The sequence below is a fragment of the Nocardia sp. NPDC004573 genome, assembly GCF_053602135.1.
The window spans coordinates 1-114,435 of the sequence record NZ_JBSGDA010000023.1 but is presented as its reverse complement, the minus strand read 5'-3'; the positions used below and the strand labels follow the sequence as shown (position 1 = coordinate 114,435).

The 114,435-nt window shown below is 68.2% G+C and carries 104 protein-coding genes, 2 tRNA genes and 2 pseudogenes (1 of these 108 only partly in view); 74 read left to right on the top strand and 34 right to left on the bottom strand.

What is annotated here, in order from left to right; translation table 11 throughout:
- On the top strand, window positions 1-1,519 hold the 3' portion of the coding sequence (locus ACWEKR_RS28310) for an acyl-CoA synthetase (RefSeq protein WP_452357043.1). The gene continues 131 nt to the left of window position 1, outside the view; only the last 1,519 of its 1,650 coding nucleotides appear in the window; the start codon falls outside the window, past its left edge; it ends in the stop codon at window positions 1,517-1,519.
- A gap of 66 nt (window positions 1,520-1,585) precedes the next feature.
- Here ACWEKR_RS28310 and ACWEKR_RS28305 read toward each other — a convergent pair whose 3' ends face one another.
- Window positions 1,586-2,773, bottom strand: a complete 1,188-nt coding sequence (locus ACWEKR_RS28305; RefSeq protein ID WP_452357024.1) for an FAD-dependent monooxygenase — start codon at window positions 2,771-2,773, stop codon at window positions 1,586-1,588.
- Between the two features lie 102 nt (window positions 2,774-2,875).
- Between ACWEKR_RS28305 and ACWEKR_RS28300 the strand changes: the two genes are divergently transcribed.
- Genes ACWEKR_RS28300 through ACWEKR_RS28290 form a run of 3 tightly spaced genes read left to right on the top strand, consistent with a single transcriptional unit; the run spans window position 2,876 to window position 4,072 of the window.
- A complete protein-coding gene (locus ACWEKR_RS28300) occupies window positions 2,876-3,463 on the top strand; it encodes a TetR/AcrR family transcriptional regulator (protein ID WP_452357023.1) in 588 nt (195 codons plus the stop codon).
- A 43-nt stretch (window positions 3,464-3,506) separates the two neighbouring features.
- Window positions 3,507-3,704, top strand: a complete 198-nt coding sequence (locus ACWEKR_RS28295; RefSeq protein WP_062968693.1) for a hypothetical protein — start codon at window positions 3,507-3,509, stop codon at window positions 3,702-3,704.
- On the top strand, window positions 3,704-4,072 hold the full coding sequence (locus ACWEKR_RS28290; RefSeq protein WP_452357022.1) for a type II toxin-antitoxin system death-on-curing family toxin: 369 nt from the start codon (window positions 3,704-3,706) through the stop codon (window positions 4,070-4,072). The genes ACWEKR_RS28295 and ACWEKR_RS28290 overlap by 1 nt, the downstream gene beginning before the upstream one ends.
- A 17-nt stretch (window positions 4,073-4,089) precedes the next feature.
- Here ACWEKR_RS28290 and ACWEKR_RS28285 read toward each other — a convergent pair whose 3' ends face one another.
- The 3 genes from ACWEKR_RS28285 to ACWEKR_RS28275 form a co-directional block, all read right to left on the bottom strand.
- A complete protein-coding gene (locus ACWEKR_RS28285; protein ID WP_452357021.1) occupies window positions 4,090-4,326 on the bottom strand; it encodes a hypothetical protein in 237 nt (78 codons plus the stop codon).
- A 114-nt stretch (window positions 4,327-4,440) separates the two neighbouring features.
- A complete protein-coding gene (locus ACWEKR_RS28280) occupies window positions 4,441-5,565 on the bottom strand; it encodes an acyl-CoA dehydrogenase family protein (protein ID WP_452357020.1) in 1,125 nt (374 codons plus the stop codon).
- A 20-nt stretch (window positions 5,566-5,585) separates the two neighbouring features.
- Entirely contained in the window at window positions 5,586-6,779 is a 1,194-nt protein-coding gene (locus tag ACWEKR_RS28275) for an acyl-CoA dehydrogenase family protein (RefSeq protein ID WP_452357019.1), read from the bottom strand.
- 207 nt (window positions 6,780-6,986) lie between these two features.
- Here ACWEKR_RS28275 and ACWEKR_RS28270 point away from each other — a divergent pair, with 207 nt between their 5' ends.
- The 12 genes from ACWEKR_RS28270 to ACWEKR_RS28215 all read left to right on the top strand — a co-directional run bounded on the left by ACWEKR_RS28270 (window position 6,987) and on the right by ACWEKR_RS28215 (window position 18,785).
- A complete protein-coding gene (locus tag ACWEKR_RS28270) occupies window positions 6,987-7,175 on the top strand; it encodes a ferredoxin (protein ID WP_063022338.1) in 189 nt (62 codons plus the stop codon).
- 43 nt (window positions 7,176-7,218) lie between these two features.
- A complete protein-coding gene (locus tag ACWEKR_RS28265; RefSeq protein WP_452357018.1) occupies window positions 7,219-8,121 on the top strand; it encodes a 3-oxoacyl-ACP reductase in 903 nt (300 codons plus the stop codon).
- Window positions 8,122-8,412: 291 nt separating this feature from the next.
- Window positions 8,413-9,177 carry an MlaE family ABC transporter permease gene (locus ACWEKR_RS28260; RefSeq protein WP_181718959.1) on the top strand — a complete coding sequence of 255 codons (765 nt, stop codon included), beginning with the start codon at window positions 8,413-8,415 and terminating at the stop codon, window positions 9,175-9,177.
- Window positions 9,178-9,181: 4 nt separating this feature from the next.
- Entirely contained in the window at window positions 9,182-10,033 is an 852-nt protein-coding gene (locus ACWEKR_RS28255; protein ID WP_159842140.1) for an MlaE family ABC transporter permease, read from the top strand.
- A gap of 37 nt (window positions 10,034-10,070) precedes the next feature.
- Window positions 10,071-11,252: an MCE family protein gene (locus ACWEKR_RS28250; RefSeq protein WP_452357042.1), complete on the top strand. Its 1,182-nt coding sequence runs from the start codon at window positions 10,071-10,073 to the stop codon at window positions 11,250-11,252.
- A complete protein-coding gene (locus tag ACWEKR_RS28245) occupies window positions 11,249-12,277 on the top strand; it encodes an MCE family protein (RefSeq protein WP_452357017.1) in 1,029 nt (342 codons plus the stop codon). Before ACWEKR_RS28250 ends, ACWEKR_RS28245 begins: the two co-directional genes overlap by 4 nt.
- Complete coding sequence (locus ACWEKR_RS28240) at window positions 12,274-13,335, top strand: MCE family protein (RefSeq protein ID WP_452357016.1); 1,062 nt, start codon at window positions 12,274-12,276, stop codon at window positions 13,333-13,335. The genes ACWEKR_RS28245 and ACWEKR_RS28240 overlap by 4 nt, the downstream gene beginning before the upstream one ends.
- A gap of 88 nt (window positions 13,336-13,423) precedes the next feature.
- Complete coding sequence (locus ACWEKR_RS28235; RefSeq protein ID WP_452357015.1) at window positions 13,424-14,698, top strand: MCE family protein; 1,275 nt, start codon at window positions 13,424-13,426, stop codon at window positions 14,696-14,698.
- On the top strand, window positions 14,695-15,948 hold the full coding sequence (locus ACWEKR_RS28230; protein ID WP_452357014.1) for an MCE family protein: 1,254 nt from the start codon (window positions 14,695-14,697) through the stop codon (window positions 15,946-15,948). Before ACWEKR_RS28235 ends, ACWEKR_RS28230 begins: the two co-directional genes overlap by 4 nt.
- Complete coding sequence (locus ACWEKR_RS28225) at window positions 15,945-17,369, top strand: MCE family protein (RefSeq protein WP_452357013.1); 1,425 nt, start codon at window positions 15,945-15,947, stop codon at window positions 17,367-17,369. The genes ACWEKR_RS28230 and ACWEKR_RS28225 overlap by 4 nt, the downstream gene beginning before the upstream one ends.
- Complete coding sequence (locus ACWEKR_RS28220) at window positions 17,366-18,217, top strand: hypothetical protein (protein ID WP_452357012.1); 852 nt, start codon at window positions 17,366-17,368, stop codon at window positions 18,215-18,217. The genes ACWEKR_RS28225 and ACWEKR_RS28220 overlap by 4 nt, the downstream gene beginning before the upstream one ends.
- 79 nt (window positions 18,218-18,296) lie before the next feature.
- Window positions 18,297-18,785 (top strand): h domain protein, encoded by a 489-nt coding sequence (locus tag ACWEKR_RS28215; RefSeq protein ID WP_452357011.1) that lies wholly within the window; start codon window positions 18,297-18,299, stop codon window positions 18,783-18,785.
- Window positions 18,786-18,803: 18 nt separating this feature from the next.
- On the opposite strand, the gene ACWEKR_RS28210 is transcribed toward ACWEKR_RS28215, so the two are convergent.
- The 4 genes from ACWEKR_RS28210 to ACWEKR_RS28195 all read right to left on the bottom strand — a co-directional run bounded on the left by ACWEKR_RS28210 (window position 18,804) and on the right by ACWEKR_RS28195 (window position 22,859).
- Window positions 18,804-20,270: a sensor histidine kinase gene (locus ACWEKR_RS28210; protein ID WP_452357010.1), complete on the bottom strand. Its 1,467-nt coding sequence runs from the start codon at window positions 20,268-20,270 to the stop codon at window positions 18,804-18,806.
- A complete protein-coding gene (locus ACWEKR_RS28205; RefSeq protein ID WP_452357009.1) occupies window positions 20,267-20,998 on the bottom strand; it encodes a response regulator transcription factor in 732 nt (243 codons plus the stop codon). The genes ACWEKR_RS28210 and ACWEKR_RS28205 overlap by 4 nt, the downstream gene beginning before the upstream one ends.
- Window positions 20,999-21,065: 67 nt before the next feature.
- A complete protein-coding gene (locus ACWEKR_RS28200) occupies window positions 21,066-22,604 on the bottom strand; it encodes an alpha,alpha-trehalose-phosphate synthase (UDP-forming) (protein WP_452357041.1) in 1,539 nt (512 codons plus the stop codon).
- Between the two features lie 84 nt (window positions 22,605-22,688).
- Entirely contained in the window at window positions 22,689-22,859 is a 171-nt protein-coding gene (locus tag ACWEKR_RS28195; protein ID WP_195085746.1) for a hypothetical protein, read from the bottom strand.
- Between the two features lie 190 nt (window positions 22,860-23,049).
- On the opposite strand from ACWEKR_RS28195, the gene ACWEKR_RS28190 reads away from it, so the two are divergent.
- The 5 genes from ACWEKR_RS28190 (at window position 23,050) to ACWEKR_RS28170 (ending at window position 27,328) form a co-directional block, all read left to right on the top strand.
- Window positions 23,050-23,868, top strand: coding sequence for an alpha/beta fold hydrolase (locus tag ACWEKR_RS28190; RefSeq protein ID WP_159842162.1), 819 nt, complete (start codon window positions 23,050-23,052; stop codon window positions 23,866-23,868).
- A gap of 169 nt (window positions 23,869-24,037) precedes the next feature.
- On the top strand, window positions 24,038-24,277 hold the full coding sequence (locus tag ACWEKR_RS28185) for an MbtH family protein (protein ID WP_067795192.1): 240 nt from the start codon (window positions 24,038-24,040) through the stop codon (window positions 24,275-24,277).
- 241 nt (window positions 24,278-24,518) lie between these two features.
- Window positions 24,519-24,593, top strand: a tRNA-Thr gene (locus ACWEKR_RS28180).
- A 108-nt stretch (window positions 24,594-24,701) separates the two neighbouring features.
- A tRNA-Thr gene (locus tag ACWEKR_RS28175) sits at window positions 24,702-24,773 on the top strand.
- Between the two features lie 842 nt (window positions 24,774-25,615).
- The gene (locus ACWEKR_RS28170) at window positions 25,616-27,328 is read left to right on the top strand and encodes a glycoside hydrolase domain-containing protein (RefSeq protein WP_452357008.1); all 1,713 of its coding nucleotides are present in this window, start codon (window positions 25,616-25,618) and stop codon (window positions 27,326-27,328) included.
- A 197-nt stretch (window positions 27,329-27,525) separates the two neighbouring features.
- Here ACWEKR_RS28170 and ACWEKR_RS28165 read toward each other — a convergent pair whose 3' ends face one another.
- Together ACWEKR_RS28165 and ACWEKR_RS28160 are read right to left on the bottom strand one after the other, a co-directional pair.
- Window positions 27,526-27,951, bottom strand: a complete 426-nt coding sequence (locus ACWEKR_RS28165) for an HIT family protein (protein WP_452357007.1) — start codon at window positions 27,949-27,951, stop codon at window positions 27,526-27,528.
- Window positions 27,952-27,999: 48 nt separating this feature from the next.
- A complete protein-coding gene (locus tag ACWEKR_RS28160) occupies window positions 28,000-28,377 on the bottom strand; it encodes a PH domain-containing protein (protein ID WP_043718981.1) in 378 nt (125 codons plus the stop codon).
- 149 nt (window positions 28,378-28,526) lie between these two features.
- On the opposite strand from ACWEKR_RS28160, the gene purD reads away from it, so the two are divergent.
- Window positions 28,527-29,798 (top strand): phosphoribosylamine--glycine ligase, encoded by a 1,272-nt coding sequence (purD, locus tag ACWEKR_RS28155; protein WP_452357006.1) that lies wholly within the window; start codon window positions 28,527-28,529, stop codon window positions 29,796-29,798.
- A 303-nt stretch (window positions 29,799-30,101) separates the two neighbouring features.
- On the opposite strand, the gene ACWEKR_RS28150 is transcribed toward purD, so the two are convergent.
- On the bottom strand, window positions 30,102-31,073 hold the full coding sequence (locus ACWEKR_RS28150) for a M23 family metallopeptidase (RefSeq protein ID WP_452357005.1): 972 nt from the start codon (window positions 31,071-31,073) through the stop codon (window positions 30,102-30,104).
- A 53-nt stretch (window positions 31,074-31,126) separates the two neighbouring features.
- Here ACWEKR_RS28150 and ACWEKR_RS28145 point away from each other — a divergent pair, with 53 nt between their 5' ends.
- The 4 genes from ACWEKR_RS28145 (at window position 31,127) to ACWEKR_RS28130 (ending at window position 35,304) form a co-directional block, all read left to right on the top strand.
- Entirely contained in the window at window positions 31,127-32,296 is a 1,170-nt protein-coding gene (locus ACWEKR_RS28145; RefSeq protein ID WP_452357004.1) for a pyridoxal phosphate-dependent aminotransferase, read from the top strand.
- 128 nt (window positions 32,297-32,424) lie between these two features.
- Complete coding sequence (locus ACWEKR_RS28140; RefSeq protein WP_324198174.1) at window positions 32,425-33,120, top strand: TetR/AcrR family transcriptional regulator; 696 nt, start codon at window positions 32,425-32,427, stop codon at window positions 33,118-33,120.
- 6 nt (window positions 33,121-33,126) lie between these two features.
- Window positions 33,127-34,548 (top strand): adenylosuccinate lyase, encoded by a 1,422-nt coding sequence (purB, locus tag ACWEKR_RS28135; protein WP_452357003.1) that lies wholly within the window; start codon window positions 33,127-33,129, stop codon window positions 34,546-34,548.
- 333 nt (window positions 34,549-34,881) lie between these two features.
- Complete coding sequence (locus ACWEKR_RS28130) at window positions 34,882-35,304, top strand: HIT family protein (protein ID WP_159842176.1); 423 nt, start codon at window positions 34,882-34,884, stop codon at window positions 35,302-35,304.
- Between the two features lie 213 nt (window positions 35,305-35,517).
- Here ACWEKR_RS28130 and ACWEKR_RS28125 read toward each other — a convergent pair whose 3' ends face one another.
- Window positions 35,518-36,606: an alkene reductase gene (locus tag ACWEKR_RS28125; protein ID WP_452357002.1), complete on the bottom strand. Its 1,089-nt coding sequence runs from the start codon at window positions 36,604-36,606 to the stop codon at window positions 35,518-35,520.
- Window positions 36,607-36,652: 46 nt separating this feature from the next.
- Here ACWEKR_RS28125 and ACWEKR_RS28120 point away from each other — a divergent pair, with 46 nt between their 5' ends.
- The 3 genes from ACWEKR_RS28120 (at window position 36,653) to ACWEKR_RS28110 (ending at window position 40,034) form a co-directional block, all read left to right on the top strand.
- Window positions 36,653-37,024, top strand: a complete 372-nt coding sequence (locus tag ACWEKR_RS28120) for a MerR family transcriptional regulator (RefSeq protein WP_195085738.1) — start codon at window positions 36,653-36,655, stop codon at window positions 37,022-37,024.
- Between the two features lie 10 nt (window positions 37,025-37,034).
- The gene (locus ACWEKR_RS28115) at window positions 37,035-39,203 is read left to right on the top strand and encodes a S9 family peptidase (RefSeq protein ID WP_452357001.1); all 2,169 of its coding nucleotides are present in this window, start codon (window positions 37,035-37,037) and stop codon (window positions 39,201-39,203) included.
- A gap of 129 nt (window positions 39,204-39,332) precedes the next feature.
- A complete protein-coding gene (locus ACWEKR_RS28110; protein ID WP_452357000.1) occupies window positions 39,333-40,034 on the top strand; it encodes a DUF2334 domain-containing protein in 702 nt (233 codons plus the stop codon).
- Window positions 40,035-40,151: 117 nt separating this feature from the next.
- On the opposite strand, the gene ACWEKR_RS28105 is transcribed toward ACWEKR_RS28110, so the two are convergent.
- Window positions 40,152-41,543, bottom strand: a complete 1,392-nt coding sequence (locus tag ACWEKR_RS28105; RefSeq protein WP_452356999.1) for a glutamate decarboxylase — start codon at window positions 41,541-41,543, stop codon at window positions 40,152-40,154.
- A 211-nt stretch (window positions 41,544-41,754) separates the two neighbouring features.
- On the opposite strand from ACWEKR_RS28105, the gene ACWEKR_RS28100 reads away from it, so the two are divergent.
- Window positions 41,755-43,110 carry a M20/M25/M40 family metallo-hydrolase gene (locus ACWEKR_RS28100; RefSeq protein WP_452356998.1) on the top strand — a complete coding sequence of 452 codons (1,356 nt, stop codon included), beginning with the start codon at window positions 41,755-41,757 and terminating at the stop codon, window positions 43,108-43,110.
- A 2-nt stretch (window positions 43,111-43,112) separates the two neighbouring features.
- Here ACWEKR_RS28100 and ACWEKR_RS28095 read toward each other — a convergent pair whose 3' ends face one another.
- On the bottom strand, window positions 43,113-43,757 hold the full coding sequence (locus tag ACWEKR_RS28095) for an MBL fold metallo-hydrolase (protein ID WP_452356997.1): 645 nt from the start codon (window positions 43,755-43,757) through the stop codon (window positions 43,113-43,115).
- Between the two features lie 131 nt (window positions 43,758-43,888).
- Between ACWEKR_RS28095 and purS the strand changes: the two genes are divergently transcribed.
- Both purS and purQ read left to right on the top strand, forming a co-directional pair.
- A complete protein-coding gene (gene purS, locus ACWEKR_RS28090) occupies window positions 43,889-44,125 on the top strand; it encodes a phosphoribosylformylglycinamidine synthase subunit PurS (protein WP_063023328.1) in 237 nt (78 codons plus the stop codon).
- The gene (purQ, locus tag ACWEKR_RS28085; RefSeq protein WP_281877191.1) at window positions 44,122-44,799 is read left to right on the top strand and encodes a phosphoribosylformylglycinamidine synthase subunit PurQ; all 678 of its coding nucleotides are present in this window, start codon (window positions 44,122-44,124) and stop codon (window positions 44,797-44,799) included. Before purS ends, purQ begins: the two co-directional genes overlap by 4 nt.
- Before the next feature lie 313 nt (window positions 44,800-45,112).
- Here purQ and ACWEKR_RS28080 read toward each other — a convergent pair whose 3' ends face one another.
- Window positions 45,113-46,189 carry a substrate-binding domain-containing protein gene (locus ACWEKR_RS28080; protein WP_452356996.1) on the bottom strand — a complete coding sequence of 359 codons (1,077 nt, stop codon included), beginning with the start codon at window positions 46,187-46,189 and terminating at the stop codon, window positions 45,113-45,115.
- 49 nt (window positions 46,190-46,238) lie between these two features.
- Between ACWEKR_RS28080 and ACWEKR_RS28075 the strand changes: the two genes are divergently transcribed.
- Genes ACWEKR_RS28075 through ACWEKR_RS28065 form a run of 3 tightly spaced genes read left to right on the top strand, consistent with a single transcriptional unit; the run spans window position 46,239 to window position 48,196 of the window.
- On the top strand, window positions 46,239-46,670 hold the full coding sequence (locus ACWEKR_RS28075) for a MarR family winged helix-turn-helix transcriptional regulator (RefSeq protein WP_452356995.1): 432 nt from the start codon (window positions 46,239-46,241) through the stop codon (window positions 46,668-46,670).
- A gap of 27 nt (window positions 46,671-46,697) precedes the next feature.
- Window positions 46,698-46,850: a hypothetical protein gene (locus ACWEKR_RS28070; RefSeq protein WP_452356994.1), complete on the top strand. Its 153-nt coding sequence runs from the start codon at window positions 46,698-46,700 to the stop codon at window positions 46,848-46,850.
- A gap of 47 nt (window positions 46,851-46,897) precedes the next feature.
- Complete coding sequence (locus ACWEKR_RS28065; RefSeq protein ID WP_452356993.1) at window positions 46,898-48,196, top strand: M18 family aminopeptidase; 1,299 nt, start codon at window positions 46,898-46,900, stop codon at window positions 48,194-48,196.
- Here ACWEKR_RS28065 and ACWEKR_RS28060 read toward each other — a convergent pair.
- Entirely contained in the window at window positions 48,145-49,458 is a 1,314-nt protein-coding gene (locus tag ACWEKR_RS28060; protein ID WP_452356992.1) for a glycosyltransferase 87 family protein, read from the bottom strand. The genes ACWEKR_RS28065 and ACWEKR_RS28060 overlap by 52 nt on opposite strands.
- A 128-nt stretch (window positions 49,459-49,586) precedes the next feature.
- On the opposite strand from ACWEKR_RS28060, the gene purL reads away from it, so the two are divergent.
- Complete coding sequence (gene purL / locus ACWEKR_RS28055; RefSeq protein ID WP_452356991.1) at window positions 49,587-51,881, top strand: phosphoribosylformylglycinamidine synthase subunit PurL; 2,295 nt, start codon at window positions 49,587-49,589, stop codon at window positions 51,879-51,881.
- 62 nt (window positions 51,882-51,943) lie between these two features.
- Here purL and ACWEKR_RS28050 read toward each other — a convergent pair.
- Window positions 51,944-52,111: pseudogene (locus tag ACWEKR_RS28050) on the bottom strand (YiaA/YiaB family inner membrane protein); the annotation flags it as partial.
- A 199-nt stretch (window positions 52,112-52,310) separates the two neighbouring features.
- Between ACWEKR_RS28050 and ACWEKR_RS28045 the strand changes: the two are divergent.
- From ACWEKR_RS28045 to ACWEKR_RS28030, 4 genes are all read left to right on the top strand, one after another.
- Entirely contained in the window at window positions 52,311-54,044 is a 1,734-nt protein-coding gene (locus tag ACWEKR_RS28045; protein ID WP_452356990.1) for an alpha/beta hydrolase, read from the top strand.
- Between the two features lie 32 nt (window positions 54,045-54,076).
- Window positions 54,077-54,709 carry a CPBP family intramembrane glutamic endopeptidase gene (locus tag ACWEKR_RS28040; protein WP_452356989.1) on the top strand — a complete coding sequence of 211 codons (633 nt, stop codon included), beginning with the start codon at window positions 54,077-54,079 and terminating at the stop codon, window positions 54,707-54,709.
- Between the two features lie 442 nt (window positions 54,710-55,151).
- On the top strand, window positions 55,152-56,606 hold the full coding sequence (locus ACWEKR_RS28035) for a serine hydrolase domain-containing protein (RefSeq protein WP_452356988.1): 1,455 nt from the start codon (window positions 55,152-55,154) through the stop codon (window positions 56,604-56,606).
- A 97-nt stretch (window positions 56,607-56,703) separates the two neighbouring features.
- Entirely contained in the window at window positions 56,704-57,099 is a 396-nt protein-coding gene (locus ACWEKR_RS28030; protein WP_452356987.1) for a sterol carrier family protein, read from the top strand.
- Between the two features lie 41 nt (window positions 57,100-57,140).
- Here the strand turns inward: ACWEKR_RS28030 and ACWEKR_RS28025 are convergent, their stop codons facing one another.
- Complete coding sequence (locus ACWEKR_RS28025; RefSeq protein WP_452357040.1) at window positions 57,141-58,409, bottom strand: YhgE/Pip domain-containing protein; 1,269 nt, start codon at window positions 58,407-58,409, stop codon at window positions 57,141-57,143.
- Between the two features lie 216 nt (window positions 58,410-58,625).
- Between ACWEKR_RS28025 and purF the strand changes: the two genes are divergently transcribed.
- The 6 genes and pseudogenes from purF to purM all read left to right on the top strand — a co-directional run bounded on the left by purF (window position 58,626) and on the right by purM (window position 67,238).
- Window positions 58,626-60,218, top strand: a complete 1,593-nt coding sequence (gene purF, locus ACWEKR_RS28020; RefSeq protein WP_452356986.1) for an amidophosphoribosyltransferase — start codon at window positions 58,626-58,628, stop codon at window positions 60,216-60,218.
- Window positions 60,219-60,681: 463 nt separating this feature from the next.
- Window positions 60,682-62,217 (top strand): ABC transporter substrate-binding protein, encoded by a 1,536-nt coding sequence (locus ACWEKR_RS28015; protein ID WP_452357039.1) that lies wholly within the window; start codon window positions 60,682-60,684, stop codon window positions 62,215-62,217.
- 53 nt (window positions 62,218-62,270) lie between these two features.
- The gene (locus ACWEKR_RS28010; RefSeq protein WP_452357038.1) at window positions 62,271-63,344 is read left to right on the top strand and encodes an ABC transporter permease; all 1,074 of its coding nucleotides are present in this window, start codon (window positions 62,271-62,273) and stop codon (window positions 63,342-63,344) included.
- Complete coding sequence (locus ACWEKR_RS28005; protein WP_452356985.1) at window positions 63,344-64,351, top strand: ABC transporter permease; 1,008 nt, start codon at window positions 63,344-63,346, stop codon at window positions 64,349-64,351. The genes ACWEKR_RS28010 and ACWEKR_RS28005 overlap by 1 nt, the downstream gene beginning before the upstream one ends.
- Window positions 64,344-66,031, top strand: a pseudogene (locus tag ACWEKR_RS28000) (ABC transporter ATP-binding protein). Before ACWEKR_RS28005 ends, ACWEKR_RS28000 begins: the two are co-directional and overlap by 8 nt.
- Window positions 66,032-66,161: 130 nt before the next feature.
- Window positions 66,162-67,238 carry a phosphoribosylformylglycinamidine cyclo-ligase gene (gene purM / locus ACWEKR_RS27995; RefSeq protein WP_159842220.1) on the top strand — a complete coding sequence of 359 codons (1,077 nt, stop codon included), beginning with the start codon at window positions 66,162-66,164 and terminating at the stop codon, window positions 67,236-67,238.
- Between the two features lie 145 nt (window positions 67,239-67,383).
- Here the strand turns inward: purM and ACWEKR_RS27990 are convergent, their stop codons facing one another.
- The 4 genes from ACWEKR_RS27990 to ygfZ form a co-directional block, all read right to left on the bottom strand.
- Complete coding sequence (locus tag ACWEKR_RS27990) at window positions 67,384-67,596, bottom strand: DUF3073 domain-containing protein (protein ID WP_063023298.1); 213 nt, start codon at window positions 67,594-67,596, stop codon at window positions 67,384-67,386.
- A 175-nt stretch (window positions 67,597-67,771) separates the two neighbouring features.
- Complete coding sequence (locus ACWEKR_RS27985) at window positions 67,772-68,719, bottom strand: asparaginase (RefSeq protein ID WP_452356984.1); 948 nt, start codon at window positions 68,717-68,719, stop codon at window positions 67,772-67,774.
- 2 nt (window positions 68,720-68,721) lie between these two features.
- Window positions 68,722-69,423, bottom strand: a complete 702-nt coding sequence (locus tag ACWEKR_RS27980) for an MOSC domain-containing protein (protein ID WP_452356983.1) — start codon at window positions 69,421-69,423, stop codon at window positions 68,722-68,724.
- 101 nt (window positions 69,424-69,524) lie between these two features.
- Complete coding sequence (ygfZ, locus tag ACWEKR_RS27975; protein ID WP_452356982.1) at window positions 69,525-70,640, bottom strand: CAF17-like 4Fe-4S cluster assembly/insertion protein YgfZ; 1,116 nt, start codon at window positions 70,638-70,640, stop codon at window positions 69,525-69,527.
- A gap of 182 nt (window positions 70,641-70,822) precedes the next feature.
- Between ygfZ and ACWEKR_RS27970 the strand changes: the two genes are divergently transcribed.
- From ACWEKR_RS27970 to cydC, 5 genes are all read left to right on the top strand, one after another.
- Window positions 70,823-71,743 carry an aminodeoxychorismate lyase gene (locus ACWEKR_RS27970; protein WP_195085716.1) on the top strand — a complete coding sequence of 307 codons (921 nt, stop codon included), beginning with the start codon at window positions 70,823-70,825 and terminating at the stop codon, window positions 71,741-71,743.
- Window positions 71,744-72,236: 493 nt separating this feature from the next.
- A complete protein-coding gene (locus ACWEKR_RS27965) occupies window positions 72,237-73,730 on the top strand; it encodes a cytochrome ubiquinol oxidase subunit I (RefSeq protein WP_195085715.1) in 1,494 nt (497 codons plus the stop codon).
- 9 nt (window positions 73,731-73,739) lie between these two features.
- Complete coding sequence (gene cydB / locus ACWEKR_RS27960) at window positions 73,740-74,771, top strand: cytochrome d ubiquinol oxidase subunit II (protein ID WP_452356981.1); 1,032 nt, start codon at window positions 73,740-73,742, stop codon at window positions 74,769-74,771.
- A gap of 4 nt (window positions 74,772-74,775) precedes the next feature.
- Window positions 74,776-76,725, top strand: a complete 1,950-nt coding sequence (gene cydD / locus ACWEKR_RS27955) for a thiol reductant ABC exporter subunit CydD (RefSeq protein WP_452356980.1) — start codon at window positions 74,776-74,778, stop codon at window positions 76,723-76,725.
- Window positions 76,722-78,491, top strand: a complete 1,770-nt coding sequence (gene cydC, locus ACWEKR_RS27950; protein WP_452356979.1) for a thiol reductant ABC exporter subunit CydC — start codon at window positions 76,722-76,724, stop codon at window positions 78,489-78,491. Before cydD ends, cydC begins: the two co-directional genes overlap by 4 nt.
- Before the next feature lie 547 nt (window positions 78,492-79,038).
- Here cydC and ACWEKR_RS27945 read toward each other — a convergent pair.
- The 6 genes from ACWEKR_RS27945 to ACWEKR_RS27920 form a co-directional block, all read right to left on the bottom strand.
- Window positions 79,039-79,746, bottom strand: coding sequence for an FABP family protein (locus ACWEKR_RS27945; RefSeq protein ID WP_452356978.1), 708 nt, complete (start codon window positions 79,744-79,746; stop codon window positions 79,039-79,041).
- 189 nt (window positions 79,747-79,935) lie between these two features.
- Complete coding sequence (locus ACWEKR_RS27940) at window positions 79,936-80,241, bottom strand: DUF1416 domain-containing protein (protein ID WP_159842239.1); 306 nt, start codon at window positions 80,239-80,241, stop codon at window positions 79,936-79,938.
- A gap of 5 nt (window positions 80,242-80,246) precedes the next feature.
- Window positions 80,247-81,080, bottom strand: coding sequence for a sulfurtransferase (locus ACWEKR_RS27935; protein WP_195085709.1), 834 nt, complete (start codon window positions 81,078-81,080; stop codon window positions 80,247-80,249).
- 29 nt (window positions 81,081-81,109) lie between these two features.
- Window positions 81,110-81,604 carry a DUF4395 domain-containing protein gene (locus ACWEKR_RS27930; RefSeq protein ID WP_452356977.1) on the bottom strand — a complete coding sequence of 165 codons (495 nt, stop codon included), beginning with the start codon at window positions 81,602-81,604 and terminating at the stop codon, window positions 81,110-81,112.
- A gap of 287 nt (window positions 81,605-81,891) precedes the next feature.
- Entirely contained in the window at window positions 81,892-82,335 is a 444-nt protein-coding gene (locus tag ACWEKR_RS27925) for a thioredoxin family protein (RefSeq protein ID WP_452356976.1), read from the bottom strand.
- The gene (locus ACWEKR_RS27920) at window positions 82,332-83,132 is read right to left on the bottom strand and encodes an LmeA family phospholipid-binding protein (RefSeq protein WP_452356975.1); all 801 of its coding nucleotides are present in this window, start codon (window positions 83,130-83,132) and stop codon (window positions 82,332-82,334) included. The genes ACWEKR_RS27925 and ACWEKR_RS27920 overlap by 4 nt, the downstream gene beginning before the upstream one ends.
- 294 nt (window positions 83,133-83,426) lie before the next feature.
- Between ACWEKR_RS27920 and ACWEKR_RS27915 the strand changes: the two genes are divergently transcribed.
- From ACWEKR_RS27915 to pstB, 6 genes are all read left to right on the top strand, one after another.
- Window positions 83,427-84,191: a winged helix-turn-helix transcriptional regulator gene (locus ACWEKR_RS27915; RefSeq protein ID WP_452356974.1), complete on the top strand. Its 765-nt coding sequence runs from the start codon at window positions 83,427-83,429 to the stop codon at window positions 84,189-84,191.
- Window positions 84,192-84,317: 126 nt separating this feature from the next.
- On the top strand, window positions 84,318-85,238 hold the full coding sequence (gene mshD / locus ACWEKR_RS27910) for a mycothiol synthase (protein WP_452356973.1): 921 nt from the start codon (window positions 84,318-84,320) through the stop codon (window positions 85,236-85,238).
- A gap of 241 nt (window positions 85,239-85,479) precedes the next feature.
- Window positions 85,480-86,592, top strand: coding sequence for a phosphate ABC transporter substrate-binding protein PstS (gene pstS, locus ACWEKR_RS27905; RefSeq protein WP_452356972.1), 1,113 nt, complete (start codon window positions 85,480-85,482; stop codon window positions 86,590-86,592).
- A 91-nt stretch (window positions 86,593-86,683) separates the two neighbouring features.
- Window positions 86,684-87,655 (top strand): phosphate ABC transporter permease subunit PstC, encoded by a 972-nt coding sequence (gene pstC, locus ACWEKR_RS27900; protein WP_452356971.1) that lies wholly within the window; start codon window positions 86,684-86,686, stop codon window positions 87,653-87,655.
- Complete coding sequence (pstA, locus tag ACWEKR_RS27895) at window positions 87,655-88,557, top strand: phosphate ABC transporter permease PstA (RefSeq protein WP_452356970.1); 903 nt, start codon at window positions 87,655-87,657, stop codon at window positions 88,555-88,557. Before pstC ends, pstA begins: the two co-directional genes overlap by 1 nt.
- 21 nt (window positions 88,558-88,578) lie before the next feature.
- Window positions 88,579-89,355, top strand: coding sequence for a phosphate ABC transporter ATP-binding protein PstB (pstB, locus tag ACWEKR_RS27890; RefSeq protein WP_039795034.1), 777 nt, complete (start codon window positions 88,579-88,581; stop codon window positions 89,353-89,355).
- A gap of 157 nt (window positions 89,356-89,512) precedes the next feature.
- Here the strand turns inward: pstB and ACWEKR_RS27885 are convergent, their stop codons facing one another.
- The 6 genes from ACWEKR_RS27885 to ACWEKR_RS27860 all read right to left on the bottom strand — a co-directional run bounded on the left by ACWEKR_RS27885 (window position 89,513) and on the right by ACWEKR_RS27860 (window position 97,604).
- The gene (locus ACWEKR_RS27885) at window positions 89,513-91,042 is read right to left on the bottom strand and encodes a hypothetical protein (RefSeq protein WP_452356969.1); all 1,530 of its coding nucleotides are present in this window, start codon (window positions 91,040-91,042) and stop codon (window positions 89,513-89,515) included.
- 32 nt (window positions 91,043-91,074) lie between these two features.
- The gene (locus tag ACWEKR_RS27880; protein ID WP_452356968.1) at window positions 91,075-91,368 is read right to left on the bottom strand and encodes a hypothetical protein; all 294 of its coding nucleotides are present in this window, start codon (window positions 91,366-91,368) and stop codon (window positions 91,075-91,077) included.
- Between the two features lie 119 nt (window positions 91,369-91,487).
- On the bottom strand, window positions 91,488-92,150 hold the full coding sequence (gene phoU, locus ACWEKR_RS27875; RefSeq protein WP_067795247.1) for a phosphate signaling complex protein PhoU: 663 nt from the start codon (window positions 92,148-92,150) through the stop codon (window positions 91,488-91,490).
- A 703-nt stretch (window positions 92,151-92,853) separates the two neighbouring features.
- Window positions 92,854-94,644 (bottom strand): LCP family protein, encoded by a 1,791-nt coding sequence (locus ACWEKR_RS27870; RefSeq protein WP_452356967.1) that lies wholly within the window; start codon window positions 94,642-94,644, stop codon window positions 92,854-92,856.
- A 698-nt stretch (window positions 94,645-95,342) separates the two neighbouring features.
- Window positions 95,343-96,485, bottom strand: coding sequence for a tRNA dihydrouridine synthase DusB (gene dusB, locus ACWEKR_RS27865; RefSeq protein WP_452357037.1), 1,143 nt, complete (start codon window positions 96,483-96,485; stop codon window positions 95,343-95,345).
- 147 nt (window positions 96,486-96,632) lie between these two features.
- Window positions 96,633-97,604: an acyl-ACP desaturase gene (locus tag ACWEKR_RS27860; RefSeq protein WP_452356966.1), complete on the bottom strand. Its 972-nt coding sequence runs from the start codon at window positions 97,602-97,604 to the stop codon at window positions 96,633-96,635.
- Between the two features lie 1,481 nt (window positions 97,605-99,085).
- Between ACWEKR_RS27860 and ACWEKR_RS27855 the strand changes: the two genes are divergently transcribed.
- The 17 genes from ACWEKR_RS27855 to ACWEKR_RS27775 form a co-directional block, all read left to right on the top strand.
- A complete protein-coding gene (locus ACWEKR_RS27855; protein ID WP_452356965.1) occupies window positions 99,086-99,994 on the top strand; it encodes a hypothetical protein in 909 nt (302 codons plus the stop codon).
- Window positions 99,995-100,118: 124 nt separating this feature from the next.
- Complete coding sequence (locus ACWEKR_RS27850) at window positions 100,119-100,817, top strand: GntR family transcriptional regulator (RefSeq protein ID WP_452356964.1); 699 nt, start codon at window positions 100,119-100,121, stop codon at window positions 100,815-100,817.
- 173 nt (window positions 100,818-100,990) lie between these two features.
- Window positions 100,991-101,206 carry a DNA-binding protein gene (locus tag ACWEKR_RS27845; protein WP_195078191.1) on the top strand — a complete coding sequence of 72 codons (216 nt, stop codon included), beginning with the start codon at window positions 100,991-100,993 and terminating at the stop codon, window positions 101,204-101,206.
- Window positions 101,207-101,351: 145 nt separating this feature from the next.
- Window positions 101,352-101,762: a hypothetical protein gene (locus ACWEKR_RS27840; protein WP_452356963.1), complete on the top strand. Its 411-nt coding sequence runs from the start codon at window positions 101,352-101,354 to the stop codon at window positions 101,760-101,762.
- Window positions 101,759-102,097 (top strand): hypothetical protein, encoded by a 339-nt coding sequence (locus tag ACWEKR_RS27835; protein ID WP_452356962.1) that lies wholly within the window; start codon window positions 101,759-101,761, stop codon window positions 102,095-102,097. The genes ACWEKR_RS27840 and ACWEKR_RS27835 overlap by 4 nt, the downstream gene beginning before the upstream one ends.
- Window positions 102,094-102,393 (top strand): hypothetical protein, encoded by a 300-nt coding sequence (locus tag ACWEKR_RS27830; protein ID WP_452356961.1) that lies wholly within the window; start codon window positions 102,094-102,096, stop codon window positions 102,391-102,393. The genes ACWEKR_RS27835 and ACWEKR_RS27830 overlap by 4 nt, the downstream gene beginning before the upstream one ends.
- Complete coding sequence (locus ACWEKR_RS27825; RefSeq protein WP_452356960.1) at window positions 102,390-102,821, top strand: RRQRL motif-containing zinc-binding protein; 432 nt, start codon at window positions 102,390-102,392, stop codon at window positions 102,819-102,821. The genes ACWEKR_RS27830 and ACWEKR_RS27825 overlap by 4 nt, the downstream gene beginning before the upstream one ends.
- Window positions 102,818-103,594, top strand: a complete 777-nt coding sequence (locus ACWEKR_RS27820; RefSeq protein ID WP_452356959.1) for a hypothetical protein — start codon at window positions 102,818-102,820, stop codon at window positions 103,592-103,594. Before ACWEKR_RS27825 ends, ACWEKR_RS27820 begins: the two co-directional genes overlap by 4 nt.
- Window positions 103,595-103,713: 119 nt before the next feature.
- The gene (locus tag ACWEKR_RS27815) at window positions 103,714-105,723 is read left to right on the top strand and encodes a hypothetical protein (protein WP_452356958.1); all 2,010 of its coding nucleotides are present in this window, start codon (window positions 103,714-103,716) and stop codon (window positions 105,721-105,723) included.
- Window positions 105,724-105,752: 29 nt separating this feature from the next.
- Complete coding sequence (locus tag ACWEKR_RS27810) at window positions 105,753-106,277, top strand: hypothetical protein (protein ID WP_452356957.1); 525 nt, start codon at window positions 105,753-105,755, stop codon at window positions 106,275-106,277.
- Between the two features lie 2 nt (window positions 106,278-106,279).
- Window positions 106,280-108,325, top strand: coding sequence for a hypothetical protein (locus ACWEKR_RS27805; protein WP_452356956.1), 2,046 nt, complete (start codon window positions 106,280-106,282; stop codon window positions 108,323-108,325).
- On the top strand, window positions 108,322-109,053 hold the full coding sequence (locus tag ACWEKR_RS27800) for a hypothetical protein (protein ID WP_452356955.1): 732 nt from the start codon (window positions 108,322-108,324) through the stop codon (window positions 109,051-109,053). Before ACWEKR_RS27805 ends, ACWEKR_RS27800 begins: the two co-directional genes overlap by 4 nt.
- Window positions 109,050-109,490 carry a hypothetical protein gene (locus ACWEKR_RS27795; protein WP_452356954.1) on the top strand — a complete coding sequence of 147 codons (441 nt, stop codon included), beginning with the start codon at window positions 109,050-109,052 and terminating at the stop codon, window positions 109,488-109,490. Before ACWEKR_RS27800 ends, ACWEKR_RS27795 begins: the two co-directional genes overlap by 4 nt.
- Window positions 109,487-110,317: a DUF2637 domain-containing protein gene (locus tag ACWEKR_RS27790; RefSeq protein WP_452356953.1), complete on the top strand. Its 831-nt coding sequence runs from the start codon at window positions 109,487-109,489 to the stop codon at window positions 110,315-110,317. The genes ACWEKR_RS27795 and ACWEKR_RS27790 overlap by 4 nt, the downstream gene beginning before the upstream one ends.
- Window positions 110,318-110,355: 38 nt before the next feature.
- Window positions 110,356-110,805 (top strand): hypothetical protein, encoded by a 450-nt coding sequence (locus ACWEKR_RS27785; protein ID WP_452356952.1) that lies wholly within the window; start codon window positions 110,356-110,358, stop codon window positions 110,803-110,805.
- Window positions 110,806-112,224: 1,419 nt separating this feature from the next.
- Window positions 112,225-113,667 (top strand): DNA sulfur modification protein DndB, encoded by a 1,443-nt coding sequence (locus ACWEKR_RS27780; protein ID WP_452356951.1) that lies wholly within the window; start codon window positions 112,225-112,227, stop codon window positions 113,665-113,667.
- A gap of 198 nt (window positions 113,668-113,865) precedes the next feature.
- On the top strand, window positions 113,866-114,435 hold a 570-nt coding region (locus ACWEKR_RS27775), incomplete at its 3' end, for a hypothetical protein (RefSeq protein WP_452356950.1).

Here is a 114,435-nt window from a genome sequence, read left to right as displayed (position 1 = left end):
CCTGCAAGAACAGCGAGTCCAGCCGGGCGACAAGGTGGGCATCTACTCACGCAACACGATCGAGGCCGTCGAGGCCATGGTCGCGATCTTCAAGGCGCGGGCCGTGATGATCAACGTGAACTTCCGTTACGTCGAGAACGAGTTGCAGTACATCTTCGACAACTCGGACATGGTGGCGCTGATCCACGAGCGGCGCTACAGCGACCGGGTCGCTGCCGTTCGGCCCAAGACCCCGCAGCTGCGCACCGTCGTCGTCGTCGACGACGATACGACCGGCACGATTGCCACCGCAGCGGATTCGGTGGAATACGAGGCGGTGATCGCGCAGTCTTCGGGCGAGCGCGACTTCGGCGAACGCTCGCCCGACGACCTGTACATGGTCTACACCGGTGGCACCACCGGGATGCCCAAGGGCGTGATGTGGCGCCAGGAGGACGTGTGGCGCGTGCTCGGCGCGGGCATCAACTTCATCACCGGCGAATACGTCCAGGACGAATGGGAATTGGCGAAGGTCGGCGCGGGCAGCCCGCCGATGGTGCGGTTCCCGATCCCGCCGATGATCCACGGCGGGGCGCAGTGGGCCACGTTCCACAGCCTGTTCGGCGGCGGCAAGGCCGTGATGCTGCCGGAGTTCTCCGGACACGGCGTGTGGCGGGCCATCGACAAGCACAAGATCAATCTGATCTTCATCACCGGTGACGCGATGGCGCGCCCCATGCTCGACGCGCTCATCGAGGGCAACCCGGAAACCGGTCAGCCCTATGATCTTTCGAGCTTGTACGTGATGGCCAGCAGTGCGGCGCTGTTCTCGCCCGCGCTCAAGGACCAATTCCTCGAACTGCTGCCCAACCGGATGATCTCCGATTCGATCGGTTCCTCCGAGACCGGGTTCGGCGGCATCGCCATCGTGGCCAAGGGGGCGACGCACACCGGCGGGCCGCGCGTGAAGATCGACGCCTCCACCGATGTGCTCGACGAGGACGGCAATCCGGTGCAGCCCGGCTCGGGCGTGGTCGGCATCCTGGCCCGGCGCGGGCACATCCCGCTCGGCTACTACAAGGACGAGGCGAAGACCGCGGCGACGTTCAAGGAATTCAACGGGGTGCGCTACGCCATCCCCGGCGACTTCGCCCGCGTCGAGGAAGACGGCACGGTCACCATGCTCGGCCGCGGTTCGGTCAGCATCAACAGCGGCGGCGAGAAGATCTACCCGGAGGAGGTCGAGGGCGCCCTCAAGACCCACCCGGAGATCTTCGACGCGCTGGTGGTGGGTATCGACGACGAGCGCTGGGGGCAGCGGGTGGTGGCGGTCGTGCAATGTCGTGGTGAATCCCGGCCCACCTTGGAAGAACTGCGTCCCATGCTAACCCAGGAGATCGCGCCGTACAAGCTTCCCCGCAGCTTGTGGTACGTCGACGAGATCAAGCGCTCCCCGGCGGGCAAGCCCGATTACCGCTGGGCCAAGGAGCAAACCCAGTCCCGCCCCGCCGACGACCACACGGTTGCGAGCGCGAAATAGCGGTTGTGCGACGTGGCCGGCCACCGTTTCTCACAACGGTGGCCGGCCACATCGCTGTTCGCGGGATCAGCGGTTGGCCAGTTCGGCCAGTTGGTAGGCGAGGCGGTGGCGGAAGGCGGGGATGCGGGCGAGGGTGGTGAGGGTCAGGTTGCGCAGGGCCCGGGCCGGGCGTGCGCGCAGGGTCGCCATTCTGGTCATGCGGTCGGTGAACGAGACGACGCCGAGAGCGACCGGGCGGCGGGTGGCTTCGTAGTCGTCGAGCAGGGTGTCCGGCTCGCCCGCCAGCACGCGGGCCAGCAGCGGGCCGAGGGCGGCGGCGTCTTGGATCCCGGTGTTCATGCCTTGGCCGCCGGCCGGGCTGTGCACGTGAGCCGCGTCGCCCGCGAGCAGGATGCGGCCGCTGCGGTACCGGTCGGCGACGCGGTGGTGCACGCGGAAGCGCGAGCTCCACAGCACCTCGTGCACGCGCACCGTGCCGCCGGGGCCGCGGGCGTCGAGGAGGGCCTGGATGTCCTGCTCGGTCGAGTGCTCGGGCGCGGTTTCCAGGGTGGCGACCACGCGGAAGCGGTTCGGTTCGTCCGCGTCGGGGAGCGGCGCGACCACCATGACGCCCTCCGGTGAAAGGTGCAGGGCGACTTCGTCGCGCGCGATCGGCCAGTCCATCCGCACGTCGGCGAGGACGAAGGACTCCGGGTAGGTCGCGCCGGTGAAACCGATGCCCGCTTGCTCGCGCACGACGCTGTGCATGCCGTCGGTCCCGATGACGTAGTCGGCGCGGATGCTGCCGTGCGCGCCCGCCTCGTCGGTGTATTCGACCGTGACGCCGTCGTTCTCCTCGGCGACCCGGGTGACCTGGTACGGCCGCTGCACGTCCCCGCCCGCCTTCCGCAGCCGCTTCAGCAGCACCGCCTCCGTGGTGTCCTGCGGGGTCATCAGGGTGTACGGGTAGCGCGTCGGGAGTCCGTCGAAGTCGATGGTGGCCAAGGTGCTGCCGCCGTCGTGCACGGTGAATCGGGCGACGATGTCGCCCGTCGCGACCAGTTCGTCGGCGATGCCGAGCTGCTCGAGCACTTCCAGCGTCCTGGCGTGCACGACCGCGGCGCGCGAGGTGTTCGCGCCCTCGCCCAGGCGGTCCAGGAGAACGAACTCCACACCCGCGTCGGCCAGCGTGATCGCCGCGGTGAGCCCGGCGGGACCCGCGCCGACGAGCACGACGGAGGTGGTGGCGGGCAGCGGGTTCGTGGTGGCGTTCATCGGAACTCCTTTTTGTCAACGTTTGTAGGCCAACGTTTGTTGGCATAACCGTAGCGCTGTGCGCGCTAGTAAGTCAACAGTTGTTGGCCTACACTTGTTGGCATGACCGTCGATCCTGATCGAACGCCCGCTCGCCGCTCGGACGCGACGCGCGCGGCGATTCTGGAAGCGGCCCGCGCGCGGTTCGCCGCGGAGGGTTTCCGCAAGGCGACCATTCGCGCCATCGCGGCGGACGCGGACATCGACCCGTCCATGGTCATGCGATATTTCGGCAGCAAAGACGGCCTCTTCGCGGCCGCGGTCGACGTCCGGCTCGACTTGCCCGACCTCGCCGCCGCGGACCCCGATCATCTCGGCGAACTGCTGGTGCGCCGCTTCTTCGAGGTCTGGGAGGAGCAGCCGAACAAGGAAGTGCTGCTGACGCTGCTGCGCTCATCGATCACCGACGAAGCGGTCGCCGACCGCGTCCGCGCGATCTTCATCGAGCAGATATTGCCCGCCGTCCTGCGCTTCGGCGATCCCGCCGATGCCCCCCGCCGTGGCGGCCTGATCGTCACCCAGATGCTGGGGCTGGCCCTGTGCCGCTACGTCCTGTGCCTACCCCCGGTCGTCGCCCTGACCCGCGAGCAGATCATCGCCGAGGTAGGCCCCACCCTCCAGCACTATCTGACGTCCACTCCGGTGGACTGAGAATGGGGCGGTATCAAGTGGTACCACGCGGTACTATTGTTCTATGGCTGGCTTGAACGTTCGATTTACCGACGAGGAACTCGGTGCCTTGCGCGAACGCGCGGAGGCGGAAGGCCGCAGTATGCAGCAATTTGTCCACGATGCCGTGATCCAGGCGATCAACGAGCATTCCAGACTGTTCAACGAGGCCGCCGATCACGTTTTGCGTGTCAGTGAGGAGCTGAATCGGAGGCTGGCCTGATGGAGTACCTGACGCTCCCGGCGCTGCTGCGTCTCGCGGAACGCTTGGGCACTCCAGTGGTGCGTGACTACGGGTTGCTCGATTCTGCTCTGGCGCGACCGCAGTCCAGTGTGTTCGGACAGGATGCGTACCCCGATGTGTGGCAGAAGGCCGCCGCATTGATGGAGTCGATTGCCCGCAACCACGGTTTGGTTGATGGCAACAAGCGATTGGCCTGGTATGCGAGCTGGGTCTTCCTCTACATCAACGGTCATCGCTTGGATCCGCACTTCGACGTCGATGAAGCTGAGCGGTTCGTATTGGACGTATGCCAGGGTGCACTCGATCTGCCGGAGATTGCCAAGCATCTTGCGAGATTCGAGGGCTGACGAACCTGAGCCCCGGGCTACTCGCCGCGGAGCAAGTGCATGATCTGGTCAGTGCTCATGCCTGCGACATCCCCGCTGCCGGCGGTGCCGTGCAGGCGCTGGACGAGGCGTTGGCCTCGAATCGGAACGTCGTCGGCGGACAGGACTCGTGATGTCCCGTCGACTTCCATGCTCTCCATGCGGTCGTCCTCGCGAACCCCATGTCGTGCGCGGCGAGTGGGAGTTGCCTTCTGGCGCTTGTTGGTCGGCGCCATCTCGAAATCCTCCTGGACGTGTTCGTAATCGTCTTACCGACGCGTAGCCGGTATACGTCGAACGCGCGGAGGCGTCGGCCCGCGCGGGGCAGCGGGCCGACTCGAGCTCCCCGCTCAGGCTGGTTTGCCCGCCAGCAACGCGCCGAGGGCGCGGAGGTGGTCGGTGCTCGCGCCGAGGGCGAACTCGTTGTGTTTGGCGGCGGTGAAGTAGTTGTGCACGATGTGGTCGCGGTCGATGCCTACGCCGCCGTGCACGTGGACGACGGTGTGCGCGACGCGGTGGCCCGCGTCGGCGGCCCAGAACTTGGCGGTGTGCACCGCTTCCGCGGCGGGCAGGTCCTCCGAGAGCAGCCACGCCGCCTGTGTGACGGCCAGGCGCAGGCCTTGGACGTCGATGTAGGCGTCGGCGAGCCGCTGGGCGACGGCCTGGAAACTGCCGACCGCCTTGCCGAACTGTTCTCGTTCCCTGGCGTATTCGGCGACGAGCTCGAGCGCCCGCTCCAGGGTGCCCAGCTGCGCGGCGCTCAGGCCGAGCCAGGCGCGGGTGAGCACCCAGTCCAGGATCTCCGCCCCGCCTACGACACTGCCGACCAGCTCGGCGGGGGTATCGGTGAGTTCGACCGCGAACTCGGGGCTGCGATCGACCACCTGCTGGGCGCTCACCGTCGTCGCCGCGGGATCGACCAGGAACACCGCGGTGGTCCCGGAAACCGTGGCGGGCACGAGGATTCGCTCGGCCCGGTTCGCGAAGGGCACCGTGGTCTTGGACCCGGTCAGCCGCCAGCCGGCGCCGGTCTCGACCGCGGTGGTGGCCGGCGCGGTGGGTTCCCAGTTGCGCTCCTCGGCCAGCGCCACCGTCAGGATGACGCTGCCCGCACCCGCCCGCGCGGCCAGTTCACGCTGTTGTTCGGACCCGAATCGCGCCAGCGCGCCCGCGCCGAGCGCGATCGACCACAGATACGGCACGGCCGCGAGATGCTTGCCCAGTTCACGCAGGATGGCGGTCTGCTCGAGCGCACCGAGGTCGCTGCCGCCGACCGACTCGGGCAGCGCCGCAGCGAGCACACCGGTCTCGGCCAGCGAATTCCACAGCGGCTGGTCGAATCGCTCGACCTGCGCTCCCGTCTCGGCCCGGTTGCCGTCGAGTTCGCGCAGCCGGTCGGCGGTGACCAGCTTGCCGCACACCTCGCCGGTCAGCCGGCCGAGATCGAGTTGGGCTTCGGTGGGAGTGAAATCCATGGTGGTCTCTCTGCTTTCGGTCAGCGTGCCGCGGCAGGCTGCTTGAGGGCGGTCATGGCGATGATGTCGCGCTGCACCTCGTTGGTGCCGCCGCCGAAGGTGAGGATGAGCGCGGCGCGGTGCATCCGCTCCAGCCGTCCGCGCAGTTGCGCGCCGGGGGAATCCTGGCGCAGGTACGCCTGCGGGCCGAGCACCTCCATGAGCAACCGGTAGGCCTCGGTCGCCAGCTCGGTGCCGTACACCTTGCAGGCCGAGGCGTCCCACGGCCGCGGAGCCGCGTCGCCGCCCGCGTCGGCCCGGCTGGCGATCTCCCAGTTCAGCAGCTTCAGATAATCCACCTTGGCGTGCACCTTGGCCAGATTGAGCTGCACCCATTCGCGATCGATCACGCGGGAGCCGTCGGCGGCCTTGGTGTTGCGCGCCCACTCGACGGTCTGGCTCAGCGCCAGCGCCAGCGGCGCGGCCGAGGTGAGCGCGACGCGCTCGTGGTTGAGCTGGTTGGTGATCAGCGCCCAGCCGCCGTTCTCCTGGCCGACCAGCGCGCTCGCGGGCACGCGGACATCCTGGTAGTAGGTGGCGCTCGTGTCCGGCCCCGCCATCGTGTGCACGGGAGTCCAGGAGAATCCCTCGGCGGTGGTCGGCACGATGAGCATGCTGATGCCCTTGTGCTTCTTGGCCGTCGGATCGGTGCGCACGGCCAGCCAGACGTAGTCGGCGTAGGCGATCAGGCTGGTCCACATCTTCTGGCCGTTGATGACGTAGTCATCGCCGTCGCGCACGGCGGTGGTGCGCAGGCTGGCCAGGTCGGTGCCCGCGCCCGGCTCCGAGTAGCCGATGGAGAAGTGCAGTTCACCGGCCGCGATCTTGGGCAGGAAGAACTTCTTCTGTTCCTCGCTGCCGTAGTGCATGATCGTCGGCGCGACCGAGTTGATGGTCAGGAACGGCACCGGCGCGCCGGCGATCGCCGCCTCGTCGGTGAAGATCAGCTGATCCATGGTGGGGCGGTCCTGACCGCCGTACTCCTTGGGCCAGCCCAGCGCCAGCCAGCCGTCGTGGCCCATCTGCTGGACCACCTCGCGGTAGACGTTGCCCTGCCCGTACTCGCCGGTCTGCGCGCTCAGCGCCTCCCGGCGCTCGGGGGTGATGAGCCGCGCGAAGTAGTCGCGCAGCTCTGCGCGCAGCTGCTCCTGTTGCGGCGTGTACGCAATGCGCATGGAAAACCTCATGGGGGATGGTCGGCCGACGGAGCTTGTGGAGTCGGCGGGGCGGGTGGGACCGAGCCTTCGTTGGATCGGGTTCCCCCGATCATTGCATATGGACTGAAACATGTTCCAGTATTGATACTGAATCCGGCCGATGACGCCGCGGTGGGGTGCATCGGGTTGTTAGGCTTCGGCCAGAGTGGCGGTAAAGGAGTTGTCATGAAGATCAGTGTCGATCCGGACCAGTGCGAAGCGAATGGAATCTGTGTCGGAATCGCCCCCGACGTGTTCGAACTCGATGACGAGGACGTACTGCACATCGCGAACGCCGACGTGCCCGACGATCGGCTCGCCGATGTGCAGGACGCCGTCGCGCAGTGCCCCAAGGCGGCCCTGCGGCTGCAGTGAAGGATGCTTGCCGTAAGTTGGAACACGTTCTAGAGTCGGCCGCGTGAGCAATGATCTGAGCCTTGCGGGCCGTGTAGCGATCGTGACCGGCGGCGGCGCCGGACTTGGGCGGGCCGAAGCGCTCGCACTGGCCGGGGCGGGCGCGTCGGTGGTGGTCAACGACCTCGCGGAATCGGACGCGGTCGCGAGCACGCTCGGGGAGATCCGGGCGCTCGGCGCCAAGGCGGAGTTCGTCGCGGGCAGTATCGCCGAACGTGCCACCGCCGACGCGCTGATCCGCACCGCGGAGGAGTCGTTCGGATCGGTCGACATCGTGGTCAACAACGCGGGCATCACCCGCGACCGGATGTTGTTCAACATGTCCGACGAGGACTTCGACGCGGTGCTCGCGGTGCACCTGCGCGGCCATTTCCTCCTCTCGCGCAATGCTGCCGCGTACTGGCGGGGCAAGTCGAAGCAGGCGGGCGAGCCGGTCTACGGCCGGCTGATCAACACCTCGTCGGAGGCCGGGTTGCTCGGCCCGGAGGGGCAGGCCAACTACGGCGCCGCGAAGGCGGGCATCACCGCGCTGACTCTCTCGGCCGCGCGGGCGCTGTCGCGCTACGGCGTGCGGGCCAACGCGATCGCGCCGCGGGCGCGCACCGCGATGACCGAGGCGGTGTTCAGTCCCGCCCCGGAGGGTGCGGCCGATCCGCTGTCGCCCGATCACGTCGCGCGACTGGTCGCCTACCTGGCCTCGCCCGCGGCCGACGCGGTCAACGGGCAACTGTTCGTCGTCTACGGGGGGATGGTGGCGCTGATGGCCGCGCCGGTCGTGGAGCGCCGGTTCGACGCGACCGGTGGGGGGTGGTCGCCCCAGGATCTGGCCGCCACGCTGGGCGGCTACTTCGCCGATCGTCCGCAGGGGCGCACTTTCTCGGCGTCTTCGCTGACCGAGCTGGGGTGAGCCGGCGGCGGCTCACGGCCGCCGCGTTACTGATCAGCTGTCCAACTGTTGATCATGGCATCGGTGCTTGGTAGACATAGGGACGGGTTATGTCTCAGCTCACAAAGGTGGGATCATCACTCGCTGACACCGGTTCCAAATTTATATGCCGATTTTTCGAGAAATTGCACGTCAAATGTGCCAAAAAGGCTACCGGCAACACGGTGAACATGTTCTAATCGTTCCGGCGGTGCGGCCACGGTGAGACTCGCGCCGTGTGCTGTGTACGCCGGTGAGCAAGGAGGATCGCGGATGAACGAGGTCCTTGCCGTGCCATTGCGGGCCGTCGGTGGATTCTTCGAACTCACCGCCGATGTCGCGCGCGCCAGCGTGCGCAGACCGTTTCAATGGCGCGAGTTCATCGACCAGTCCTGGTTCATCGCGCGGGTTTCGATCGTGCCGACATTGCTGGTGGCCATTCCGTTCACCGTTCTGGTGAGCTTCACGCTGAACATTCTGTTGCGTGAGATCGGCGCGGCCGACCTCAGCGGGGCGGGCGCCGCATTCGGCGCGGTCACCCAGGTCGGGCCGATCGTCACCGTGCTCATCGTCGCGGGTGCGGGCGCCACCGCGATCTGCGCTGATCTCGGCGCGCGCACCATCCGCGAGGAGATCGACGCGATGCGGGTGCTCGGCATCGATCCGGTGCACCGTTTGGTGGTGCCCCGGGTGCTCGCCTCGATGTTCGTCGCACTGATGCTCAACAGCCTGGTGTGCACCATCGGCATCGTCGGCGGATTTCTGTTCTCGGTGTATCTGCAGGATGTGAACCCCGGCGCGTTCGTCAATGGCATCACGCTGCTCACCCATCTGCCCGAGCTGATCATTTCGGAGGTGAAAGCCGGATTGTTCGGGCTGATCGCCGGACTGGTCGCCTGCTATCTGGGCCTGAATGTCAAAGGTGGACCCAAGAGTGTCGGTGATGCGGTGAATCAGACCGTAGTCTTCGCTTTTATGGCCCTGTTCGTCGTGAACGTGGTGGTCACCGCCGTCGGCATCAAGTTCACGGCGCGGTGACGCGATGGCCTTCGTAATCGAATCCCGCTTTCCCCGGACCGTGCGACGGGTGCGCCGCATGTCGGACTCGCTCGATTCGGTGGGCAAGCATGCCGTGTTCTATGCCCAGGCGCTCGGTGCCATTCCGCGGGCACTGGTGCACTATCGCACCGAGACCATCCGGCTGATCGCCGAGATCAGCATGGGCACCGGTGCGCTGGCGGTGATCGGCGGCACGGTGGTGATCGTCGGGTTCCTGACCCTTTTCGCGGGCGGCACGATCGCCGTGCAGGGCTACAGTTCGCTGGGCAATATCGGCGTCGAGGCGCTGACCGGCTTCTTCGCCGCGTTCATCAACGTCCGCATCGCGGCGCCGGTGATCTCCGGCATCGGTCTGGCGGCCACCATCGGAGCAGGCTCCACCGCGCAGCTGGGCGCGATGCGGGTGGCCGAGGAGATCGACGCATTGGAGTCGATGGCGATCCGGCCGGTGCCCTACTTGGTCGGCACTCGCGTGCTGGCCGGGATGATCGCGATCGTCCCGTTGTACGCGCTCGCGGTGATCGCCTCCTTCCTGGCCAGCCGCTTCGCCACCGTGGTGATCTACGGGCAGTCGGCGGGCGTCTACGACCATTACTTCTCCACGTTCCTCATCCCGAGCGACATCCTCTGGTCCTTCGCCCAGGCGATCTTCATGGCGCTGGCGGTCATGCTGATCCACACCTATTACGGCTACAACGCCGCGGGCGGGCCGGTCGGCGTGGGTGTCGCGGTGGGCAACGCGGTGCGCGCCTCGCTGGTCGCGGTGGTCACGGTGACCCTGCTGATCTCGCTGGCCATCTACGGCACCTCCGGCAACTTCCATCTCTCCGGATAGCGACATGGCGGAATCGAAGCAAACGGAAAGCCGCCTCATGCGGGCGCTGCGCGGCGGGCTCGGCCTGAAACTGGCCGGGGCCGCGATGGTGCTCGCGCTGGTCGCCGTCGTGGCGGTCGCGCTGATCATGTTCCTCGGCGGGTTCACGCCCACCGCCACCGTGACGGTGGACGCGCCGCGCAGTGGCCTGGTGCTGGACCCGGACGCCAAGGTGAAGGTCCGCGGGGTGGAGATCGGCCGGGTGGACTCCGTCGACAACACCGACGAGGGCGCCCGGCTGAAGCTGGCACTCGATCCGGAGCTGTTGAAGCTGGTGCCGTCCAACGCGGACGTCGACATCAGGTCCACCACCGTGTTCGGCGCGAAGTACGTCAACTTCATCGTTCCGCGGCAGCCCTCGACCACGTCGCTGCAACCGGGCGCGGTCGTCACCGCGCAGCGGGTGACCGTCGAGTTCAACACGCTGTTCCAGCACCTGTCCGACGTGCTGGCCAAGATCGAGCCGGAAAAGCTGAACGCGACGCTGTCCGCGCTCGGCACCGCGTTGCAGGGCCGCGGGGAGAAGCTGGGCGCACTGCTCGAGCAGAGCGACGCCTACCTGCGCGATATCAACCCGTATCTGCCGACGCTGCAACAGGATCTGGCGAAAACCGGCCAGGTCACCGATCTGTACGCGGACACGGTGAACGACCTGTTGCGCACGGTGGACAACTTCACGGTCACCAGCCGTACCCTGGCCCAGGAACAGGACAGCCTGGACAACGTCCTGGTGAATCTCACCGGCCTGGCCGACACCACCGGATCGGTGTTGCGCGACAACGAGAACCAGCTCGGTACGGCGCTGGATCTGCTGCGCCCGACCACCGGCCTGCTCGACGAATACGCGCCCGCGTTGTACTGCCTCATCGGCGGCCTCGGCAAGGCGCTGCCGATGGGCGAGGCGGTGTTCGGCGGCCTGCAGGAAGGCGTCGCGCTGAACACCGGCTTCATGTACGGCGCGAAGCCCTACACCTATCCGGAGGATCTGCCCAAGGTCAACGCGACCGGCGGTCCGCAGTGCGCGGGCATCCTGGACCGGGTGCCGGGCAGTCACTCCGACTATGTCGTTACCGACACCTCGGAAGGTCACGTGTACACGCCGTCGACGACGCTGAGTGTGAACCCGCCGAAGATCTTCCAGATCCTGTTCGCCGGACTACCGGGGGTGCCCCGCCCGTGAGGAACACCGCGACCACCGTCAAACTGGCCATCTTCACGCTGGTGATGACGCTGATCTTCGCCGGCTTGGCGGTCGTGTTCAGCCAGATGCGCTTCGCGCGGGAGAACGGCTATCACGCCGTGTTCACCAGCTCGTCGGGCATGCTGCCCGGCGCGAAGGTGCGCATCGCGGGCGTGCCGGTCGGCTCCGTCACGTCGGTGCGGGTCGGCAAGGACTATCTGGCGCACGTCGAGTTCGACGTCGACCGCAAGTACCGGCTGCTCACCAGCACCCGGGCGGCGATCAAATACGAGAACCTGGTCGGCGACCGGTACCTCGAACTGACCGAGGGGCCGGGCTCGAACCGGGTCTTGCAGCCGGGCGGCACCATCGTCAAGGAGCAGACCGCGCCCGCGCTCGATCTGGACATGTTGCTCGGCGGTTTCCGGCCGCTGCTGCGTGGCCTGGATCCGGGACAGGTGAACGACCTGACCAACGCGCTGCTGCAGATCTTCCAGGGCCAGGGCGGCACGCTGGTGTCGCTGCTCAACAGCGGCGGTTCGTTCGCCAAGACGCTCGCCGACCGGGACGCGCTGATCGGCAGCGTGATCAACAACTTGAACACGGTGTTGCAGACGATCGATCAGCGCGGCGACCAGTTCGCCACCACCATCGCCGAGCTCCAGCGCCTGATCAGCGGGTTGGCCGCCGACAAGGATCAGATCGGCGACGCGCTCCCGCGCATCGCCGGGGCCACCGGCGACCTGACCGACCTGCTCGCCCAGGCCCGCCCCGATCTGCAGGGCACCATCGAGCAGACCGGCCGCTTGGCCACCAATCTCGACGCCGGGTCCGACACGGTGCAGTGGGTGCTGGAGCGGCTGCCGTCGACCTATCGCCAGCTGATCCGCATCGGCTCATACGGATCCTTCCTCCAGCTCTACGTCTGCTCGACGAACTTCCTGGTGGACGGCCCGAACGGCCAGACGATGAAGATCAACATGCCCGGGGCGCAGACGACCGGAAGGTGTGCGGACAACCGATGAACGAGCAGCGATCACCCGCCATCACCATCGGCATCGTCGGCCTCGTGCTCGCCGTGGCGGTGGCGCTGTCGGCCCTGCAATTCGACCGGCTGCCGTTCATCCGTTCCGGCGCCACGTTCACCGCCTACTTCGCCGACGCGGGCGGCCTGCTTCCCGGCGACGCGGTCCAGGTCGCGGGGGTGCGGTCCGGGCGGGTCGAGAACGTCAGCCTGGACGGCGCGAAGGTGCTCGTGCGATTCACCCTCGCGGAGTCGATCGTGCTGGGCGAGAAGACCTCCGCGGCCATCAAGACCAACACGGTGCTCGGGCGCAAATCCCTCGAGGTGACGCCGTCCGGCCCCGGCGCGCTGCGCACCGACGACACCATCCCGCTCGAGCGCACCACCTCGCCGTATTCGCTCAACGAGGCGCTGAGCGAACTGGCGGGCACGGTGCACGACCTGGACCTGGACCGCGTCGACCAGACCCTGGACGCGCTCTCGGCCACCTTCGCCGACACGCCGGCGCCGCTGCGCTCGGCGCTCGACGGCGTCACCGCGCTGTCCCGCAGCATCAACGCGCGCGACCAGGCGCTGACGGATCTGCTGAAGCGGGCGCAGAGCGTGACGAAGATCCTCGCCGACCGCGGCAACCAGATCAACGCGCTGCTGCTGGACGGCAACGAGCTGCTCGGTGAGCTGGACCGGCGGCGCAGCGCGCTCGGGCAGCTGATCGTCTACGTCAACGGACTCGCCCAGCAGTTGTCCGGTTTGGTCGCCGACAACGAGGCGCAGCTCAAACCCGCGTTGGACAAGCTCAACTCGGTGCTGGCGCTGTTGCAGCGCAACAAGCAGAACCTCGCCGACGCGCTGGACGGGCTCGGCCCGTTCGCCGCCGCCTTGGGCGAACAGGTCGGCAGCGGCCCCTACTTCCAGGCGTACGTGATCAACGCCGCGAGCAAGACGCTGCAGCCGCTGGTGGACGCGCTGGTGTGGCCGCAGCACCTGCCGAACGATCTGCAGAGCTACCTCACGCCGCCTCCCTCGATCGAACCCGCGATACAGGAGCCGCCGCGATGAGTGGGCATCACCCGTCCATCCCGCACCCGTCCCGAGCCGTCGACGGATCGGCTCCGACGGCGGGGGAGTCGCGTCCGGAGGGATGTGCATGCTGAACGTCGTAGGGAAACTGCCCCGCTGGGCGCTGCTGCTGGCCGGTGTGGTCGTCGCGGCGCTCGTGGTCGCGGTCGCGTGGAACGGCATCACCCGCATCGGCACCACGAAGGTCACCGCCTACTTCCCGTCCACGTCCGGCCTGTACGCGGGCGACGATGTGCGGGTGCTCGGCGTCAAGGTCGGCCGGATCGACGCCATCGAGCCCGGCGCCGACCGGGTGAAGGTGACGATGACCCTGAATCGCGGAGTCGACGTCCCCGCCGACCCGAAGGCGGTGATCATCTCGCCTTCACTGGTCTCGGCGCGGTTCGTCCAGCTCGCCCCGGCCTACACCGGCGGGCCGAAGCTGGCCGACGACAGCGTGATCCCGATCGAGCACACCGCGGTGCCGGTCGAGTGGGACGACATCAAGGCCGAGCTGTCCAAGCTGGCCACCGCTCTCGGCCCGGTCGGCGACGACAAGCAGGGCTCGTTCGGCCGCTTCGTCGACACCGCGGCCGACAACCTCGACGGCAACGGGCAGCGGTTCCGCGACACGTTGCGAGAGCTGTCGGCTACTTTGAGCACGCTCTCGGACGGTCGCACCGACCTCTTCGGCACTGTGCGCAACCTGCAGAAGTTCGTCGAGGTGCTGTCGGCGAGCAACGAGCAGATCGTGCAGTTCGGCGGACGGTTGGCGTCGGTGTCCTCGGTGCTGGCCGGGGTCTCCTCGGACCTCGGTGCGGGACTGGACAATCTGGACGCGGCGATCGTCGACGTGCGCCGGTTCATCGACGGCAGCGGCGCCGAACTCACCGAGGGTGTGCAGCGGCTGGCCGACGCCACCCAGGTGCTGGTCGACAAGCGGCCCGAACTCGAACGCGTCCTGCACTCCGGCCCCACCGCGCTGGTGAACTTCTACCAGATCTACAAACCGGCCCAAGGCACCCTGACCGGCGCGATCGCGCTGAACAACCCGGCCGACCCGCTCGGCTTCCTGTGCGGTTCGGTCCGGGCGCTGGAGACCAACGACGCCGACCGCAGCGCCGACCTGTGCGCGCAGTACCTGGCGCCCGTGATCAACAGCCTGAGCATGAATTACGTGCCGATCATGACGAACCCGGCCAGTGGTGTCACCGCCTTCCCCGACCAGCTGGTGTACACCGATCCCAGCCTGGCCGGGCGGGTGGCGAACCAGACTCCGCAGCAGCCGCAGCCCGCGCCGGTAAGCGTGCCCCAGGGTCTGGCCGGTTTGGCCATTCCGGGCCTGACAGGAGGTGGGCGATGATGCGGACCCGGCGGATGCGCCGGACCGCCGCCGTCGCGGCGGGGCTGGCGGTGGCGCTCGGCGTCTCCGGCTGTCAGTGGGACGGACTGAACTCGTTGCCGATGCCAGGCACCGAGGGCACCGGGCCGGGCTCCTACGAAGTCCGTATCCAGATGCCCAACGTGACCACGCTGACCCGGAATTCGCCGGTGCGGGTGCACGACGTCACGGTCGGCACGGTCGCCGGGATCGAGGTGGAGGACTGGCATGCGCTGGTCACCGTCCGGCTGAACCCGGATGTGCACCTGCCCGCGAACGCCGTCGCCAAGATCGGGCAGACCAGTCTGCTGGGGTCCAACCATCTCGAACTCGCCGAGCCGACGGATCAGGCGCCGCAAGGGCAGTTGAAGGCGGGTGACGTCATTCCGCTGGGGCGGGCCGGGACCTTCCCGACCACCGAGCAGGTGTTGTCCTCGCTGTCGGTGGTGCTCAACGGCGGTGGCGTCGCGCAGCTGGAGACCATCACCCACGAACTCAACTCCGCCCTCACCGGGCGGGAGGAAGCCATCCGGGACCTGCTGCCGCAGCTGAACGAGCTCACCACGAACCTGGACCGCCAGACCGGCGACATCATCGCCGCGATGAGCGGGCTGGACCGGCTCGGCGGGCAGCTCGCCGAGCAGCGCGACGTGGTGGCCGCGGCCATCGAGCAGATCCATCCGGCGTTGACCGTGCTCGCCGACCGCCGCGCGAACATCACCCGGGCGATCACCGCGCTGGGCGAACTGAGCGACGTCGTCCGACGCATCGTCGACGCGAGCGGCGAGGATCTGAAGGCCAACCTGCGCAGCCTCGTGCCGGTGCTGAAGTCGCTGTCGGACACCGGCAGCGACCTGACCGAAGCGCTGAAGATCCTGGCCACCTTCCCGTTCCCGATGAAGAACCTGGACCACGCGATAAAGGGCGACTACCTCAATCTGTTCATGACCGTGGACATCACGGGCAAGCGGCTGGATTCGAACTTCCTCACCGGAACGCCGCTGGGCGGACGGTTCGGTGGCGTGGAAGGCGCACTCGGCAGTTTCGCGCCCGGCACCGCCGCGCAGAACGGCGACCCGGCCACCGGGCCGTTGCAGGCGCCGCCGCCCGCGGCGAGCCAGCCGGCCCCGACCATCCCGGGACTGCCGCCGATTCCGGGCATTCCCGCCATTCCCGGGTTGACCGTGCCCATGCCGGGCAACACCGCGCCGGAAGGGGGTCCGGGGCAGTGAAACTCACCCGGTTCGTCCGTACCCAGCTGATCATCTTCTCCGTCTTGACGGTGGTCGGCCTGGTGGTCATGGGCGGCACTTACGTCAAACTGCCCGCGATGTTCGGCATCGGGCGCTACGAGGTCACCGTGCAGCTCGCCGCGACCGGTGGTCTGTACCCGACGGCCAACGTCGCCTATCGCGGCACGAACGTCGGCGTGGTGAAGGAGGTCCGGCTGACACCGGTCGGCGTGGACGCCGAGCTGTCCATCGCGAGCGACTACAAGATCCCCTCCGACGTCGACGCGTGGGTGCGCAGCGTCTCCGCGGTCGGCGAGCAATACGTGGACCTCGTGCCCGCGCAGAACCGCACGGGCGGAAACCTGCGCGACGGCAGCGTGATCCCGGTGGAGCGCACCAAACTGCCGCAAGACGTCGGCGCGCTGCTCGACCAGGCCGACCGGCTGCTGTCGAGCGTCGCGGACACCCGGCTGAAACAGGTGATCGACGAGGCGTTCGTCGCGTTCAACGGCGCGGGACCCGACTTGCAGCGGTTCATCGACTCCGCGTCGCTGCTGGTACAGGAAGCGCAGGCGAACGCGGAACCGACGAAGCAACTGCTCGACCAGATCGGGCCGCTGCTGGACACCCAGACCCGCTCGGACGCCGCGATCCGCTCTTGGACCGCCGATCTGGCGACGGTCACCGACCAGCTGCGCGGCCACGACCCAGCGTTGCGCGGCATCCTGCGCGAGGGTCCGTCCGCGATGCAGCGGGTGACCAACCTGTTCGACGATCTGCGTCCCACGCTGCCGCTGCTGCTGTCGAACCTGGTCAGCGTCGGCCAGGTTGCGGTCACGTATCACGCCGGACTGGAACAGATCCTCGTGGTGTATCCACCGCTGGTCGCCGCCTTGCTCACCGCGGTACGCGGCCCGCTCGAATACGGAGCCCTGGTCGACTTCATGGCGTTGGTCAACGACCCGCCCGCCTGCACGACCGGCTTCCTCCCGCCGGACCAGCGCCGCTCGCCGAGCTTGCTCGACACCCCCGACACGCCCTCGGGCCTGTACTGCAAGGTGCCGCAGGACGCCCCCGAGGCAGTGCGCGGCATTCGCAACACACCGTGCGCCGAGGTGCCCGGCGTGCGCGCCCCGACGCCGGAAATGTGCCGGACCGGGTACGTTCCGTTGGGTAACAACCCCCCGTTCGGGCCACCGCAGCCGGTGGCGCCCGCGGCGGCGCCCGCCGACGAGCCGCCCGTCGTCGCGCCGGCGAGTTACGGGGGCGGCACACCAGCCGCGGCCCGAGCCTACGACCCGGGCAGCGGCGTTTACATCGGCCCCGACGGTCGGACATACCGACAGGGCGATATCGGACCGAGCGGTTCGGGCACGGTACCGTCGAGCTGGCAGGCGATGCTCGAGGAGCAGCAACGATGAGTGAGAGCAACGGAGAAGGCCACCGCACGCGACGGCGTGCGGTGCGCTCGGCCGGGCCGCCGGTCGAGGAGATCGAGACCGGCGGCGGCGCGAAGACCGCGACCGCCACTGATACGAAGACCGTGACCGGCGCGAAGACCGCCACCGCCGAGGTCGCCGCTGCCCGCGCGACCGAAACCGCTGTCGCGAACAACGGGCCGAGTTCCGAAGTCACCGAGTCGGACACCGCGGGCGCATCGGCACCTGCCCGGGACGGCTCGACCGCCGGCGCGGGCGAGGCGACGGTCGCCTCGACGAAAACCGAGACCGAGCAGGCCGCCGAAGCGGCGTCCACCGAGCAGAAGCCCGCCTCGGACAAGGGCCGCGGTCTTCCCCGCATGCTCGCGATGGCCGCCGCCGCGCTGCTGGTCGTAGCACTCGTCTGCGGCGCGACCCTCTCGGCTCTCGCGATGCGCTCGGCGCACCAGCGCGACGAGCGTCGCGCCGAATATGTGGAGACCGCCAGGCAGGCGATCGTCAACCTGACCACCATCCGCGCCGATTCGGCCAAGCAGGACATCGACCGGATCCTGTCGCTGGCCTCGGGCGAGTTCAAGACCGAGTTCGACGGCCGGGTCGACCCGTTCACCAGCATCGTGCAGCAGGCGAAAGTAGTTTCCAGCGGCGAGATAGTCGAGGCCGCGCTGGAGAGCGACGACGATCGTTCCGGGCGGGTGCTGGTCGCCGCCAAACAGACGCTGACCAATGCGGGCCAGGCCGAGCCGCAGACCAGGTACTACCGGTTCCGGGTCACCGTCGCGCGCGGAGATTCCGGGTTGACCGTGTCGGACGTGGAGTTCGTGGCATGACCAGCATGAACGGTCAGGCCCGGAGGCGGCAGCGGAGCGTGACCATGGAGGGCTCCGTTCATGCCGGAGAGGACACAGCATGAACGGAATTCGAGCCAAGATCCTGCTCGCGGTGCTCGGTGTCGCGGTCGCCGCGGCCGCGGTCGTCGGCGGGGTCAACGGCTACCGCTACTGGGACGACCGGCAGGCCGAGCAGTCCCGCAAGGACGCGGTCGCGACGGCGGGACGCACCGTCGAGGCAATGTTCACCTACAACCCGCAGACCGTGGAGACCGAACTGCCCAAGTCCGCCGACAACCTCACCGGTGATTTCCGCACGGACTACCTGACGCTGATCGAGAAGCAGATCGCGCCCGGTGCCAAGGAGAAGCAGCTCACCGTCACCGCGACCACGCAGGCGGCCGGTGTCATCTCCGCCGACCGCTCGCACGCGCAGGTCCTGCTGTTCCTCAACCAGGTGATGACGAGCAAGGACACCCCGCAGGGCACCACCACGGGCAGTCGCGTACGAGTCACGCTGACGAAAGCGGATTCGCACTGGCTGGTCTCGGCGGTGACCCCGGTCTGACCGTCGACCCGGGATCCGTCAGGACCCCTCCGCAGGCTGCCTGCGCGGTAGCCGCACGGTGAACGTCGTCCCGGCGCCGGGCGAACTGCGCACGCCGACTTCGCCGCCGTGCGCGGTCACCAGGGCCTGCACGATGGACAAGCCCAGCCCGGTGCCTCCGCTGCTGCGGGCGCGTGAGCTGTCGGTGCGATAGAAGCGCTCGAAGACGCGTTCGGCATCCTCCGGCGGCAGGCCGGGGCCGGTGTCGGCCACCTCGAGCAGTACGTCGTCGGGGCCGGGCCGCAAGAGTACCGTCACCTGTGCGCCGGGCGCGGTGTGCGTGCGGGCGTTGGTCAGCAGATTGCCCAGGACCTGGCGCAGTCTCGCCTCGTCGCCGATCACCTCGAGCGTCCCCTCGCCCGGCTCGATCTTCAGCTCGATGCTGCGGACGGGCCCGTCGGAGTGCCCCGCGGCGACCACAGCCCGCGCGTTGTGCACTCCGTCGCTGGCCACGGCGAGCAGGTCTACCGGGCCGAGTTCCAGCGGGCGCTGCGCATCCAGCCGCGCGAGCATCAGCAGATCTTCCACGAGCACGCCCATTCGCTGCGATTCGCGCTCGATGCGGTCCATGAACGCGGCCGGATCGCCGGTGGCGCCTTGGCGGTACAGTTCGGCGAACCCGCGGATGGTCGTCAGCGGCGTGCGCAGCTCGTGGCTGGCGTCGGCGATGAACCTGCGCATCCGCTCCTCAGACCGGCGAGCCGCCTCCTCGGACGCGGCGGTGGCGGTGAATGCGCGCTGGATCTGCGCCAGCATCCCGTTCAGCGACCTGGACAGCCGGTCCACCTCCGTGTTGGTGTTGCGCACCGGGACCCGCCGGTGCAGATCGCCACGGGCGATGGCGGCGGCGATGCTCTCCACCCGCCGCAGCGGCCGCAGGCTGCGCCGCACCACGAAGTAGGCGAGCACCGCCAGCACCGCCAGGACGACCGCCCCGACGATCAGCTCGAGCATCACCAGCCGGTGCACAGTGTCGGTGTTCTGGGTGAGCGGCAGCGCCACCGTCGTGGTGCCGTCCGGTGTGCGAGTTGTCAGCACACGCCACCGGATCGGCCCGCCGTTCGCGGAATCGACGGTGTACGGGCCGGACGGCGGGGTCGCGGGCAGGGCCGGCTCGGAGTCCTCAGCGAACGCCGGGATGAGGAACACGCGACCGTCGGAGCGCATGGAGCGCACATAGAACTGGCTTGGGGCGTGGCGCGGATCGGGCGGCAGCACCGGAGGTGGCGGCGGGCGTCTCGACCATTCCCGCGCGCCGTCGCGCAACTGCTGGTCGGTGCGGTCGGTCAGCTGCTGATCCAGGGCCGAGGTGACGACCATGCCGGAGACGAGCAAACCGAGCCCCGCCGTGAGCGCCAGCAGAACCGTCAGCGTCACGCGCAGCGGAACGGCGGAAAGCAGGCCGGAGATCTTCGCACGCGCCGTGGCGATCCGGCCCGGGTTCATGTAGCGCTCTTGCGATGAGGCGCGCGCATCACGTAGCCGACGCCGCGCAGGGTGTGGATCAGCCGGGTATCGCCGGTGTCGACCTTTTTGCGCAGGTAGGAGACGTAGGTCTCCACCACGCCGACCTCGCCGCCGAAGTCGTAGCGCCAGACGTGGTCGAGGATGCGCGGCTTGCTCAGCACGGTGCCCGCGTTGACCATGAAGTAGCGCAGCAGCGTGAACTCGGTCGGCGACAGCGCGACCGGCTCGCCCGCTTTCCACACCTCGTGGGTGTCGTCGTCGAGTTCGATGTCCTCGAAGCGGATGCGCGGACTCTCCCGCTGCGGCGCGGCGTGCCCCGCGCGGCGCAGGATGACCTGCAGCCGGGCCACGACCTCCTCCAGGCTGAACGGCTTGGTGACGTAGTCGTCGGCGCCCAGGGTGAGGCCGGTGACCTTGTCCTGCACGTCGTCGCGCGCGGTCAGGAACAACACGGGCGCGTCGATGCCGTCCGCTCGCAGTCGGCGCAGCAGGCCGAACCCGTCCATGCCGGGCATCATCACGTCCACGATCAGCGCCTGCGGACGGAAACTACGCGCCTTGTCCAGCGCCTGCGCGCCGTCGGCCGCGGTGTCCACTTCGAAGCCCTGGTAGCGCAGGCTCACCGCGAGCAGTTCGACGATCATCGGCTCGTCGTCGACCACCAGGATTCTGGCCTCCGGCGTCTGCCGCACGGGCGCACCACTCATGGCTTCATGGTCCGTGATCCGGCTGCGAACTTCCTGGACCGAAGCTGGGTGGTTCCTGTGAACGGCTTCAGCGCCGCTCGCGGTCCTCGGGGTACACGTCGTCGTCGGTCAGCAACGCGCTGCCTGCGACCTGGTCTTGCGCCAGCGCGTCGAGGAAGGCGCGCGCCCAGCGATCCACGTCGTGGGCCAGTACCTGCCTGCGCAGCGAACGCATCCGCCTGCGTTTGACGTCGCGCTCGTCTTCCAGCGCCGCGACGATGGCGTCCTTCACGTCGTCGAGGTCGTGCGGGTTGCACAGATACGCTTGCCGCAGCTCGGCCGCCGCGCCCGTGAACTCGCTCAGCACCAAGGCGCCGTTGAGCCCGCTGTGACACGCGACGTACTCCTTGGCGACGAGATTCATGCCGTCGCGCAAGGGCGTCACCAGCATCACGTCGGCGGCCACGAAGAACGCCACCAGTTCGTCGCGCGGGATCGGACGGTGCAGGTAGTGCACCACCGGATAGCCGACCCGGGCGAACTCGCCGTTGATGCGGCCGACCTGGCGTTCGATGTCGCCCCGCATCTGGATGTAGCTCTCCACCCGCTCGCGACTGGGGGTGGCCAGCTGGATCATCACCGTCTCGGAGGGATCGATCCGGCCCTCCAGCAGCAGCTCCTCGAGTGCGTTGAGACGGATGTCGATGCCTTTGGTGTAGTCCAGCCGGTCCACTCCGAGCAAGATATTCTTCGGGTTGCCCAGCTCGGCCCGGATCTTGGCGGCGCGCTCGCGCACCGAACGGCGCCTGGAGTGCTCGTCCAGTTCGGCGGAGGCTATCGAGATCGGGAACGCGCCGACGCGCACCGTGCGGAATCCCACCTGGACGACGCCGAGCTTGGAGCGGACCCCGACCGAGCCGCGTGACGTGGGCTGACCGGCCAGTCTGCGAGCCAGATAGAGGAAGTTCTGCGCGCCGCCGGGCAGGTGGAAGCCGATGAGATCGGCGCCGAGCAGGCCCTCCACGATCTCCGTGCGCCACGGCATCTGCATGAACAGCTCGACCGGCGGGAACGGGATGTGCAGGAAGAACCCGATGGTCAGGTCCGGGCGCAGCATGCGCAGCATCTTGGGCACCAGCTGCAGCTGGTAGTCCTGTACCCACACGGTCGCGCCCTCGGCGGCGACCTTGGCGGTGGCCTCGGCGAAACGCCGGTTCACCGTGACGTAGGCGCTCCACCACTTGCGGTCGTAGACCGGCCGCACGATCACGTCGTGATACAGCGGCCACAGCGTCCCGTTGGAGAAGCCTTCGTAGTAGTCGGCCACCTCGTCCGCGGACAACGGGACCGGATGCAGTTCGAGACCGTCCTCGATGATCGGGTCCACGTCGACATTGGGGACGCCCGCCCAGCCGACCCACGCTCCCTTGTTGTTGCGCAGGACCGATTCCAGCGCGGTCACCAGACCGCCCGGGCTGCGCTTCCACCGGGTGCTGCCGTCGGGCAGCCGTTCCAGGTCGACGGGGAGCCGGTTGGCGACGACGACGAAACCGGAGCCGGTGTTCTCCGCCGCGGCGTAAGCAGTCGAGGTCTCTCTGGCGTGCTCGGAGTCGTCGGACGGATTCATCTGGTCCACTCACGCATCCTTTGCGCGTTGCTGTATCCCGCTGGAGTTGTGTAGTCGACGTCGCCGTTGGCGTCGAGAACGAGGTTATTCGCCTCGAGCGTTCGGTCCAATACCCAACATGGACAACAACATCCGGCATTCGTCGGCGTCCTCGGCGTAGGCGGCGACCACTCGCTGCGCCTGACGCGCGGTTTCGTCGGCGAGCGGTTCCAGATCCTCGTCCGCAATGTCGTTCGCGCTGCCCTTCGCGGCCATCGTCAAGTCCTCCCGGCTCAGTGCGCTCTTGCCCTGCGAAAAGTCAATGGTATGCGACGCTGGGAGGTGCACTCGCCGGGGCGTTGGCCGAAGCGCGGTACGAGGCCGCCGAGGCACCCCGGTCGGTGCGTCGTCCCCGCCGGTCCCTATACCGTGGGGAACGCAGCACCAACCTCACGAAAGGGTCGACATGCCGCTGGCCACGGTGAACGGGATTTCCCTCAACTATCAGGTGAAGGGTGACCGCGCCAAGGGCTCCGCGCCGCTCGTGGTCATGATCATGGGCACCGGCAGTCCCGGCCGGGTGTGGGAGCTGCACCAGGTTCCGGCCCTGGTCGCGGCCGGTTACCGGGTCTGCACGTTCGACAACCGCGGGATCGCGCCCTCGTTCGAGGCGGCCTCCGGCATGACCATCGACGAGTTGGTCGCCGACACCGCCGCCCTGATCGAGTTCCTCGACGAGGGCCCCGCGCTGGTGGTGGGCACCTCGATGGGCGCGCGGGTGGCCCAAGAACTGGCGCTGGCCCGCCCGGACCTGGTGCGCAAAGCGGTGTTCATGGCCGGACACGGACGGCTGGACCAGTTCCAGAAGACGCTGTCGCTCGGCGAGCACGAACTCGACGCCGCGGGGGTGAAACTGCCGCCCAAATACGAAGCCGCGATCACCGCGGTCATGAACCTCTCGCCCGCCACCATGGCCGAACCGAACGCCGCGCGCGACTGGCTCGACCTGTTCGAGTTCACCGGCGGGCCGGTCCCGCCCGGCATTCGAGCGCAGCGCAGGATGGACCACGATTTCGACCGGGTGCAGGCCTACCGGGGCATCCGCGTGCCGTGTCTTTCGATCGGATTCGCCGACGACCGGATGATTCCGCCGTATCTGTCCAGGGAGATCGCCGAGGTCATTCCGGGTGCGCGGTACCAGGAGATCCCGGACGCCGGGCATTTCGGGTATTTGGAACGGCCGGAGGCGGTCAACAAGATTCTTCTGGACTTCTTTGCGGGCTGATTGCGCGTCGGCGGGGGTGACAGCGTAGGTAACCACCCAGGCGTAACGTCTTGCTTGCTAGTGTCGAAACAACGCTCGGGTTCTCTCGGCGCCAGGGGTTGGCAGCAACCCGGCGCCGGGTGAACCAGGAGCGATCCCGTACATAGCGCCAGTATCCAGTGAGGTGAAATTGAGCACCAACCCCTTCGATGATGAAGACGGCCGCTTCTTCGTCCTGGTCAACGACGAGGAACAGCACTCTTTGTGGCCGGCCTTCGCAGAGGTTCCAGCCGGATGGCGAGTCGTGTTCGGCGAGGACAGCCGCGCCGCCTGTGTCGAGTACGTGGAGAAGAACTGGACCGACATGCGTCCGAAGAGCCTGCGTGACGCCATGGCCGCGGACGACGCGGCCCGTCAGGGCTCTGTCTGATCCGTCGCGCCCTCGGCGCGGCGTGTTCGTGGCCGCCTGACAGCTCGCGTCCGAGTGACCGCCGATCGCGACCCGCGTCGCGCGGCGTCCACTCGGGCGCGAGTTGAGCCGCGAACAGCGCAAGCTCGATCTCGCTTCGCTTGAAAGCGGTTGTCGGGCCGGTACGGTCGCGTTCGGCGTCGAACGCGCATTCCGTTGTGAGGCGGACGCCGTACCGGGCTATGATGACAACCGCTTTCCCGCCTCCTTAGCTCAGTGGTAGAGCACTCGCCTTGTAAGCGAGCGGTCGTCAGTTCAATCCTGACAGGGGGCTCCATTGGGTGGCTGGGCGTGTAGCTCAGTGGTAGAGGCTGTGCTCGGTGTTGTAAGCGAGCGGTCGTCAGTTCAGTCCTGGCAGGGGGCTCCATTGGGTTGCTGGGCGTGTAGCTCAGTGGTAGAGGCTGTGCTCGGTGTTGTAAGCGAGCGGTCGTCAGTTCAATCCTGACAGGGGGCTCCATTGGGTTGCTGGGCGTGTAGCTCAGTGGTAGAGGCCGTGCCCCGGTGTTGTAGGCGAGCGGTTGTCAATGCCCCCCTGACGTGGGCTCAATGGAGTTGCCGCGCGTGTGCGGCTCGCGGATATCGGCCGTGGCTGATGTCGGAGGCGAGCGGTCGTCGGTTTCGATCCGCAGGAATCCACCGTCCACTGCGCGTGTATTTGCTCAGTGGTGGAGGCCGTGGGCTCGGGGCGAGCCCGAGGATGCTGGGTGTCCGGCCCCCCGGGGCGGTGGCGGCGAGGCTGCGCGCGATCGAGGTCGGCTGATGCGCGGTCGCTCCAGGAGCCTGGACAGGAAAGGTGGGCCGGTCGCCAACGGGTGCGGGCCGATGTGGCCGGAGTACACCGCTTCCGCCATCGGTTGTTCGCCCTGGCGATGCGGCTGGAAGCTGGAAACAGCTGTCACCGGTATCCGGTGAACGCCTGCGAATGCGTCCGGTTCGGATCCGGCCCGGCAACAGGGAAACTCGGCAATGCGGTCCGGTGGGAACGGCTCCGGGAAGCGGCCGACCAGTACGACGGTCGGTGGCGAACGATCAGCAGATCTGATTACCGACTGACGAGCATGTTTTCGGCTACGAGTCCGTTTGTAGTCTGGTGTGCGCAAACAGGTCTCGTGATGAGCCGGATCAGGTCACGCGCAAACACCGGATGGGCCACAAACCAGACATGTGGGCATACTTCGCGCACATTCGGGCGACTCTAGCTCTGTCGGGTTCACCATCTGCCGAAAGTTACTGAGATGTACGAATTCAACGCATTGCTGCCGACCGTTGCGCGGGCTCGTACGACCCAGGGGGTGCGCGATGACTGAGTTGATCGACTTCTCCGCGGCGCTCATCGAGCCGCAAGCGATCAAGGACGCCGGGTACGCGGGCGTCATCGGCTACTTCAGTGATTCCCGTCCGGGTACGAATTTCGGTGCGAAGCCGCTGCGGCGGGAGTATTGCGACCGATTGCGCGCCATCGGGCTCGAGATAGTGACCAATTACCAGTACGGCAAAGGGGAGACGGCGGACTGGAAAGGCGGTTACGCCGCGGGTGTGCGTCATGCGCGGATCGCGCTCGATTACCACTTCGCGGCGGGCGGACCCGGCTTTCGTCCGCTGTATGCCCCGGTCGACGCCAATCCGACGCTGGCGGAGTGGAATTCGCTCATCGCCCCATTTCTGCGCGGCTGGGCGTCGGTCGTCGGGTTGGAATGGACCGGTATGTACGGCAATGCCCGGTGCATCGACTGGGCGCTCGAGGACGGCGTCGCCAGTTGGTTCTGGCAACACAACTGGTCCGGCGATTCCTCGATCAACGGCGACCATCCGGCCGCGCACATCCATCAGATCCGCATCGACCGCGACCGAGTGGCCGGCGTCGTCGTCGATGTCAACAAAGTCCTCGCCGACGACTACGGCCAGTGGTCGAAGGCTCTGTCGAATCCAGGGGGAGCCGTGCAGAAGCCGGAATACGTCGAATTGGACCGCATGGGCGACTCCGCGTCCAGCCGTCACGGTGCGCGCGTCGAGAACTTTCTGCTGCACACCCAGGAAGGCAACGGAACGGCCGAAAGCCTGGCCAACTATCTCAACAATCCGGCGAACGGGGTGAGCTATCACTACACCGTGCGCGACCGCGTGGTGGTCGACGTGGTGGACACCGATCTGGCCAGCTGGTCGGTGCTGGACGCGAACTCGTTCACGATCAACCTCTGCTTCGCGGGCAGCCGCGTCGCGTGGAGCCGGGACGACTGGCTGCGTATCCGCGACGACATCAGGATCGCGGCCTGGCTCGCGGTGCAGGACGCGCGTAAGTACGGGTTCGACACATATGTCATCGCGCCGCCTTACCAGCGGCGGCAGGGAATCTCCGACCACAAGTACGTCACCGAGTGTCTGGGCATCGGCACGCACACCGACGTGGGACCCAATTTCCCCTGGGACGTGTTCGCCGACGACGTGCGCGCTTTCGCGACCGGTGAGCCGGGCGAACCGGAGCCGAACGCGATCAACGACTGCGCGGCGGCGAATCCGTGGCTGGGTGAGCGGATCACGGAGGGCGAGATCGCCACGCCCGACGGTGCGGGTCGCTTCGCGCAGTTCGAGCACGGGTACATCTATTGGCATCCGGATACCGGTGCGCACGCCATCCCGGAGACGCTATGGGGAAAGTTCGAGGAATTGGGCTGGGAGGCCGGTCCGCTCGGCTATCCGATCACCGATCGCGCCCTCTTACCCGGTCCGAACGGCCAGGCCGCGGGTGAGGTGCAAGGTTTCCAGGGCGGCGCGCTCTACCGGCGGCAGACGAGCGGCACCGTGTGCTGGGTGCACGGCGCGATCCGCGACCGCTGGAACCGCTCGGGTTTCGAGAACGGCCCGCTGGGCTGGCCGACGACCGACGAGATCCCCTGGGACACCGGCACCTACCAGGACTTCGAGCACGGCCGGATCTATTGGACCCCGAGCCAGACTCTGGCCACGGTAGCGGTCGGCGGAGTCGACACACCCCTGCACGACGTAGCGAGCTGACCGCGATAGCAAGGAAAGCAAGGGTCCGACCGCGACAAGCGGCCGGAACCCACACGATCGAGGCGACACTGATCTCGCACGAACATGGGTAACTCACCGGGTACGCCCAGAACACACGTCGCACCCAACGCAGGACCTGAACGCAAATCCACCGCCACCCAACTCGTACGGCCTGAATACCCGGAGAGGCGGGACGGTCAGCCGGGGACGTTGGCGCCGTAGCCGAGGTCGCGCAGCGCCTGCTTGATCTTGGCCTGGGCCTCGTCCATGGACTCCGGGCTCGGGTTCGGGTCGGCGCCGGAGATGTCGAAGTCACCCAGCGCGAAGGCCGGGAACACGTGCACGTGCAGGTGCGGCACTTCCAAACCCGCGATCAGCAGACCGGCGCGCGGCGCGTCCCACGCCGCGCGGACTGCCTGGCCGATCTTCTGGGCGACGGCGGTCAGCCGGGCGAAGGTGTCGGCGTCGATGTCCTGCCACTGGTCGATCTCCTTGCGGGGCACCACGAGCGTGTGACCAGGGGTGACCGGGGCGATGGTGAGGAAGCCGACGAACTCGTCGTCCTCCCAGACGAAACGGCCCGGGAGCTGACCGGCGATGATCGCGCTGAAGACAGAAGCCATGTCCCGCAGCGTAGACGGGTCCGCGCGCCGCGGCGCCGGCCCCGCGCGCTACACCGCGACGAAGTGCGACAGGATGCCTTGCACCTCGTAGATGTCCACCTGCCGGTTGAACCGCTTCAGCAGCGGTTCCGCGGTGCCCGCGATCCAGATGGCCAACTCGGCGTCCAGATCGAAGGTGCCCGCGGTCTCCACCGAGAAGTGGGTGATCGCACGATACGGAACGCTGTGGTAGCTCACCTTCCGGCCGGTGACGCCCTGCTTGTCGATCAGGATCAGGCGGCGATTGGTGAACAGCATCGCGTCGCGGACCAGCAGGTATGCGGCATACACCTGCTCTCCGTTGCCGAGGAGCTTGGCGTACTCCTGTTGCGCCTGCCCCGGATCGATCCGGCCGGCGTTTCCCATCAGTCCGTCGATCAGACCCATCTCAGCACTTCCTTCGGGTGCTCCGGCGGTACGAGTGGTCAGGCACCACGTGAGCGAAGTGCCGCCACATCGGTTGTCCCCATTCATCATCCCCTTCGTGCGCACCGGCAGCGGCGATCCCGCCGAACGGCTCGTTTAGGCTGTCTGCCGTGCGTGTACTCGTCATCGGTTCCGGAGCCCGTGAACATGCCCTCGTCCTGGCGCTGCGCCGGGACCCCGCGGTGACCGCGCTCTTCGCCGCACCCGGCAACGCCGGGATCGCCCAGCACGCGCAGGTCCGCCCGGTCGACCCGTGCGCCGCCGAGGACGTGGTCGCGCTGGCCACCGAGGTGGACGCCGACCTGGTGGTGATCGGCCCCGAGGTCCCGCTGGTGCTCGGCGTCGCCGACGCGCTGCGGGTGGCGGGCATCCCGTGCTTCGGGCCGTCGGCCGCGGCCGCCCGGATCGAGGGCTCCAAAGCGTTCGCCAAGGACGTGATGGCCGCGGCGGGCGTGCGCACCGCGCACAGCGAAGTGGTGGACAACCCGGCCGAGCTGGACGACGCGCTGGACCGCTTCGGTCCCACTTGGGTGGTGAAGGACGACGGACTCGCCGCGGGCAAAGGCGTGGTGGTGACCGCGGACCGTTCCGCCGCGCGCGAGCACGGGGCCGAACTGCTCGAGCAGGGCCACCCGGTGCTGCTGGAATCGTTCCTGGACGGCCCGGAAGTCTCGCTGTTCTGCCTGGTCGACGGCGAGACGGTGGTTCCGCTGCTGCCTGCGCAGGACCACAAGCGCGTCGGTGACGGCGACACCGGGCCCAACACCGGCGGCATGGGCGCCTACACGCCGCTGCCCTGGCTGCCCGAGGAGACCCGCACCGCGATCGTCGAGGATGTGGTGCAGCCCGTCGCCGCCGAGCTGGTGCGGCGGGGCAGCGGTTTCTCCGGCCTGCTGTACGCCGGGCTGGCGATCGGCGCGGCCGGCCCCGCCGTGGTCGAGTTCAACTGCCGCTTCGGCGATCCCGAGACGCAAGCGGTGCTGGCGTTGCTGGACAGCCCGCTCGGCGAGCTGCTGCACGCCACCGCCACCGGCACGCTGGCGCAGGTCGAGCCGCCGCGCTGGCGCGACGGCGCCGCGGTCACCGTGGTGCTCGCCGCCGAGAACTACCCGGGCCGCCCGCGCCTGGGCGACGCGATCTTCGGTGCGGGCGAGGGCGCGTCCGACGAAAACGCGACGGTGCTGCACGCGGGCACCACGCAGCGCGAGGACGGGGCCCTGGTCTCCGCGGGCGGACGGGTGCTGAACGTGGTCGGCGTCGGCGCCGATCTCGCCGAGGCCCGCGCCCGCGCCTACGAGCGCATCGCCGCGATCAAACTGCCGGGCAGCCACTACCGCACGGACATCGGCCTGGCTGCCGTCGAAGGCCGCATCGAGGTCTGAATCCTCGCCTCGGCAGACGCCGCATAGCAGGACCGTCGGCGTTCGTGGATGCACGCCGCTGACGGTCGCGCGGCAGGGCCGCTGGGGCTTCGGTGGACACTGCTTCGGTGGACACTACTGGCGGGCCGCGCGGCAGACGGTCGGATCGGGGCCGTGCCGTTGCCCCGCCGGTCGGGGCTTGATCTGGCAGCGCCTACGCGATCCGCAACGCCGCCACGCGGTCGGTTGTCCGCGGCCACACCCGCTGGCCGCGGCGACAGCTGGTCCGTCGCCGGTGCAGCGGAGCCGACGCCTGGTCGCCGCTCAGCTGAACCTGAGTCCGCGCATCGCCAGCCACTGCTGCGGGTCCACGTGCTGTCCGCCGACGATTACCTCGAAGTGCAGGTGTGGGCCGGTGGAGTCGCCGCGGTTGCCCATGCGGGCGATCTGCATTCCCGCGGGCACCCGTTCGCCGACCGAGACGAAGAAGTCGTACATGTGGCCGTAAACGGTGGTGCTGCCGTCGTCGTGGCGGATCCGCACCCAGAGGCCGAAGCCCTGCGCCGGTCCGGCATCGATGACCGTCCCGTCGGCGACCGCGTAGATCGGGGTGCCGATCGGGCCCGCGATATCGATGCCGTTGTGGAAGGTTCCCCAGCGGGACCCGAAGCCCGAGGTGAAGATGCCGCGCGTGGGCAGTGCGAAGCCTCTGCCGCCCGGCGCGAGCGCCCCGGGCTGCACCGGTGCGGTGCCGGTCATCCACGGCTGACGCTCGCCGGCGACGGCGGCGGCCGCCTCCGCCTTCGCGCGTTCGAGCGTCGCGCGCGCGGCGGCCGCGACCACCGCCTGCTCCCGCAGCCGCTCGCCGTTGGCGATCGCGTTCAGCAATCTGGTCACCGAGGGCGGGGTGTTCTGCATCTGCGGTGGGTACGCGACGGCGACGAGCTGGGCGCGATCCGGCGCCGGAGTGCGATCGGTGACCATCCCGGCGAACGACGTGTCGCCCGCGGCGAACACCGAGGTCGCGGCTAGCCCGGCCAGCAGCACCTTGTGCTTGCGCGCCAGTGCGAGCACCTGCTCGCCGGTGGGTTTGCGCCGCCACAGGTCGCGAGGATCCGGTCTGCGCTCCCACACCTGCCTGCGGCGTGCCCACAGCGCGCGCGGATCGATCTCGTCGCCGCCGAGCAGCCGCTTTCGGGGGCGCGGCGAGCGCGCGCGCCAATCGCGCGGAATGATGCCGATGCCGGCCACTCCGCGCACTCGGTCGAGCCCGTCTCGTCGAGCCTTATCGAGCATCGGGTAGACCATAACCGCGACCGTGCGGTGAAGCGTGCTCTACCGTCTGTCGAGTGTCCAGAGAATCTCGCCGGTCGACCATTCCACCTTTCTACGTGATGGATGTGTGGAAAGCCGCCGCGGAACGCGCCCGCACGCACGGTGATGTGCTCGTGCTCGCGGCGGGACAACCGTCGACACCCGCGCCCGCGCCGGTCCTGCGCGCGACCGAACTGGCCATCCAGTCCGAATTGCTCGGTTACACGGAGACTTTCGGCATCCTCGCGATTCGCGAAGCGATCGCCGAGCACCATCGCGAGACTTATGGTTACCAGGTCCACCCGGACGACGTGGTCGTGACGACCGGCTCGTCCGGCGCGTTCTCGCTGATCTTCCTCGCCGCCTTCGACCCGGGGGACACCGTCGTGGTCGCGCGTCCCGGCTATCCGGCCTATCGCAACACGCTCGCCGCGCTCGGCTGCCGTGTGCTGGAGCTGGACTGCGGCGCCCAGACCAGATTCCAGCCCACCGTCGCCATGCTCGAGGCGCTTCCCGAGCCCCCCGCCGGTCTGGTGGTGGCCAGCCCCGCCAACCCGACCGGCACCATGATCGCGCCCGCGGAACTCGCCGCGCTCGCCCGATGGTGCGAGGAGCACGGCACCCTGCTCATCTCCGACGAGATCTACCACGGCATCACCTACGACAGCGCCGGCGCCGACAGCGCGACCTCATCGGCCTGGGAGACCTCGCGGGAATCGGTGGTGATCGGCTCGGTCTCCAAGTACTTCTCCATGACGGGCTGGCGGCTGGGCTGGATGCTGGTGCCGAGCGGGCTGCGGCCCGCGTTGCAGCGCCTGGCCTCGAACCTGACCGTCTGCCCGCCCGCCATCTCGCAGTACGCGGCGCTGCACGCGTTCGGCGCGGAGGCGAAGGAGGAGCTCGACGGGCACGTCCGGCGGTATGCGGTGAACCGGCGATTGCTACTGGACGGGCTGCCGAAATTGGGCATCACCGACCTCGCCCCGGCCGACGGCGCCTTCTTCGCCTACGCCGACATCGGCCACCTCACCGACGATTCTCGCGCCTGGTGCGCCGACGTGCTGCAGCACACCGGTGTCGCGCTCGCACCGGGGGTCGATTTCGACACCGTCAACGGGCACCGCACCGTCCGCTTCTCGTTCGCCGGAGCGACCGCGGATATCGAGGCGGCGCTGCTGCGTCTAGGGCACTATCTCGCGGTTTGAAAGACCGGTCCGGCAACAACTTTTCGCAGTTCGGCACCCTGGCCGCGCGGATGCGGTAAAACAACGATGGTTGCTTTTCCTCGCCGATTTCCCCTGGAAGAACTGATGACGACTGGCACGATGGCACGGTGATCACCGCGACGACCCCGAAAGGCGAACGGCGTCGCCAGGCTTTGATAGCCGCCGCTGCCGAGCTCCTGCTCGAAGGCGGGTTCGAGGCGGTGCGGCACCGTTCGGTTGCCACGCGCGCTGATCTGCCCCTGGCGTCGACCACCTACTACTTCGAATCCCTGGACGACCTGATCGCCAGGGCGGTCGAGTTCAGCGGCATGGCCGAACTGGACGCGATGCGCAGGCGGGTCGGCGAAGTGAGCCACCGCCGGCGCGGCGCGGAGGCGACCGTCGACCTGGTGCTCGATCTGCTCGTGGGCAGTGACGGTCCCGATGAAGGCGCGCGGGGGCAGCTCATCGCCCGCTACGAGCGCTCGGTCGCCTCGGCGCGGCACCCGGAGCTGCGCGAAGTCCAGCTGCGGCTGCGCGCCCAGCTGGACGAGTTGCTGGCCGACGTGCTGCGCCGCTCCGACCGGATGGTGCGGCCGGAGCAGTTGCGCAGGCTGGTCGCGGTGGTGGACGGCGCCGTGGTCGCCGCGCTCACCGAGATGGACCCGGAGCCGCGGCGGATGGCCCGCGGCGCGTTGCTGGAAGTGATCGACATCGTCGCGCCCCCGGCCCGGGGCACGACCCCCGATGCGGCCTACGCGACCACGGACGGCCCCGTGCGTGCCACGCCCCAGCAAGTGGATCGTTACCGAGCACTAGACTGACCGGACGTGAGCATCGTCCCCAATGTCCTGGCCACCCGTTACGCCAGTCCTGAACTGGTGCATCTGTGGTCGCCGGAGCACAAGATCGTGCTGGAGCGGCGGCTGTGGCTGGAGGTGCTGCGGGCCCAGGCGGAACTGGGCGTCGATGTGCCCGAGGGAGTCGTCGCCGACTATGAGCGGGTGCTCGACGAGGTGGACCTCGCCTCCATCGCCGAACGCGAGCGGGTCACCCGGCACGACGTGAAGGCGCGCATCGAGGAGTTCAACGCGCTGGCCGGGCACGAGCACGTGCACAAGGGCATGACCAGCCGCGACCTCACCGAGAACGTGGAACAGCTGCAGATCCGGCTCTCGCTCGAGCACGTGCACGCGCACGGCGTCGCGATCGCCGCGCGCCTGGCCGAGCGCGCCGCCGAATACCAGGCGCTCGTGATGGCGGGCCGCTCGCACAACGTCGCGGCGCAGGCCACCACGCTCGGGAAGCGGTTCGCCTCGGCGGCCGACGAATTGCTGATCGCGCTGACCCGGCTGCGCGAGCTGATCGACCGCTATCCGCTGCGCGGGATCAAGGGTCCGATGGGCACCGCGCAGGACATGCTCGACCTGCTCGGCGGCGACCAGGCCAAGCTCGCCCGGCTGGAGCAGCAGGTGGCCAGGCACCTGGGTTTCGCCACCGTGCTCACCAGCGTGGGCCAGGTCTACCCGCGCTCGCTGGATCACGACGTGCTCGCCACCCTGGTGCAGGTGGGCGCGGGTCCGTCCTCCTTCGCGCACACCATTCGGCTGATGGCCGGGCACGAGCTGGTCACCGAGGGCTTCCAGCCCGGGCAGGTGGGCAGTTCGGCGATGCCGCACAAGATGAACACCCGCTCCTGCGAGCGGGTCAACGGCCTGCAAGTGGTGCTGCGCGGTTACGCCTCGATGGCCGCCGAGCTGGCGGGCGCGCAGTGGAACGAGGGCGACGTGTTCTGCTCGGTGGTCCGCCGCGTCGCGCTGCCGGACGCGTTCTTCGCCATCGACGGGATGATGGAAACCTTCCTCACGGTGCTGGCCGAGTTCGGCGCCTACCCGGCGGTGATCGCCCGCGAACTGGACCGGTACCTGCCCTTCCTCGCCACCACCCGCATCCTCATGGCGGCCGTCCGCACCGGTGTCGGCCGCGAGACCGCGCACGAGGTCATCAAGGAGCACGCCGTCGCGGTCGCCCTGGCCATGCGCGAGCAGGGGCGCGAACCCGATCTCTTGGATCGCCTCGCCGCCGACGCACGCCTGCCCCTCGATCGCCCTGCCCTCGACGCGGCACTGGCCGACAAGTCCGTCTTCGTCGGCGCGGCCGAAGCCCAGGTCGCCGATGTCATCGGCCAAGTGCAGAAACTGGTCGACCGGTACCCGGACGCGGCGCGGTACTCGCCGTCGCCGATCCTGTAGCGGGACTGCGCCTTTCGCGACGATATCGTTCGTCGGCCTGGTCGGGGGCCGGTATCGTCCCTCCGTACCTTTCCACGCTTTCCGATGCCATCGCCTGGGCATTCGGCGCGGGTGGGAACTGGAAGGCGATGGTGACGCCACCGGTGCGGGCCGTGGTCGCTATCGAAGACCACCCCGAACAGCGCGAAACCCGACTGCCCACCGTCCGGTGCAGAGCCGGGTCCACTTCTCCCGGCTACTGCCAGGAGCTGATTCGGTGGTACCGCACCTGTTGTGTTCGGGCTAGGTGATTGCGTAGCCCGAACACAACAGCGAACGCATAGGCTGCGGATCGTGAATCCGTACACGATTTTCGCCGATATCGTCGCCGGGCGGGCGCCGTCGAGCAAGGTCTACGAGGACGACGATGTCCTGGCGTTCATGGACATTCGGCCGATGACGCCGGGGCATCTGCTGGTGGTGCCGAAGGTGGCGGCGCGCAGCCTGGCGGAGCTCGATCCGGTCGTCGGGGGGAAGCTGTTCCAAGTGGGACAGCGGCTCGCGGCGGCGCTGCGGACCAGTGAGGTCGGGTGCGACGGCGTCAATTTCTTTCTGGCGGACGGGGTGACGGCCGGGCAGGAGGTGTTTCACGTGCACTTGCACGTCATCCCGCGGACTCCCGGCGACGGTTTCGGCCTGCGCGGCCGTCCGACCAGCCCGCGGCGGGAAGACCTGGACTATCTCGCCACCTCGATCCGAGGCGCACTGAAGGATTGAGCCCGGAACGTTCCGCACCGCGCCCGCGAACTCGAGCGGCTCGCCCGGTGTTCCACAGTGCCGGTTCGCGGAAAGGCGACTCGTGACCAGCGGCAGCCGATCGCCGAGCCGGATGCCGGAATCGCGGCACCCGGCCCGGGACCGTGGACGGCGTTCGAGTGCCAGTCGCCGGGTGGCGATGCCGAGGATCGCCGAATCCCCGAGAGCGACGAGTCAGTCGCGCACCAATTCGGCTGCCGTCCAGTTCGGATAGTCGCTGTAGCCCTCGGCGGTGCGGCCGTAGAGAAACTCTTCGCGAATGGGGGCCAGCGGTAGGTCGTAGCGGATGCGGTGCACGAGATCAGGGTTGGCGATGAACGGCCTGCCGAAGGAGACCAGGTCGGCGAGGCCGGCGCCCAGCGTCGCCTCCGCGCCCGCCGCGGTGGTCGGCGCACGGTTCTCGCCGATGTTCGCGATGAGCGTGCCGTGCCAGCGCGGGCGCAGATCGCGCAGCGGGGGGTAGTGGTCGTTGTCGGTGAGGTGCAGGTAGGCCAGACCGCGTCGGTCGAGTTCGGCGACGAGGGCGCGGTAGAGCGGGGCCGGGTCGGCCTCGGACATGTTGAACTGCGGATTGCCCGGGGAGAGCCGGATCGCGGTGTACTCGGCGCCGATCGCGTCGGTCACCGCGTCCACCACGGCAAGAGGAAACCGCATGCGGTTGACGATCGAACCCCCGTACTCGTCGTCGCGCAGGTTGGTGTTGTCGGCCAGGAACTGGTGTGGCAGATAGCTGTTGGCAGCGTGGATCTCGACACCGTCGAAGCCCGCCGCCACTGCATTGCGTGCGGCGGCGGCGTAGTGCCGCACCGCGGCCTCGATGCCGGCGCGGTCGAGCGCGGCGGGCGTGATCGGGTCGGCCTTGCTGCCGTCGATCAGATGCACCCGGTCGTCGTCCACCACCGCCGACGGTCCCGCGGGCCAGGAACCATCGATCCGGGCGAGCGGATGACCCTTGCGTCCGCCGTGCATGAGCTGCGCGAAGATCCGCCCGCCGCGCGCGTGCACGGCCTCGGTGACCCGCCGCCACGCCGCGACATGCGCGGGCGTCTGCAATCCGGGCACCCACGCTTCGCTCTGGCCGGTCGAGTGCGGCCAGATGCCCTCGGTGACGATGAGCCCGGCCGTCGCGCGCTGAGCGTAATAGTCGGCGACGGCATCGGTCGGCGAGCCGTCCGGCCGCGAGCGCAGCCGGGTCATCGGCGACATGACGATCCGGTTGGGCAGGTCGAGCGGATGGTTGCGGTATTCGGTCAACAGCAGCATGGCTGTACCGTAAAACCTGACATCGATGTTAGGTCAAGGAGCGAATGTGCGGATCGGTGAACTCGCCGAGCGGACCGGCGTGAGCGTCCGGTCACTGCGGTACTACGAGAGCAAGGGCTTGCTGAGCTCGGAACGCACCTCCGGCGGGCAACGGGAGTATCCCGAGGCGGCGGTCGACCGGGTCCGCCGCATCCAGGAGATGTTCGCCGCCGGGCTGCACAGTGACACGATCGGTGAACTGCTGCCGTGCATCCACGATGTCGACGGCACGCCCAATGCCACGGCGACGCCGTTCCTGGTGGAAAAGCTCACCGAGGAACGCGCCAGAATCGATCAGGCGATGCGCGACCTGCGCCGGACCAGCGACGTGCTCGACGGCATCATCCGTGCGGCGGGCGGCGAAGCCGCCGAACAGTAGGGTGGACGCCATGGCTCTCGACAGCGGAACGATCTCCGAAACGGGTAGCGGCGCGGTGACGCCGCCGGTCGCCGAGACAGTGCCCACCGAGCGGGTGCACCACGGCGACGTCTTCGTCGACGAGTACGAGTGGCTGCGGGACAAGGAGAACCCCGACGTCATCGCCTATCTGGAGGCGGAGAACGCCTACACCGAGGCGCAGACCGAGCACCTGAGCACCCTGCGCGAGACGATCTTCGACGAGATCAAAGCGCGCACGCAGGAGACCGATCTGTCGGTGCCGACCCGGCTGGGCGACTACTGGTACTACTCGCGCAGCTTCGAGGGCAAGCAGTACGGCGTGCACTGCCGGTGCCCGATCGCCGAGGGCGCCGAAGGCATCGATGCGTGGACCCCGCCGCAGCTGAGCGCCGATACCGAGGTCCCGGGCGAACAGGTGCTGCTCGACAGCAACGAACTGGCCGAAGGGCATGATTTTTTCGCCCTCGGCGCGTTCTCGATCAGCCATGACGGCACTCTGCTCGCCTACTCGGTGGACAACGTGGGCGACGAACGGTACGTGCTGCGCTTCAAGGATCTGCGCACCGGTGAACTGCTCGGCGACGAGATCGCGGGCACCGCCCCGGGTGCGACCTGGTCGCTGGACGGCAGCCACGTCTTCTATCAGACCGTCGACGAGTCGTGGCGGCCCGACACGGTGTGGCGGCACCGGCTGGGCAGCACCGATCCCGACGTCAAGGTGTTCCACGAGCCCGACGAGCGCTACTGGGTGAGCATCGGCGCCAGCCGCTCGGAGAAATACCTGATGATCTGGGTCGGGTCCAAGATCACCAGCGAGGGCTGGGTGCTGGCGTCCGACGATCCGGAAGGCGAGTTCCGGGTGCTGCTGCCGCGCCGGGAGGGCGTCGAGTACTCCGCCGAGCACGCGGTGATCGGTGGCGAGGACCGCTTCCTCATCCTGCACAACGACGTGGTCGACGGCGTCAAGGCGCAGAACTTCGTGCTGGCGGAGGCGCCGGTGGACGACCCGTCGAACCTCACCCAGCTGATCGGCCATCGCGACGACGTGCGGCTCGAGGACATCGATGCGTTCCGCGACCACCTGGTGCTCAGCTACCGGCGTGAGGCGCTCACCCGGATCGCGGTGTGGCCGCTGACCGCCTCCGGTTACGGCGAGCGGCGCGAACTCGAGTTCGATCTGGAACTCTTCGCGGTCGGCACCGGCTCCAACCCGGAGTGGGCCCAGCCGACCCTGCGCATCGGACTGGCCTCCTTCATCACGCCGATGCAGGTGTTCGACTACGTTCCCGCCACCGGTGAGCTGCTGTTGCGCAAGGAACAGCCGGTGCTCGGCGGTTACGACGCCAACGAGTACGAGCAGCACCGGGATTGGGCCGTGGCCGAGGACGGGACCCGGATCCCGATCTCGCTCGTGCGGAAGAAGACGACCGCCGACGGACCGAAACCGCTGCTGCTGTACGGCTACGGTTCCTACGAGGCGAGCATCGACCCCTCGTTCTCGGTTGCCCGATTGTCGCTGCTGGATCGCGGCATGGTCTTCGCTGTCGCGCACGTGCGCGGCGGCGGCGAGATGGGCAGGCTCTGGTACGAGCACGGCAAGACGCTCACCAAGAAGAACACCTTCACCGACTTCGTGGCCGCCGCGCGGCATCTCGTCGACACCGGGGTCACCGCCGCGGACCGGATGATCGCCGACGGTGGCAGCGCGGGCGGACTGCTGGTCGGCGCGGTCGCGAATCTCGCCCCCGAGCTGTTCGCGGGCATCCTGGCGAACGTGCCGTTCGTCGATCCGCTCACCTCCATCCTGGATCCGTCGCTCCCGCTGACCGTGATCGAGTGGGACGAGTGGGGCAACCCGCTGGCGGACAAGGACGTCTACGAATACATGAAGTCCTACTCGCCCTACGAGAACGTCGAGGCCAAGGATTATCCGGCGATTCTGGCCATCACCAGCCTGAACGACACCCGGGTGCTCTACGTCGAGCCCGCCAAGTGGATCGCCAAGCTGCGCGCCACCGCGACCGGCGACGCCCCGCTGTTGCTGAAGACGGAGATGAGTGCGGGCCACGGCGGGGTGAGCGGACGGTACGAGAAATGGCGGGAAGTGGCCTTCGAGCATGCCTGGGTGCTGGACACGGTCGGTCTCGCCGACGCGTAGCGCACCGGCTGCCGAGCCCGGCGGCGCGCCGACCGCGGGGCGCCGGCTCGGCACAGGCGTGGTGGAGAGTTCGCCACCTGGTCATACAGTCTGCACATCACGGACACGTGCGGCTGGCACCGTGGGGTCATGAACGCTGAGCTGATCGTATCGATCTCCGGGATCAGGAACACCACCCGGGACGCGGCGATGGATTTCGCCGAGGAGATGGATCGGCGCGGCGTGCCGCTCTCGCTACTGGTCGCGCCGCGGCTGAAGGGCAAGTACCGATTGCTCGACGACCCGGCGACGCAGGCCTGGCTGCGCGGCAGGCGGGCCCGCGGCGATGCCATCGTGCTGCACGGGTACGACCAGGCGGCCACCAAGCGGCGGCGCGCCGAGTTCGCCACGCTGCCCCGGCACGAGGCGCGGTTGCGGCTGACTGCCGCGGATCGGGTGATGGAGCAGGCCGACCTGCGCACCCGGCTGTTCGCGGCTCCGCGTTGGGATGCCTCGGCGGGCGCGCTGGACGCACTGCCCGAGGGCGGTTTCCGGCTGGCGCTCAGCCTCACCTCGATCATCGACCTGGAGCGCAACACGGCGCAGAAGTCCAGGGTGTACGGCATCGGCGAGGGGTTCCGCGCGGAGCCCTGGTGGTGCCGCGCGCTGGTCATGGGCGCCGCGCGGACCGCCCGGCGCGGCGGTGTTTTGCGGCTGGCCGTGTCCGCCCCCCAGCTGGCGCGCTCTGGTCCGCGCCAGGCCATGCTCGACGCCGTCGACCTGGCACTGTTCCACGGTGCGGCGGCCGCGACATATCGGTGGGAGCCCTTCGCGGTGGTTCGCGCCGCATGACTGACGCCGTGGGCGAGGGTGCGTCGGCCCCGTCGCCCGCGGCCGGTCGGGAGCTTCGCGCGACCGATCGGCGCCGCCGCCCGCGAATGGCGTAGCCGGGCGGCGGCGCTGTCACGTTCAGGACGGAGCGACCTTCGTCTCCGCGACGGCGGGCGTCGCGTCGTGCGTGAAGCCGCCCGCCTCCGCGCGCGTGAGCGAGGTCGAGAACGGTCGCTCCCGTAGCTGGTCCATGCAGCGGCGGAGGTCGGCGAGCAGCAGATCGGCCATGTCGACAGTGAAACCGTGGCGCAGTACCGCGCGCATCACCGTCTCCTCGTTCCGGTCGGCCGGCAGCGGATAGGCCGCGATCAGCCAGCCGCGCGAGCGCAGCCGATCGGACAGATCGTAGAGGTTGAAGCCGGGATCGCCGCTCAATCGCCAGCACACGGCCGTGATGCCGCGCTGCGGATCGCCGTCGTGGATCAGGTCGAAGGCCCCCAGCTCCCGTACTCCCGCGGCCAGATGCTGCGCCGCCCGGTAGATCGCGGACTGTACCCGGGCGTAGCCGGTGCGTCCCAGGCGAATGAACTGGTAGTACTGCGTGATGGCCTGACCGCCGGGCCGGGAGAAGTTCAGGTTGAAGGTGGCCATGCTGCCGCCGAGGTAGTCGACGTCGAAGATCAATTCCTCCGGCAGGTCCGCGGCCTCGCGCCAGATCGCCCAGCCCGCGCCGAGCGGTGCCAGGCCGGTCTTGTGGCCGGAGGCATTGATCGACTTCACCCTGGGCAACCGGAAATCCCACACCAGCTCCGGCGCGGCGAAGGGGGCGAGGAAGCCGCCGCTGGCCGCGTCGACGTGGATCGGGATGTCCCAGCCCTTTTCGTGCTGCAACGCGTCGAGCGCCGCGCTGATCCCGGCGATGTCTTCGAACAGCCCGGTGTAGGTCTGGCCGAAGGTCGGCACGACCATCATGGTGTTCGCGTCGCAGTACGCGGGGAGGTCGTCGGGGTGCATGGTGAGCCGGTCGCCCCGCAGCGGGATCTGCCGGATCTCGACGTCGAAGTAGCGCGCGAACTTCTCCCAGCAGACCTGAACCGGTCCGCAGACGAAGTTGGGCGTCCCGCTGTCGCCACGCTTGCGCCAGCGGAATTTCGCCGCCAAGCCGCCGAGCATGGCCGCCTCGCTGGACCCGATGGTCGAGGTGCCGTGCGTTCCGGCCGGATCCGGCGCGTGCCACAGGTCAGCGACCATCCGGACGGCGCGGCGCTCCAGCTCGGCCGTCTGCGGGTACTCGTCCTTGTCCACGATGTTCTTGTCCAGGCATTCGGCCATCAACCTGCGCGCCTGGTCGTCCACCCACGTGGTGCAGAACGTGGCCAGGTTCATCCTCGAGACGCCGTCGAGCAGCAGCTCGTCGTGCACGATCTCGTAGGCCACCTGCGGAAACATCTCGTGCGGCGGAAATCCGGCCCGCGGCGCGGACCGGCTGAGCCCGGGCAGGGCGAATAAGTCATCGGCTGCTTCGGACATGTGAACGGCCTCCCGATTCGACTGGTGTGCGGGCGTGCCTGCCGAGAATGCCAGCAGTTTGCCAGCAACCTCGATCCTCAGCTTGGCACACCCTTTCCACCACTGGACGCACTTCGCGCCCACGGTGCGTCCCGCCCGGACCGCGCAGCCGGCGCGAACACCCGGCCGGTGGTGTGAACTTCGCCCCCGCAGCGGGGGATAGGGTGTGGGAATGGTGGAGGACGTGCGGGTGACGGAATTGCGCGCTGCGGTGGCCGGGCTGATGGGGCAGGCGAAAACCGATTTGGCACAGCTTGTTTCGTTCCGGTCGGTGGCCGATGCGCGGCAGTATCCGATCGAGGAGTGCGACCGGGCCGCGCAGTGGGTCGCCGACGCGTTCGCGGCCGCCGGACTGACCGCGGTCGGCCTGCACGAAACGCCCGACGGCACCAAGGCGGTCGTCGCGTCCCGGCCCGCGCCCGACGGGGCCCCCACGGTGTTGCTCTACTGTCACTACGACGTTCAGCCGCCGCTGGACGAGGCGGCGTGGCGCACCCCGCCGTGGGAGCTGACCGAGCGGGACGGGCGCTGGTACGGCCGCGGCAGCGCCGACTGCAAGGGCAACATCGTCATGCATCTGACCGCGCTGCGCGCGCTCGGTCCGGATCTGCCGCTGGGCGTCACCGTGGTGGCGGAAGGATCCGAGGAACAGAGCACCGGGGGACTGGAGCAGTTCGTCGAAGCCGAGCCGGAGTTGCTGCGCGCGGACGCGATCGTGGTCGGTGACTGCGGCAACTTCGCCGCCGGTGTGCCCACCTTGACGCAGACGCTGCGCGGTGGCGTGAACGTGGTGATCACCGTCGAAACCCTCGCCGGCCCGCTGCATTCCGGCATGTTCGGCGGACCGGCCCCCGACGCGCTGGCCGCGCTGATCCGGCTGCTGGCCTCGCTGCGCGACGAGCGGGGCAACACGACCATCGACGGGCTGCCCAACGATCAGGTCTGGCCGGGCGTCCAGTACCCGAGCGAGCAGTTCCACACCGACGCGCGCGTCCTCGGCGGCGTCGAACTCGTCGGTGACGGCACCGTCGCCGACCTGCTCTGGGCGCGACCGGCGCTGACGGTGCTCGGCATCGATGCGCCTCCGGTGGTCGGCTCCGCCGCCGCCATCCCGGCGACCGTGCGCGCCCGGCTGAATCTGCGCATCCCGCCCGGCACCGACCCGGAGCAGGCCTACCGGGCGCTCGTCGCGCACCTCGAGGCGCACACGCCGTGGCGCGCCAGGCTGTCCGTCGAGCTGGAAGGCACCGGAGCGCCGTTCCGGTCCCCGACCGGCGGACCCGCGCGCGCCGCGATGGAGGCGGCGCTGGCGGCGTCCTACGGTCGGCCGGCGACCACCCAGGGGCAGGGCGGCTCGATCCCGCTGTGCAACGTCTTCGCCACCACCTACCCGGACGCGGAGATCATGCTGCTGGGGGTCGAGGAGCCGAAATCCCTGATCCACGCGCCAAACGAGAGCGTCGATCCGAAGGAGATCGAGCACATGGCGCTGGCCGAGGCGATATTCCTCGCCACCTACGCCGGGTAGCGCTACAGCTCGATGTCGTTCTCCGGTGTGAGGACCCGGAATTCCGTTCCGGCCGGGGCCATCTCGGACAGCCTGCCGAAATAGATGCCCTGCGCCTCTTCCCGGATGATGCCGTAGTGGATGGGCAGCGCGACACGCGGAGCGACCGCGCGCAGGTAGTCGACGGCTTCACTGACCCGCATCCACGGCGCGGCGGCCGGAGCGGCCAGGACGCCGACCGGGACCGGCGGCACCCACAGCGAGTCGCCGGGGTGGACGAGCTGCGCCGGGTCGGCGGCGGTGCCCAGCTGGAAGACGGTGTTGTCGATCACCGGGATCTCCGGATGGATGACGGCGTGCCTGCCTCCACCACCGGTGATGCGGAGCTCACCGAGAGTGAGCACATTGCCCGCGTGCACCGCCTCCCACCGCCCGCCGCGCTGCTCGGCGGTTTGCGGGTCCGAGAGCAATCGCGCGCCGGGATTGGCCTCGACCAGCGCATCGATCCGGTTCGGGTCGATGTGGTCGGGATGCTGGTGGGTGACCGCGATCGCGTCCAGACCGGTGAGGCCCTCGAAACCGTGCGAGAACGTGCCCGGGTCGAACAGGATCTTCGTGCCGTGCAGCTCGACGAGGAGGCAGGAGTGACCGAAGTGGGCTATGCGCATGCCGCCATGCTAGCCACGGCCGATGTGTTCTCCGCGACATCGCCGCCGGCTCGGCCTACCCCGCGGATGACGCACCCGACCAGCACAACTACGCTGCTGAGGTAACCCCCCAACCACATGAGGAGCAACGCGTGGCACGAGTCGTGGTCGAGGTGATGCCGAAGGCCGAGATCCTGGATCCGCAGGGGCAGGCCATCGTCGGCGCACTCCCGCGCCTGGGATTCGAGGGCGTCTCGGACGTGCGGCAGGGCAAGCGATTCGAACTCGACGTCGACGACAGCGTCGACGACGCGGCGCTCGAGCAGATCGCCGAATCGCTGTTGTGCAACACGGTGATCGAGGAATGGAAGGTGGTTCGCCTCTCATGACCGCTCGCATCGGCGTCATCACGTTTCCCGGCACGCTCGACGACGTCGACGCGGCCAGGGCGGTGCGCCTGGCCGGTGCCGAGGCGGTCAGCCTGTGGCACGCCGACGCCGACCTGAAGAGCGTCGACGCGGTGATCGTGCCCGGCGGCTTCTCCTACGGCGACTACCTGCGGGCAGGCGCCATCGCCCGGTTCGCCCCCGTCATGGGCGAGGTGGTGCGCGCGGCGGGCGCCGGGCTGCCGGTGCTCGGCATCTGCAACGGCTTCCAGGTGCTGTGCGAGGCCGGGTTGCTGCCCGGCGCGCTGACCCGCAACGAGGGCCTGCACTTCATCTGCCGCGACGAATGGCTCACCGTGGAATCGGTGTCGACGGCGTGGACCTCCCGCTTCGAGCAGGGTGCGCAGATCCTGGTCCCGCTGAAGTCCGGCGAGGGGCGCTATCAGGCGTCGGAGGCCGTGCTGGATCAGTTGGAAGGCGAGGGCCGGGTGGTCTTCCGCTACGCGAGCGACAACCCGAACGGCTCGCAGCGCGGCATCGCGGGCATCGCCTCGGCCAACGGTCGTGTCGTCGGCTTGATGCCGCACCCCGAACACGCCACCGAGCCGCTCACCGGCCCCAGCGACGACGGGCTCGGCCTGTTCCTCTCGGTTCTGGACACGCTGGTCGCCGTGTAGTCTGGCCGCGACTTCGTCGCGGCGTGTTCGCGGCCCCTTTGTGGCTCGCGTTTGCGCGACCACCGCTTGCTCCTTCGTCGCCTACGCGGCGGCCGCGCAAATGCGAGCCGGGCCGCGAACGGGCAATGCTCGGTCTCGCTTCGCTCGAAATCAGGGTTGAGGTGCGCGGGGCGCGTGTTATGGCCGAGGCAGAAACACCTGTGGGCCGCAGTTGTCGGCGCTCTCTTCTTCGGTGCGAACGGGCGGTCGGTTGAAGAAGCTGCGCTACAAGACTTCCGGACCGATTGTCGGACAGGATGTCCGCGTCTGTCCGTCAGCTGATGCGGTCGATGATCTCGAAGTCGACTCCCTGTACGCGGGCGATGTACCCACGCTGGATTGCCTGGTTGCCCCGGAAAGCTTTTACGCCGGAGGAAGTTTCGAGGAACAGGCCGTGGTCGAGCGCTTCCAGGATCTCGGGCACTGCGATTGATCCGACCGTCCGCGCGAGCGCGGCGAAGGTATGGATGGCTTCGTACGTGGCGTTGCTGAAGCTGGTCAGCGCGGGGGCGAACGCGCCGTGGCGCCGGTGGTAGCGAGTGATCCGGTCGCGCCCGTCGGATGTGCGGTCGTCCAGGAAGAAGCTGGACGCCACGAAGAAGCCGTGGTTGGCCTCCGGGCCCGCGGCCAGCAGGACGTTCTCGTCGGCCGCCGGGCTGACCCGCGGCTGGGTCGCGGCGCGGCCGGTGGCCGCGTACTGCCGGTTGAAGCGGGCGACGTCGGCGCCGACCATCAGGATGACCACCCCGTGGGCCAGGTCGAGTGCCGGATGTGTGAGGAAGCCGGAGAAATCCGGGCACCCCAGCGGGACGTACTGTTCCAGCACGATCGCGGCCGGATCGGACAGACTCGCGCGAATCGCGGCGGCGGACCGGCGTGGCCAGATGTAGTCGTTGCCGATGATGGCCCAGCGCCGCACGCCGTACTCGCGTTCGAGCCAGTGCGCGGCGGGCACGGTCTGCCCGGCCGGGTGCTCGCCGAGCATCAGCACGCCGGGTAGCTCGTCGGTCAGGCCCTCGTGGCTGGTGGCGTACAGGTACGGCACCCGGCCCGCACCCGCCCGTGCCACGGCCCGCCGGACCGCGGAGGTGTGCCATCCGGTGATCGCGTGCACCATGCCGGTGGACAGCAGTGCGGAGACCTCGGCGGCGACCTCCGACGGCGCCCGCCCGCCGTCGATATTCGTGGTACGAATTTCCCGCCCCAGAATTCCCGCTCCCCGGTTGATTTCGTCGACCGCGAGCGATATCGCCGCATCGCAGGACGGTGCGACGATACCGCCCGGTCCCTGCCGCGGAACTATGTTGAGAACCTCGATTGTGCCGTCGGGGCTCTCGCTCAACGCGGACATTGGGTACTCTTCTTCTCGTTCGAGCGAAATTGACGGCAGGCGGGGAATAATGACGTCCATTGTAAGCGGAAATTCGACGCTGCATGGCGCGCTGCGTGCCGCGGAGCGCGGTTGGGTGCGCCACTTGGACGCGGCGCTGTGCGCCAGGCAGCTCTCGCCGGATCAGTGGTCGATGCTGTCGAATCTGTGCGGTGACACGGGGATCACGATGACCGAGCTGGCGGCCAGATCGCAGCTGGCGCCCTCCTCGGCCACCAGGCACGCCGACTATCTCGCCGAGCGCGGCCTGATCTTCCGGCTCGCCGCGCAGGACGATCGCCGCCGCATCCTGATCGGCCTCAGCAGGCTCGGCGCCGACTTGGTCGCCGAGGTGCGCGCGGAGGAGGCGCGCGCCGAACAGGAGTTGCGCGGGCGAATCGGTGCGCGTCGATATACCGAACTCATGCGATTGCTCGATCTGGTTTCCATCGCCTCCGAGTAATACGCCGAAGTACCGGACATTCATCCGATGAATGCCGCGAACGTCCGATTCGTGATCTGCCGCCGGACCATTCCGACCCTTATGCTTCCGGGCGAAACACGCGGTGCCGAGGGTGATCGGGTCGGCCGTGATTTCGGCATCGGCCATATCGTTTCCACCGGTATTCGCCACGCCTGGTGATCGACCGGGGCGCGCCGGTCACGGATGCCCTGCCTAGGATCGCAGGCATGCCCGTCTCCACCACCGCCGCCACGGCCGCCGGGTTGTGCGCGTTCATCGATGCGTCTCCGTCGCCGTTCCACGTCTGTCGCACGGTCGCCGCGGAATTGGCGGAGCGGGGGTTCACCCGGCTCGCCGAGTCGCAGCCCTGGCCCACGGACGGCTCGGGCAGGCATTACGTGGTTCGCGGTGGGTCGCTGGTCGCCTGGGCGGCCGGGGACGGCGCGGGCGCGACCCCGTTCCGCGTGGTCGGGGCGCACACCGACAGTCCGAATCTACGCGTCAAGCAGCATCCCGACCTGACCTCGGCGGGCTGGCAGCTGGTCGGGCTGGAGCCGTACGGCGGCGCGTGGCTGAACTCGTGGCTGGACCGCGAGCTCGGCGTCTCCGGGCGGCTCAGCGTGCGCGACGGGAACACGGTGCGGGAGCACCTGGTTCGCATCGATGAGCCGATCCTGCGGGTGCCGCAACTGGCCATCCACCTCTCCGAGGACCGTAAGGGCGTCACGCTGGACCCGCAGCGGCACGTGAACGCGGTGTGGGGCGCGGGATACGAGGCGGCCGCGTTCATCGATTTCGTGGCCGATCGGGCGGACGTCGATTCCGGCGACGTGCTCGGCTGGGAGCTGATGACCCACGACCTGACGCCGAGCAGGCTGATCGGCCGGGACCAGGATCTGGTCAGCGCGCCGCGCCTGGACAACCAGGGCACCTGCTTCGCGGGACTGCGCGCGTTCCTCGCCGCGATCGACGACCCCGGCGCGGCGATCCCGGTGCTGGCCATGTTCGACCACGAGGAGGTCGGCAGTCAGTCCGACCGCGGCGCACAGTCCGACCTGCTGCCCGCGGTGCTGGAACGCATCGTGCTCGCGCGCGGCGGCGGCCGCGCCGATTACCTTGCCGCGCTGGCCGGTTCGGTGTGCGCGTCGGGTGACATGGCGCACGCGACGCACCCGAACTATCCGGAGCGGCACGAGCCCGCGCACCGGATAGAGGTCAACGGCGGGCCGGTGCTGAAGGTCAACCAGAACCTGCGCTACGCCACCGACGCCACCGGTGCGGGCGCGTTCGCGCTGGCCTGTGCCCAGGCCGGGGTCCCGTTGCAGCGCTATGTGCATCGGGCCGACCTGCCGTGTGGCTCCACGATCGGGCCGATGACCGCGGCGCGCACCGGCATGCCGACCGTCGACGTGGGCGCGCCGCAGCTGGCGATGCATTCGGCGCGCGAGCTGATGGGCGCGTTCGACGTCCCGGCCTATGCCGCGGCGCTGGCCGCCTTCCTCACGCCCGAGACCACCGGGCGGTAGGTGAACACCGCGACGACGAACACGGCGAAAGTCGCCAGCACATACGAGCTTCCGATGATCTGCTGCCACCAGGCCCACTCCAGCTCGCGGTCGCGCGAGTGCGGCAGCAGCCAGTGCGGGCCGATGAGGAACACCACGGCGGCCGCCGTGACCAGGCCGATCGCTCGCGGACCGCGCCTGCCGCGCACCATGAGATCGGCGGTGAACACCAGTGCGGGCGCGATCCACACCCAGTGATGCGACCAGGAAACCGGCGATACCAGCAGCACCGCCGCGGCGTTCACCAGCAGCGCCGCCACGGTCGCGCCGGTCTCGATCAATCTGCGCATCCACACCGCGGCGAGCGCGACAGCCAGTACCGACAGCGTGATCCACACCAGCGTGGCCGCCGTGTCGTCGATGCCGAGACGGAACGCCATGCCTTTGATGGACTGATTGCCCGCGAAGTACGGCGGCCCGATGCGGCCGGTGTCGGCGAGGGTGTGGAACCAGTAGTCCACGGAATCGCCGGGGAACAAGAGGAATCCGAGACCGACCGCCGCGATCGCCGATATCACCAGCGTGCCCGCGGCCTTCCAGTCCTTGCGCAGCACGAAGTACAGCAGGTAACCGGCCGGGATCAGCTTCACCGACACGGCGATGCCGATCAGCATGCCGCGCGGCCAGAACGGCTTGCGCACCAGGCAGTCCAGTGTGATCGCGGCCATCAGCACCAGGTTGATCTGACCGAAGCCGAAGGTCTGGCGGATCGGTTCGAAGAACTGCGCCACCGCTACCGCGCCGATGACCAGGGTGAGGACAGCCGGCCGGGACAACTCCGGACGCAGGCGCGTCAGCACCAGCCACAGCGAGATACTCAGGCTCACCACGGAGGTGACCACCACCAGCACCTCGGCCGCAACCAGCGGCATCAGGGCCAGCGGCGCGAAGAACAACGCGGCCAAGGGTGGATAGGTGAACGGCAGCCCGATCCCCTCCACCGGCGGCATCGGGCCGTACAGGTCGCCGCCGTCCAACCAGACCCGGGCTCCGTTGCGGTAGACCTGCAGGTCGATGTAGCCGTGCCACCAGTGCGCCAGCAGTGACACCAGCGCCGACACCGCGAACAACGCGACTGCGGCGATCAGCCAGCGCACTTGCGGTGACCGGAGGTTCGGCGCCGCGTCGCCGGGCGCGGTTCCCGGTCCCCCGCTCCGGGCAGGCGCGTCGTCCGGGGTGACCGATCTCTCAGCCGGATTCACAACCCCCGATCCATCGTTCACGGGCTCAGAGTAGCCGGTGCGGATGGCCTGTACCCACTGCCTCTAGACTTACACCCAGGCATCTCGCCGCCGCCCAGTGACAACGCTCGTCGCTTCAGCATGCCCGGCCGAAAGGACCCTGGTACTCCGTGACTCCGCAGGTCGACACCGTCAGCGCAGCCGCAGCAAACCCCGACGTGGCGCAACCCTACAAAGAACTCGGCCTCAAAGACGACGAGTACGCCCGCATCAAGGAGATCCTCGGTCGCAGGCCGACCGACGCCGAACTGGCGATGTACTCCGTGATGTGGAGCGAACACTGCTCCTACAAGTCCTCGAAGGTGCACCTGCGCTACTTCGGCCAGACCACCACCGACGAGATGCGCGCGTCCATGCTCGCGGGCATCGGTGAAAACGCGGGCGTCGTCGACGTGGGCGACGGCTGGGCGGTCACCTTCAAGGTGGAGAGCCACAACCATCCCTCCTATGTCGAGCCGTACCAGGGCGCGGCCACCGGCGTCGGCGGCATCGTGCGCGACATCATGGCGATGGGCGCGCGCCCGATCGCGGTGATGGACCAGCTGCGCTTCGGCGCGGCCGACGCGGCCGACACCCGCCGCGTGGTGGACGGCGTGGTGCGCGGCGTCGGCGGCTACGGCAACTCGCTCGGCCTGCCGAATGTCGGCGGCGAGACCGTGTTCGACGCCTCCTACCAGGGCAACCCGCTGGTGAACGCGCTGTGCGCGGGCGTGATGCGGGTCGAGGACCTGCATCTGGCCTTCGCTTCCGGCACCGGTAACAAGATCGTGTTGTTCGGCGCGCGCACCGGCCTGGACGGCATCGGCGGTGTTTCGGTGCTTGCCTCGGACACCTTCTCCGGTGACGAGTCCGGTTCCGGCCGCAAGAAGCTGCCCGCGGTGCAGGTCGGCGACCCGTTCACCGAGAAGGTGCTCATCGAGTGCTGTCTCGAGTTGTACGCGGCGAAACTGGTGGTGGGTATCCAGGACCTCGGCGGCGCCGGATTGTCCTGCGCCACTTCCGAGCTCGCGGCGGCCGGAGACGGCGGCATGCACATCGAGCTGGACAAGGTGCCGCTGCGCGCGACCGGCATGACGCCCGCCGAAGTGCTCTCCAGTGAATCGCAGGAGCGCATGTGCGCGGTCGTCACGCCCGAGAACGTGGACGCGTTCATGGCCGTGTGCCGCAAGTGGGACGTGCTGGCCACGGTGATCGGCGAGGTCACCGACGGTGACCGGCTGGTGGTGACCTGGCACGGCGAGACCGTGGTCGACGTGCCCCCGCGCACCGTCGCGCACGAGGGACCGGTCTACGAGCGTCCGGTCGCGCGCCCCGACGAGCAGGACGCGCTGATCGCCGACTCCCCGGACCGGCTGCCTCGGCCGCGGAACGCCGACGAACTGCGCGCCACGCTGCTGCAGATGATCTCCAGCCCGCAGCTGTGCAGCCGCAAGTGGATCACCGAGCAGTACGACCGCTACGTGCGCGGCAACACCGTGCTGGCCGACCAAGCCGACGCGGGCGTCATCCGGATCGACGAGCAGACCGGCCGCGGCATCGCGCTGGCCACCGACGCGTCCGGCCGTTACACCAAGCTGGACCCCTACGCCGGTGCGCAGCTGGCGCTGGCCGAGGCCTACCGCAACGTGGCCACCACCGGCGCGACGCCGAAGGCGGTCACCAACTGCCTGAACTTCGGTTCGCCGGAGGATCCCGGGGTGATGTGGCAGTTCCAGCAGGCGGTACGCGGACTGGCGGACGGCTGCGTGGCGCTGGGCATCCCGGTCACCGGCGGCAATGTCAGCTTCTACAACCAGACCGGTCAGACCGCGATCCTGCCGACCCCGGTGGTCGGCGTACTGGGCGTGATCGACGACGTGCACCGCCGCATTCCGACGGGGGTCGGCCTGGAACCGGGCGAGACGCTGATCCTGCTCGGCGAGACTCGCGACGAGTTCGGCGGGTCCATCTGGTCCCAGGTGGCGCACGACCATCTCGGCGGCGTCCCGCCGAAGGTCGACTTCGCCCGCGAGCAGTTGCTCGCCGAGGTGCTCACCGCCGGTTCGCGCGACGGCATGATCAGCGCCGCGCACGACCTCTCGGAGGGCGGTCTCGCCCAGGCCGTCGTGGAAGCCGCACTCGCCGGGGAGACCGGCTGCCGCATCCTGCTGCCCGAGGGCGCGGACCCGTTCGTCACCCTGTTCTCCGAGTCGGCGGGCCGCGTGCTGGTCGCCGTTCCTCGCTCGGAGGAGACCAGGTTCACCCGCATGTGCACCGCCCGCGAACTGCCGTGGGTGCGCATCGGCGTGGTCGACCAGGGTTCGGATTCGGTCGACGTGCAGGGCCAGTTCTCGATCACCATGGACGAATTGCGGGCCGCGCACGAAGGCACGCTGCCGAAACTGTTCGGCGCGGGCGCCGTCTGACGAAACCGCCCACCTGGGCGGGCCTGGACCCCTCGTTGCCGGGCCCGCCCAGGTGCGCGGGTTCAGGCGACGGAATGGAACGGATCGTGCTCGGAGAGCAGCTTCTCCATCCGCGCCTGATCGATGCGACCGTGGATGGTCGCCGCCTCGTGCTGGTCGCGGATCACCTTCGCGAGCGTGAAGGTGCTCGTGACCAGGAAGAGCATGGACATCGCGAGAAACCCGCGCTGCGGCGCTCGCCTTCTGCCGCGCGGTCGTTGTGCTCATGGACAGAAAGTTTGCGGACGGCGCGGCGTAGGCACCCGTGTACAACTACTCGAGCGGCATGGGTAGTTGCCTGGACCGCGGCCGGTGTGATCTGCGTCCGGTGCGACCGCGTCGCGGCGGGCGACGCGCCGGACGGTCGGTGGCGACCGCCATACTGATCGAATGCTGGAGACCGCCGGGACCATGCGGAAGCTGCGCACGCGCGCGGTCGCGATGACCCGGCGCGCCGAGGACGTCATCGATCTGAACTACGTCGGCTTGGTGGTGGCTACGGTGTTCTTCGCGTTGTCGGTGACACCGTCGCTGCTGCCGCGCGACTGGTTGTTCCAGGGATTGATCAGCGGGATCAACGCCGCTATCGGGTACGGCGCGGGGTGTTTGCTGGAATGGCTGTTCCGCCTCTGGGTGCGGCCGCGGTTGAAGATTTCGCCGCCGCCGACGTGGGCGCGTTACGCGGTCAAATCCGCGGTGCTGCTCACCGCCGCGCTGAGCGCCGCGCTGATGCTGGTGCAGTCGGCGCGGTGGCAGCGCGAGATCACGGCGTTGATGGGCATGGAAGGCACCACCACGCCCGCCTACCTGCGCACCGGTCTGCTCAGCCTGGCCGTCGGCGCCGCGGCGGTGGCGGTCTACCGCACACTGCGAGAGTTCATCCTGTTCCTGGCTCGCGTGCTCAACCGGTGGGTGCGAGTGCCGCGGGAACTCGCGCCGGCCGCCGGATTCCTGGTGCTGGTGGTGCTGGCGGTGACGATCTTCAACGGTGTCGCCACCCAGGCGTTCTTCGCGGTGGCCAACTCGGCCTTCAGCGTGCGCAACGACCACACCTCGGTGAACGCGGTGCAGCCGCAGCAACCGGAGCGCTCCGGCAGCCCGGCCTCGCTGGCGAAATGGGAGACCTTGGGATTCGAGGGGCGCTGGTTCGTCTCACACGGCCCCACGGCGAGCCGCATCACCTCGGTAACCGGTCGTCCGGCCAAGGAGCCCATTCGCGCCTACGTCGGTCTGGAATCGGTCGAAGGCGGTCAGCAACCGGCCGAGCTGGCGGTGGCGGAGCTGGAGCGGACCGGAGCGTTCGATCGGAAGGCGCTCGTGGTGGTCACCACCACCGGCACCGGATGGGTGAACTCGCTGGCGGCGGGGGCGATCGAGTACATGTACGACGGCGACACGGCGATCGTCGCCACGCAGTACTCCTACCTGCCGAGCGTGCTGTCGTTCCTGGCCGACCGCAACAAGGCCGCCGCGGCGGGCCGGGACGTGTTCGACGCGGTGTATCAGCACTGGACCGCGCGGCCGCCGGAGGTGCGGCCCAAACTGCTGGTGTACGGGGAGAGCTTGGGCTCGCAGGGATCCGAGGCCGCGTTCGACGGCCTCGCCGACCTGCGGGCCAAGGTCGACGGCGCGCTGTGGGTCGGCCCGCCGAACTCCAACCGGCTGTGGCAGCAGTTCGTCGCCCGCCGTGATCCGGGGTCCAGGGAAGTCGAGCCGCTGTACGCCGACGGGCTGGTGGTGCGGTTCGCCACCGACAGCGCCGACCTGGCGCGGCCTTCGTCGGAGTGGCGGGCTCCGCGCATCGCGTATCTGCAGCACGCGTCCGACCCGATCGTCTGGTGGTCGCCGGATCTGATCTTCTCACGACCGGATTGGCTGTCGGAGCCGCGCGGCTCGGACGTCTCCTCGCAGATGCGCTGGTGGCCGTTCGTCACGTTCTGGCAGGTGGCCGCGGATCTCACCAACGCGCAAGGCGTTACCGACGGGCACGGACACCGGTACGGCAGCCTGGTGCTGGACGGCTGGGCGGCCATCGCCGCGCCGCCGGATTGGACCGCCGAGCGCGCCGAACGGATCCGGGCCGTGGTCGAGGCCGCGGAGGACTACGAGCGAGAGACCAAGTGAGATCTGGCACGGCCGCGAGATCGATTGTGGCGGTGGCTGCTCCGCTCGCCTGGAGCAATGCGGTCCTGCCTCGCCTCGGTCTCGGCATCCGTGGGCGCACGGCTGCCAATGCCGGTTTCGCCACCATCTACGCGATCGCAGTGCGTGCCGACCCGGGCCGGTGGTCGGTGCGCGGCGTTCGCTCCGGGCTGCTCGCCGCCTCGGCGGTGACAGCCGGTTACGCATCGGCCCTCGCCGTCCCGTCGCTGCGATGGCAATCGGCCGAACTCGCCGACCGCGGACCCGACGTGGCGACCGCGGAATGGGTGGCGGTGCACATTCCCCTCGGGACCGTCTACAGCGAGGAACTCGTATTCCGCGGCACGCTGGATCCCCTGCTCGACAACGTCTTCGGTCCGCGAGCAGGCGCGTTGCTCGGCGCGGCGGTCTTCGGGCTGTGGCACATCGCACCCGCGCGGGCCGTAGGTGACAGCGTGCCCGCTACCGTGGCCGTGACGGCGGCGGGCGGTCTCGTGTTCGGTTGGCTGCGCCGCCGCACGGCGGGCGTCGTCGCTCCGGCGCTGCTGCACCTGGCCATGAACGCGGGTGGCGCGATCGCTCCGCGCCTGGCCCGCCGCCTCGAGATCCAGGATCACCGATCCCGGCCGGCGCCTGCGAGCTTGTGAACAGCCACGGAGCTCCATTGTTCGGCGTTCCTTGCGAGCGGTGCGCGGTTTCCGACCCGCCGGACTGAGATTCGCGCCCGTCGATCGTCACGTCGCCGACCGAGATGCCGGTGAGCGGGCCTTCTCCTCGGCGAAACCGACTCGTACGGCTCCGAAGCGCCGTCGCCTTCCTCAGTTCGCCGCAGCCCCCTCTCGGCTGCGGAGCCGCCGTCGTCGAACGAGTGCGGTGATTCGGCGGCCGTGACGATGGTCCGAGTCCGCCGCCGCCCCGGGGCCTGCGGATGCCACGGCGTACCGAACACCTCGCAGACATGGTTCGTAAGTGACTCGGCCCGTCCGCTGTCCGCCGCCGCACCCGAGGGTTGCGCACAGTGTTCCAGTATGGGTACGGTGTTCGCATAGCGCGAACGGTGTGCGCACGAATAAAGATCGGAGTGAAGCTATGGCGAACGCGATGGACTGGGACGAGACGGGCGCGTGGCAGGTGCGTGGAGACTGGGGCAGCGCGGATTCGTCCGGACGCCGGTTCTCCGTCGCGCGCTGGCAGGCGCGGTTGGACCAATTGCGTGCCCAGTACAACGTTCCGGGGGCGGCGCTGGCCGTGCTGGTGGACGGACAGGTCTACGAGATCGCCAGCGGCGTCCTGCACCGGGGAACGGGCGTGCGGGTGACCACCGACTCGGTGTTCCTCTGCGGCTCGATCGCCAAGGTGTACACCGCGACGCTGATCATGCAGCTCGCCGACGCGGGCAAGCTCGATCTCGATGCTCCGGTGATCGACGTCCTGCCGGAGTTCGCCAGTCCCGATGAGCTGGCGACGACGACGATCACGATCAGGCAGCTGCTCAGCCACACCGGCGGTGTCACAAACGATTTCAACCACGACACCGGGCGGGGCGACGACTGTCTCGCCGCATATGTCGCGGCGGCACGCGCAGTGGCGTTGGACTGCGCGCCCGGCACAGCGATGTCCTATGGCAGCCTCGGCTATATCGTCCTCGGCCGTGTCGTCGAAGTACTCACCGGCAAGACGTGGGATCAGGCCGTGCAGGACATGCTCGCCGCCCCGCTGGGGCTCGGCCATCTGGTGACGCTGCCCGAGCAAGCGCTGCGGTTCCGCGTCGCGATGAGCCATCTGGGTACGGCGGGCGTCGATCCGGATCCCGCGCCGGAGTGGGATGCGATGCCGCGCAGCGCCGCGCCTGCGGCTCGGGTGATCACCTCCGCGGGCGACATGGTCCGCTTCGCTCGAATGCATCTCGAGGGCGGGCGCGCCGCCGACGGCGCGACGGTGTTGTCCCGTGCTTCGGTCGCCGCGATGCAGCGGCGCGAGGTCGACGTACCGGACAAGTGGACGGTCAGCGCCGACGGCTGGGGTCTCGGGTGGACGCTCTATGACTGGGACGGCGTCAAAGGATTCGGCCACGACGGCGCGGCCGTAGGTCAGTACGCGTACTTGCGGGCGGTGCCCGAAGCGGGGGTCGCGGTGGCGCTGCTCACCAATGGCGGCGGCGCCCGCCCGCTCTACGCGACCCTGTTCGGGGAACTGCTCGCCGAACTGGCGGACGTGCGGATGCCGGACCCGTTCGGCCCGGCCGACCCGCCGGTGGCAGTGGACATCGCCCCGTTCGTTGGCACCTACCGGCGCGCGGGCGTGGTGGTCACCGTCACGAAGCGGGACGACGGGGCCGGGCACATTCGCTATGAGTTCGTCGACGGCATGGCGGGCCTGTCACCGGCGCTGGACATGGAATTGACTCCCGTCGGGCCCACCGTGTTCGCCGCCTCCGGCGCGGGCCCGTCGTTCAGCGAGGCATACATGCCTGTCGTCTTCGCCACCCTCGCCGACGGCACCGAGTGCTGCTATGTGGGCATGCGCGCCACCCCGAAGGCGTGACACCACGCCATCTCGTCCAGTCGACCGGTCGTGCTCCCGCTTCGAGCGGGTGCCCAGCGCCGGGCGACTGCCAAGCGTGCGAAGTAGGGTCGGGAACGTGGCAGGACGAGGGACGGTCGATCCAGCGCGGATGCGGGCGGCGGTGGCGGTGGTGAGCGAGTGGTTGCGCGACGAGTCGGTCGGCGCCCCCACCCGTGCGGAACTGGCGACGGCGGTGCGGACGACCGCACGGATACTGGCGGCTTCCGCGCCAGGACACTCGGTGGAGGTGCGGGTGCCGCCATTCGTCGCGGTGCAGTGCCTCGAGGGCCCGCGCCACACCAGGGGGACCCCGCCGAACGTCGTCGAGACCGACCCGCGCACCTGGCTGCTGCTGGCCACCGGCCTCGTCACGTTCGACGAAGCCCGAACCGCCGGGGCGGTCAGCGCCTCGGGCGCGCGCGCACCCGAAATCGCCCATTGGCTGCCGATCGTCCGGGCGACGACCAGCTGAGGGCCGGCCGTACGAGTCCGTCATCGCGGCGCCTAATCGGCTCAGCCCTGGAGGATGTTGCGGCGCTCCAGCCCCTTGCGGTCGTAGAAGCGGGTGACCGCCGCGCCGAAGACCAGTCCGATCACCAGTCCGAGGACCGCCATCCACACGCCGCGGGTGAGTCCCGCCGCGAAATTCGCGTCGAAGTACAGAATCGAGCGCACCCCGAGGAACACCTGATGCATGGGCTCGAAGGACGCGAGCCAGCCGAAGTACCGCGGCGTGGCCTCGATCGGCACGGTGCCGCCGGAGGACGGCAAGCCGAGGATGACGAACAGGATCAGGTTCACCAGCAGTCCCGCCGAACCGATCGCCGCCAGCATGGACAGCCCGGTCACGCCGACGGCGGTCATGGCGAGCGCGCTGTAGAGGTACAGGGCGAGCGGATTGCCGATCGGCATGTCCAGCAACTTCCCGACGATCAGGAACACCGCCGCGACGATGTTCGCCGCCAGCGCGAACACGCCCCACTTGATCAGCAGCGTCTTGAACCGCGAGATCGGTGTCGGCGGGTAGTGCACGTACCACGGCCCGTATTCGGTGGGGACGAAGCCGAGCTGCGCGTCGATCATGGTGTGGATCACCATCGCGCCGACCACCCCGGCCAGCAGCAGCAACAAGGAGTAGAAGAACGCGGTCAGCCCTTGGCCGCTGCCGTGCGGCAGCGGGTGGTACTGCTGGGTGACCACTTCGATCGGCGACGCAAGCGCCACCTTGGCCGCGCCGGTCAGCTGCGGCGCGGGCGGACCGCCCGGCCGCGGGGCGAGCTGCGCGGTGACCTGGTCGAGCAGCTGCTTGCCGACCTGCTCGTTCACTTCGGTCAGCGCCTCGTTCCCGATCCGCAGCACGATCTGGGTACCGAACGCGCCGGTGCGCGGGTTCGTCTGCACGGTGATGATCGGTCGCGGGATGTCACCCGGTATGACACTGCCCACACCCAGATTGCCGAGCCGCTTGCTGAAATCGCTCGGGATGACGATCGCGCCGTAGACCTGCCCGGACTGCATCTGCCGCTCGGCCTCGTTGATGCTGATCACGCGCAGGTCGACCTTGTCCGAGGGCACCCCCTCGGCCAGCGCGCGGGTGATCTGGTCGCCGAAATTCACCTTCTGCGCGCTGTCTGCGCTGCCGATGGTGTCGCCCACGTCCTGATTGACGAGGGCGATCGGGAAGTCGTGCAGGTTCTTCTCCGGATCGACGACATAGTCGAGGTACATGATGCCCAGCAGTGCGGTGAGCAGGCTCAGCACGGCGAGGGGAAAGAGCACCATCCGAGGCCATGGCCTGCGCGCGGGAGTCGCACCCGACTCCGTCGTGCCCGCGTCGTCCGTAGTCGTCACGGTGCGCACCGTAACAGCTGTGCGGCCCGCGTCGACCCAGCTTCGGGCACGCCGGATTGCTGCTCGGATGCGGCGGCGGTGCGAGCGCACGGCTGTCCACCCGTAGAATGAAATCTGCCCCCAGCCCGCCCGAACAGGGAGCAAACGGTGACCAACGCCGAACTGCCGGTCCAGAGCATTTCCGCCACCTCATGTCCCACCCCGGACGTCGATGAGAACGAACCGCGCGAGGAGTGCGGAGTCTTCGGAGTCTGGGCGCCGAGTGAAGAAGTGGCGAAACTCACGTACTACGGGCTCTATGCTCTGCAACACCGTGGGCAGGAGGCGGCGGGCATCGCGGTGTCGGACGGCTCGCAGATCCTCGTCTTCAAAGATCTGGGCCTGGTCAGCCAGGTGTTCGACGAGCAGACCCTGGCGGCCATGCCGGGCCACATCGCCGTCGGGCACTGCCGTTACTCCACCACGGGTGGAGTGACCTGGGAGAACGCCCAGCCCATCTTCCGCACCACGGCGGTCGGCTCCGGGGTTGCCCTCGGCCACAACGGCAATCTGGTCAACACCGCCGAATTGGCCGGTCGCGCACGCGAACTCGGACTGCTCGGCGCCTCCGTCCGGGGCGGCCGCCCGCAGCCCGCCGCGGCGACCTCCGACTCCGACGTGGTCACCGCGCTGCTCGCGCATGCCTCCGCCGACTCCAGCATCGAGCAGGCCGCGATGGAACTGCTGCCCACCTTGAAGGGCGCGTTCTGCCTGACGTTCATGGACGAGCACACCCTCTACGCCGCGCGCGACCCGCACGGCGTGCGCCCGCTGTGCCTGGGCAGGCTCGAGCGTGGCTGGGTCGTTGCCAGTGAGACCGCCGCGCTGGACATCGTCGGCGCCGCATTCGTCCGCGAGATCGAACCCGGCGAATTGCTGGCGATCGACGCCGACGGCGTGCGCTCGATGCGCTTCGCCAACCCCGAGCCCAAGGGCTGCGTCTTCGAGTACGTCTACCTGGCCCGGCCGGACAGCACCATCGCGGGCCGGTCGGTGCACGCTACCCGCGTGGAGATCGGCCGGCGCCTGGCGAAGGAGCACCCGGTCGACGCCGACCTGGTGATCCCGGTCCCCGAATCAGGCACCCCGGCCGCCGTCGGATACGCCCAGGGGTCGGGCGTGCCCTACGGCCAGGGTCTGATGAAGAACGCCTACGTGGGTCGCACATTCATCCAGCCCAGCCAGACCATCCGGCAGTTGGGTATCCGACTCAAGCTCAATCCGCTGCGCGAGGTCATCCGGGGCAAGCGCCTGATCGTCGTGGACGACTCGATCGTGCGCGGCAACACCCAGCGCGCGCTGATCCGGATGCTGCGCGAGGCGGGCGCGGTCGAGATCCACGTGCGGATCGCCTCGCCGCCGGTGAAATGGCCGTGCTTCTACGGCATCGACTTCGCCTCCCGCGCGGAGTTGATCGCCAACGGCGCGGGAACCGAGGGCGACGTCGCGGACATGGTCGAAGGCGTGCGCCGCTCGATCGGCGCCGACACCCTCGGCTACATCTCGCTCGACGGCATGGTCGCCGCGACCGAACAGCCGCGCTCACGGCTGTGCGCAGCGTGCTTCGACGGCAACTACCCGATCCCGCTGCCCACCGAGGCCGCCATCGGCAAGAACGTGCTCGAGGGCATGCTCACCGGCCAGTCCGAGGCCGTGCTGCTGGGCGAGAACGCGAACGCGAGCGCGCTCAGCCGTCCATGAGCGGCCGCTGATCGCCTTCTGATCATCCGATCCGGTGGCCCGTCCGCTCCGGGCGAGCGCCGGATCACTCTGCACCGCGGCGCGGGAGGGTTTCGTCGCGGGCGTTCGTGGGTGCCGTGATGGACTGTCACGCAGCGTGGTCTGGCGTGCTCGAGACATGACGCCAGCGCTCCGCGGCAATTCTGGACGTACGACCGGTATTTCTCGGCGGTCGTAGGCGCTGCGCATAATGCCTGCTGACGGGCTCGCGAATTTTCTTCGAAAACGTAACGTGCCGAAAATGCTTCGTAGGTACGGTGCCGATCAGATCGGAAGTTCACCCGTGTCCGCACCGGGCCTGCGATCCCAGCGGAACGCGGTGCGGCGCTCGAGAAGTGGGGCCGTGATGAGGAATTCGAGGTTGGGGCGACGGAGCGGAACGCGAACCATCGCGGCCGTCGGGTTGCTGGCGTTGGCGGCGTCGGTGCTCGCGGGCTGCGGTTCCGGGCGAACCGGTGAGGACGACGGCGGCGGCGGCTTGGTGGCGGGCACCACCGACAAGATCTTCTCGCTCGATCCGGCGGCCGCCTACGACAACGGCTCGCTGGTCGCCGAGACGCAGATCTATCAGTACCTGCTCAACTTCGCGCCCGGCGACGCGACGCCGCAGCCGGATGCCGCGCAGAAGTGCGAGTTCACCGCGCCGACGGTGTACACCTGCACGGTGAAGGACGGCCTGAAGTTCGCCAACGGCAACCCGCTGACCGCGACCAGCGTGAAGTTCTCCTTCGACCGGATGCTGCGGATCAACGACCCCAACGGCCCCGCATCGCTGCTGGGCAACCTGGAGAAGACCGACGTCGTAGACGCGCGCACCGTCGCGTTCACGTTGAAGGTGGCGAACGATCAGACCTTTCCCGCGATCCTGCCCACTCAGGCGGGGCCGATCGTCGACGAGAAGGTGTACGCGCCGGACCGGGTGCTGCCGGACGAGGACGTGGTGAAGGGCAAGGGCTACTCCGGCCCGTACACCATCGCCGGTTACGACAAGAACAAGCTCGTCGAGTATCGGGCGTTCGCCGACTACAACGGCATCCTCGGCAAACCGAAGACCGAGACGGTGTCCACGAAGTACTACGCGACCACCGACAACATGAAACTCGACCTGCAGAATGGTTCGCTCGACGTCGGATACCGGTCGTTCACGCCTACCGACATCGAGTCGCTGCGCGGCGACGGCAAGGTCACCGTGCACGAGGGCCCCGGCGGAGAACTGCGCTACATCGTGTTCAACCTGAACACCATGCCGGGCGGCACGCCCGCGCAGAAACTGGCCGTGCGCAAGGCCGTCGCGTCCACCGTCGACCGGGCCGCGCTGGCCGACGGCGTCTACAAGAAGACGTATCTGCCCGCGTATTCGTCCGTGCCGCAGGGCCTGCCGGGCGCGGCGGAGCCGTTCAAGGACATCTACGGCGCCCAGCCGAACAAGGACCAGGCGGCGAAGATCCTGGCCGACGCCGGGGTGCCGACGCCGGTCGCGCTGAATCTCCAGTACAACCCGGATCACTACGGTTCCAGCAGCTCCGAGGAGTACGCCGCGATCAAGGCGCAGCTGGAGGCCACCGGCTTGTTCCGGGTCGATCTGCAATCCACCGAGTGGGTGACCTACCAGCGCGAACGCGCCCGCGACGGGTATCCGCTCTACCAGTTCGGCTGGTTCCCGGACTTCCCGGACCCGGACAACTACCTGTCCCCGTTCTTCGGCCCGAACAACTTCCTGCAGTCGCATTTCGAGGACCCGGGCATCTCCGCGCAGCTGATCGCCCAGGCGACCCAGCCCGACAAGGACAAGCGGCTCGCGCAGATCCAGCAGGTCCAGCGCGATCTCGCGCAGAACTTCCTGCCGATCGTTCCGTTGCTGTCCGGCAAGCAGATCGCGGTCTCGGTCGCCGGAGTGCACGGTGTGGAACAGACCCTCGACGCGTCGTTCAAATTCCGTTACACGGTGCTGAGCAAGTGAGTTCCGGCGACACAGCCGGGCCCGGGACGACGATATCGGCGAACAGCGCGCCGATGCCGGTCCGGGCCCGGCCCTCCGGCCTGCGGCGAAGCCGCGGCGACTCGCGCCATCGCGCGTTGCTGCGCTACCTGAGCGTCCGCCTACTGCTGATTCCGGTGACCGCGTGGATCCTGGTGACGGTCGTGTTCTTCTTGATGCGGGTGGTCGGCGACCCGATCAGCGCGGCCATGGGCGGGCGCATGACCCAGGAGCAGATCGAGGCACGCAAGGAGGCGGCCGGGCTGAACCGGCCGATCCTGACCCAGTACCGGGACTACCTGTCCGGGCTGCTGCACGGTGATCTCGGACGCTCCCAGGACAATCGGGAGATCAGCGAGGTGGTGATCACCTATGGCGCGGCCTCGCTGGAGCTGGTGTGCTGGGCGCTGATCGTCGCCTTCGCGATCGGCGTCCCGCTGGGCAGATACGCCGCGACCCGCCGGGATTCGGCCGCCGACACCACGCTGCGGTTGCTGGCCATCTTGTTCTACGCCGCGCCGGTGTTCTTCGTGGGCCTGCTGTTGAAGCTGGTGTTCGCGGTGCGCCTGGGCTGGTTGCCGGTGGCGGGCCGGGCGAGCACGAACGTGGAGCTCCGGCTGCAGCACGTCTCGCCGAAAACCAACATCATGGTGATCGACGCGATCCTCTACGGCGACACCGACTACCTGATCGACGTGCTGAAGCACGCGGTGCTGCCCGCCATAGCGCTGGGTCTGCTCACCGCGGGCATCTTCCTGCGCCTGGTCCGGATCAATCTGATCCAGACCCTTCGCGCCGACTACGTGGACGCGGCACGAGCGCGCGGCCTGTCCCGCCGGGTGGTGACCGGCCGGCACGCCTTCCGCAACGCGATGATCCCGATCGTCACGGTGATGGGCATGCAGATCGCCATGATGCTCGGCGCGTCGGTGCTCACCGAGACCACCTTCGAGTGGAAGGGCCTTGGCTACCAGTTCGCGCAGTACCTGTCGGCGCGCGACTTCATCGCCGTGCAGGGCATCGTCGCGTTCATCGCACTCATCGTGGCGGTGACGAGTTTCCTGGTGGATGTCGTGGTGGCGCTGATCGATCCGAGAGTGAGGTTCTGATGACCGCTCCGGAACTGCTGAACGAGCCTCCCGTCCTGCCGCCCGCGCGCCGGGGCATACCTGGCCTGCGGTTGTTCTCGATGACCGCGGGGTTGCAGCGCGCGACGCTGATCCTCGGACTCGTGTTGGTCGGTCTGTTCGTGGTCGCCGCTGTCTTCGCTCCGCTGATCGCGCCGTACGGATTCGCGCAGAGCGCCGCGGACGGCGTCGATTTCGCGCGTCAGCAGGCGCCATCGGCCGAGCACTGGTTCGGCACCTCGGTGCGCGGCGAAGACGTGTTCTCCCGGGTCGTCTACGGTGCGCGCACGGCATTGTGGGTGATCGCGATCTCGCTGGCGCTCTCGTTGTCGATCGGGGTGCCGCTCGGGCTGCTGTCCGGTTATGTCGGCCGGTGGCCGGACCGCTTGCTGGTGCTGTTCATGGACGCGATGTACGCCTTCCCCACGCTGTTGCTGGCGATCGTGGTGTCCATCGTCGTCGCGGGCGGCCGCTCGACCAGCCTGGGCGGCGTGCTCTCCGCGGCAGTGGCCATCACGGCGGTCTTCGTGCCGCAGTACTTCCGGGTGGTGCGCAACGCCACCGTGGCCGTGAAACAGGAGCCGTACGTCGACGCGGCCCGGGTGACCGGTGCGTCGACCGCGCGAATCCTGTTCCGGCACATCCTCGCCAACGTCACCCAGTCGCTGCCGGTGATCGTCACGCTCAACGGGTCGGAGGCCATTCTCACCCTGGCCGGGCTCGGGTTCCTCGGTTTCGGCATCGAGCCGACACAGGCGGCGGAGTGGGGCTTCGATCTGAACAAAGCGCTGTCGGACGTGTCCAACGGCATCTGGTGGACCGGCGTCTTCCCCGGTGTCGCCATCGTGCTCGTCGTGCTCGGCATGACCTTGGTCGGCGAGAGCCTGAACGAGGTGCTCAACCCGATCCTGCGCACTCGTCGCGCCGCGGCGGTGGCGAGCGCGCCCGTTCCCGCGCCGGACGGCGGAAAGGAAGCGGCCGATGCCTGAGCCGGTCACGACGGACCGGGGCCGTCCCGCTCTGTCCATCGAATCGCTGTCGGTCACCTTCGCCACCGACACGGGGCCGTCCACGCGGTCACCGGCGTCTCCTACGAGGTCTATCCGGGCGAAGTGCTGGCCATCGTCGGGGAATCCGGTTCGGGCAAGTCGGTGAGCTCGCGTACGGCGATGGGGTTGCTGCCCGAGACGGCGACCGTGCGAGGCTTGGTCACCCTGGGCGCCGAGCAGGTCACGGCGATGAGCGAGAAGCAGCTCACCGCGCTGCGCGGCGGCGCGATCTCGATGGTGTTCCAGGAACCCGGTCTGGCGCTGGATCCACTGTTCACCGTCGGCTTCCAGATCGTCGAGGCGCTGCGCGCCCATGAGCGGCTGAGCAGAAAAGCGGCGAAGGCGCGCGCGGTGGAACTGCTGCGCCTGGTCGGGTTGCCCGACCCGGAGCAGCGGGTGGACTACTACCCGCACCAGCTCTCCGGCGGGCAGAAGCAACGCGTCGTGATCGCCATCGCGATCGCGTGCGAACCGAAGGTCATCATCGCCGACGAACCCACCACGGCGTTGGACGTCACGGTGCAGGCCGAGATCCTCGCCCTGCTGCGGGACCTGCGCGACCGGATCGGCAGTGCGATCGTGCTGATCACCCACAACATGGGCGTCGTCGCCGACATCGCCGACCGCGTGGTGGTGATGCGCGACGGCGCGGTGGTCGAGCAGGCGCCGGTGGACGAGTTGTTCGCCCGTCCCACCGCGGCGTACACCCGCGCCCTGCTGGCCGCGGTGCCGCACCTGGGCACCGAGCAGATCGAGCACGGCTCGCCGCACAGCACGGCCGGCCTCGGCGATCCGGTGCTCGAAGTCAGCGATCTGGTGGTCGAGTTCCCCGGCCCGTTCGGCCGGCCGCGTTTCCGCGCCGTGGACGGGGTGAGCCTGCGCATCGGCCCCGGCGAGACGCTCGGCCTGGTCGGTGAATCCGGGTCGGGAAAGTCGACCATCGGCCGCTGTGTCGCGGCCCTGCAACGGCCGACATCCGGGACAGTGCGGGTGCGCGGGCAGGACATCACGCGGCTGTCGCAGCGCAAGCTGCGGCCGATCCGGCGGCGCTTCGGATTCGTCTTCCAGGACCCGGCCAGTTCACTGAACCCCCGGCTCACCGTGGGGGAGTGCGTGGCCGAGCCGCTGATCGTGCACAAGGCCGGAAGTTCCGCGCAGATCCGCGCCAGAGTGCGCGGACTGCTCGACGACGTGCGGTTGCCCGCGGGCGCCGAACACCGCTACCCGCACGAATTGTCCGGCGGGCAGCGGCAGCGCGCCAGCCTGGCCCGCGCCCTGGTGCTCGACCCGGACCTGCTGGTCGCCGACGAGCCGACCAGCGCGCTGGACGTCTCGGTGCAGGCGGCGGTGCTGGAGCTGTTCGGTCAGCTGCAGCGCGAATGCGGCTGGGCGTGTCTGTTCATCAGCCACGACCTGGCCGTGGTCGACCAGCTCGCCGACCGGATCCTGGTGCTGCGCGACGGAGCGGTGGTCGAGCAGGGTGATCGCGATCGGATCCTGCGAGCCCCGCAGCAGGAGTACACCCGGCGTCTGGTCGCCGCGGTGCCGGTGCCCGACCCGGTGCGGCAACGCCGACGGCGGGAGCAGGCCGGGCGGTTGGACGGGACGGAGACCGACTGATCGCCCGCTCTACGGTTCGCCGTGCCCTATTGTCAAGAGGGCGAGCCAACACCGGTGCGGGGTCGTTATCCGCCTCCGGTAGCGTGAGCAGGCATCTATCCGCCGATTCGGTTTGGAGCTCTCCCCGAAAATGACTGAACAGACCCCCAGTGGTGGTGCCTCGTACGCCGCGGCAGGCGTGGACATCGAGGCAGGTGATCGCGCAGTCGAGTTGTTCGGGCCATTGGCGAAGAAGGCGACCCGGCCCGAGGTCCAAGGCGGACTCGGTGGCTTCGCCGGGCTGTTCGCGCTGAAGGGCGGCTACCGGGAACCGCTGCTGGCGGCGTCCACCGACGGCGTCGGCACCAAGATCGCGGTGGCGCAGGCGATGGACAAGCACGACACCGTCGGTCTCGATCTCGTCGCCATGGTGGTGGACGACCTCGTGGTCTGCGGGGCGGAGCCGTTGTTCCTGCAGGACTACATCGCGATCGGCAAGGTCGTCCCGGAGAAGGTCGCCGAACTCGTCTCCGGTATCGCGGAGGGTTGTGTGCGCGCCGGTTGCGCGCTGCTCGGCGGCGAGACCGCCGAGCACCCCGGGTTGATGGACCCGGACGACTACGACCTGTCCGCCACCGGCATCGGCGTGGTCGAGGCCGACGCGGTGCTCGGCCCGGACCGGGTTCGACCCGGTGACGTGGTGATCGCCATGGGGTCCTCGGGCCTGCACTCCAACGGCTACAGCCTGGCCCGCAAGGTGCTGCTCGACATCGACCGCATGTCGCTGACCGGCCATGTCGAGGAATTCGGCCGCACCTTGGGTGAGGAACTGCTCGAGCCGACCCGGATCTACGCCAAGGACTGCCTCGCGCTGATCGCGGAGACCGACGTGCGCACCTTCGCCCATGTCACCGGCGGCGGCCTGGCCGCGAACCTGGCCCGGGTGCTGCCCGCGGGCCTGGTGGCCGAACTGGATCGCGGCACCTGGAATCCGGCGCCGGTGTTCAAGATGATCGCCCAGCGCGGCCGGGTGGAGCGGGCCGAGATGGAGAAGACGTTCAACATGGGCGTCGGCATGGTCGCCGTGGTCGCTCCGGAGGACGTGGATCGGGCGCTGGCGGTGCTGACCGCGCGGCACATCGAGTGCTGGACGCTGGGCACGGTCAAGAAGGCCAAGGACGCCGACGCCCTGCGCGCCGTCCTGGTCGGGGAGCATCCGCGGTTCTGACCGCGAAGACACGTCAGAGTCCCGCATCCTCGTTCGATGCGGGACTCTGTTGTGTTGCAAGCCTTTTCGGCGTCTGTGACGTCAACCCGCGACAACGCTCGAAGGGGGAGGCCCGTCGGCCTCCCCCTTCAGACGTAGATCGGAGTCAGCGGCGCCAGTCGTCGTAGTCGTCGTCCTCGTCCCAGCGGGACAAAGAGTCGTCCGCGTCGTGCTCATCGGACAGCACACCACCACTCCGCTGGGAGTTGGGGCTTCCCGAAAGCTCGCGCTGAAGGCTCGCGAAGTCGGTCGGCGTCGAGCTGTACTTCAGCTCGCGTGCGACCTTGGTCTGCTTTGCCTTAGCCCGGCCACGGCCCATGGCTGACCCCCTCGCGTCACAGCGGGGCGGCCTGGGGTTTGGTGGCGGCCCCGTTCGAATTAATACTCTTCCTGACAGACACTTTAGCGTGTGTCCGGCGGTCTCGCTTCCAGGAGTGGGTGAAGAACTCGCGAACCGGTGCCGTTTGCCCGCTTGTCGCCCAGGCGTGTGATAGCTAGACGACTCCGGGTATGGCGCGAATCACACCAACGCGAGCGCCTCCGCCGAGTACCGCTGGGGCCGCCAGTTCCGCGTGCGCAGCGGTCCACTCGATCCCCATCCGATGCAGAATCGCCAGCGTCAGCGGCATTCGAGCGCGATCGTGGCCGTCTTCGATCTTGTACGCGAACGCCGATCCGTCCGGCAACGCGCCGGCGTGCACACCGTCCGCGCCGATCTTGCAGACCAGTCCGGGAGTGGCCTGCATGGCCAGCAGGTCGGGTGCGTTCGTGCCGGAAATCACTCGCGGATGTGCGCGCACCGCGTCGGCGACCCGGCGTTGCGGGGTGCCGGGTTCGGCCGTCGCCATGGCCGCGAACACCCGGGCGAGATTGACCAGCGAGACCGGGATGATCGGCAGCCCGCAGCCGTCGATGCCCAGATCGGTTTCCGGCTCGCCGGTCAGCTCGGCGACCGTCGCGATCACCGCGCGCTGCAGCGGATGCGCCCGATCCTGATAGCCCGCGGTGGGCCAGCCGTTGACCGCGCAGGTCGCGAGCATTGCCGCGTGCTTGCCCGAGCAGTTCATGTAGATCGGGTGGGGACCGCCCGACAGCGCTGCGACGCGGGCGCGCTCGTCGTACGGCAGATCGGCCGGGCACGCCAGCGCGGTATCGGGCAGACCGAAGCGGTCCAGCAACCTGCGCACCAGCGCGATGTGGTCCGGCTCGCCGTAATGCGAGGCGGTCGCGATGGCCAGTTCGGCGTCATCGAGCGGTTCGAAGCCGTTGCGCAACAAGGTGATCGCCTGCATCGGCTTGTTCGTCGAGCGCGGGAAGATCGGCAGGTGCACTTCACCGAGTTCGAGAGTGGGCTCACCCGCGGCGTCGAGCACCACCACCGAGCCGCGGTGCACGCATTCGCGGAAGCCGGAGCGTACGACTTCGACCAGTTCGACACTCATGGCTACACCCCCGTGGCGATGTCATCGGTGCTCGCGGTCGCGTGCCGGTGCGTGGCGGCGCGGCTATGCCTGTGCGCGTGCCGTTCCACCTGCATGCGCACGTCGTCGGAGATGGTCGGCTCGTCGGCGAGCAGGATCGCCAGCAGGTCCGGATCGGCGCCGGTGAACAGATCGCGGACGGTGACGCCGTGTTCGGGGACGTGCACCACCGAGATCCGGTCGCCCGCCGCGATCGTGCCCTCCGTGAGTACCCGCAGGTAGGCGCCGGTGTCGCTGCGCAGGGTGAACCGCTTGACCCACTGTTGCTCGCCGCTCCAGTGCTGGAACGAGGCACACGGCACGCGCGGCGCGCTGACCTCGAGCAAGGTGTCGCCGACCGACCAGCGTGCGCCGATCACCGCATCGCTGACCGGAAGGCCACGGACACGCAGGTTTTCGCCGAACCACCCCGCGGGCAGGTCCCGGCCCAGTTCTGTGCCCCAGCGGCGGGCGTCCTCGTCGGCGTAGGCGTAGACGGCCTGGTCCACACCACCGTGGTCCTTGGTGTTGCAGACGTGATCACCCGCCAAGCCGAGCGCGCGCACCGCGACGCGTCCCGCCACCGGTCGCTTATCGATCGCGCTGCGACCGACCCGTCCCGGCACCTCGATTTCGGCGTGCACGACGCACGCCGCGAGCACTTCTCCGGTATCACCGACGCGCATGGGCGGCGCTCCTCTCGTCACGGATGGGGAGCTCGGCGTTGAGCAGGGGTGGGCATGTCGGCTGGGGAAAGTCCCAGGCCGGTCGGTGTTTCGCCAACGGATCAGCGTCCGCGCAGCCGGTCGACCGCGAGACGGCCCGCCTGCGGCTCGTCGTCGGCGGGGACCGAATCGGGGTCGATGGACGCGGCAACCGGGCCCGCGGCCAGCGCGGTGTCCGCAGGGACCGTGCGCTTGACCAAGGCGAGGGCGATCGGGCCGAACTCGTAGTGATCGATGACCGTGCCGAGTCTGCCGACCGCGCGGCCGCCCGCGGTGACGTCGTCACCGGTGGCCGGGCGCTCGTCCGCCGAGCCGTCCAGATGCAGCAGCACCAGGTGCCGCGGCGGCTTACCCAGGTTGTGCACTCGGGCCACGGTCTCCTGGCCGCGGTAGCAGCCCTTGTCCAGGTGGACCGCTCCGTGTTCGGCGACGCCGCCGATCCAGCGGGCCTCGTGCGGGATGGTCCGCTCGTCGGTGTCCAGCCCGATCCGCGGGCGAACTGCCGCGACGCGCAGCGCCTCGAACGCCCACATCCCCGCCGGGGTGGCGCCGGCCGCGGCGAGTTCGGTCCACCGACCGGTCAGCTGGTCGCGCGGGATGACCAGGTCGAAGGCGTCGGCCGTCGGCCACGGCATTCGGCGCAGGAAACCGCCGCCGGGCAGCCGTGTCGCCTCGTAGGCACCGGGGAGGACGGCGATGCCGAGGGTCTCGGTCAGTCCGGCCACTTCGGGTCCGAGCAGGCTCAGCACCGCGTGATCGGCGGCTTCGACCGGCTTGGCGTCGGCCCAGAACACCATCTTCTGCAGGAAGGCGAGCAGGTCGGGTCCGCGCTCGGCCTCCGTATCGATCCAGACGGCGCCGTCCAGTTCGGTGAGTACGAAATGGTGCTGGACCCGGCCGTTCAGATCGAGATCGAGATTCTCGGCGGACTGCCCGTCGCCCAAGGCGGCGACATGCTGACTGGAGATCGTGTGCAACCAGGTCAGCCGCTCGGCGCCGGTGATGCGCAGGACGAATCGGTGTGAACGGTCGACGATCGCGGCGCGCTGCACCGCGGCGCGCTGTTCACCGAACGGATCGCCGTAGTGCCAGGCGACGGCGGCGTCGGGCGAACCCGCCGCTCCCGCGACGGCTCCCGACACACTGAGCAGGGGGCTGGGCGCAACGACCACGGACACCCCTCCCACTCTAGGCGGGGTCGTCGGGCGGTGCGCGAACCGGGCTGCGGCGCCGGAGTCCGGCATAGCCGATCGGCATTGTCCGAGCATTACGGCGGGCGCTGTGGCGCGGCTCCACAAAAGGTCTGGCAAAAGCGGCCGTGACATAGGCATTGTCCGCTCACACCGCCTACGCTCGTCGCATGGTGGATCGAGTTCTGGTAACTCTCGATGGCGCGGTCCGAGATGCGGACGCGCCGTTGTTGTTCGCGGACGATATCGGCGTATTGCGTGGCGATGGTGTTTTCGAAACGGTGCTCGTGCGCGCGGGAGTCGCGTGCGCGGTCGAATTTCATCTAGGCAGACTGCGCCGCTCCGCGCAGGCGCTCGATCTGCCCGAGCCGGAACTGGGCAAATGGCGTGAGGCGGTGGAGACCGCGGCCAAGGAGTGGGGCAGCGAACGCGAAGGCGTGATGCGGCTGGTGTTGACCCGCGGCCGCGACTCCGAGCTGGCAGGCACCCCCGACAAGGTCAAGACCGGCGACCTCGCCGCCGCCGTGCCGGTGCCGACCGCCTTCGTGCTCGTGGCGCCGGTGCCCGAGCGCGTGGAGAAGGCCCGTACCGAAGGCGTCGCCGTGGTGACCCTGTCGCGCGGCATCTCGATCGACCTCGCGCAGGCCGCGCCGTGGCAGTTGCTCGGAGCCAAGACGCTGTCCTACGCCACCAACATGGCCGCCCTGCGATTCGCCGCACGGATGGGCGCGGACGACGTGATCTTCACCAGCACCGAGAACCGGGTGCTGGAGGGGCCGCGCTCCTCCGTGGTGATCGCCCGCGACAAGCAGTTGATCACCCCGCCGGCCAAGAACGGTGTGCTGCCCGGCGTCACCCAGCGCGCGCTGTTCGCCGAAGCCGAGAAGGCGGGCTGGCAATGCCGCTACGACTCGCTGTTCACCGCCGACCTGCTCACCTGTGACAGCATCTGGATGCTCTCGAGCATTTCCCTTGCGGCGCGGGTCAATTCGCTCGACGGGCTGCGGATGTCCGCGCCGGACAACGCCGAAGAGATCATCGGACTGGTCGATCGCGGCATCGAGCGGGCGGGAGCCATCGGCGACTGGTGAGCTGCGCTGTGCCGCCGCTGCGGGTATTCGGGCCGCACGAGTCGGGTGGCCGAGTTCGCGTTCAGGTCCTGTGTCGAGTGCCGCGCGGGGTTGGGGCGTACCTCGTGAGTGACCCATGTGCTGACGAGACCAGTTGTCGCGTTGCTCGACGAGATCGGTCCTCGCGTCCGCTCGGGGGTCGCCTCGGCCGAGGGGACCAGTTGTCGCGCCGGATGACGAGATCGGTTCTGGCGTCCGCTGAGAGGGATCGGCTGTTGCCTCGACCGAGGGTCGATCGGTGCGTCGGACCGGGCGTGGACAGCCGGTGCCGTCGTGGTGATCAGCGTCGCTTCGTGATCTCCGTCCTACCCTGGCGGCCACGGGGCGGCGATGAGCACGGGAAACGGTCCGGAACGGGCGGAATCGGCCCTGGTGCGTGGTCTAGGACTCATTGTCCGTAACCGCCTCCGACGTAGGCTTACTACGACACGTCGTAGACACGCAGGAGGCCGGCTTGAACGCCTTGGACATCTCCCGATGGCAGTTCGGCATCACGACCGTTTATCACTTCCTCCTGGTGCCCCTGACCATCGGTCTCGCGCCGCTGGTGGCCGCCATGCAGACGGCCTGGGTCGTCACCGGCAAGCAGCACTGGCTGCGGCTGACCAAATTCTTCGGCAAGCTGTTCCTGATCAACTTCGCGCTCGGCGTCGCGACCGGCATCGTGCAGGAGTTCCAGTTCGGCATGAACTGGAGCGAGTACTCCCGGTTCGTCGGCGACGTCTTCGGCGCACCGCTGGCGCTGGAAGGCCTGATCGCCTTCTTCATGGAGTCGACCTTCCTCGGCCTGTGGATCTTCGGCTGGACCCGATTGCCGAAACTGCTGCATCTCGGCGCGATCTGGATGGTCGCGATCGGCGTGAACGCCTCGGCGTACTTCATCGTCGCGGCCAACTCGTTCATGCAGCACCCCGTCGGCGCCCGCTACAACCCGGAAACCGGTCGCGCGGAACTGGCGAGCATCGTGGAGGTGCTCACCAACAACACCTTGCTGGCGGCCTTCCCGCACGTCGTGGCCGGTTCCTTCCTCACAGCGGGCACGTTCGTCGCCGGCATCGCGGGCTGGTGGATGGTGCGTAACGCGCGCAGTGGCGACCCGGCGAAAATGGCCGATGCGCGGGAGATGTGGCGGCCCGCGGCACGGGCGGGCATCGCGGTGCTGATCGTTTCCATGGCCGCGCTGGTCTACACCGGTGACGTGCAGGGCAAGTTGATGTTCGAGCAGCAGCCGATGAAGATGGCCTCGGCGGAATCCTTGTGCCACACCGCACCCGACCCGGACTTCTCCGTGCTCACCGTCGGTACGCACAACAACTGCGACAGCGTGACGCACGTACTCGAGGTGCCGTACGTGCTGCCCTGGCTGGCGAAGGGCGAGTTCACCGGCGTGACGCTGGACGGCGTCGTCGACCTGCAGAAGGCCTACAACGAGAAGTTCGGCGTCGGCGACTACCGGCCCAACCTGTTCGTCACCTACTGGTCGTTCCGCGCCATGATCGGCTTGTCGGCGGGTTCGGCGCTGCTCGCGCTCGCCGGGCTGTGGCTCACCCGCCGCGGACGGGTAGCCGACCAGCGCTGGTTCTCCTGGCTGAGCCTGCTGGTCATCCCGACGCCCTTCCTGGCCAACAGCGCCGGGTGGGTGTTCACCGAGATGGGCCGCCAACCCTGGGTGGTCGCGCCCAATCCCACCGGCGATCCGAACCTGCGCCTCACCGTGCAGCAGGGCGTGTCGAACCACTCGCCCGGCGTCGTGCTCTTCTCGCTGATCACCTTCACGCTGCTGTACGGCGCGCTCGCGATCGTGTGGTTCTACCTGATGCGCCGATACGTGATCCATGGACCCGATCCGGCCGCGCCCGCCGCGACGGAGCCGAAGGACACGGACGCGTCTTCGGGCGGCTCCCGCGCCGAAGAACCTGCCGTCGAACAACTGTCGTTCGCCTACTAGGAGCCGGCGATGAATTTGCAAGAGTTCTGGTTCGTCTTGATCGGCGTGCTGTTCACCGGCTACTTCGTGCTGGAGGGCTTCGACTTCGGCGTCGGCATGCTCATGCCGATCCTCGGCAAGGGGTCCGACCGCCGCAGGCGTGCGGTGCTCAACACGATCGGGCCGGTGTGGGACGCCAACGAGGTGTGGCTGATCACCGCGGGCGCGGCGATGTTCGCCGCGTTCCCGGAGTGGTACGCCAGCCTGTTCTCCGGCTTCTACCTGGCGTTGCTGCTGGTGCTCGTCGCGCTGATCCTGCGGATCTGCGCCATCGAATATCGCGGCAAAATCGACGACCCGCGCTGGCGGGCCCGCTGCGACATCGGCATCGGCATCGGTTCCTGGGTTCCGGCGCTGGCCTGGGGCTGGGTGTTCGCCAATGTGGTGCACGGCGTCCCGCTGAACGAGAAGAAGCAGTTCGCGGGCTCGGTGGCGGATCTGTTCGGGCCCTACGCGCTGCTCGGCGCGCTGGCGACCGGCCTGCTGTTCGCGCTGCACGGAGCGATGTTCCTGGTGCTCAAGACCGCGGGCGAGGTCCGTGACGACGCGCGGCGCGCCGCCCGGCTGCTGTCGGCCCCGACGGTGGTCGTGGTCGGCGGATTCGGGTTGTGGACCCAGCTGTCCTACGGCGCGGGCTGGACGTGGATCCCGTTGGGACTGGCCGTACTCGGCCTGGGCCTCGCGGTGGCCGCCGATCTCGCGCAACGCGACGGGTGGGCGTTCACCGGCACCACGGTGACCGTCGCGGCGGCGACCGCGCTGCTGTTCGGGTCTTTGTTCCCGAATGTGCTTCCCTCGACGATCGACGCGGCATTCGACCTGACGATCCACAACGCGTCCTCGACGCCGTACACGCTGAGGGTGATGAGCTGGGCGGCGCTGCTCGCCACCCCGGTCGTGCTGGTGTACCAGGGCTGGACGTACTGGGTGTTCCGCAAGCGGATCACCGTCGAGCAGATCCCGCCCCCGGTCGGACTGCCCTTGCGGCCTGTGCAGGATTGACGCCATGGCCCGCCCGCCGATCGATCCGCGCCTGTGGCGGTACGCCCGCTCCGCGCGCACCTACCTCGCGCTGAGCGTGGCGCTGTCACTGGTCGTCACCGGAGCGATCGTGGCGGCCGCGGTGCTCATCGGACGGATGCTGGCCGGGGTCGTCACCGATCCGGACGCGCGCACGCTCGGTGCGTGGACGGCCGAACTGATCGTGCTCGCGCTCGTCGTCGCGGTGCGGGTGCTCGCCACCTGGTCGCAGTCCCGGCTGGCTCATCGGGCGGGCGCGAGCGTGGTGGCGGAGCTGGAGGGCGCGGTGCTCGCGGCGAGCGCACGGCTGTCGCCGCGCGAACTCGACACACGCCGGACGGAGCTGGCGGTGGTCGTCGGCTCGGGATTGTCCGGGCTGCGTGGCTATCTCGTCGGCTACCTGCCCGCTCTGCTGCTGGCGGTGCTGGTGCCGCCGGTCGTGCTCACGGTCATCGCGGCACACGATCCGACGTCCGGGGTGATCGCGCTGATCACCTTGCCGCTCATCCCGATCTTCATGATCCTCATCGGACTGCTGACCCAGGGGCGGGCCGAAGCCACGCTCGCCGCCACGACACGGTTGTCCGACCAGTTGCTCGACCTGTTCGCGGGTATGCCGACGTTGCGGGCGCTCGGCCGCGAGACCGGTGGCGTGGTGGAACCGGCTGCGGAGCAAGAACGGGGCGGGGCCGGACACCCGCGCACCATGCAGCACCGCGTTCGCGATCTCGGTGACGCCTTGCGGCAGCGCACCATGCGGGCGCTGCGCATGGCGTTCCTGTCCTCGATGGTGCTGGAGTTGCTCGCGACCCTGAGCGTGGCCCTGATCGCGGTCTCCATCGGCCTGCGGCTGGTGTTCGGTGAGATGAGTCTCTACGCGGGCTTGGTGGCGCTGATACTCGCCCCCGAGGTGTACCTGCCGCTGCGCATGGTGGGCGAACGATTCCACGCCGCCCAGGACGGCATGGCGGCGGCCGACAAGGCCTTCGCGATCCTCGAGTCCACGCCGGCCGAGCGCGTCGGCGGCGAGACCGGCACGGCGATGGACCCGTATGACGAGTCGTTCGAGCGGCGGTCCGGCGACCGCGTGGAGGGTGCGGCGACGGACTCGGACGTCGACGGGCGGCCAGGCGTCGGCGTCGAGGACGCGGTGACACCTGAGAAGCCGCGCATCGATCCGAGCGACCGTCGCGCCGCGCAGTGGGCAGCCAGGGCGACTGTTCGTCGCGGCAGCGCAGCGGGCCCCGGAGCGGTCGAACTCCGAGACCTCTCGATCCAGGCGCGGGACGGGTTCGCTCCCGCGGGTTTGTCGGCGAGCATGCGGCCCGGCTCGCTCACGGTGCTCGCCGGTCCCAACGGAAGCGGGAAATCGACCGTCATACAGGCGATCCTGGGCTTGCTCACGCCCGACCGGGGCGCCGTGACCGTCGACGGCGTGGACGTCCGTGACCTGGACCCGGACCGATGGTGGGCGCGGGTCGCCTGGCTGCCACAGCGGCCCGTGCTGGTGCCCGGCACGCTGCGGGACAACCTCGAACTGCTCGGCGCGCGAACGGTCGACCGCGCCGCCCGCGGCCCGGCGCGCGTGCTCGACGACCTCGAAGCCGCCTGTCTGGCCACCGGTTTCGATGCCGTGCTCGACGACCTCCCCGACCGCTGGGACACCGTGGTCGGGCCCGGCGGCATCGGCCTGTCCCTCGGCCAGCGCCAACGCCTCGCGCTGACCAGGGTGCTGGCCGCCGATCGTCCTGTCCTGCTGCTCGACGAGCCGACCGCACACCTGGACGCCGCTGCGGAAGCCACCGTGCTGGCCGCCCTCCGGGTGCGAGCTCGTGCGGGCGCGACGGTCGTCGTCATCGGGCACCGCCCGACCATCCTGGCCGCCGCGGACCAGGTCGTCCAGGTACGGGCCGAGACCGCGGAGGTTTTCCGATGAGCCTCGTGACGTTCCGGGCCGGCAGGGCGGCGCCGAATGCGGATACGCGAAGAACAACCCGCGCCACGGTGCTGGGGGATCTACGCCGGATCTGGGCGCTGCTCGAATTGTCCCGTGCGCGAGTCGCGGTGGCGATCGGGTGGGGCGTGCTGGCTTTGGGCAGCGGGCTCGGGCTCGCGGCGCTGGCGGCCTGGCTGATCGCACGAGCCTGGCAGATGCCGCCGGTGCTCGACCTGAGCATCGCCGTCGTCGCGGTGCGCGCGCTCGGCATCTCCCGTGGCCTGTGCCGATACCTGGAGCGTCTTGCCACGCACGACGTCGCGCTGCGCGCCATGACCACCGCGCGAACCACGGTCTACCGCACACTGGCGCGCTCGGATATCTGGCTGCGCCGCCCCGACGTCCCGCGGGGCGCGAACGATCAACCGGGCACGAAGCCGCCGCGCCGCGGTGATCTCCTGGTCCGCATCGGCAGCGACATCGATGATCTGGGCGCCGTGGTGGTCCGCGTGTCGGTGCCGATCGCGGTCGCGTTCGTCCTCTCGGTCGCGGCCGTCGCACTCCTGGCCACGATCTCGCTCGCGGCGGCCGCGATCCTGGCGGGGGCGCTCGCACTGTCGGGCGTCGTCGCGCCGTGGTTGTCGGCCAAGGCGGCGTCCGAGGCGGAACGCGCCGTCCGTGCCGACCGCGCGGAATTCACCGCGCAGGCCATGACCGTCCTCGACCACGCCGCCGAACTGCGCGTCGCCGGTCGTCTGGACGCCGCGCTGGCCGCCGCCGGAGCGGCGGCGCGCCGGGCGGTCGCCGCCGAGGACCACGCGGCCGCGCGCAGCGCCTGGTCGGCCGCCGCCACGCCGCTCTCGATCGGCGCCGCCGTGTTCGGCGCCCTCCTGATCGGCATCACCCTCTACGGCCCGGACGGTGGCACGGCCGGCGCGATGACACCCATGGCGCTCGTCGTGCTCGTCCTCTTGCCGCTCTCGGCTTTCGAAGCGGTCGGCCCGCTGCCCGCGGCGGCACAGGCATTGACGACCGCCCGTGCGGCTCTACATCGCCTGGACGACTGCGCATCCGGCAGCACGACGGAGAACTCCTGGGCACCGCGAAGAAGCGCCGCGGACTCGGCCCGACCGACCGACGCGGCGGTGCCGGAACTGCCCCGAGCACGACGGATCGCGGTGGTCGGCCCCAGCGGGGCGGGCAAGACGACCCTGCTGATGAAGTGGGCGGGGTTGTTCGGCACACCTCGCCCCGGCGTCACCTTCTTCGCCGAGGACGCGCACCTGTTCGGTACCTCCGTGCTGGAGAACCTGCGAGTCGCGCGTGGTGACCTGACCGCCGAAACAGCCGAGCAGGCGTTGCGCGCAGTCGGTCTCGGAGACTGGCTGGACGGACTTCCCGAGGGCGTGCGCACCGACCTGGTCGGGGGAGCGGCAGCCGTTTCAGGGGGCCAGCGCCGCCGGATCCTGCTGGCGCGGGCGCTGGTGTCCCCGGCGCGGGTGCTGCTGCTGGACGAACCGACAGAACACCTGGAAGCCGAGGCGGGGGCGAGGCTGCTGCGCGACTTGCTGGACATCGACAGCGGACTCGTCGAACCCGACCGCACCGTGGTCGTCGTCACCCATCAGCTCCCGGTCGACCACCGGGCGGGCGCGGTGCTCCGAATCACAGCATCAGGCCAGATCAGCACGGATTTCGCCGCGTCTGCGGCGCCTTGCCGCGCCGCGGATTCCGCCGACCGAGAAATTCCGTTGCCGAGCTGCTGACGCATCGCTAGATTCGTTCGTACACGAGGAAGGAGGTGGTTCGAAGAATGGATATTCATAGGACACGTGAGGTGGCTGTCCGCTAGCGCCACCGCTGCAGGTGGATTTCGCCCGCGCGAGCGCTGAGCGAATTCCAGGCAGTCACCCGGCCCCCGAGCCCCGGTCGGTCCGACCGGACCCGTGCGAGGAAACTCGCACCGGTATGGCTCGGGGGCTGTTCTGTGCTCGCCCGCCTCTCCGGGTATTCAGGCCGTACCAGTTGGGTTGGGGCGTAGGTTGGTCACAGGTCCTGCGTTAGGGCGTAGGTGCGTTTCGGGGTGGCCGGGGAGTTACCCATGTACTTGCGAGATCAGTTGTCGCTTTGGCTGTGGGGGCGAGGTCGGTTTGGCAGCCCGGAGTTGCGTTGGTCAGTGCAATCATCTGAGCTCGTTGGCACTTGGTGAAATCAGCGCGAACGTTCAGGGCTGAGCAGCACAGCACAGACGGCCTGGGCGCAGCTTCCGCGTCACCTTGACTTGTAGGGTCTTCGATACCCGGAGAGGCGAACTCAGCCGATGTAGCGCTGGAGGCGGGCCGAGAGGCGGGGTTCGAGGGGGCCGTCGGCTACCACGCGTTCCTCGACGTACGCCAAGTCGCCGCCCTCGACGATGCCGTAGAGGCGCTTGGCGCCGCCCACGACGATGCCCGACTGGCTGCGGATCACCACGTCGGTGGCCAGTTCCCAGGACGACTGGGTCAGCGCTTGCCCGTAGAACAGTTCGACGATGCCGCTGCTGTGCGCCAGCAGCAGTTCGATGACCTCGTCGTTGCCGTCGATGCCGACCCGCCAGAAGCCGCTTTCGCGCAGGTCGGGACCACCGTAGTTGCCGTCGGCCTCGATGACCCAGGACCGGGATTCCCAGGCGAGATAGTCACCGCCGTCGTGCGAGACGACGATCTGCTGGCCGAACCGGTAGTCCCCGCGCTCGGGATCATTGCCCTCGCCCTCGCCGCGCCACACGCCGACCAGCGGGAGCAGCGCGAGCATGGAGGCACTCAGATCGGGGCCGAGGCGCAGGTTGGCGGTGTCCTCGGGCAGCGGGAGATCGGGTAGGACCGGGATGTTCCTGGCGCCGGTCGATTTCGCCCGTTCGGCAGCGTCTGCCACGGCCTGGTCACCGCTGCGGCGACCGGCGGCATCGGCCGGAGCGTTGCCGTTCAGTTGTTCACTCGCTCGCTCGGCCGGGTTGGAACCTTCGCTCGCGAGTTCGCTCATGATTCGGTGAACAGCCGGTAGAAGACGTAGAGGCCGAACCAGCCGATCAAAACGGCCACGGCCACCAGCAGAATCTCGAAGAAGAGGACCACGTTCCGAGTCTAACGACCCCTCGGTGGCGGCACGCAAACGGCCCCGGTGCTTCCGCGAAGCGGAAAGCGACCGGGGCCGTTCGACGAGTGCGAGGTCTTACTTGGCAACCGCGACGTCGACCGCGTGGATGCCCGCGCCTTCGGGGCGGACCTCGGCGGAGCCGTTGCCCGCGGAGGACAGCGCGCGGACGGTCCACGAGCCGGGAGCCGCGAAGAACCGGAAGTCACCGGTGCCCGACGCGACGACCTCGGCGGTGAAATCACCGTTGCCGTCGAGCAGGCGCACGAACGCCCCGCCCACCGGCTGGCCGTCGGCGCTGAGGACGCGGCCGGTGATGACCGTCTCCTTCTCCACGTCGACGCCGGCCGGAATGGCCTGACCCTGGGTAGGTGCTGCACACATATGAATTACTCTCCCAACTCGATCGGAGCGCCGACGAGCGAGCCGTACTCGGTCCAGCTCCCGTCGTAGTTCTTGACGTTCTGGTGGCCCAGCAGTTCCTGCAGCACGAACCAGGTGTGCGAGGAACGCTCACCGATCCGGCAGTACGCGATGGTCTCCTTCTCGCCGTCCAGGCCGGCTTCCTTGTAGATCTCGGTCAGCTCGGCGTCGGACTTGAAGGTGCCGTCCTCGTTCGCGGCCTTGCTCCACGGCACGTTGATGGCGCCGGGGATGTGGCCCGGACGCTGGCTCTGCTCCTGCGGCAGGTGGGCGGGCGCCAGGATCTTGCCGGTGAACTCGTCGGGCGAACGCACATCTACCAGGTTCTTGGTGCCGATGGCCGCGATGACCTCGTCACGGAAGGCGCGGATGCCCAGGTCGGGGGCCGACGCCTTGTACTGTGTGGCGGGCCGGTTCACCGGCTCGGTGGACAGCGGGCGGCCGTCGAGCTCCCACTTCTTGCGGCCACCGTCGAGCAGCTTGACGTTGTTGTGGCCGTACAGCTTGAAGTACCAGTAGGCGTACGCGGCGAACCAGTTGTTGTTGCCGCCGTACAGGATGACTTCGTCGTCGTTCGAGATGCCGCGCGCCGAGAGCAGGTCGGAGAACTGCTCCTGATTCACGAAGTCACGACGAACCTGATCCTGCAGGTCCTTCTTCCAGTCGAGCCGGACGGCACCCTCGATGTGCCCACCGTCGTAGGCGGAGGTGTCCTCGTCGACCTCGACGAAGACCACGCCGGGGGCGTTGAGGTTCTCTTCGGCCCAGTCAACGGAGACCAGGACATCGGAGCGAGCCATTGTTTTCCTTTCAGAGATGACGTGCAGGGTCAGTTCGATGCCGGTGACGGGCTCCGGCGGAGGCGGGCTACCAGCGGATAGATCCGGCAACCCAAGCAGATCCCGAACGCCGCGTTCAGGAACGCCGCGAACAGGGCGAAGCCGGCGAACACCGCGCCGACGACTGTGGAGCCGAGCGCGAAGCCCAGCAGGCTGACGGCCGCGAAGACGAAACCGAGCAGCTGCGCGAACCGCAGCGGAGCCGTCGGCTCGGTCGCACTCGTCGGCGCGAGGCGCGGCGCGACGAAGGCGGCGTAGATCCGGCCGTACGGATGGCGGCGCGGACCGAGGGCGGCGCCGGCCGCGAAGACGATCGCCTGCAGGGCGATCAACACCGCCGCGGCCGCCGGTGAGACCGCGGCGGCGAGCACCACGACGACGAGGACGCCGGTGGTGACCCAAGCGGCGAACCGCGGTCCGCGCACATCGACCTGGTCGGCGGAAGCGGGGGTGGCTTCGGAAGTGTTACGGATCTGGGTGGACATTGTGCATACTCCTGCGCTGAATAAGTCCGATGACTGGAGATTTGCCAACTCGCCGGGGGATCGTGAGATCACTCGCGCGGCGGGCAGGGGTCGGCGTCAGGAAATCCGGAAGAGCCGACCGATCAGCGGCACAGGCAGCAACAACCACCGAGCCGACACAGATCCACTGTGCGGCGTCGGGTGAGCATCAGCTCGTGGTTGGAAAGCACGTGAGCAGTTTACCCAATTCGGCGGGGAAATTGGACCCGGGGTGGATCACACCCGTCCAGGGGAGTTGTCATCGCAGCTCACGCCGCTGCGGTCAGCGGCTCGAGCGCGGAGCGCAGATCGGTGGCCTTCGGCACGCCGGAGATGCGGAACCGCTCCTTGCCCTCGACGTCGAAGACGAACGTGGTGGGCAGCGAGAGGACGTTCAGTTCCCGCGCGAGCGCGGGCTCGGCGTCGATGTCCACCTCGATGTCCTGCGGCGGCTGCGGCGATTCCGCGAGCTGATCGGTGACGTTGGCGACCACCCGGCGAACGGCGTCGCACGGTCCGCACCAGTCGGCGGAGAAATGCAGGACCGCGGGCCCGGCGCCGGTCACGCCGACGGACGCCAGCAGTTGCGCGCGAGCGGAATCGGACAGGTCGATGCCGTCGGCCGCGCGAATCTTGCCGTCACGCCGACGCAGCAGGAGGCCCACCGCCAGCGCGGCGAGCAGGATTACTGCGAGGATGGTGAATTGGATCATGGTCGCTGCAATCGGTCTAGGTCGATCGTGACGTTCACGCCCTTGCCCTCCACGACGATCTGACCGCCCTGGGCGGAGACCTTGGTGGGCCGGACACCGAACGGCAACTCCTTGGTGTCGATGGTACGGGTGAATCGGGCGAGGACCGCGGGCCGATCGGCCTCGGAGATCACCGCCACAGGCATGGTCTCGGTGCCGGGCGGGCCGCGATAGAAACCGGTCGCGACAATTTTCACCTGGTCGCCGTCGAGCGACAGATCGGCCTGCACGCTGACCTTTTCGCCGCCGTACTGCGCGCCCGGCGTCTCCGGCAGGGTGCCGGTGAGCACCAGCGCGCCGGTCGTGGTCATGCCGGAACCGCCCGAGCCGCCGGTTCCGTCGGACTTGTCGGCAGGACGCGAATGCACCTGCAGGTCGGGGATGGCGAACAGCCTGCCGAGTTCGGTCGGCTCCACGCGCAACCGGCTGTCGACCCGCTCCACGGGGACCCCGCGCAGACTGCCGTCGACCAGTTCACCGACCGGCAGCCGCACCCCCGTCAGCGTCGCCTCCAGCGCGATCTCGCCGGGGATGTCCAGACGCTTCGCGCGCGCCCGGATCTCGACGTGGTCGTAGCGACCGTCCCAGGCCTGGCCGAGGAAGGGGAAACCGTTGATGGTGACCTCGGGATCCGCGGTGAGGTCGGCGCCGTCGCGCAGCGCCCTGGACACGCGGTACTCCGAATAGGCCGCGGTACTGAAGTCGATGACCACGGCGAACCCCGCCAGACACAGCAGGCCGATGATCAGCTTGCGCATGCTCCCCCGTCTCTCCGGGTCTCGGGCCGCGGCGGCCGGGAGCCGCGCGGCGCGCGTTCGGCTGCCGTGCCGGGCGCGCCGCCGATGGCGGGCATGCCCGATACGTAACCCATGTACGCACCATATCGGTTGGCCGGAGCTGGGCACCGGAGTGCCCACCGGTGCGGCGACGGACCCCGGAATGCGTGGTCATGCCTTGTTACGCGCTAATCTTGCATCCGATTACCTGTGATTAGCGACGCGGGCGTGGCGGTGCTGCCGCATCCGCGTGGCTACGAGATGGGAGGAGGGCCTGTGGAGCTGCTCCTGCTTACCTCCGACCCCAACCCCGAGTCGGTGTTGCCCTCGCTCGCCTTGCTCGCACACAACGTGCGCCCGGCGCCCACCGAAGTGGCTTCGTTGCTCGAGGCAGGCAGCGCGGACGTCGCCCTGGTGGACGCGAGGACCGACTTGGCCGCGGCCCGCGGCCTGTGCCGCCTGCTGGGCAGCACCGGATCCTCGGTGCCGGTAGTCGCGGTGCTCACCGAGGGCGGCCTGGTCGCGGTGAACGCGGACTGGGGACTCGACGACATCCTGCTGCCCGGCACCGGCCCCGCCGAGCTCGACGCCAGGCTGCGGCTGCTGGTCGGACGCAACGGCGGCGTGGCGAGCCCGGAGAACACCGGCAAGATCACGCTCGGCGAGCTGGTGATCGACGAGGGCACCTACACCGCACGCTTGCGCGGCCGCCCGCTCGATCTCACCTACAAAGAATTCGAGCTGCTGAAGTATCTCGCGCAGCACGCGGGCCGCGTGTTCACCCGCGCCCAACTGCTGCAGGAGGTGTGGGGCTACGACTTCTTCGGCGGGACCCGCACCGTGGACGTGCACGTGCGGCGGTTGCGCGCCAAGCTCGGTAGTGAATACGAGTCGCTGATCGGCACCGTGCGCAATGTCGGTTACAAAGCCGTGCGCCCGTCGCGGGCGTCGGCCAAGGGCGAGTCGGTGAGCTTCCCGGACGACGACAACGAGGGCACCGACGATTCGCCGCTCACGCCGGTCAACGGCTCCGCCCAGTAATCCCCGGCGGACGGTGGCCGGCTCAGGCGGTGCTCGCACCGTTCCCGGCGGAAATGCCCACCGTCTCCACGACGTTGCCGACAGTGGATCCCGCGCGGGGTCTACCGGCTCGAGGAACGGAGGCCGATGAGCGGCGCGACGACACAGTGGACCGACCGTCCCGACGCGGACACGGTGCAGGCGATCACCGATCTGCTCGCGCGCGCGACCGCGGCCGACGGCGTCGCCCCGGTCTCGGAACAAGCCGTGCTGTCGCTGACGTCGGGCGACCACACCGGAGCGCGCCACCTGCTCGCCTGGCGGGCCGGAGCGATCGCCGGTTACGCCAATCTAGTACCGGAGCACGGCGAACATCCGGCGATGGCCGAGGTCGCCGTCGATCCGGTCCAGCGCGGGCACGGCGTGGGTACCGATCTGGTCACGGCGGTCCTGGCCGAGGGCGGGCCGGGCGCACGGGTCTGGGCGCACGGCGACCGGCCGGCGGCCAAGGCGGTCGCCGCCCGGCTCGGGCTGCGGACGGCGCGTGAGTTGTGGCAGATGCGGAGGTCTCTGGCAACTCCATCGCTACCGGAGCTCGTTGTCCCGGACGACCTCGTGTTGCGCAACTACGCCGGTCCCGCCGACGACGCGGAACTGTTGCGGGTGAACGGCGCCGCCTTCGCCTGGCATCCCGAGCAAGGCGGGTGGACCGAGCGCGACATCGAAGTCCGTCGCGGCGAGTCGTGGTTCGATCCGGCGGGCCTGTTCCTGGCGTTCGACCCGGTGGCTCCCGATCGTCTGCTCGGATTCCACTGGACCAAGGTGCATCACGCGGAGAATCCGCCCGTCGGCGAGGTCTACGTGGTCGGCATCGATCCGGCCGCGCAGGGCCGGGGACTCGGTCGGCTGCTCACCCTGGCGGGGTTGCGGCATCTGCGCGACCGCGGGTTGGCCGGGGTGTTGCTTTACACCGAGGCCGACAATGTCGCCGCGGTGCGCACTTATACCCGTCTCGGATTCGCTCCGGCGCACGTCGACGTCGCTTATGCCGCGGCGGAGGCTGAATAGCAGGCGGCAGAACGGATGCGCGCGAGTAAAACTGCGGCAAACGTCACATCCACCGGCTGCAATCGCGCCGGGCTGTTCACTCTCCGTTCACTCAGGTCGGTCCAACTGTCAACCACGTGACTTTAGGTTGGGTGAGGGCAGCACACTGCTGCCTGGTGCGCAAGTTCCCCGCGAACAGCACCACAGCACCCGTCCGGGCCGGTGAGGGACCGGACGAGTAGGACGCCATTCCGGAGGAATAGTGAATCTCAAGCGCAGCAGCGCCCTGGTTGGTGTGCTGGCCGTCGGCGCCATGACGCTGGCCGCCTGTGGCAGCGACGACAACACCTCTACCGACACGGGCAATGTGGCGAAGGTCGACGTCGCCTGCGGCGGCAAGAAGGCCCTCAAGGCCAGCGGTTCCTCCGCGCAGAAGAACGCGATGGAGCGCTTCATCGCCGCGTACGAGAAGAACTGCGACGGCGCCACGCTCAACTACACCTCCAGCGGCTCGGGCGCAGGCGTGAGCGAATTCATCGGCGCCCAGACCGATTTCGGTGGCTCCGACTCGCCGCTGAGCGCGAAGAAGGACGAGCCGAAGAAGGCCGCCGACCGCTGCGCCTCGCCCGCGTGGAACCTGCCGACGGTGTTCGGCCCGGTCGCGATCACCTACAACATCGACGGTGTGACCGATCTCGCGCTGGACGGCCCGACCGCCGCCAAGATCTTCAACGGCGCCGTGACCACCTGGGACGCCCCGGAGATCAAGGCGCTGAACCCGAACGCCAAGCTGCCGTCCGAGCCGATCGCGGTGATCTTCCGCAGCGACGAGTCGGGCACCACCGACAACTTCCAGCTCTACCTGGATTCCGCCTCCGACGGCGCCTGGGGCAAGGGCGCGGGCAAGGCCTTCAACGGCGGCGTCGGCGCGGGCTCGAAGGGCAACGAGGGCACCTCGGCCGCGGTGAAGACCACCAAGAACTCGATCACCTACAACGAGTGGTCCTTCGCGAAGGCGCAGAACCTGTCGATCGCTCGCATCATCACCTCGGCGAGCAAGGACCCGGTCACCCTGAGCGTCGCGTCGGCGGGCAAGGCGATCGAGTCCGCGAAGATCTCCGGGCAGGGCAACGACCTGATCATCGACACCTCCTCGCTCTACAAGCCGTCGGTCGCGGGCGCGTACCCGATCGTGATGCCGACCTACGAGATCGTGTGCTCGAAGTACTCCGACGCCGAGACGTCGAAGGCGGTCAAGGCCTTCCTCACCTCGGCGGTCACCAACGGCCAGCAGGGCTTGGACGAGGCCGGGTACATCCCGATCCCGGAGCAGTTCAAGACCAAGCTGACCACCGCCATCAACGCCATCTCCTGATAGCAGCCCCCACATGACCGTCCACGACGAGGTTGCCGCCGCAGGCCAGTCGGATTCGACCGGCCTGCGAGCAGGCGGAGATACTGCGCTCATGCCGAGCAAGCCGAGCACCGACCCGGCCACGAAGAGTGGTCGCCCGCACAGCCCGCGAGCGGAGATCGTCTTCCGCTCGCTGGCGACCACAGCGGGTGCGATCATCGTCGCCGCCATCGCGTTGATCGCGCTGTTCCTGCTCATCCGGGCGGTGCCGTCGGTGCTGGCGAACGAGTCGAACTTTTTCACCAGCACCGACTTCAACACCTCGGACGCCAACCACCTCCGGTTCGGCATCCGGGATCTGTTCATGGTCACGGTGCTGAGTTCGATCTTCGCCCTGGTGCTCGCCGTTCCGATCGGCATCGGCATCGCGCTGTTTCTGACGCACTACGCGCCGAAGACGCTGGCGCGGCCGTTCTCGGTGCTCGTCGATCTGCTCGCGGCGGTGCCCTCGATCGTGTTCGGTCTGTGGGGAATCCTGGTTCTCGCTCCGCAATTGGAGCCGATCCAGACCTTCCTGAACGACAACCTGGGATGGCTGTTCCTCTTCGCGGACGGCAACATCCCGCTGGCCAGCGGCGGCACGATCTTCACCGCGGGCGTCGTGCTCGCGGTGATGATCCTGCCGATCATCACGTCGGTCAGCCGTGAGGTGTTCAACCTCACCCCGCGCGCTCACATCGAGGCGGCACAGGCGCTCGGCGCCACGAAGTGGGAAGTCGTGCGGATGACGGTGCTGCCGTACGGCCGCAGCGGCATGATCGCCGGCGCCATGCTCGGCCTCGGGCGCGCGCTCGGCGAGACGATCGCCGTGCTGATCGTGCTGAAGACGGCCGCCCAGCCGGGGCAGTGGTCGGTGTTCGACGGCGGCTACACCTTCGCCTCCAAGATCGCCTCGGCCGCGGCGGAGTTCAGCGCCCCGCTGCCGACCGGCGCCTACATCGCGGCAGGCTTCGTGCTGTTCGCGCTGACCTTCGTCGTGAACGCGCTGGCTCGACTCGCCGCGGGCGGAAGGGTGAACGGGTGATGACCTCCTCGACTCTGGATCGGCCGATCAAGCCGCCCACCTTCCGAGATGTGAGCTTGTCGCGCAAGGTGCGCAACAACGTCGCGACCGGCCTGGTCTGGCTGGCGTTCGGCGTCGCGCTCGTGCCGCTGGCCTGGGTCCTGCTCATGGTGATCAGCAAGGGCTTCAGCGCGGTGGTCCGGGCGGACTGGTGGCAGAACTCGCTGAAGGGCGTGCTGCCCAATCAGGTCGCGGGCGGCGTCTACCACGCCATCTACGGCACCATCGTGCAGTCGCTGGTCGCGACGGTGATCGCCGTTCCGCTCGGCATCATGGCGGCGGTGTACCTGGTCGAGTACGGCCGCGGCGTGCTGGCCAAGACCACGACCTTCATGGTCGACATCCTGGCCGGCGTGCCGTCGATCGTCGCCGCGTTGTTCATCTTCGCGCTGTGGATCGCGACGCTCGGCTTCCCGCAGAGCTCTTTCGCGGTGTCGCTGGCATTGGTGCTGCTGATGCTGCCGGTGGTCGTCCGCAGCACCGAGGAAATGCTCAAACTGGTGCCCGACGAATTGCGCGAGGCGTCCTACGCGCTCGGTATCCCGAAGTGGAAGACCATCGTGCGGATCGTGGTGCCGACCGCGCTGCCCGGCATGATCAGCGGCATCCTGCTCGCCATCGCCAGGGTGATGGGCGAGACAGCTCCTGTGCTGGTGCTCGTCGGCTACAGCAAGTCGATCAACATGAACGTCTTCGACGGCAACATGGCGTCGCTGCCGCTGTTGATCTACCAGGAACTGGCCAACCCCGAAGCTGCCGGACGCGAGCGGGTGTGGGGCGCGGCTTTGACCCTCATCATCATCATCGCCCTCCTGTACCTGGCGGCTGCGGTCCTCAACCGCCTGCTCACCCGGAACCGATAGAAGCGGAACGGATTACCGAAAATGGCCAAGCGGATCGACGTCAAAGATCTGAACATCTACTACGGCAAGTTCCATGCCGTGTCCGATGTCTCGCTGACCGTGCTGCCGCGCAGCGTGACCGCCTTCATCGGTCCCTCGGGCTGTGGCAAGTCCACCGTCCTGCGTTCGCTCAACCGCATGCATGAGGTAACCCCGAACGCCAGGGTCGAGGGCGCGGTCCTGCTGGACGGCGAGGACATCTACGGCACCCAGGTCGACCCGGTGGGCGTGCGCCGCACGATCGGCATGGTCTTCCAGCGGCCGAACCCGTTCCCCACCATGTCCATCAAGGACAACGTCGTCGCGGGCCTGAAGCTGCAGGGCGTGCGCAACAAGAAGGAGCTCGACGAGGTCGCCGAGCGCTCGCTGCGCGGCGCCAATCTGTGGAACGAGGTCAAGGACCGCTTGGACAAGCCGGGCGGTGGCCTGTCCGGCGGCCAGCAGCAGCGTCTGTGCATCGCGCGCGCCATCGCCGTGTCGCCCGACGTGCTGCTCATGGACGAGCCTTGCTCGGCGCTCGACCCGATCTCGACCCTGGCGATCGAGGATCTGATCACCGAGCTGAAGAAGGAATTCACCATCGTCATCGTCACCCACAACATGCAGCAGGCCGCGCGCGTGAGTGACCAGACCGGCTTCTTCAACCTGGAGGCCCAGGGCAAGCCGGGCAAGCTGATCGAGATCGACGACACCGAGAAGATCTTCTCCAACCCGTCGCAGAAGGCCACGGAGGACTACATCTCCGGCCGCTTCGGCTGATTCCGGTTGCCGACCGGCTGTGCGCCGGTGAATTGGTTGTAATCGACGCCGTCGATAACTGGCAAGCCGTCGGTAACGCAACAGTCCAACGATCGGCCCCGCCCGCCCACCAGCGGTCGGGGCCGATTTCGTAGTATTCGGCCGGGTAATTCGTCGGCTATTCGCCGGATGGGGTCTCGAAGAGCGGCGTCGGCGTTGCCTGCACTCGGCGGGTATGGTCCGAATCCGATTGTCTGTTCGCCGCCGGTGCACCGAAGAGACCGGTGCTCGCCGGAGCGGTCGATGGGGAACCAGGCGCGGCCGCGACAGTGCTGCTCGGGTTGTCGGCGCCGACATCGGCGTAGCTCGCCTGCCGAACGGGTGCTGGTGGTTCTTGCTTGGTATCCGCCGACTGCGACGAATTCGGCTTGTCGGGTTTGTTTTCGGTGCTTGCCGAATTGTCCGCCGCCGAATTGTCCGGCTTCTGTTCGGTCGATTTCGCGTTCGGGTCGGTGGGGGATTGACCCGTCGCGGGATCGGCGCCCGGTTGGGTATCCGCCGGTGTGCCGGTTTCGGTCGGGTCGCCGGTAGACGGTGCACCCGCGGGCGTGCCGTCGACCGCACGGTCGACACTGGTGATCACCGTATCGGCAGCATTCGCGAACTTCTCCGCGGCCGTACCGGCGGAGTCGATCAAGCCCTTACCCGCCTCCCCGCCCGCTGTGATGATGTCGGCGAGATTGTCGTCCAGCTTGCCGACGGAATCGATCAACGTGGGAATGTTTCCGGTGATGGAGCCGATTGCGTTGATCAGGCCCGTCACATCCGAAGGTTTCCACGAATTCGGATCGCTGGCCGCGCCGGTGGAAGCGGGTATCTGCGCGGGCTGGTCGGTTGTGGTCCCGTCCTCGCCCGTCCCGGTGCCGTTGGTCGTACCGTCGTCGGGCTTCTTCCCGGACTGATCGGCGCCCTCTTGCTTCGTGGACTGATCGGCTCCCTCTTGCTTCGTGGACTGATCGGCTCCGTCCTGCTTCGTGGACTGATCCGTGCCGTCCTGGTCGGCCTGCTGCTGGCCTGCGATCGGGCTGGCCTGCGGCGTGCCCGCGGGCGTGGTGGATGGATCGGTCGGGTCCTGTCCGGTCTCTCCGGTGTCGGACTGCCGGTTGTACACCGCGAGCATCGGATCCGTCTGCGGTGTGCCGTCGAGCGGGTCGCCCTCCCCGAGTTGTTCGCTGCGGGTACGGACGTTCGCGCCAGCTTGTTCGATCTTGGTCGCGACGTCGGATTGGGTGCCGAGCAACTCGTTCAGTGCGGTGGTGATGGCGGTCTGGTGGGTGTACTGGGTGTCGCCGTCGTCATCCGAGACGTCCGGGCCGGGAGTGACCTGCCAGTCCTCGGAGACGGTGAATCCGGCCGTGACGGCTTCGTCGACCTTGTCCAGCAGAGCCTGACGGAATCCGGCCAGACTGGTGCCGCTGTCGATCAAGGTTTGCGCGAGGTCGTCGGTATCCAGCGCCACTTTGTTCGCCGCGTCGCGATCGCCCGCGATCCGGTCGTAAGCGGCGTAATAGGCATCGCCGCTCCAATGCGCGCCCGCCGCCCGGATCTGCGTGACCGTTTCATCGATCAGAGTGACGAATTCGCTGTTGCGCGAACGTATTTCGGTTCCGGCTTCGCCCAACTTCCACGGCTGCCATTCCGACCGCACCTGACTGAGGGTGGGCGTAGTGCTCGTCGTCCTCACAGATGTGCGCCCATCGCGTCGAGCCCGTCGCGGAACTCCAGGTCGGATACCTCGTAGTTCGCGGCGCCGCCTTTGGCGATGTTCGAAACGCGCTTGCAGCGCATGGCCATCCGCTGCCATGCGTCCTCGACATTCGAACCCGCCGCCGAGCAGACCTCGCTCAGCGTCGAACCCGGTAGCACACCGCCGAGCGCATCGGTCGTGGCCCGTACGGTCAACACCCCGATCGCACCACCGATTTTGTCCATCGACGTGGCCAACGCGCGTAGCTCCGCTGGATCGACGTTCATAACGCCCCCCTTCATACCGGATCCCCTCCGGCGTAACGCTATACCAGAGCAATCCCGCCCCGTGCGGCCAAATCTATCATTCGCCGCCCGCGAAAGGTCAAGCCTTACAAGCCCTTCGGTTACCCTTCCGCATCCGGGTCCGGCGGGAGAACGCCGGTGACCAGGAAGATGACCCGGCGGCCGATCTCGACCGCATGGTCGGCGAAGCGTTCGTAGTAGCGACCGAGCAGCGTGACATCGACGGCAGCCGCGACGCCGTATTTCCAGTCCCGGTCCATGAGTAGTGTGAAGAGGTGGCGGTGCAGATCATCCATCGCCTCGTCGTCCTCGTTCAACTGCGCCGCGCGCTCCGGGTCGCGGGTTTCCAGCACCTCTCGCGCACCGGCCCCCATGTTCACCGCGATGCGACCCATCTCGGCGAAGTAGCCGTTGACGGACTCGGGTAGCGCGTGGTTCGGATGACGCCTGCGCGCGACCTTTGCCACGTGCAGCGCGAGCGCGCCCATCCGGTTCACATCGGCGACGATCTGGATCGTGCTCACCACTTGCCGCAGATCACCGGCGACCGGCGCCTGCAGCGCGAGCAGGGCGAAGGCCTTCTCCTCGGCGTCCTGGATCAGCTCCGCGATCCGGTCGGACTCGCTGATGACCTGCTCCGCCAGCGCGAGGTCCGCCTGGAGCAGGGCCTGAGTCGCCCGCTCCATGGCCGAGCCGGCCAGGCCGGCCATCTCACCCAGCAGGTGGGCGAGTTCGGCCATTTGCTCGTTGTAGATGACACGCATGGAAACTGACACTAGTTCGCCGCGCTGACCAAGTCACGAACAGGGAGTGAATGACCGGTGTGAACAGTTAGCGCGCGTGTTGCCCCAGGCGGAAACCGTGCTCGGCTCATGTCGTCGTCCGTGCTCTATACGGCTCGGGGCGCGAAGAAATGTGACTTGCATCGCACTGCGAGCGATTCCCGGCGGGAGTGCCCGTGACTTCCTCATGGACCGATCGGTGCTCTTTGCGGTTGTCGGCGGCGTTGATGTGCTCCAATCTGAGGTCGGGTGACCGGGTTCCCCCGAGAACTCCGAGGGTGACCGAGCGTGAGCGCAGTCACCCTCGGAGTTCAGCTCGAACTAGCTGTAAATGTGAAACCCGTAGGCGACGCCGCCATTGCCGTTGCGGACGGACTCGCACCCGCTTACGCGGGCTCCCTGGTCTACAAACCACTGCCGGCTGCGCTCACATTGTTGTGGCGTGTCGTACTGCCACCACCCGTCTGCTTGGGCAGGACCTGCGAATAATGCTAAGGCGGCCGCCGTTGCGGTTGCTACGAAGATCAGTTTGCGTACCACTGAAACCCCTCCATGTCGATGGTTACGTTCTCGAAACTAGCAGCAACTGAGCGAGAGACCACTTGAATTTTGTTGCGGTAGAACGTGACTCGATACGCACTCGGCTTCGGTCGGACCACGTGCTGGTCGCGGTGCACCCGGTCGCCTACTTGCAAATGTCCTCGCCCGCGTTGAGGTGTTCCAAGTCCGACGGCAGCACGGCGGGCGTTGAATCCGTCGAGGTGGTCGTCGCGATGTCTCCGATCTCGTCACCGACGGGCGTCGGCGCCTTCACGGTGACGCCGGTCTTCGAGTCGCCTCCGATGACGACCTCGACGATGCCGCCGAGATCTTCGGCGGCCTCGATGGTCGCGCCGGGAATCGATGTCGCCACGGTCGCGGCCTCGGCCTCCAAACCTGAGGCGTAGCGGACTTTCGTCGTGGCGGAGGTGCCGTTGGCGTAGTTTCCGGTGTTGTAGATCGTGAAGCCCTGGTTGCCGAGCTTGGCGGCCGCCGTGCGCGCCAGCCCTTCGATTCCGGAGCCGTTGGACACCAGCAGCGAGACGGTGGAGGGATCCACTGCCTTGTACTTGGTAAGTGTCGGCGCGGACTGAGTCGGGGCAGGTGCGTTCGCTTGCACGGTCGGCTTCTCGCCCGGCAGCGGCTGGTCGTCGCGGATGGCCTTGAAGATCGCCTTGATGTCGGATTCGCGGGGGATCTCGTTGCCGTATGAATCGGTGCCCGCGGTCGGGACGGTGATGAAGGTGACGGCTCCCGCATCGACCTTCTGCAGCGAACGTCCCAGCATCAGCAAGTCAGCGGATTCGACGCGGTCGACCAGGGTGTGCTTGCGGAACGCATCGATGAAGCCGTTCAGTTTGCCCAAATCGAAAAGCACCCTGCTCGATAACGCGCCGCGTAGCAACGAGGCCAGGAAGCGCTGCTGCCGGTTGATGCGGTCATAGTCACTGCGCTCTTCGCCGTAGACGTGCCTGGCGCGCACGTAGTTCAGTGCGGTCGCACCGTCGATGCGCTGTTTGCCCGGCTGCGCGAGCACGGTGCCGAGGACTTCGTCGACGATCGGCTTGCTGGCGCACACCTCGACACCTTCGACCTGGTTCACCATCGCCTCGAACCCGGCGAAGTCGATGGCGATGAAATGGTTGATCGAGCTACCGGTCAGCCGCTGGATCGTAGATACGAGACACTTCGGCCCGCCGAGGGCATAGACGGCATTGAGTTTGCCGCCCATCGCGGGCGGGAAGGTTTCTTTGGTGTACACGGGGTTGTTGCCGTCGCTGGTGTCCCAACCGCTGCACTGAGGTCTGGTTACGTCCAGGTCGCGCGGGAAGGACACGACCACGACCCGGTTCCGAGCCTTCGGGATGTGTACGAGCATGGTGGTGTCGGCGCGGGAGCCTTCGGCGTCGTCCAAAGTGCCCGCGCCGAGCTGGCCGTTGGCCCCTGCGCGGGTATCGGTGCCGACGAGCAGGTAGTTCTCGTCGCCGAGCTGCGCGTTGGAGTCGATCACGTCTTCCGAATTGTCGTCCAACGCGGAAACTTGAGTGAAGCTATCGGTCGTCGACCGCAGGTAGCTCCAGCCGCCGCCGGTGACCAGCAGCGCGAGCACGGCGCTCACGGACAGTCCGGCTCGGCCCGCGGCGCGCAGCCGCTTGTTGCGGCGCTCCCGGGACGCCTGCAGCCGGGTCTGGGCGGTGCCGACGGGCTTGGGTTTGCCGTCCTTGCCGTCCTTGCCGTCCTTGCCGTCCTTGCCGTCCTTGGTGGGCCAGCCCACGCCCTTGCGTAGGGCGCGCGTGGGCTCGTCGACCGGAGCGATGACATCGGTGACCTCTTCGGCCTGCTCCGGTTCCGGTGCAGCGACGCGCGCCGGGCGCTCGGCGGGGCGGCGGCTCGCGGCGCGGGCGGTCGGCGTGGCGCCCGTGATGTCCTGGACCACGGGCGAACTGCCCGTCTGGCGTGGCGGCGAGTCCGGCGCGCGCCGGGGACCGGCTGCGGCGCCGCGGCCGTTGGCGGCGGCCGGGTCGGCGGGCCTGCGGGGCGCTTCCTGCCGTGCCTCGGCACGGTCGATTCGTCCCGACGGGGGGGCTGCCTGCGGTGGTAGGGGCTCGGGACGGCGGCCCCGATTCGCCGGGGGGCCCGGGGCGGGTGGGGCGGGCTCGGCTCGACGCCCTCGGCCGTTGGCGGGTTCCGGCGGACCGGGTTCCGGACGGCGCCCTCGACTCGGCGCGGCGGCCGGGTCCGCTGGGGTCGGCTCCGCGCGGCGGCCGCGGCGGCCGGTGCGTTCGTTGTCGACCCGCTGGACGAGATCCTGCACCGTCAGGGGCGCGGAACTCTGGTCGGGAGCGGCGTCGGTATGGCGGGAACGACGAGACGTGCGTGCGGCGTCTCGGTCGGGGGAGTCCGCCGCGGGATACCGCTCCCACGGGGCGCGACCTCCGGGCCGTGGCGAACGCCCGTGCCGATCGTCACCCACCAACGAACCTCGCTTTTCGTCCTGCTTTCCCGCTCAGGTCACACTCGACCGGCGGCACCGATTCCGCAATGATAACGATTCCGCCACGGGGGGCCACTCCAGTGCGGAATCGAAGAGGTCACAGTGGTGTTGCGCTCTGGATTCGCTGTGCGGTTGCCCGATCAGCCTCCGCTGTGCATCACATCCGCCGCGCGCGGCACCGCGGGATCATCCGGATCATCGAGCCAGCCGTGTGGCAGCGCGACCTTGCCCGGCGAGCCCTGCCTGCCGCGCGGACCCTCCGCGTCCTTCGGGAAGGGAACGGCTGGGTCGAGTTGGCCGACGAGATCCTCCAGCTGCGCGAGGCTGCCCACCGTGGCGAACGCTCGACGTAGATCGGAACCCACCGGGAAGCCCATCAGGTACCAGGCCATGTGCTTGCGCAGATCGCGCATCGCCTTCTCCTCGCCGACATGCTCGGACAGCAGCGCGCCGTGCCGGTACAGCACCGCGCCCACCCGGCCCAGATCGGGCGGCTCGGGCAGCGGCTCACCGCGCAGCGCCGCCTGCAGTTCGGCGAACAGCCACGGCTTGCCGAGGCAACCGCGGCCGACCACCACGCCGTCGCACCCGGTCTCGTCCATCATGCGGACAGCGTCGGCGGCGGAGAAGATGTCGCCGTTGCCGAGCACCGGAATCGAGGTGACCGCCTCCTTGAGGCGGGCGATCGCGGTCCAGTCGGCTTCGCCGGAGTAGCGTTGCGCGGCCGTGCGCGCGTGTAACGCGACCGCTCGCGCGCCTTCGGCTTCCGCGATGCGTCCCGCGTCCAGATAGGTGTGGTGATCGTCGTCGATGCCGATACGAAACTTCAGGGTGACCGGGACGGCCGCCGGTTCCGCCGCGCTCACCATGGCCCGCACGATGTGCCGGAACAGTGTCCGCTTGTACGGCAGGGCGGCGCCGCCGCCGAGGCGGGTGACCTTGGGGACGGGGCAGCCGAGGTTGAGGTCGATGTGGTCGGCCCAGCCCTCGCCGACGATGATGCGCACGGCTTCGCCGAGTGTGGCCGGGTCCACGCCGTAGAGCTGCATCGAGCGGGGATGCTCGTCGGCGTCGAAGGACATCATGTGCAGCGTCTTCTCGTTACGCTCGACCACCGCCCGCGCGGTGATCATCTCGCACACGTAGATAGAGGTCGGGCTCCCGAATTCCCGGCACAACTTGCGGAAGGCCAGATTCGTGATGCCCGCCATCGGCGCGAGTACGACCGGCGGATCGACCGGATACGGCCCGATCCGCAGTGCCGCCGTCGCCTCGGTAGTCATCGTCACGCCGACCAGTGTCTCATTTCCGCACGTAGGTCGGCCGGATCGGGTCGTCCGCCCAGTACGCATGTCGCGATGCGGGCGTCTCACCGGTCCGTTCCATGTCGCCGCCGTCCGGTTCCGGACGGCGGCGTGCTGTCGCTGCGGTCAGCCTACGGAGCTGCCCGCCATCTGGCGGTCGCGCTTCGCGGCTTCGCGGGCGAGCATGCGGTCGCGCTGCTCCTCGAACTTGATGACGTCCTTGCTCAGCTTGTCCAGGAACAGCCCGAGGCGCTCGCGGACCGCCTCGCCACGGGCGGTGAAGTCCGTGCGTTCGAAGATGTTCCACTTCTTCAGCACCGGCTGGACGACGTCCTCGAGGTGCTGGCGCAAGTCGTAGATGCCGTGCTTGGCCATCAGCACGCCGTTGCGGCGGAAGTTGGGCATGCCTGCGCCGGGCATCTGGAAGTTCTCCAGGATCAGGGTGATCGCCTCGATGGCCTGGTCGGGGGCCAGATCCAGGGCGGCGCCGCACATGTTGCGGTAGAAGATCATGTGCAGGTTCTCGTCGGCGGCGACGCGCTGCAGCATGCGGTCGGCGATCGGATCGTCACAGACCTTGCCGGTGTTGCGGTGGCTGACTCGGGTGGCGAGTTCCTGGAAGGTGACATACGCGACGGAATGCAGGAATCCCGCGTCGGCTTCGGCAGGGGAAGCGAAACCGTTGGTCATGTGGACCATGCGGGCTTCCTCGAGTGCGACCGGATCGACGCCGCGGGTGACGACCAGGTAGTCCCGCATCACGATGCCGTGGCGATTCTCCTCGGCGGTCCAGCGGCCCACCCAGGTTCCCCATGCGCCGTCCTGCGAGAAGTTCTCGGCGATCTCGCGGTGATAGGAGGGCAGGTTGTCCTCGGTGAGCAGGTTGGTGATCATGGCCGCCTTCGCGACCTCATTGAGCCGGGACTGCTCCGGATCCCAATCCACGCCGCCGAGTGCCGCGAAATTGCGGCCGTCGTCCCACGGGACGTAGTCGTGCGGATGCCATTCCTTTGCCAGGGAGAGGTGCCGGTTGACGTTTTCTTCGGCAACCGGCTCCAACTCCGTCAGAAGCTCGAGTTGAGTCAGATCCCTTGCCATGTATGAACCCTTCAGTGTGTGCTTCCGGTCGTGCAGGTCATCCCAAGGTAGACCGATACCGATGCGGCCATACCTTACGGCACCGTAGGTGTGATGCGAAACGCATCTGTTGGACGATCGATGCCCTGGTGATCCACCTCATACGACACCTTCGCCGCTCGGTGATCTACACGAGTGTATGGGTTATTCCCGCAGCAATGGGACTATCGACGCGGCGCACGGAGCGTTAGCTGCACGTGACGGATCGCACCGCCGCGCTCACCGGGCAAGGTATGCGACGAAACGCGCAGGTGCCCGCGTGTGTCGCCTCCTCGCGGCGCACCTATCTGCGACGTTCCTGTGAATCGGCTCCGCCATTGCGCGAGCCGAGGGGTGTCGGGACGGCGGTTCTTCGGAGTCTGCTCGCGGAAGAATAAGGAAACGCTGGGCATGAGCCGAGGCACCTCGCTCATCGGGTGACGCGTCCTGGCGGGGGATCTCCCGCGCCGACGGAGGGGCGTGACCGTCGGGCCTCCCGACTCGCACCCCGCTGATCCTGATCGACCCGCCCGCTTCGACGCCGGTGGCGTCCACGCCGCTGCCACCGGCCGCAGCGAGACCCGTTATCTCGATCTCCCCTCGGCCTCGACCCGGCTCGGGCGCGCACCCATCGGGCCGGTCTGCCGCGGGGACTGCTCCTCGATCATTCGCAGCAGTTCCTCCGCCGCGGCCCGCACCTCGAGATCGTCGCCGGCACCGGCCTTCCTAGTGCTGCGGCCAGAAGCAGCTTCCACAGAAACATTCGAATCGGCTACGGAAGCGGACGCCCTCGGCCGTACGCCGCTACCGAGCGCCGCCATTGTGCCGTTTATCACAGTCCGACCGGTCTCGCTTCTCGCATCGACCACGCATCCGCGGGCGCCGAGATGCCCTCGTTGCGACTGGGTCATTCCCGCAATACGGAGTTTGCGCCGCTCTCCATCCGCGGCCCGCAACCCTCTGTCTGCGCTCGGCGCGATCGCATGAAAAGGAATCCGAACGACCGTCGATTGAGGCGTACGGGCTTCGATCCTGATGCCAGGGCATTGCCTACGCCACCCGAGGGATTGCACCGGACGGGAAGGGCGTGACTCCGGCGTGGCCCCTGCAAGTCGGCACAACAAGTGCCCGGCCCGCGGACAACTCCGAGAAACGGGACGGGCGCCCGGGGTGACCCGGGCGCCCGGCGCCTGTGCCCCCAGTAGGGCTCGAACCTACGACCTGCGGATTAAAAGTCCCTTTTCGGCTCTCTTATCAAACTGGCTGGACATACGTCAACAACTCGGACACGAATGTATGTTTAACCAGCGTATTTCTGGCTGTTTCGGTTTGTGCGTTCGGGACGCGAGTGTACACAACGATACGGCTGTCTGCCCCATGGCTGCCCCACAGGCAGAGACTCTTTGCCCCACGGGGATTGCCAACGTCGGCGTCTGCTGTGCCACAAGCGATGTGCATGCCGAGTGGCAGTGCCGCCCATAGCCAACCAAGCGGCCGTCGAGGTCGGCACAATCGACTGGGTGACAGGATTCGTATTGACACCAGAGCGTCGTGAAGAGCTGTCCGATCTTCTTGGGGACGAAACGCGCTTCCGCACTTCGTATCCCAGGGTTGCCGAGTACCTCGACACTGCCGCTGCTATCCCCGGAACCGGTGACGCTGAGGGCGATAGAGCCTTTGATATTCGTTTGCTGCACTACATGACGGGCGGTGACAGTGAGAATCCGTACTGGGACATCGTTGGCGCCTCCGTCAGTGCGGCCCCGGCCGAACGCGGTGGGCGTCGTGAGGTCAACGGCGGGGTAGCGAAGGGTAGTGCGCGACTGGCCTATGCGCAGACGGTTCTCCAGGAGGCATATGCCTATGCGATCCCGTCGCCCGAGACGCTGGAGTGGATCGCCGCTGTTTGTGCGGGTCGAGGGCTGTTGGAGATCGGCGCCGGGCGCGGATACTGGGCGGAACAACTGCGACGCCGCGGTGTCGATGTCTTGGCGTTCGACTCAGAACCGCCCGGCGAGATCGAGAATGTGTCGTTTCGTGGGGGAGCGGGACAGTTGGATGTCTGGCACGAAGTCGGCGACCTGGCCGATCTGGCCGCAGCTCGGGAAGCTGGAGAGGAATCGCGCCGAGTCCTCTTCTTGTGCTGGCCGCCGGGGTGGGGAAATCCGATGTCCACTGACGCGCTCGAGGCGTTCGAGGAGGCCGGAGGCGACACGCTGATCTACGTTGGCGAACCTCGCGGCGGCAAGACCGGCACTGACGCCTTCTTCGACAAGCTCGCTTCCGGGTGGGAGCAGGTTGGTGAGGATACGCAGTTCGTGTCCTGGTGGAACCTGCACGACAAAGCGGAGAGCTGGGCTCGTCGGAAGTAGGGCTAGAAGTCACGCAAACGCATAACCCCACTTCCCGCAAACTGCGATGATGTATGTATACGTAGTTGTGTATCGGTAGGGGTGGCTAACTCCTGCCTGAATGGACGAAGCGAGGGGATTGACAGTGGCTGAACCGGCATACGTGAAGATCGCGGGTGAATACGCACGCAAGATCAGGGCTGGTGAACTCCCGCCGGGAACCCAGCTGCGGAGCTACCCGGAACTGGCGAAGCGCCATGGCGTGTCGCAGATCGTAATCCGCAATGCGATCGAGTTGCTTCTCGGTCAGGGATTGGTGCGAACGGAGCGCCGGAAGGGCACCTTCGTTGCCGACCGGCCCAATCTCACCAGGGTGTCGCCCGAGCGTCAGTTCGAGCAGCCCGAGACCACATTCGAGAACGAAGCAACCGAGTCGGTGGAGGTGGAGCGCGACATCAGGAGTGTTGCCGCTACGGAAGACCTCGCGGACAAGCTCGGTGTCAAAGTCGGCGCCGAGTTGACGCATGTCATTGTGCGCGCATCGGAAGGCGGGCGACCGATCTCCGTGTCAGATAGCTATCAGCCGGTCGATGCGGCAGATGTCTCGGCGGCGGCGTTCCTGGAGGAGACCATCACAGACTCCCTGCCGCCGGCGAGTCATGCCGAGTGGCTCAAAACTCCGTCCGGCGAGCTGGTCAAGGCTGTATTTCAGCGCTACATCGACAGTGAGGAGCAAGTGCTCATGATCTCGAACATCTCGTATCCACGTGACCGGTATGACGCGTTCCTGTTCCGGATGGCATTAGAGCCTGAATCGGTCGCCACGGGCAGGCGGGACACCTGACCTGACCTGACCGCACCGGCTGCGGTCGAAGCGTATAGGGGCCTGATCAACGCGTTGATCAGGCCTTTTTCGTGCCCTTTGGCGTCTACACATGTGTAGGTCTTGTGCACATACGTAACTACACATACTCTGTTGTGTATACGTAGTGACACGTCGCCAAAGGAGTGACATTTATGAGCAGACGAAGTGGCTCGGTCGGTGGACCGAAGACGCTGATCAGCCTCCGCGTCGCGGCGGAACTGGCCGGGGGAGTCCACCCGCGGACCGTCCGTCGCTGGGTGGACGGCGGACTTTTGCAGGGTTTCCAGGTCGGCCCGAGGCTCATCAAGGTCGATCGAGATCAGGTCCTCGCGCTGGTCCGTCCCTTGAACGAGACAGGAGTCGCGTAATGCGGGCGCGGACATTCGGTGTGATGGTCGCCGCGGTCGCGGTCGGCTACCTCGTGTTGACAGCGCCGGAAGTTGTCGTCTTCACGGCGATGGTGCTGGGCGGTGTCGCGTTTTGGCGTGCGTCGCGGCGGTGGCGGGTTCGGCGATGAGCCTCAATGAGCCGTTGCACGATCCGGCCGACTTGTCGGACGAGTTGGATGCGGTTATTTGTGCGCAGGAGTTGTTGCGGCAGCGCGTGATTGCGTTGCAGGGCCGGTACCGGGCGCTGGAGGCGCACGCTGAGGCGGGGCAGTTCGACAAGCCGTCGGACTCTGGTTCGCCGGTGCCGGAGGAGTTCGGCTGCGTCAATGTCGAATGGACGGCGAAGAACCTCGACGTTGCCGCTGGCCATATGGCCGGGACCTTGAAGTACAGCCTGCGCCCAGCGCGCGAGCTGGCGGTGAAGGTGCGCGAGTACCAGCCGGAGCGGACCGCTCAGCCGAGTGCTCTTGCCGATTCCCGGCCGGGGAACGCGCTGGTCGAACGCGCCGAGGTTGATGAGGGGCGGTCGCTGTGACCGCGCCGTGGCGGCAAGGCCCGCCGGTTGAGGGGTACACGGTCACGCACTTCGACCGCCGTGGCGGGCACAACCCGTTGCATTCGATGGCCGGTCCGGAGTTCACCGGGACCAGTGCGGTGTTCGCCCCGCTGGGGCTGTTGCCGCCGACGGTGCGGCTTGCCGCGTTCGGTGTGCTGCTGCTGATCGGGATGGGCGGGTGCACGGCGGCGTGGATCGATCAGCAGCACTACCTGCCGTCGCCGAGTATCTGCCGACCCGTGAACGCGGGAGTGCCGGCGGAACCGGCGGGGTCGTGTGTGCCGCGCTCGCAGGCGCCGGAGGTGACGCGGTGACCAGGCGCGTGTTGCCGCCCGAGTTCGCGGTCGAGGTCGCGGCGATCGATGCCGCGCGGGACGCCGCATCGGCAGCGTTGCGCGAGGCCAACGCTCGTGGCCTTACCGGGGCGGATATCGACGCGGTGATCGATGCGATGGATCAGGTCACTGCTCGTTGTGAGGAGTTGCGTCGCCGCTACTTCCCACGCCGTCACCGGCTGTTCGTGGCGTGTGGTCTCGCGGTGGTCATGTCCAGGACGGGACGGGCCATGGAGATTGTCTGGCGCCGCCCGGATCAGGGAGTGAACCGGTGACCGCGGCCGAGTACCAGGGAGGTGTCCCGGTTTACGAGTGGCGCACCGCGCCGACGCATCTGCGGACCCGTCGGCAGCTGGCGGCCGAGGGGCTTCGTCCTAACGGGCAGGACATCGCGGCGAAGCTGCACCGCTCACGCGGTAGCCGTCGAGAGCCGTTGGAGGCACACCTGTTCGACGTGAACCAGGCCGCGCCGAAGCGGCCCGCGACCCCGGCCCAGCTGGAGGCGTTGGCGAAGGCGACGCGTGAGCACCAGCTGCGTGCGGCTGAGCGCCACGGCGTCGACCGCACCGAGTTCGAACAGGCGGCTGGGGATCCGGGTCCGGGCTGGAACACATCCACCAGCGCTCTCGCGGACTACCGGCCGGGTTCGTCCCTGGCCGACGTGTTCAAGGGAGAGACCGAACGGGAGGGGTACGACCGATGAGTTTTCGACTCTCGCCGCGTGATCTGGCTGGCCTGACGGTCCTGGCCGAGATGTACGGGGCGCCGCTGGATGTGGTCGCCGAGATGTTGGGTGTGAGCATCAACCGCGCCTATCGGATCACGGCGAAGTGGGAAGCCGCTCAGATGATCAGCGCCAAGCGCATGCGGCCTGTTCCGGGTCCTTCGTGGATCTTCCCCACGAAGTCCTCAGCGGAGGCCCTGCTGGGTCGGTCGGTGCGCTACTGGGTGCCGACGCCGAAAATGGCCGCTCACACCAAGGCCGTATTGCAGCTGCGTCTGGCTTTGGTCGGTCTGGATCTGGACCGCTGGATCTCGGAGCGGTCGATGCGCGCGGATGTCGGTCTGGTGAAGGCCGGGCAGCCTCGCCCGCACATTCACGACGGCCGCTACCTCACCAGCGCCGGTGAGCTGTGGGCCGTCGAAGTCGAACTCACGGCGAAAAGCATTGCGGCTGCGCGTACTTCGGTGGCGCAGGCGCTGGATGTGGCCCGGCGCGCCAATTGCGTGGGCCTGACCTATTACTGCCGCGGTGAAGCGGTGAAGAACGTGATCCGGGGTGCTGCGGCCGGTCTGGATCTGTCGGAGGGCCCGAAGCTGCGTCTGGTCGATCTGGACGGGCTGCTGGCCAAGAAGAACGCCGAGACGTCTTCCTCGCTCGCTTCGCGACCCGGGCTCCGGGTGATCGCGGGCGGAGCCGCCGCTGATCACGAAATCCCCCAGGTCGCAGACCCGAACGAAGGAAAGGCGGTCTGATCATGACCGATTGCACTCCAATTCTTACGCCAACCGATTGCGCCCCGTACGCGCAGACGCCGGTTGTTACGCCGTCGCCGTCGCCCGCGCCGGGCGCGCCGATTCAGATCGAGCGGAAGATGCCGCCGATCGGCCTGGACCACGACCCGCCCGGGTGGCTGCCCGATTTCAGCACGTGGTCGCTGGAGGGCCTGGCCGATGGCGCGCTGCTGATCGCGGCGTGCGTGATCGCGATCCTGGTCATGACGATCATGATCCTGATCCCGGCGACCGTGCTGGCGTGGAAGCCCACGCGGTTGCGGAACTGGCTGATCGGCAGCGTGTTGGCGATGCCGGGCGCGACCGCGTTGTGGGCGTGGGATGTGTTCGAGCCCGGCCGGATGGTCAACGAGGCTGCGCAGGAGTTCCTGGAGGGCCAGTACACCGCCGGACTGCTCGGCATGGCCGTGGTCTTGGTGCCGTTGGCGTGGTTGACCGCGACCATCACCCACACCAACCGCCGTGTCCAGCTGGCCACCGTCGGGTTGAAGTCCCCGGCGCGCACGGAGCGGGCGTTGTGGGCGCAGGCCCAGCGCGAGCAGCGCGCCGCCGCGCGGTTGTCGCGCCGGCGTCTTCCATTCACCACGGGCGGGCTGAATCCGGAGTTGGTGATCGGGCGCCTGGCGCTCGAGATCGACCAGGCCCCGCCCAAGAGCATGGCCCGGCTGCTGTTGGGCCGCACCGAGACCCGGCTGATTCTGCAGTGGATCAACGTCGCCGAGCACATGACCACCGTCGCCGGGTCGGGGTCGGGCAAGACGACGCTGATGGTGCGGTTGTTGGTGTCGTGGTTCATCACCACGTGGATGCGGCACCGGCAGTGGTGGCGACTGGATCGTCCCGGTCGTCCGCTGGCGATCGTGGTCGACTGCAACGGCGGCCCCGAGTCCCGCAAGGTCGCACTCAGGGTCCGGAAGTGGTTCACGGCGCTGGGTGTGCCCGCGCCGCGGATCGGGGTCTTCCCCGATGACGTGTCGCTGGGCATGTGGCCGCGGGCCGACTTCGACGCGCTGGAGGTCAAGGCGCAGAAGGTCATCGTGGACGATCTGCGTTCGATCCTTTCGGCGATGGTCTCCGGCGGCAGCACGCCGACCACGGACACCGAGAAGTACTTTCACGAGATCCGCGAGACCCTGATCCACCTGATCGTGGACGCCCCGGCGCGGGTCGAGGTCATCGACGGTGTGCCGACGCCGATCGGGCTCAACCCGCCGCGCAGCTGGCTGGAGTTCCTGTCGCGGTTCGACGTGGAGCGCCTGGCGAAGCTGTGGGGTGGGCAGCCCGGGGCCGAGGTCTGGACCGGCGTCATGGGCATCGACATGGAGATCCGCTCGGCCATCGACGGCAAGCAGCCGGTCATCAACTCCGCTCGCGCGGAGTTCGCCAACCTCTACCGCGCGCTGGGTGAGGCGTTCGACGGCGACAAGGAGCTGACCGACTTCGACGTCCTCTACATCGTGCTGGAGGGCGTGAAGACCCCGGATCGGGCCCGCGCCCAGTTCGGCGCGATCGGCACCATGTTCGAGCAGCTCGCCGACAAGCAGCACGGCCGCACCTCGCTAATGGTGGTCGATGAGTTCTCGGCGGTGTCGGACGGCAAGACCCGCGCGGTGAAGTGGGTCGAGCGCCTGCGTAAGGCCGGCATCGGGTCGTGGTGGATCGCGCAGTCCTGGCAGGGCCTCGGTCACGACGACGACAACCGCACCGGCCTGGTCGCCGCCGCTTCCGGTGGCTCGCTGCTGATGCGCTCGTCGGACCCGGAGACCCTGGCCAAGAAGTACGGCACCATCCCGAAGTTCGAGCGGTCGCGCAAGTTGATCAGCGGCACCGTCGCTGGCGACGAGGGCAACGTGCAGTCCGGCGACCAGTTCCTCATCCCCCCGAACCGGCTGCGCGCCATGGCCAAAGGCGACGTGGTCCAGGTGGCCGGTGGCCGCGCCCGCTGGGGCCGGGTGTCTCCGCTGGATGACGCCGAACTCAAGCGCATTCGTCCGCTGCCCGGCATCGCCGAGGTCACCGGCCTGGAACCCGACAACGACACCGACGGCCTGGCGCCGGTGATCGACATGACCAAGCGCCGTCCGGCCTGAACCACCCATACGACAAGGAGTTACGAGCGATGGCTTTCCCGAACCCGATTGAACCTGAGGACCACGGCGAGGAGCTGGGTGGCCGTAGCGCCGCGCAGCAGGCCCGCGAGCAGCAGGTACTCGACGCGCTCACCGCCGACATGGAAGGCAGCGAGGCGCAGAAGCTCGCCGCCCAGCTGGTGCCGATCGTGCCCGACGGCGGCACCGTCGGGCGCACCGTCACCCCGCACGTCTCCCGGATCACCAAGGCCCGCGACAGCGTGCGGATCTGGGGTCCGGCGGTGGCGACCACGACCGGCGCGGTCGTCGCGGTGTCGGTGTTGCCGCTGCCTGGCCCGCTGGCGCTGTACGTGCTGGCTTTGGCGGCGTTCGCGTGGTGGCACTGCGCCGGACGCTCCGGCGCCATCGAGACCGTGCGGATGCTCGCCTACGCCCTGGTCGACACCGGTTCCTGGATCCGCCGCCACGTCGAGCAGCTCGCGCGCCGCCGCGCCGCGATGGAGACCCGCCGCATGAGTTCCGCAACACCCACAACACCCACGAAGGAGAACTGATCATGTCCGATCGCAGTCCCGAGGACGAGATGATCGCGCAGGCACGCCAGTTCAGTGCCGCGATGCGCACGGCGATGCAGCGCCACGCCCAGGCCGCGAACTGGCTGGAACGCCGCCGGGCCCGCAAGGAGATCAGCCGCCTGGTCCGCACCGAGCGCCGCGAGCAGCAGAAGTCCCGCACCAACCACCTGTCGTGGACCAATCAGGCCGTCGACCGCTACCGCGTGCACGCCCAGGCCGTCGCCCAGCGGGCCAACGATCCGCGCGTGGATCACGACCGCCGCGCCCGCGACGCTCGCGCCCTGGTCGAGCACCGCGACCGGCTCGCGGTGCAGTTCATCGGCGACGGGCACTTGACCCGCACCGAGCAGGGCATCGCCCTGGACGGTTTGGACGCGGTGACGGTGTTCCCGGAGTACAAGACCGGCAACCTGTTCGCCCGCGCCCACAAGGTCAAGGGCCTGGAAGCCTTGCACTACCGGGCGCGGGTGGCTCGCGAGACGGTCAACGTCAACCGCTACGCCGACCGCGAACGTGCGGAGTGGCAGCAGGGTTTGGACGCCGCGCACCGCGCCAACGCCGAGGAGGCGCTGCTGGCCCGGATCGATGCCGCGCAGACCGATCGCCACCGCTACACCGCGGCGATGACGTGGACCGATCCGGACGGCGGGAAGCTCACCGAGTCCCGTGCGTTCGCCACCCCGCACACCGCAACTGACTGGTTGCAGCGCAACATCCGCCGCACTTCGTGGTCGGACGGGACCGCCCTGGAAGTCCAGGCCACCGACGCCCGCAGCGACGGCGCGGTTCTGTACAGCCACCAGGGCAGTCCCGAAGACGTCGATGACATCGTGGCCAAACGGGAGGCCGTGCTGCGCGATCGGACACTGGCCGGGCGGGTGCACCGCGATCAGCCCGCGCAGGCCCGCGAGGTCGAGCAGGCACCCGAGCAGCAGGAGGAGCTGCGGTTCGGCAGCACCGTCACCTACCTGCCGGAGAACGCGAATCAGGTGGTGCACGAGCGCGGCGAGCACGCCACCGAGGCGGATTCGGCGCGTTGGACCGCGCAGCAGCTGGCGGTGATTCGGCCGGCGCCCGGCACCACGGTGCACGTCGCCGCCTCCGAGACCTCCAGCGAAGGCCACGAGGACCCGGTGTTCCGCGCTCAGGGTGGCCGGTCGATGGTCGCCGACGAGGTGACCCAGTGGCGCGAGAGCATCGAGCGCGTCTCCTCCGCACAGGAGCGCGGCGAGCAGCAGCCGCCCGCGTCGGTGGTGCAGATCGTGGCCGAGCGACACCGGCTCGCCGAGGACCTCGCCCAGCGTGGTCGCGAGATCGAGCAGCTGTCCGGTCAGCTCACCGAGCGGGATAAGAAACTCGCGGAACTGACCACCCGGCACGGGTTGTCGATCGAGCACAACAACGAGTTGACCGAGCAGAACGCCCGGCTCACCCGGCAGCTGACGCAAGTCACGACCGAGCGAAACGATGTCGTCTCGGCGTTGGCCGAACGCGGCGGCGAGGTTTACGCACTGTCGCAGGAGCTTGAACAGGTCACCGGACAGCGTGACCAGTTGCGCTTTGAGCGCGACGAGGCGGTGGCGAAGCTCGCCGAGCGCACCCCGGCACAGGAGCGGTTCGGCAGCCCGGAGCGCCAGGCCGAGCAGGCTCGCCAGGCCCCGCGGTCGGAGCGGACCCCGGCCGACCAGCGGCTGGGCAGTCCCGTACGGCAGGCGGGAAGGGATCGGTTCGGCGGTGGCCTGTCTCAGGAGATCGCCGACGCCAATGCGGTTTTCGAGGCCGGGCGCAAATCCTCTGAGCGGGGCTTGGTCGAGCATGTGCTGGATCATGCGCGCGAGGCTGCCCGCGCTCATCAGGAGCGCAGCACCTCTGACGAGTCCGGTCGCCCGGCCGCGAAGCACCAGGCCGAGCAGGCCAAGGCGTCCGTATCGAGCAGCCGCTCCGCGCTGGCGGACTACCGGCCCGGCAACAGCCTTGCCGAGGCCATCACCCACAACGGACACGACCGGGAAGGAATGGACCGATGAGCAGCAACGACCTGGATGACCTGTACATCAACCGCTACGCCGGACGGGTCGAGGACCCGACCGAGGTGTTGATGCGGGCGGACTTCGACCGCGCGAAGGACCTGCACGACACCGCGGTCCACGCCGAAACCATGGACCAGATGGACGTGATCTCCGGCCGGGCCAATGCCATCTCCGAGCGCTGGCTCGACCGTGGCGACGAGTACGGCGACGCTTGGCGGTACCTGGAGGACGCGCACGGCGATTGGAAGTGGGCGCCGGACACCATGCGGCGCATGCACGAGCAGATCGCCGTCGATCAGGCCCAGGGTTTCCTCCCGATCAGCGAGATCGACTGGCGCAGCCAGCAGCACGCTCGCGAGCTGACCGGGCACGGCGCTTGGGTGGTCGAGCCGCGCTCGATCGAGCAGGCCCGCCAGCAGCTCGCCGCCGCCGAACGCGGCGAGGGCTGGTCGGATCCGGCGCAGGCCCGCCCGGCCGCGGGGCCGGTCCCGGTGTCGGGCGCGTTCGCCGCCGCGCGCACCGCAGAGCTGTCCACGGACATGCCGGGCGGTGCAACGCCCGGCATGCACCGACGGTCCGACACCACAGATATCCAGCAGGGAGCCGAACCAATGAACGACATTACCCGCGCTACCGCGCCCCGATCGGCGTTGGCGGACTACCGATCCGGCAACGCGCTGGCGGCGTCGATGGCGAACTCCGAGCGTGACGGAGTGCAGCGGTGAGCGCCCCGGCGGTCGAGGCGACGATGCCCGCCACTGCCGCGGACTACTTCGCCGACGAGCTGGCTGTGCGGCCGACGCCGCTGCGGTCGCCGTCGCAGTCGGTGTCCTTGGTCGCGCCCTCGTCGTCGGTGGCCGTCGTCCGGCCGGCGTCGGCCGGTGCGACCACTGACGACGTGGAGGAGCGGTTGATCGCGGCGAATGAGCGTGCCGCGGATCTGGAGGAGCGGTTGGCCGCTGCGCTGGCGGCGCTGGATGCCGCCGAGCACCAGGCCGCGCGGCTGGAAGACCTTAACCGGGAGCTTGCCTGCGATCTGGACAACGCGCTGGATCAGCTCGCCGGGCACGCGCTGCACGCCGAGCAGGAACGCCTGATCCACACCCCTGTCTACGGCCTGTGGGCCGTGTCGGACACCAACCGAGAGGACTACGAACGATGAGCGACACCCTGTCGCACTCCGGCGACACCGCGTCGCCGTCTGGCGTCGCCGCGTCGCCCGCTCCCACGAGCACTGCGTCGCAGGTGTCGCCGCCGTCGTGGAACGCCGCTGAGGCTGTCGCCTTGCTGTCGCTCGCGGCAGTGAGCATCGCGGCGTTCTTCTGGTCGGCGATCGCGCTGCACGGTGTGGCGGTCATGTCCGGAATCGACTCCCGATTGGCGTGGGGCGCCCCGGTGATCGTGGACGGCCCGATCGTCCAGGCCGCGTTCTCGCTGGTGGCGTTGAACCGGCGCGAGAAGATCGGCGTGCTGGTACCGGCCGCGACTCGACGGTTCTTCTGGGCCGAGCTTGCCGCCGCTGAGCTGGTGTCTTTGATCGGAAACGGCGTCCACGCCTGGAAAGCCGACGATCTGCTGCTGCCCGCTCCCGCTGCCGCAGCGGTGGCAGGAGCCGCCCCGATCGCCGCGCTGGCCGTGACGCACGCGCTCACCGCGCTGATGGAGGTCCCCCGCACCCCGTCCCCGCAGGCGACAGCACCCGTCGCGCAGGCGACAACCGGCGACACCGCTCCGAAATCGGGCGACACCGAGGCGACACCCGCCGACGTGGAGGCGACACCGGCCGAAACCGATGCGACAGCAGCACGCGACGCGGAGATCCTGCGACTGCACCAGGCAGGCCTTTCCTACCGCGAGATCGCCCCGATCGTCGGGTTGCACCACGGCTCGGTCGGCAAGATCCTCGCCCGCCTCAAGACCGAAGGCGACACCCACCGTGAGCAGCTGGCGCTGCCAGCTGGCTCGACCGTCCGGCTGATCGCCGGATAACCCCACCACCCAACACCGATAACCAAGGAGTAACCAAAATGACGAACGCACTGACCGACCTGGACCAGATCAACGCCGAGCTGATGAGCCAGGGCGCCCGCAACCCGTTCGGCCGCGACGTGGAGCCGAACACCACGGTGTCCGGCGAGATCGTCGCCGTGGTGCGGCGCCACCGTCACAACAGCTCGGGGCAGCCGCTGTATTGGGTCAACCGCAAGCCGATGGTCGCCCCGGCCGGGGATCCCGTCATCGACACCGCGCTGATCCTGGAGACCGACGAGCGCGCCGACTCCGAGGACGAGGGCTTGCGCTCGATCACATTGGATCGGGATGTGCAGCGCGCGATCGCCGCGGGCGTGCGCCGTGCTCGGGCCGGCGGATTCGCGATCGGCGGTCGTCTCGATCAGCTGGTCTACGTCGGCCCGGTCGAGGGCGGCGGCTACGGCCGCGTCTACGAACTGGTCGCCTACCTCCCGCCCGCCGAGTAACCCGACCAACCGCCCGAAGCCCGGCCGTGAATTCGGCCGGGCTTCTTCGTGTCTACAGCCGGTCTACAACTCGGCTGTCCATCCCCTGACCTTTCCCCTGGCCCCTTCCTCCGCAGGCACAACGAGCCCGGAGCGGTGGTTGCTCAAGGGTGGCCGGCAGGCCATCGCCGCAGGCGACGCGACGCAGGAGCGCCCTTGAACAACCACCGAGCCGGGCTCACGCTATCCGGCCGAGGAAGGGCCTTCTCGCCGTGGTTTCGGTGGGTCGAGAGTTCGATCTTGTCGGCTATCGAGTGTGCAAGAAACGCGCAACTTTCGAGCGAATCACGCATACAAGCGGGTGCGCGATTTTCGCGCCTCTCAACCACCACCCCAACCCTCCGTGAGCTGGTTGAAGGGCGGGATTTCTGCTCACTCCCCCACCCCCACCCAGTCCGACATCTCATCGCCCACTGCGTGTTCAACGAGATGTCGGACTGGGTGGGGGTGGGGGAGCAATCAGAAATCAAAAGATCAGAAAGGGAGGGTTGGGGTGGTGGTTGAGAGAAAGAGAAGTGGTTGCGTTGGGTGGGCATCGGAAAGTTCGCGAGTGGGTTGCGTTGGGAGACGGTGACGGTGGTGGTGTCGTCTGCATCGGCTGCGGTCTACTGCACGCGGCTATGCGTGCGGCTCGGCTGACATGGCGCGTGTGACGGCGGGTGCGTGGGGCGCTGTTCGTGCAGCTGCACCAGTGTGCAGCGCGCGGAGCGCTTGGGGTGGCCACCGCGACCTGACCGGCACGCGTCCGGCGCGCACGGTTATGGACCGGGGAAAGCTGCCCGGTCGGAGGTTGCGCGGTGAGGCACTGTCGACGCGTTGCGCCGTGCGCGGCCTGCGGCCGCGTGCCCCTGGGTGGTAGCGCCTGCATTGTGTTCCCGCGCCCCTCCAACCTCAAGGGCGCTTCGCGTCGGCTTCGCCGATGGCCTACGGCCACCCTTGACCTTGGAGCCTCTGCGCGCGAAGAGCAGGCGTTAAGGGGCAGGCCGGTGGCCTGCCCGGGTGGAGGCGCAAGCGCCACCACCAAGGGGCAGAAGTACCCGCCGACGAGGCTCGTGTGTGCACAGACGAGTAGGGCAGACCCACCACAGCTCGAATGCAGTGGACCGGTCATTGAGCTGCCGAATGGCCACTCCAGCAGCAACTTTGCAGCATTGAAAGTAGCTACTGATCGGCAGCTAGTCAGCGAGGGGCCGCGTGTTGTCAGCGTGGCTGCGGGAACATGCCAACCCTCCGGTTTAATTCGCCGGCCTATTTCCTTATTACAAGCCGGCCTATTGACTGGAAAACCGCCGGCGCATACCTTGGTCCAGGTAATACGAAGCGAGGCCGGCCCCGCTGCGAACGAAGACCGGCCTCACCTATGGACTGGAGGGTCCACATATGAACGATAGCGTTGAGCAGGGGGAACTCGTCCCAGAGGTCGATTTCGACTCCCTTCGGGGTCGTATCGGGAAGGCGATCAAGCTGCAGAAGGTCGGTATCCGGACTCAGGCAGGTGTGATGCAGAAGATTGTGTTCACTGCGACGATCAGGGAGGTCGGCGAGCGGCTCAACTTCGACCGGTTGCTCAACCGTCGCGACTTCGACGTCGAGAGCCATCAGGCCGGAAACCGTGACGTAACCGAGTCGCACTGGAAGAAGATCGAGAGCTTCCTGCTTGAGACCGACCGGCCGTTTCTCGGGATGCTCACGGTGGCAATGCCACCCGACCAGGTGCATATCGAGGAGCTTGGAACGATCGGCGACGGTGCTGATCTGGTCAAAATGACCATCTTCGAGGATGCCGAGAATCCGGTTACCGAGGACGGTCAGCACCGTACATTTGCGATGCTGGCCGCTTGGAGGCAGGTTCGTGACCTCAAGGATGACGCTGACCCGCACCTTCTGGAGATCCGGGGCCGATTGGCCGCGTCGAGCGTAGCGATCGAGATGCTGCTGGAGGACGACGTCGACGTCTTGTCGACCACGTTCGTGCGCATGGCAAGCACCAAACCGATCAGCGCCTCTCTGATCGCTGTGATGGATAAGACGACTCTGCAGAACCGGCTCGGGTCGTATGTGATGGCTGGATCCCAGCTGTTCAAGAATCGCTCCACGTACCTCGGGCAGAAGGCTTCGAAGGAACTTGCGGCCAGGAAAGGGCAAAGTTTCGAAGGCCTGTATGCAGCAGCCGCCGTGCGTAACGCTGCAGCGAACCTGACCGGCGTCGGAGTTCGCGACCGCACACCTGAGCAGCGCGAGAATATTCTGCGTGAGTTGGTCGGCAATCGGCAGAAGCGTGACGGGATTTCGGAGCAGGCTGCCCTTGAGGCTCTCGGCGACGAGGCGATCGCGATCATCGACTACGCCTACCGCACCCTGCCGGGGTGGAGGGAGCTGTCCAAGGGGACCTTGACGGTAGCCGACTTCAAAGATCAGTACGTTCACGGTGCGGCGAGTGGCTTGTACACGGTGGTCACTGTCCTCGCCGCGGCCCGCGTTCAGGGCATCTCTCCGCAGCTTGCAGTCGATGTTATGGCGAAGTCGATTCCATGGCGCCGGGACGAGCTTCGGGCTCACAAGGACAGCGATGGCAATAAGATCCAGGTGCACGACTTCTTCGAGAACACCTTGGTTCTCACGACTCTGGACAAAAACGGTGACTGGAAGGTTGGCACCGCCGGCGCCCAGCGCAGCACCTATGAGAAGGCCATTGACAAGGTCCTGCGGCATCTCGCGAACTCAGACCGCGGTTTGGAGCGGCTGTCGCATCACGACACCTATGTGAGGCTCGGTCTTGCATCGGCGTCCGGGCGGCGGGGTCGCCCTAAAAAGTCGGTCTGACCCAGAAGAAGTCAAACGCCGCCGGTAGCCATGACACCGGCGGCGCTGAATCGACGCGCGCTGAAGAGCATGTCCTGCTGAGCAGGACCGCCGACCCAGGTGTTGCTCAGCTGCGCCGCCATCAATGCTCGTCAGCGGTCTCGGACAGAGCCGAGAAAAAGGCGATTCGCCTGAATAACAGGAACCTTGGCAGGAGCCGTGGAGAAGAACAACAAGGTGTCGAAGTTGCCAGCCGACCGGCAGGCGTGGCTTGTCATGTCTAAGCCGGACTACCGCAGGCTTGGTGGCGGAGACAAGTACGACGATGATCCCGCTCGGCATTACAGCTGGGACAGCACCGTGCCCAACCACCTGCAGGTGAGGATCGGCGACATAGTGGTGCTTTGGGACGAGATAGAGCTTCTGGGAGCCTCGGTAATCGAGCAGATCGCAGTCGGCAACGCAGTCAAGCGGCGCGGTCGGTGCCCAACAGCGAGCTGCAACTCCACAAACTACGAGCCGCGGAAGACCAAGCGGCCAATCTACCGCTGCTACAAATGCACAGCGGAGTTCGACGACCCAGTGTTCGAGGACGTCGAGGTGAAGACCTTTCGGTCCACGCATGCCCAAGCGTGGGTCGACCTCCAAGGAGAGTTGACGGCGAAAGAACTCCGGGCTCTTTGTGTCAAGCCTAAGACCACGTCTCATGTGGTGCGTTTCGTCAGCTTCTTGAAGCAGGTCAGCGCCGCGGCGAGGGTGAGGAACGCGAGGAAGTGTGTGGCTTTGCGG

Bases quoted from the DNA above. Each gene is read 5' to 3' on its own strand.
- ACWEKR_RS27860 (WP_452356966.1), bottom strand. From the start codon at position 97,604: ATGGCAAGGGATCTGACTCAACTCGAGCTTCTGACGGAGTTGGAGCCG.
- ACWEKR_RS28270 (WP_063022338.1), top strand. From the start codon at position 6,987: ATGAAGATCAGTGTCGATCCGGACCAGTGCGAAGCGAATGGAATCTGT.
- ACWEKR_RS28080 (WP_452356996.1), bottom strand. From the start codon at position 46,189: ATGTCCGCGTTGAGCGAGAGCCCCGACGGCACAATCGAGGTTCTCAAC.
- ACWEKR_RS28290 (WP_452357022.1), top strand. From the start codon at position 3,704: ATGGAGTACCTGACGCTCCCGGCGCTGCTGCGTCTCGCGGAACGCTTG.
- ACWEKR_RS27780 (WP_452356951.1), top strand. From the start codon at position 112,225: ATGAACGATAGCGTTGAGCAGGGGGAACTCGTCCCAGAGGTCGATTTC.
- phoU (WP_067795247.1), bottom strand. From the start codon at position 92,150: ATGCGTGTCATCTACAACGAGCAAATGGCCGAACTCGCCCACCTGCTG.
- ACWEKR_RS27805 (WP_452356956.1), top strand. From the start codon at position 106,280: ATGTCCGATCGCAGTCCCGAGGACGAGATGATCGCGCAGGCACGCCAG.
- ACWEKR_RS27990 (WP_063023298.1), bottom strand. From the start codon at position 67,596: ATGGGCCGTGGCCGGGCTAAGGCAAAGCAGACCAAGGTCGCACGCGAG.
- ACWEKR_RS27800 (WP_452356955.1), top strand. From the start codon at position 108,322: ATGAGCAGCAACGACCTGGATGACCTGTACATCAACCGCTACGCCGGA.
- ACWEKR_RS28190 (WP_159842162.1), top strand. From the start codon at position 23,050: ATGCCGCTGGCCACGGTGAACGGGATTTCCCTCAACTATCAGGTGAAG.
- ACWEKR_RS28280 (WP_452357020.1), bottom strand. From the start codon at position 5,565: ATGGATTTCACTCCCACCGAAGCCCAACTCGATCTCGGCCGGCTGACC.
- cydD (WP_452356980.1), top strand. From the start codon at position 74,776: ATGGCCCGCCCGCCGATCGATCCGCGCCTGTGGCGGTACGCCCGCTCC.
- ACWEKR_RS28295 (WP_062968693.1), top strand. From the start codon at position 3,507: ATGGCTGGCTTGAACGTTCGATTTACCGACGAGGAACTCGGTGCCTTG.
- ACWEKR_RS28035 (WP_452356988.1), top strand. From the start codon at position 55,152: ATGGCGAACGCGATGGACTGGGACGAGACGGGCGCGTGGCAGGTGCGT.
- ACWEKR_RS28125 (WP_452357002.1), bottom strand. From the start codon at position 36,606: ATGCTGCTGTTGACCGAATACCGCAACCATCCGCTCGACCTGCCCAAC.
- pstB (WP_039795034.1), top strand. From the start codon at position 88,579: ATGGCCAAGCGGATCGACGTCAAAGATCTGAACATCTACTACGGCAAG.
- ACWEKR_RS27920 (WP_452356975.1), bottom strand. From the start codon at position 83,132: ATGCGCAAGCTGATCATCGGCCTGCTGTGTCTGGCGGGGTTCGCCGTG.
- ACWEKR_RS28210 (WP_452357010.1), bottom strand. From the start codon at position 20,270: ATGAACCCGGGCCGGATCGCCACGGCGCGTGCGAAGATCTCCGGCCTG.
- ACWEKR_RS28205 (WP_452357009.1), bottom strand. From the start codon at position 20,998: ATGAGTGGTGCGCCCGTGCGGCAGACGCCGGAGGCCAGAATCCTGGTG.
- ACWEKR_RS28025 (WP_452357040.1), bottom strand. From the start codon at position 58,409: ATGGTGCTCTTTCCCCTCGCCGTGCTGAGCCTGCTCACCGCACTGCTG.
- ACWEKR_RS28215 (WP_452357011.1), top strand. From the start codon at position 18,297: ATGAACGGAATTCGAGCCAAGATCCTGCTCGCGGTGCTCGGTGTCGCG.
- ACWEKR_RS28095 (WP_452356997.1), bottom strand. From the start codon at position 43,757: ATGCGCATAGCCCACTTCGGTCACTCCTGCCTCCTCGTCGAGCTGCAC.
- mshD (WP_452356973.1), top strand. From the start codon at position 84,318: ATGAGCGGCGCGACGACACAGTGGACCGACCGTCCCGACGCGGACACG.
- ACWEKR_RS28235 (WP_452357015.1), top strand. From the start codon at position 13,424: ATGCTGAACGTCGTAGGGAAACTGCCCCGCTGGGCGCTGCTGCTGGCC.
- ACWEKR_RS28105 (WP_452356999.1), bottom strand. From the start codon at position 41,543: ATGTCCGAAGCAGCCGATGACTTATTCGCCCTGCCCGGGCTCAGCCGG.
- ACWEKR_RS28065 (WP_452356993.1), top strand. From the start codon at position 46,898: ATGCCCGTCTCCACCACCGCCGCCACGGCCGCCGGGTTGTGCGCGTTC.
- ACWEKR_RS28255 (WP_159842140.1), top strand. From the start codon at position 9,182: ATGGCCTTCGTAATCGAATCCCGCTTTCCCCGGACCGTGCGACGGGTG.
- ACWEKR_RS28010 (WP_452357038.1), top strand. From the start codon at position 62,271: ATGCCGGTCCGGGCCCGGCCCTCCGGCCTGCGGCGAAGCCGCGGCGAC.
- ACWEKR_RS27820 (WP_452356959.1), top strand. From the start codon at position 102,818: ATGAGTTTTCGACTCTCGCCGCGTGATCTGGCTGGCCTGACGGTCCTG.
- ACWEKR_RS28220 (WP_452357012.1), top strand. From the start codon at position 17,366: ATGAGTGAGAGCAACGGAGAAGGCCACCGCACGCGACGGCGTGCGGTG.
- ACWEKR_RS27980 (WP_452356983.1), bottom strand. From the start codon at position 69,423: ATGCGCGTCGGTGATACCGGAGAAGTGCTCGCGGCGTGCGTCGTGCAC.
- ACWEKR_RS28200 (WP_452357041.1), bottom strand. From the start codon at position 22,604: ATGAATCCGTCCGACGACTCCGAGCACGCCAGAGAGACCTCGACTGCT.
- dusB (WP_452357037.1), bottom strand. From the start codon at position 96,485: ATGACTACCGAGGCGACGGCGGCACTGCGGATCGGGCCGTATCCGGTC.
- ACWEKR_RS27790 (WP_452356953.1), top strand. From the start codon at position 109,487: ATGAGCGACACCCTGTCGCACTCCGGCGACACCGCGTCGCCGTCTGGC.
- ACWEKR_RS28305 (WP_452357024.1), bottom strand. From the start codon at position 2,773: ATGAACGCCACCACGAACCCGCTGCCCGCCACCACCTCCGTCGTGCTC.
- ACWEKR_RS27985 (WP_452356984.1), bottom strand. From the start codon at position 68,719: ATGAGTGTCGAACTGGTCGAAGTCGTACGCTCCGGCTTCCGCGAATGC.
- ACWEKR_RS28165 (WP_452357007.1), bottom strand. From the start codon at position 27,951: ATGGCTTCTGTCTTCAGCGCGATCATCGCCGGTCAGCTCCCGGGCCGT.
- ACWEKR_RS27785 (WP_452356952.1), top strand. From the start codon at position 110,356: ATGACGAACGCACTGACCGACCTGGACCAGATCAACGCCGAGCTGATG.
- ACWEKR_RS28230 (WP_452357014.1), top strand. From the start codon at position 14,695: ATGATGCGGACCCGGCGGATGCGCCGGACCGCCGCCGTCGCGGCGGGG.
- ACWEKR_RS27845 (WP_195078191.1), top strand. From the start codon at position 100,991: ATGAGCAGACGAAGTGGCTCGGTCGGTGGACCGAAGACGCTGATCAGC.
- ACWEKR_RS28300 (WP_452357023.1), top strand. From the start codon at position 2,876: ATGACCGTCGATCCTGATCGAACGCCCGCTCGCCGCTCGGACGCGACG.
- ACWEKR_RS28075 (WP_452356995.1), top strand. From the start codon at position 46,239: ATGACGTCCATTGTAAGCGGAAATTCGACGCTGCATGGCGCGCTGCGT.
- ACWEKR_RS28045 (WP_452356990.1), top strand. From the start codon at position 52,311: ATGCTGGAGACCGCCGGGACCATGCGGAAGCTGCGCACGCGCGCGGTC.
- ACWEKR_RS28150 (WP_452357005.1), bottom strand. From the start codon at position 31,073: ATGCTCGATAAGGCTCGACGAGACGGGCTCGACCGAGTGCGCGGAGTG.
- ACWEKR_RS27925 (WP_452356976.1), bottom strand. From the start codon at position 82,335: ATGATCCAATTCACCATCCTCGCAGTAATCCTGCTCGCCGCGCTGGCG.
- ACWEKR_RS27880 (WP_452356968.1), bottom strand. From the start codon at position 91,368: ATGAACGTCGATCCAGCGGAGCTACGCGCGTTGGCCACGTCGATGGAC.
- purQ (WP_281877191.1), top strand. From the start codon at position 44,122: ATGACCGCTCGCATCGGCGTCATCACGTTTCCCGGCACGCTCGACGAC.
- ACWEKR_RS28110 (WP_452357000.1), top strand. From the start codon at position 39,333: ATGAACGCTGAGCTGATCGTATCGATCTCCGGGATCAGGAACACCACC.
- ACWEKR_RS28195 (WP_195085746.1), bottom strand. From the start codon at position 22,859: ATGGCCGCGAAGGGCAGCGCGAACGACATTGCGGACGAGGATCTGGAA.
- purM (WP_159842220.1), top strand. From the start codon at position 66,162: ATGACTGAACAGACCCCCAGTGGTGGTGCCTCGTACGCCGCGGCAGGC.
- ACWEKR_RS28240 (WP_452357016.1), top strand. From the start codon at position 12,274: ATGAACGAGCAGCGATCACCCGCCATCACCATCGGCATCGTCGGCCTC.
- pstA (WP_452356970.1), top strand. From the start codon at position 87,655: ATGACCTCCTCGACTCTGGATCGGCCGATCAAGCCGCCCACCTTCCGA.
- ACWEKR_RS28260 (WP_181718959.1), top strand. From the start codon at position 8,413: ATGAACGAGGTCCTTGCCGTGCCATTGCGGGCCGTCGGTGGATTCTTC.
- ACWEKR_RS27970 (WP_195085716.1), top strand. From the start codon at position 70,823: ATGGTGGATCGAGTTCTGGTAACTCTCGATGGCGCGGTCCGAGATGCG.
- ACWEKR_RS27940 (WP_159842239.1), bottom strand. From the start codon at position 80,241: ATGTGTGCAGCACCTACCCAGGGTCAGGCCATTCCGGCCGGCGTCGAC.
- ACWEKR_RS28115 (WP_452357001.1), top strand. From the start codon at position 37,035: ATGGCTCTCGACAGCGGAACGATCTCCGAAACGGGTAGCGGCGCGGTG.
- ACWEKR_RS28250 (WP_452357042.1), top strand. From the start codon at position 10,071: ATGCGGGCGCTGCGCGGCGGGCTCGGCCTGAAACTGGCCGGGGCCGCG.
- cydB (WP_452356981.1), top strand. From the start codon at position 73,740: ATGAATTTGCAAGAGTTCTGGTTCGTCTTGATCGGCGTGCTGTTCACC.
- ACWEKR_RS27815 (WP_452356958.1), top strand. From the start codon at position 103,714: ATGCCGCCGATCGGCCTGGACCACGACCCGCCCGGGTGGCTGCCCGAT.
- ACWEKR_RS28285 (WP_452357021.1), bottom strand. From the start codon at position 4,326: ATGGCGCCGACCAACAAGCGCCAGAAGGCAACTCCCACTCGCCGCGCA.
- ACWEKR_RS27945 (WP_452356978.1), bottom strand. From the start codon at position 79,746: ATGAGCGAACTCGCGAGCGAAGGTTCCAACCCGGCCGAGCGAGCGAGT.
- ACWEKR_RS28100 (WP_452356998.1), top strand. From the start codon at position 41,755: ATGGTGGAGGACGTGCGGGTGACGGAATTGCGCGCTGCGGTGGCCGGG.
- ACWEKR_RS28005 (WP_452356985.1), top strand. From the start codon at position 63,344: ATGACCGCTCCGGAACTGCTGAACGAGCCTCCCGTCCTGCCGCCCGCG.
- pstC (WP_452356971.1), top strand. From the start codon at position 86,684: ATGCCGAGCAAGCCGAGCACCGACCCGGCCACGAAGAGTGGTCGCCCG.
- cydC (WP_452356979.1), top strand. From the start codon at position 76,722: ATGAGCCTCGTGACGTTCCGGGCCGGCAGGGCGGCGCCGAATGCGGAT.
- ACWEKR_RS27935 (WP_195085709.1), bottom strand. From the start codon at position 81,080: ATGGCTCGCTCCGATGTCCTGGTCTCCGTTGACTGGGCCGAAGAGAAC.
- ACWEKR_RS28160 (WP_043718981.1), bottom strand. From the start codon at position 28,377: ATGGGTCTGATCGACGGACTGATGGGAAACGCCGGCCGGATCGATCCG.
- ACWEKR_RS28275 (WP_452357019.1), bottom strand. From the start codon at position 6,779: ATGCGCATTGCGTACACGCCGCAACAGGAGCAGCTGCGCGCAGAGCTG.
- ACWEKR_RS27840 (WP_452356963.1), top strand. From the start codon at position 101,352: ATGAGCCTCAATGAGCCGTTGCACGATCCGGCCGACTTGTCGGACGAG.
- ACWEKR_RS27930 (WP_452356977.1), bottom strand. From the start codon at position 81,604: ATGTCCACCCAGATCCGTAACACTTCCGAAGCCACCCCCGCTTCCGCC.
- ACWEKR_RS28170 (WP_452357008.1), top strand. From the start codon at position 25,616: ATGACTGAGTTGATCGACTTCTCCGCGGCGCTCATCGAGCCGCAAGCG.
- ACWEKR_RS27810 (WP_452356957.1), top strand. From the start codon at position 105,753: ATGGCTTTCCCGAACCCGATTGAACCTGAGGACCACGGCGAGGAGCTG.
- ACWEKR_RS28070 (WP_452356994.1), top strand. From the start codon at position 46,698: ATGAATGCCGCGAACGTCCGATTCGTGATCTGCCGCCGGACCATTCCG.